Annotated in this window: 92 protein-coding genes and 1 riboswitch; of the genes, 48 read left to right on the forward strand and 44 right to left on the reverse strand. The window is 69.5% G+C overall.

The window, feature by feature from the left end:
• The 7 genes from ACODT0_RS28045 to ACODT0_RS28075 all read right to left on the reverse strand — a co-directional run.
• On the reverse strand, positions 1-510 hold a 510-nt coding region (locus ACODT0_RS28045), incomplete at its 3' end, for an ATP-binding cassette domain-containing protein (RefSeq protein WP_489042830.1).
• A complete protein-coding gene (locus ACODT0_RS28050) occupies positions 507-1379 on the reverse strand; it encodes an ABC transporter permease (protein ID WP_296729439.1) in 873 nt (290 codons plus the stop codon). The genes ACODT0_RS28045 and ACODT0_RS28050, both read right to left, overlap by 4 nt.
• Positions 1376-2395: an ABC transporter permease gene (locus ACODT0_RS28055; protein ID WP_413765311.1), complete on the reverse strand. Its 1020-nt coding sequence runs from the start codon at positions 2393-2395 to the stop codon at positions 1376-1378. The genes ACODT0_RS28050 and ACODT0_RS28055 overlap by 4 nt, the downstream gene beginning before the upstream one ends.
• Positions 2392-4002 (reverse strand): ABC transporter substrate-binding protein, encoded by a 1611-nt coding sequence (locus tag ACODT0_RS28060; protein ID WP_296729444.1) that lies wholly within the window; start codon positions 4000-4002, stop codon positions 2392-2394. The genes ACODT0_RS28055 and ACODT0_RS28060 overlap by 4 nt, the downstream gene beginning before the upstream one ends.
• Before the next feature lie 30 nt (positions 4003-4032).
• Positions 4033-5241, reverse strand: coding sequence for an SfnB family sulfur acquisition oxidoreductase (locus ACODT0_RS28065; protein WP_489042831.1), 1209 nt, complete (start codon positions 5239-5241; stop codon positions 4033-4035).
• Entirely contained in the window at positions 5238-6620 is a 1383-nt protein-coding gene (locus tag ACODT0_RS28070; protein ID WP_413765313.1) for an LLM class flavin-dependent oxidoreductase, read from the reverse strand. The genes ACODT0_RS28065 and ACODT0_RS28070 overlap by 4 nt, the downstream gene beginning before the upstream one ends.
• A 77-nt stretch (positions 6621-6697) precedes the next feature.
• A complete protein-coding gene (locus ACODT0_RS28075) occupies positions 6698-7609 on the reverse strand; it encodes a TauD/TfdA dioxygenase family protein (RefSeq protein WP_413765314.1) in 912 nt (303 codons plus the stop codon).
• A gap of 212 nt (positions 7610-7821) precedes the next feature.
• Here ACODT0_RS28075 and ACODT0_RS28080 point away from each other — a divergent pair, with 212 nt between their 5' ends.
• Positions 7822-8313, forward strand: a complete 492-nt coding sequence (locus ACODT0_RS28080; RefSeq protein ID WP_296729453.1) for a helix-turn-helix domain-containing protein — start codon at positions 7822-7824, stop codon at positions 8311-8313.
• Entirely contained in the window at positions 8310-8969 is a 660-nt protein-coding gene (locus tag ACODT0_RS28085; protein WP_296729455.1) for a nucleotidyl transferase AbiEii/AbiGii toxin family protein, read from the forward strand. The genes ACODT0_RS28080 and ACODT0_RS28085 overlap by 4 nt, the downstream gene beginning before the upstream one ends.
• Before the next feature lie 4 nt (positions 8970-8973).
• On the opposite strand, the gene ACODT0_RS28090 is transcribed toward ACODT0_RS28085, so the two are convergent.
• Positions 8974-9993, reverse strand: a complete 1020-nt coding sequence (locus tag ACODT0_RS28090; RefSeq protein ID WP_093345876.1) for an ABC transporter substrate-binding protein — start codon at positions 9991-9993, stop codon at positions 8974-8976.
• A gap of 235 nt (positions 9994-10228) precedes the next feature.
• Between ACODT0_RS28090 and ACODT0_RS28095 the strand changes: the two genes are divergently transcribed.
• The 6 genes from ACODT0_RS28095 to ACODT0_RS28120 are packed head-to-tail and all read left to right on the forward strand — an operon-like array spanning position 10229 to position 16496.
• A complete protein-coding gene (locus ACODT0_RS28095; RefSeq protein ID WP_296729460.1) occupies positions 10229-11419 on the forward strand; it encodes an ABC transporter substrate-binding protein in 1191 nt (396 codons plus the stop codon).
• A gap of 49 nt (positions 11420-11468) precedes the next feature.
• Positions 11469-13298, forward strand: coding sequence for an ABC transporter permease (locus ACODT0_RS28100; protein ID WP_489042832.1), 1830 nt, complete (start codon positions 11469-11471; stop codon positions 13296-13298).
• 15 nt (positions 13299-13313) lie between these two features.
• Positions 13314-13892 carry an OsmC family protein gene (locus tag ACODT0_RS28105; RefSeq protein ID WP_057592629.1) on the forward strand — a complete coding sequence of 193 codons (579 nt, stop codon included), beginning with the start codon at positions 13314-13316 and terminating at the stop codon, positions 13890-13892.
• Complete coding sequence (locus ACODT0_RS28110) at positions 13876-14733, forward strand: ABC transporter ATP-binding protein (protein WP_413765316.1); 858 nt, start codon at positions 13876-13878, stop codon at positions 14731-14733. Before ACODT0_RS28105 ends, ACODT0_RS28110 begins: the two co-directional genes overlap by 17 nt.
• Complete coding sequence (locus ACODT0_RS28115) at positions 14730-15575, forward strand: ABC transporter ATP-binding protein (protein ID WP_413765317.1); 846 nt, start codon at positions 14730-14732, stop codon at positions 15573-15575. Before ACODT0_RS28110 ends, ACODT0_RS28115 begins: the two co-directional genes overlap by 4 nt.
• Before the next feature lie 33 nt (positions 15576-15608).
• Positions 15609-16496, forward strand: coding sequence for a VOC family protein (locus tag ACODT0_RS28120; RefSeq protein ID WP_489042833.1), 888 nt, complete (start codon positions 15609-15611; stop codon positions 16494-16496).
• 20 nt (positions 16497-16516) lie between these two features.
• Here ACODT0_RS28120 and ACODT0_RS28125 read toward each other — a convergent pair whose 3' ends face one another.
• Positions 16517-16789 carry a hypothetical protein gene (locus ACODT0_RS28125; RefSeq protein ID WP_413765319.1) on the reverse strand — a complete coding sequence of 91 codons (273 nt, stop codon included), beginning with the start codon at positions 16787-16789 and terminating at the stop codon, positions 16517-16519.
• 164 nt (positions 16790-16953) lie between these two features.
• Between ACODT0_RS28125 and ACODT0_RS28130 the strand changes: the two genes are divergently transcribed.
• Positions 16954-17451, forward strand: a complete 498-nt coding sequence (locus tag ACODT0_RS28130) for an arsenate reductase ArsC (protein WP_296729476.1) — start codon at positions 16954-16956, stop codon at positions 17449-17451.
• 10 nt (positions 17452-17461) lie between these two features.
• On the opposite strand, the gene ACODT0_RS28135 is transcribed toward ACODT0_RS28130, so the two are convergent.
• A complete protein-coding gene (locus tag ACODT0_RS28135; RefSeq protein ID WP_057592633.1) occupies positions 17462-17737 on the reverse strand; it encodes a hypothetical protein in 276 nt (91 codons plus the stop codon).
• 328 nt (positions 17738-18065) lie between these two features.
• On the opposite strand from ACODT0_RS28135, the gene ACODT0_RS28140 reads away from it, so the two are divergent.
• Complete coding sequence (locus ACODT0_RS28140; protein WP_057592634.1) at positions 18066-18389, forward strand: hypothetical protein; 324 nt, start codon at positions 18066-18068, stop codon at positions 18387-18389.
• A 39-nt stretch (positions 18390-18428) separates the two neighbouring features.
• Here ACODT0_RS28140 and ACODT0_RS28145 read toward each other — a convergent pair whose 3' ends face one another.
• On the reverse strand, positions 18429-19340 hold the full coding sequence (locus tag ACODT0_RS28145) for a LysR family transcriptional regulator (protein ID WP_057592635.1): 912 nt from the start codon (positions 19338-19340) through the stop codon (positions 18429-18431).
• Positions 19341-19492: 152 nt separating this feature from the next.
• Between ACODT0_RS28145 and ACODT0_RS28150 the strand changes: the two genes are divergently transcribed.
• From ACODT0_RS28150 to ACODT0_RS28205, 12 genes are all read left to right on the forward strand, one after another.
• Positions 19493-20470, forward strand: coding sequence for a Bug family tripartite tricarboxylate transporter substrate binding protein (locus tag ACODT0_RS28150; protein ID WP_489042834.1), 978 nt, complete (start codon positions 19493-19495; stop codon positions 20468-20470).
• Positions 20471-20507: 37 nt separating this feature from the next.
• On the forward strand, positions 20508-21686 hold the full coding sequence (locus ACODT0_RS28155; protein ID WP_489042835.1) for an enolase C-terminal domain-like protein: 1179 nt from the start codon (positions 20508-20510) through the stop codon (positions 21684-21686).
• A 25-nt stretch (positions 21687-21711) separates the two neighbouring features.
• Positions 21712-22569 (forward strand): fumarylacetoacetate hydrolase family protein, encoded by an 858-nt coding sequence (locus ACODT0_RS28160; RefSeq protein ID WP_413765322.1) that lies wholly within the window; start codon positions 21712-21714, stop codon positions 22567-22569.
• A complete protein-coding gene (locus tag ACODT0_RS28165) occupies positions 22566-22883 on the forward strand; it encodes an NIPSNAP family protein (protein ID WP_296729486.1) in 318 nt (105 codons plus the stop codon). The genes ACODT0_RS28160 and ACODT0_RS28165 overlap by 4 nt, the downstream gene beginning before the upstream one ends.
• Before the next feature lie 61 nt (positions 22884-22944).
• Positions 22945-23907 carry a Bug family tripartite tricarboxylate transporter substrate binding protein gene (locus ACODT0_RS28170; protein ID WP_296729488.1) on the forward strand — a complete coding sequence of 321 codons (963 nt, stop codon included), beginning with the start codon at positions 22945-22947 and terminating at the stop codon, positions 23905-23907.
• A 21-nt stretch (positions 23908-23928) separates the two neighbouring features.
• Entirely contained in the window at positions 23929-25719 is a 1791-nt protein-coding gene (locus ACODT0_RS28175) for a CocE/NonD family hydrolase (protein ID WP_296729490.1), read from the forward strand.
• Positions 25720-25750: 31 nt separating this feature from the next.
• The gene (locus tag ACODT0_RS28180) at positions 25751-26557 is read left to right on the forward strand and encodes a helix-turn-helix transcriptional regulator (RefSeq protein ID WP_296729492.1); all 807 of its coding nucleotides are present in this window, start codon (positions 25751-25753) and stop codon (positions 26555-26557) included.
• A gap of 83 nt (positions 26558-26640) precedes the next feature.
• Positions 26641-27810, forward strand: a complete 1170-nt coding sequence (locus ACODT0_RS28185; protein ID WP_489042836.1) for an acyl-CoA dehydrogenase family protein — start codon at positions 26641-26643, stop codon at positions 27808-27810.
• An 11-nt stretch (positions 27811-27821) separates the two neighbouring features.
• Positions 27822-29153, forward strand: coding sequence for an MFS transporter (locus ACODT0_RS28190; RefSeq protein WP_489042837.1), 1332 nt, complete (start codon positions 27822-27824; stop codon positions 29151-29153).
• A 21-nt stretch (positions 29154-29174) separates the two neighbouring features.
• Positions 29175-30905 (forward strand): IlvD/Edd family dehydratase, encoded by a 1731-nt coding sequence (locus ACODT0_RS28195; RefSeq protein WP_296729498.1) that lies wholly within the window; start codon positions 29175-29177, stop codon positions 30903-30905.
• Positions 30906-30924: 19 nt separating this feature from the next.
• Entirely contained in the window at positions 30925-34428 is a 3504-nt protein-coding gene (locus ACODT0_RS28200; RefSeq protein WP_489042838.1) for an indolepyruvate ferredoxin oxidoreductase family protein, read from the forward strand.
• A gap of 95 nt (positions 34429-34523) precedes the next feature.
• Positions 34524-34694, forward strand: a riboswitch (yybP-ykoY riboswitch).
• A 10-nt stretch (positions 34695-34704) separates the two neighbouring features.
• Entirely contained in the window at positions 34705-35277 is a 573-nt protein-coding gene (locus ACODT0_RS28205) for a TMEM165/GDT1 family protein (protein ID WP_057592646.1), read from the forward strand.
• A gap of 18 nt (positions 35278-35295) precedes the next feature.
• On the opposite strand, the gene ACODT0_RS28210 is transcribed toward ACODT0_RS28205, so the two are convergent.
• A complete protein-coding gene (locus tag ACODT0_RS28210) occupies positions 35296-36285 on the reverse strand; it encodes a tripartite tricarboxylate transporter substrate-binding protein (RefSeq protein ID WP_057592659.1) in 990 nt (329 codons plus the stop codon).
• A 76-nt stretch (positions 36286-36361) separates the two neighbouring features.
• Positions 36362-37855 carry an alpha/beta hydrolase family protein gene (locus ACODT0_RS28215; RefSeq protein WP_296729504.1) on the reverse strand — a complete coding sequence of 498 codons (1494 nt, stop codon included), beginning with the start codon at positions 37853-37855 and terminating at the stop codon, positions 36362-36364.
• A gap of 198 nt (positions 37856-38053) precedes the next feature.
• Here ACODT0_RS28215 and ACODT0_RS28220 point away from each other — a divergent pair, with 198 nt between their 5' ends.
• A complete protein-coding gene (locus tag ACODT0_RS28220; protein WP_057592647.1) occupies positions 38054-38857 on the forward strand; it encodes an IclR family transcriptional regulator in 804 nt (267 codons plus the stop codon).
• 25 nt (positions 38858-38882) lie between these two features.
• On the opposite strand, the gene ACODT0_RS28225 is transcribed toward ACODT0_RS28220, so the two are convergent.
• Both ACODT0_RS28225 and ACODT0_RS28230 read right to left on the reverse strand, forming a co-directional pair.
• Entirely contained in the window at positions 38883-39071 is a 189-nt protein-coding gene (locus tag ACODT0_RS28225) for a helix-turn-helix domain-containing protein (protein ID WP_489042839.1), read from the reverse strand.
• A gap of 5 nt (positions 39072-39076) precedes the next feature.
• Positions 39077-39763 (reverse strand): AraC family transcriptional regulator, encoded by a 687-nt coding sequence (locus tag ACODT0_RS28230; RefSeq protein ID WP_489042840.1) that lies wholly within the window; start codon positions 39761-39763, stop codon positions 39077-39079.
• Between the two features lie 147 nt (positions 39764-39910).
• Between ACODT0_RS28230 and ACODT0_RS28235 the strand changes: the two genes are divergently transcribed.
• Both ACODT0_RS28235 and ACODT0_RS28240 read left to right on the forward strand, forming a co-directional pair.
• On the forward strand, positions 39911-40663 hold the full coding sequence (locus ACODT0_RS28235) for an SDR family NAD(P)-dependent oxidoreductase (protein ID WP_489042841.1): 753 nt from the start codon (positions 39911-39913) through the stop codon (positions 40661-40663).
• Positions 40664-40676: 13 nt separating this feature from the next.
• Entirely contained in the window at positions 40677-41081 is a 405-nt protein-coding gene (locus ACODT0_RS28240) for a VOC family protein (protein WP_296729510.1), read from the forward strand.
• 5 nt (positions 41082-41086) lie between these two features.
• Here ACODT0_RS28240 and ACODT0_RS28245 read toward each other — a convergent pair whose 3' ends face one another.
• The 3 genes from ACODT0_RS28245 to ACODT0_RS28255 form a co-directional block, all read right to left on the reverse strand.
• Complete coding sequence (locus tag ACODT0_RS28245) at positions 41087-42019, reverse strand: alpha/beta hydrolase (protein ID WP_413765326.1); 933 nt, start codon at positions 42017-42019, stop codon at positions 41087-41089.
• Between the two features lie 84 nt (positions 42020-42103).
• Positions 42104-42487 (reverse strand): MerR family transcriptional regulator, encoded by a 384-nt coding sequence (locus tag ACODT0_RS28250; protein WP_413765327.1) that lies wholly within the window; start codon positions 42485-42487, stop codon positions 42104-42106.
• Between the two features lie 35 nt (positions 42488-42522).
• A complete protein-coding gene (locus ACODT0_RS28255) occupies positions 42523-42900 on the reverse strand; it encodes a tautomerase family protein (RefSeq protein WP_413765328.1) in 378 nt (125 codons plus the stop codon).
• Positions 42901-42988: 88 nt separating this feature from the next.
• On the opposite strand from ACODT0_RS28255, the gene ACODT0_RS28260 reads away from it, so the two are divergent.
• Positions 42989-43846, forward strand: coding sequence for a LysR family transcriptional regulator (locus ACODT0_RS28260; protein ID WP_261210568.1), 858 nt, complete (start codon positions 42989-42991; stop codon positions 43844-43846).
• Position 43847: 1 nt separating this feature from the next.
• Here the strand turns inward: ACODT0_RS28260 and ACODT0_RS28265 are convergent, their stop codons facing one another.
• From ACODT0_RS28265 to ACODT0_RS28295, 7 genes are all read right to left on the reverse strand, one after another.
• A complete protein-coding gene (locus ACODT0_RS28265) occupies positions 43848-45731 on the reverse strand; it encodes a TRAP transporter large permease (protein WP_413765329.1) in 1884 nt (627 codons plus the stop codon).
• Positions 45728-46741: a TRAP transporter substrate-binding protein gene (locus tag ACODT0_RS28270; RefSeq protein WP_261210570.1), complete on the reverse strand. Its 1014-nt coding sequence runs from the start codon at positions 46739-46741 to the stop codon at positions 45728-45730. Before ACODT0_RS28270 ends, ACODT0_RS28265 begins: the two co-directional genes overlap by 4 nt.
• A gap of 69 nt (positions 46742-46810) precedes the next feature.
• Positions 46811-48400 carry an acyl-CoA synthetase gene (locus ACODT0_RS28275; protein WP_489042842.1) on the reverse strand — a complete coding sequence of 530 codons (1590 nt, stop codon included), beginning with the start codon at positions 48398-48400 and terminating at the stop codon, positions 46811-46813.
• On the reverse strand, positions 48397-49569 hold the full coding sequence (locus tag ACODT0_RS28280; protein ID WP_489042843.1) for an acetyl-CoA acetyltransferase: 1173 nt from the start codon (positions 49567-49569) through the stop codon (positions 48397-48399). Before ACODT0_RS28280 ends, ACODT0_RS28275 begins: the two co-directional genes overlap by 4 nt.
• A gap of 14 nt (positions 49570-49583) precedes the next feature.
• Positions 49584-50402 (reverse strand): SDR family NAD(P)-dependent oxidoreductase, encoded by an 819-nt coding sequence (locus ACODT0_RS28285; protein WP_057591868.1) that lies wholly within the window; start codon positions 50400-50402, stop codon positions 49584-49586.
• 22 nt (positions 50403-50424) lie between these two features.
• Complete coding sequence (locus tag ACODT0_RS28290) at positions 50425-50826, reverse strand: PPC domain-containing DNA-binding protein (protein ID WP_057591869.1); 402 nt, start codon at positions 50824-50826, stop codon at positions 50425-50427.
• On the reverse strand, positions 50819-51289 hold the full coding sequence (locus ACODT0_RS28295; protein ID WP_256222667.1) for a DNA-binding protein: 471 nt from the start codon (positions 51287-51289) through the stop codon (positions 50819-50821). Before ACODT0_RS28295 ends, ACODT0_RS28290 begins: the two co-directional genes overlap by 8 nt.
• Positions 51290-51489: 200 nt before the next feature.
• Between ACODT0_RS28295 and ACODT0_RS28300 the strand changes: the two genes are divergently transcribed.
• From ACODT0_RS28300 to ACODT0_RS28315, 4 genes are all read left to right on the forward strand, one after another.
• Entirely contained in the window at positions 51490-52371 is an 882-nt protein-coding gene (locus tag ACODT0_RS28300) for a LysR family transcriptional regulator (protein WP_057591871.1), read from the forward strand.
• 289 nt (positions 52372-52660) lie between these two features.
• Positions 52661-54655, forward strand: coding sequence for a M14 family zinc carboxypeptidase (locus tag ACODT0_RS28305; protein WP_296735689.1), 1995 nt, complete (start codon positions 52661-52663; stop codon positions 54653-54655).
• Between the two features lie 35 nt (positions 54656-54690).
• On the forward strand, positions 54691-54867 hold the full coding sequence (locus ACODT0_RS28310) for a hypothetical protein (protein ID WP_172705291.1): 177 nt from the start codon (positions 54691-54693) through the stop codon (positions 54865-54867).
• 59 nt (positions 54868-54926) lie between these two features.
• The gene (locus ACODT0_RS28315; RefSeq protein ID WP_216087298.1) at positions 54927-56570 is read left to right on the forward strand and encodes an amidase family protein; all 1644 of its coding nucleotides are present in this window, start codon (positions 54927-54929) and stop codon (positions 56568-56570) included.
• A 17-nt stretch (positions 56571-56587) separates the two neighbouring features.
• Here the strand turns inward: ACODT0_RS28315 and ACODT0_RS28320 are convergent, their stop codons facing one another.
• Complete coding sequence (locus ACODT0_RS28320; protein WP_057591873.1) at positions 56588-56770, reverse strand: hypothetical protein; 183 nt, start codon at positions 56768-56770, stop codon at positions 56588-56590.
• A gap of 322 nt (positions 56771-57092) precedes the next feature.
• Positions 57093-57845 carry an SDR family oxidoreductase gene (locus ACODT0_RS28325; protein WP_413765332.1) on the reverse strand — a complete coding sequence of 251 codons (753 nt, stop codon included), beginning with the start codon at positions 57843-57845 and terminating at the stop codon, positions 57093-57095.
• A 104-nt stretch (positions 57846-57949) separates the two neighbouring features.
• Between ACODT0_RS28325 and ACODT0_RS28330 the strand changes: the two genes are divergently transcribed.
• Positions 57950-58876 (forward strand): AraC family transcriptional regulator, encoded by a 927-nt coding sequence (locus ACODT0_RS28330; RefSeq protein WP_261210577.1) that lies wholly within the window; start codon positions 57950-57952, stop codon positions 58874-58876.
• Positions 58877-58885: 9 nt separating this feature from the next.
• Here the strand turns inward: ACODT0_RS28330 and ACODT0_RS28335 are convergent, their stop codons facing one another.
• The 7 genes from ACODT0_RS28335 to ACODT0_RS28365 are packed head-to-tail and all read right to left on the reverse strand — an operon-like array spanning position 58886 to position 66171.
• Positions 58886-60022, reverse strand: a complete 1137-nt coding sequence (locus ACODT0_RS28335) for a 2-methylaconitate cis-trans isomerase PrpF family protein (RefSeq protein WP_489042844.1) — start codon at positions 60020-60022, stop codon at positions 58886-58888.
• 3 nt (positions 60023-60025) lie between these two features.
• On the reverse strand, positions 60026-61024 hold the full coding sequence (locus tag ACODT0_RS28340) for a Bug family tripartite tricarboxylate transporter substrate binding protein (RefSeq protein ID WP_296735701.1): 999 nt from the start codon (positions 61022-61024) through the stop codon (positions 60026-60028).
• 41 nt (positions 61025-61065) lie between these two features.
• Positions 61066-62247 carry a 2-methylaconitate cis-trans isomerase PrpF family protein gene (locus tag ACODT0_RS28345; protein WP_296735703.1) on the reverse strand — a complete coding sequence of 394 codons (1182 nt, stop codon included), beginning with the start codon at positions 62245-62247 and terminating at the stop codon, positions 61066-61068.
• A gap of 4 nt (positions 62248-62251) precedes the next feature.
• Positions 62252-63235: a Bug family tripartite tricarboxylate transporter substrate binding protein gene (locus ACODT0_RS28350; RefSeq protein WP_489042845.1), complete on the reverse strand. Its 984-nt coding sequence runs from the start codon at positions 63233-63235 to the stop codon at positions 62252-62254.
• Positions 63236-63254: 19 nt separating this feature from the next.
• A complete protein-coding gene (gene leuD, locus ACODT0_RS28355) occupies positions 63255-63881 on the reverse strand; it encodes a 3-isopropylmalate dehydratase small subunit (RefSeq protein ID WP_489042846.1) in 627 nt (208 codons plus the stop codon).
• 2 nt (positions 63882-63883) lie between these two features.
• Entirely contained in the window at positions 63884-65302 is a 1419-nt protein-coding gene (locus tag ACODT0_RS28360) for a 3-isopropylmalate dehydratase large subunit (protein WP_296735707.1), read from the reverse strand.
• Between the two features lie 5 nt (positions 65303-65307).
• Positions 65308-66171: an isocitrate lyase/PEP mutase family protein gene (locus ACODT0_RS28365; RefSeq protein WP_261210584.1), complete on the reverse strand. Its 864-nt coding sequence runs from the start codon at positions 66169-66171 to the stop codon at positions 65308-65310.
• Between the two features lie 135 nt (positions 66172-66306).
• On the opposite strand from ACODT0_RS28365, the gene ACODT0_RS28370 reads away from it, so the two are divergent.
• Positions 66307-67110 carry a GntR family transcriptional regulator gene (locus ACODT0_RS28370; RefSeq protein WP_296735709.1) on the forward strand — a complete coding sequence of 268 codons (804 nt, stop codon included), beginning with the start codon at positions 66307-66309 and terminating at the stop codon, positions 67108-67110.
• A gap of 60 nt (positions 67111-67170) precedes the next feature.
• Here ACODT0_RS28370 and ACODT0_RS28375 read toward each other — a convergent pair whose 3' ends face one another.
• From ACODT0_RS28375 to ACODT0_RS28410, 8 genes are all read right to left on the reverse strand, one after another.
• Entirely contained in the window at positions 67171-67566 is a 396-nt protein-coding gene (locus tag ACODT0_RS28375) for a VOC family protein (RefSeq protein WP_057598058.1), read from the reverse strand.
• Positions 67563-69185, reverse strand: a complete 1623-nt coding sequence (locus ACODT0_RS28380) for an FAD-dependent monooxygenase (protein ID WP_489042847.1) — start codon at positions 69183-69185, stop codon at positions 67563-67565. The genes ACODT0_RS28375 and ACODT0_RS28380 overlap by 4 nt, the downstream gene beginning before the upstream one ends.
• 60 nt (positions 69186-69245) lie before the next feature.
• Complete coding sequence (locus ACODT0_RS28385; RefSeq protein WP_296735714.1) at positions 69246-70022, reverse strand: alpha/beta fold hydrolase; 777 nt, start codon at positions 70020-70022, stop codon at positions 69246-69248.
• A gap of 8 nt (positions 70023-70030) precedes the next feature.
• Entirely contained in the window at positions 70031-70990 is a 960-nt protein-coding gene (locus ACODT0_RS28390) for a Bug family tripartite tricarboxylate transporter substrate binding protein (RefSeq protein ID WP_296735716.1), read from the reverse strand.
• A gap of 148 nt (positions 70991-71138) precedes the next feature.
• Positions 71139-72062 (reverse strand): LysR family transcriptional regulator, encoded by a 924-nt coding sequence (locus ACODT0_RS28395; RefSeq protein ID WP_057591888.1) that lies wholly within the window; start codon positions 72060-72062, stop codon positions 71139-71141.
• Positions 72063-72156: 94 nt separating this feature from the next.
• Positions 72157-72843, reverse strand: a complete 687-nt coding sequence (locus ACODT0_RS28400) for a PulJ/GspJ family protein (RefSeq protein ID WP_296735717.1) — start codon at positions 72841-72843, stop codon at positions 72157-72159.
• Positions 72840-73211 (reverse strand): type II secretion system minor pseudopilin GspI, encoded by a 372-nt coding sequence (gene gspI / locus ACODT0_RS28405; RefSeq protein WP_057591890.1) that lies wholly within the window; start codon positions 73209-73211, stop codon positions 72840-72842. Before gspI ends, ACODT0_RS28400 begins: the two co-directional genes overlap by 4 nt.
• Positions 73212-73220: 9 nt before the next feature.
• Complete coding sequence (locus ACODT0_RS28410; RefSeq protein WP_296735720.1) at positions 73221-73706, reverse strand: prepilin-type N-terminal cleavage/methylation domain-containing protein; 486 nt, start codon at positions 73704-73706, stop codon at positions 73221-73223.
• 176 nt (positions 73707-73882) lie between these two features.
• Between ACODT0_RS28410 and ACODT0_RS28415 the strand changes: the two genes are divergently transcribed.
• The 6 genes from ACODT0_RS28415 to ACODT0_RS28440 all read left to right on the forward strand — a co-directional run bounded on the left by ACODT0_RS28415 (position 73883) and on the right by ACODT0_RS28440 (position 78769).
• Positions 73883-74332, forward strand: coding sequence for a hypothetical protein (locus ACODT0_RS28415; RefSeq protein ID WP_296735721.1), 450 nt, complete (start codon positions 73883-73885; stop codon positions 74330-74332).
• Positions 74333-74600: 268 nt separating this feature from the next.
• A complete protein-coding gene (locus ACODT0_RS28420; RefSeq protein WP_296735723.1) occupies positions 74601-75287 on the forward strand; it encodes a transposase in 687 nt (228 codons plus the stop codon).
• 204 nt (positions 75288-75491) lie between these two features.
• Positions 75492-75944, forward strand: a complete 453-nt coding sequence (gspG, locus tag ACODT0_RS28425) for a type II secretion system major pseudopilin GspG (protein WP_489042848.1) — start codon at positions 75492-75494, stop codon at positions 75942-75944.
• Positions 75945-76027: 83 nt separating this feature from the next.
• Entirely contained in the window at positions 76028-76978 is a 951-nt protein-coding gene (gene gspK, locus ACODT0_RS28430) for a type II secretion system minor pseudopilin GspK (RefSeq protein WP_296735724.1), read from the forward strand.
• Between the two features lies 1 nt (position 76979).
• Positions 76980-78185: a type II secretion system protein GspL gene (gene gspL / locus ACODT0_RS28435; protein WP_296735726.1), complete on the forward strand. Its 1206-nt coding sequence runs from the start codon at positions 76980-76982 to the stop codon at positions 78183-78185.
• Complete coding sequence (locus ACODT0_RS28440) at positions 78182-78769, forward strand: type II secretion system protein M (protein ID WP_296735727.1); 588 nt, start codon at positions 78182-78184, stop codon at positions 78767-78769. The genes gspL and ACODT0_RS28440 overlap by 4 nt, the downstream gene beginning before the upstream one ends.
• Before the next feature lie 109 nt (positions 78770-78878).
• Here the strand turns inward: ACODT0_RS28440 and ACODT0_RS28445 are convergent, their stop codons facing one another.
• Positions 78879-79094, reverse strand: coding sequence for a hypothetical protein (locus ACODT0_RS28445; protein WP_057591898.1), 216 nt, complete (start codon positions 79092-79094; stop codon positions 78879-78881).
• Between ACODT0_RS28445 and gspD the strand changes: the two genes are divergently transcribed.
• From gspD to ACODT0_RS28475, 6 genes are all read left to right on the forward strand, one after another.
• The gene (gspD, locus tag ACODT0_RS28450) at positions 79072-81528 is read left to right on the forward strand and encodes a type II secretion system secretin GspD (protein WP_296735729.1); all 2457 of its coding nucleotides are present in this window, start codon (positions 79072-79074) and stop codon (positions 81526-81528) included. The two genes, ACODT0_RS28445 and gspD, sit on opposite strands and share 23 nt — an antisense overlap.
• 10 nt (positions 81529-81538) lie before the next feature.
• Complete coding sequence (gene gspE / locus ACODT0_RS28455; protein WP_057591932.1) at positions 81539-82987, forward strand: type II secretion system ATPase GspE; 1449 nt, start codon at positions 81539-81541, stop codon at positions 82985-82987.
• 9 nt (positions 82988-82996) lie between these two features.
• Complete coding sequence (gene gspF / locus ACODT0_RS28460; RefSeq protein ID WP_296735733.1) at positions 82997-84199, forward strand: type II secretion system inner membrane protein GspF; 1203 nt, start codon at positions 82997-82999, stop codon at positions 84197-84199.
• 521 nt (positions 84200-84720) lie between these two features.
• Complete coding sequence (locus ACODT0_RS28465; protein ID WP_057598056.1) at positions 84721-85956, forward strand: type 2 periplasmic-binding domain-containing protein; 1236 nt, start codon at positions 84721-84723, stop codon at positions 85954-85956.
• Positions 85957-86164: 208 nt separating this feature from the next.
• On the forward strand, positions 86165-87334 hold the full coding sequence (locus tag ACODT0_RS28470; protein ID WP_296735736.1) for a substrate-binding domain-containing protein: 1170 nt from the start codon (positions 86165-86167) through the stop codon (positions 87332-87334).
• 180 nt (positions 87335-87514) lie between these two features.
• Positions 87515-88714 carry a type 2 periplasmic-binding domain-containing protein gene (locus ACODT0_RS28475; protein ID WP_082321727.1) on the forward strand — a complete coding sequence of 400 codons (1200 nt, stop codon included), beginning with the start codon at positions 87515-87517 and terminating at the stop codon, positions 88712-88714.
• Between the two features lie 151 nt (positions 88715-88865).
• Here ACODT0_RS28475 and ACODT0_RS28480 read toward each other — a convergent pair.
• Positions 88866-90007, reverse strand: a protein-coding gene (locus tag ACODT0_RS28480) for an IS3 family transposase (protein WP_489042849.1) whose coding sequence is annotated in 2 segments (ribosomal slippage) — positions 88866-89755 and positions 89755-90007 — 1143 coding nt in all. Because the reading frame shifts where the segments join, the coding sequence is not laid out codon by codon here.
• Positions 90008-90331: 324 nt separating this feature from the next.
• Between ACODT0_RS28480 and ACODT0_RS28485 the strand changes: the two genes are divergently transcribed.
• The 4 genes from ACODT0_RS28485 to ACODT0_RS28500 form a co-directional block, all read left to right on the forward strand.
• Positions 90332-91036 carry an STN domain-containing protein gene (locus ACODT0_RS28485; RefSeq protein ID WP_172705289.1) on the forward strand — a complete coding sequence of 235 codons (705 nt, stop codon included), beginning with the start codon at positions 90332-90334 and terminating at the stop codon, positions 91034-91036.
• Positions 91029-91544 carry an RNA polymerase sigma factor gene (locus tag ACODT0_RS28490; protein ID WP_172705288.1) on the forward strand — a complete coding sequence of 172 codons (516 nt, stop codon included), beginning with the start codon at positions 91029-91031 and terminating at the stop codon, positions 91542-91544. The genes ACODT0_RS28485 and ACODT0_RS28490 overlap by 8 nt, the downstream gene beginning before the upstream one ends.
• Before the next feature lie 131 nt (positions 91545-91675).
• Entirely contained in the window at positions 91676-92659 is a 984-nt protein-coding gene (locus ACODT0_RS28495) for a FecR family protein (RefSeq protein ID WP_057591904.1), read from the forward strand.
• Positions 92660-92880: 221 nt separating this feature from the next.
• A partial coding sequence (locus tag ACODT0_RS28500; RefSeq protein WP_489042850.1) for a two-partner secretion domain-containing protein occupies positions 92881-94586 on the forward strand: 1706 nt, incomplete at its 3' end.

The raw sequence follows: 94586 nt of genomic DNA on the forward strand, positions 1-94586 counted from the left end.
GATCATCGCGCGCTGGCACTGGCCGCCCGAGAGCTGGTGGGCAAAAGCGCGCAGCCGGCGCTCGGGCTCGGGCAGGCCCACGCGTTCGATCCATTCGAGTGCGGCCTGGCGCGCGGCGCGTGCCGACAGGCCGCGGTGCAGCCGCAGCACCTGCTGCAGCTGGTCGCCGATGGTGCGCAGCGGATGCAGCGCGCGGCGCGGACTCTGGAACACGAAGCCGATGCGGCGGCCACGCAGCGCATCCCAGGCCGCGCGCGCCGGACGGCCGCTGTCGTCGAGCAGTTCGAGCCCCTGGAAGCGCAGCCGCCGCGCGGCCGCGTCGGCCTGCGCATCGAGCAGGCCCGCGAGCGCCAGCGCGGTCACCGACTTGCCCGATCCGCTCTCGCCGACCAGGCCCAGGGTTTCGCCGGCCGCGAGCTGGAGGCTCACGCGGTCGAGCACATGGACCGCGCCCTGCGCGCCATGGAAGCGCAGGCTCAGCGCATCGACCTCGAGCAGCGGCGCGCTCATGGGCCGCTCCGGTCGGCGGCGCCGCGCGGATCGAGCCGGTCGCGCAGCGCGTCGCCCAGCAGCGTGAAGCAGCCCACGGCCATGAACAGCGCCAGGCCCGGGAAGCCCGCGAGCCACCACTGGCCGGTGATGATGTAGGGTGCGCCTTCGCTCACCAGCACGCCCCATTCGGGCGTCGGCGGCCTCACGCCGAGGCCGATGAAGGACAGGCCCGCGCCATTGAGCAGCGCCCAGCCCAGGTTGATCGAGCCCTGCACCGCGAGCATGGGCAGCACGTGCGGCAGCAGCACGCCGAACAGCAGCCGCGCCGGGCCCTGGCCGCTGAGCCGCGCGGCCAGCACATAGCCGGCGCCGCGCCGCACGCCGACCTCGCTGCGCGCGAGCCGGATGTAGAAGGGCAGGTTGATCAGCGCCGTCGCATAGACGATGTTGATCACCGTGTTGCCCCAGGCCGCGACCAGCGCCATCGCCACCACGAACAGCGGGAAGGCCATCAGCACGTCGACCAGCCGGCCGACCCAGCGGTCGAGCCGGCCCCCGACGAAGCCGCACAGCGCACCGATGGCGCTGCCCGCCGCCAGCGACAGCAGCACCGCGCCCGCGGCCATCGAGAGATCGAGCCGCGTGGCCACCAGCACGCGCGAGAACAGGTCGCGGCCCAGCGCGTCGGTGCCGAACCAGTGCAGCGCGCTCGGCGGCTGCAGCCGCGCGGGCACGTCGGTGGCGAGAGGATCGAAGGGCGCGAGCGCGGGGCCGGCGATGGCGGCGAACAGCAGCAGCGCGAGCAGCAGCAGGCCCAGCGCCTCGTTGCCGCGCGGGCGCCAGCGCGGCCGCGCATCCGCCTCGAACTTGCCCGGCACCGCGCTCATGCCGCGCTCCCCACGCGCGGATCGATGCGCTCGTGCAGCAGGTCGATCGCGAAATTCACCAGCACGAACATCAGCGCGACCAGCAGCACGAAGCCCTGCAGCGGCGCATGGTCGGCCGCCATCAGCGCGTCGAGCGCATAGCTGCCGATGCCGGGCCAGGCGAACACCTTCTCGATCACCACGTTGGCGCTCAGCATGTACGAGAACACCATGCCTGCACTGGTGACCACCGGCAGCAGCGCCAGGTGCAGCGCGCCGGCCAGCACCGCGCGCGGCGGCAGGCCGAGCGCGCGCGCGGTGCGCACGGGGTCGCTGCGCAGCACGCCCAGCAGCGACGCGCGCGTGAGCCGCGCCACCGGTGCCAGCGAGAAGGCGGCCATCGCCACGCTCGGCAGCAGCAGCCGGCCGGCCGCGGAAGCGAAGGCATCCCAGCGCAGCGCGAGGACGGCATCGACCAGCATGAAGCCGCTGCGCACCGGCGGCGGCTCGATCATCGCGTCGATGCGGCCCGTGGGTTCGGGCGCCCAGCCCAGCAGGAAATAGAAGACGTAGACCAGCAGCAGCGCGATCACGAAGCTCGGCACGCAGCTGCCGCCCACCGTGAGCACGGTGCAGGCGCGGTCCCACAACGAGCGCGGGCGCAGCGCGGCCGCGGTGCCCAGCGGCAGTGCCACCAGCAGCGTGAGCACGAAGGCCGCGAAGGTGAGCTCTAGCGAGGCCGGCAGGCGCTGCCACAGGTCGGTCAGCACCGGCTGCCCCGTCGTGTGCGACTGGCCCCAGTCGCCGTGCGCCAGTGCCTGCAGGTAGTGCCACAGCTGCGTCGGTAGGGGCAGGTCGAGGCCCATGCGCGCGCGGATCTGCGCGATCTCCTCCGGACCGGCGTTCGGCCCCGAGGCGAGGAAGGCCGCGGGGTCGCCCGGCAGCACGTGCGTGAGCACGAAGGTGAAGACGGCAGTGCCCGCGAGCACCGGCACGGTGGCCGCGAGCCTGGAGACGACGCGCCGGGCGAAGCTCATGAGCGCGTCAATGGCCGGAAGTCCACCTGGCCATGGATGTAGTAGGTGAAGCCCTGCAGGTCGGGCTGCAGCGCCGCCTCGAAGGTGGGCAGCCACAGCGGCACCAGCGGCACCTGCTCGAAGGCGATCTCGATCGCGCGCTGGATCGCGCGGTCGTATTTCGCGCGGTCGGTCTCCCAGCGCGCCTGCTCGAGCAGCTTGGCGAGTTCGTCGTTCTTGAACGAACCGAAGTTCCAGCGCCAGTCTCCCTGGAAGAAGATGCGGAAGAAGTAGTCGGGGTCGTTGAACCAGGCCGAGGAGCTGTCGATGAAGAAGGGCAGCTTCTTCTCGGTCTGCAGCGTGCCCCACTGGGCGCTGGGCACCTTCTCGATGCTCAGCGCGATGCCGATCTTCGCCAGCGCTTCCTGGATCAGCAGCGCCGCGGGCTCGGCCAGCGTGGCGTCGCCGACGTTGTAGCTGAAGCTGGTCTTGAAGCCCTGCGGATGGCCGGCCTGCGCCAGCAGCTCCTTCGCCTTGAGCAACTGGGTGTCGTAGGGATAGGGCTGCGGAAAGCGGCTGCTCGCGGGCTTGCCGGGCCTGGCGCCGTACAGCGCCTCGCCGCGGCCCAGGTTGGCGCCGCGCAGCAGGGTGGTGTAGGGCAGGGCGTAGGCGATGGCCTGGCGCACGCGCACGTCGTCGAAGGGCTTGGCCTGGGTGTTGAAGGCGACGAAGCGGAAGCTGGTCGTGACCGGCACCGACACCACCTTGGCGCGCGTGGTGTCGGTCAGCGCGTCGAGGTCCTTGGGCGGCAGCTGCAGCGCCACGTCGGCGTCGCCCTTGAGCAAGGCGGCCACGCGGTTGGAGGCCGAGGGCACGACCTGGAACACGGCGCGGCGCAGCTGGGGCGCGCTGCCGCCCTTCCAACCATCGAAGCGGGTGTAGACCACCTGCTGGCCCGGCGTGAAGCTCTCGATGCGGAAGGCGCCACCGCCGGCTTCGTGCGCCTTGACCCATTCGGTGGCCCAGGGATCGGCCGCGGTGGCATGCGACTTCGCGAGCTCGCTGTTGAGCACCGAGGCGAAGCTCAGCGCGAGGTTCGGCAGCGTGTAGCGGTCGGCGCGCGGCAGCGCGATGCGGAAGGTGTGCGCATCCACCACCGTGAACTGCGAGGGATTCTCGAGCGAGCCGGTAGCGAGCTGGCGCTTGCTGGCCGGCAGCGAGACCGCGCGGTCGAGCGACCACTTCACGTCGGCGGCCGTCACGGGCTTGCCGTCGTGGAAGGTGGCGTCGCGGCGCAGGAAGAAGGTCAGGGTGCGGCCGTCGGCGCTGGTTTCGAAACGCTCGGCCAGCTCGCCGCGAAAGCGGCCGTAGTCGTACTTGAAGACGCCCGGCGAGAGCTGCGCGCGGTCGAAGTTGATGAGCCGGTCGTAGACGTTGAAGAACAGGCCCAGCGATTCGCGGCTCACGCCCTCGCCGTGCGGGTCCTGCGAGTTGGGCGCGCCCTCGGAGAGCACGCGCAGCGTGTCCTTGCGCGCCTGGGCCCAGGCCGACAGAGGCAGGCTGGTGCCGGCGACGGTGCCGAGAGAGAAGGCTGCGCTGCCTTGTTGAATGAAACGGCGACGGTCCATGGTGATGGCTTTCGGAAAGACGAGGAAGGATCAGATCGAAGCGTGACGTTGTGGACTGGCGCCGTTGAGCCAGTGATTGCCCACGGCATGCGGCTTCCAGCGCACCGGGTCGTGCACGGTGTGGGTGCGCGCATTGCGCCAGTGGCGATCGAGGTTGTGCTCGGCCAGCGTGGACTGCGTGCCCGCGAGCTCGATCAGCGCGGTGGCCGCCTCGAGCGCGAACTCGGTGCTCAGCACCTTGGCTTCGACGACCGCGATCGAGGCCTCGGTCACATGGTCGGCGCCGGGTTCGTCGCGCGCACGGTCGAGCGCGTGGCCCGAGCGTTCGAGCAGCGCCTCGGTCGCGTGCTGCTGGATCACCAGCCGGCCGATGCGCGCGAGCGTGAGCGGATCGTCGGCCGCGCGCGCCACGCCGCTGTCGGGCCAGGGCCGCGCGCGCTCGCGCACCCAGTGGTGCAGGTCGGCCATGGCGGCGCGGCCGATGCCGAGATCGATGGCGGCGTGCAGCACCTGCGCGAACGGGCCGTGGATGGTCGGCGGCTCGAACAGTTGCGCGCGCGGCAGCACCTGCAGCGCGCCGACCGCCACGTTGTCGGCCGTGACGGTGCCGCTCGCGGTGGTGCGCTGGCCGAAGCCGCTCCAGTCGTCGACGACCTCGAGACCCGGCGCCTCGCGCGCGACGTAGACCAGCACCTGGTTGTCCTGCTCGTCCCTGGCCGCGACCGGCACCCAGTGCGCGAACAGCGCACCGGTGCAGTAGAACTTGCGGCCGTCGAGCCGCAGGCCCTCGGGCGTGGCACGCAGCCGCGCGGTCACGACCTTGGCGTTGGCGGTGCCGCTTTCCGACACCGCGTTGCCGAAGCGCCGGCCCTCGATCGCCTCGCGGAAGAAGAACTTCTGCTGCTGCGCGTCGCCGATCAGCCGCACCGCGTCGACCAGGCAGTAGTGGTTCTGCGGAATCTGGCCGAGCGCGGGATCGGCCTCGGAGATCAGTGCCGTGACCTCGGCCAGCGTGGCATGCGAGACCGCGGCGCCGCCGAAGGCGCGCGGCACCGTGATGCCCCAGAGGCCGCTGGCCGAGAAGCGCTCGACCTCCTCGAAGGGCAGGCGGCGCTGCCGGTCGCGCTCGGAGGCACCGGTGGCGAAGTCGGCCGCGAGGCGGTGCGCGATGGCGAGGGCCTCGGCATCGTCGCGCACGACGTGGACCGGGCCGGTGGAGAGGGAGGAGGGAGCTGTCATGGCGATGCGGAGGTGCGCCGCCGCACCCCGGTGTGGGAGGACGGCAGCCGGGCTCGGTCCGGGCCGAAGATCTTTTCGCGCCAGCTGCCTTCGGCATAGGCGCGCTTGTGCAGGCCGCGGCGCTGCAGTTCGGGCACCACGAGGTCGACGAAATGCTCGAGGCCCTCGGGGCTCACGGTGCGCACGAGGTTGAAGCCGTCGATGCCTGCCTCGCAGACCCAGGCCTCGATGGTGTCGGCGATCTGCGCGGGCGTGCCGACCACGGGCGCATGGCGCGCGCCCAGCGGCATCTGCGCGAGCAGCGCGCGCGGGGTCAGCTGCGCACCGCCGGGCCGCTTGAGCGAGGCGACCGAGCTCTGGATCGCATCGGCGCTGCCGCCGCCGATGGCGTCGTCGAGGCCGTGGCGCGAGAGGTCGTGGCCGATCGCGCTGCTGAACTGCACCAGGCCGGCCTCGGGTTGCGCATAGCGGCGGTACTCCTCGTAGCGCGCACGGGCCTCGGCTTCGGTGGCCCCGGTCACGACCAGCAGCGTGGTCACGAAGCGCACCGCGTCGGCATCGCGCCCGGCCTCGGCCAGCGCCGCGCGCAGCTTGCGCACCACGGCCGCGGTGGCGGCCAGGCCCTGGTTGGGCACGAACACCACCTCCGCATGGCGTGCCGCGAAGGCCGTGCCGCGCGCCGAGGCGCCGGCCTGGAACAGCAGCGGCGTGCGCTGCGGCGAAGGCTCGCAGGGATGCACCGCATCGAGCCGCCAGCCTTCGCCCGCATGGCGGATGGCGCGCACGCGCGCGGGGTCGGCATAGATGCCGCGCGCGCGGTCGGCGATCACCGCGTCGTCGTCCCAGCTCTCTTCCCAGAGCCGGTAGACCAGCGTCATGAACTCGTCGGCCAGGTCGTAGCGCCGGTCGTGGCCGGTGGCGGCGGCCGCGCCCTGCGCGCGCGCCGAGCTGTCGAGGAAGCCGGTCACGATGTTCCAGCCGATGCGGCCCTCGCTCAGGTGGTCGAGCGTGGACATGCGGCGCGCGAAGGCATGCGGCGCCTCGGCCGCGATGGTGGCCGTGATGCCGAAGCCCAGGTGGCGCGTGACGCTGGCCATCGCGCTCACGAGCACGGCCGGGTCGTTGATCGGCACCTGGATGCCGTGGCGCAGCGCGGCCTCGGGGTTGCCGCCCCAGACGTCGTAGACGCCGGTCACGTCGGCGAGGAACAGGCCGTCGAACAGCCCGCGCTCGAGCGTGCGCGCGAGGTCGAGCCAGTAGGGCAGCCGCTTGTAGTCGGTGGCGCGGTCGCGCGGATGCCGCCACAGGCCGTGGGTCAGGTGGCTGGGCGTGTTCATGTCGAACGCGTTCAGCAGGATGGGACGGCGGGGAAGGGGCATGGCTGGCTCGCGCGCGCGCCGCCGCGCGGGGCGGTGGCGCGCATGGCGGTGCGCTTGGGGGAGGGCCGGTGGCGGTGTCAGTACGGGCGGCTGCCCGAGAGGCTGATGCGCTTGAGCACGCGGCGCTCGCCGTTGTCGAAAGCGCTGCGCGCGTGCAGCGTGGCCTGGTTGTCCCAGTAGACGATGTCGCCCACGCTCCAGCGGTGCGTGTAGGCGAAGCGCGGCTGCAGCAGGTGCTGGCGCAGGCGCGCGATCAGCGCGGCGCCGTACTGCGGATCGACGCCGACGATCTCGACCTCGGTGCGCGCGCCCAGGTAGAGGATGCGGCGGCCGCTGTCGGGATGGGTGCGCACCAGCGGATGCACCTCGAAGGGTTCGAGCGGCGCGATGTCGGGCGTGCGGTAGAGCGGGAAGCCGGTGGTGAGCGGCTTGAGCTTGCGCAGGAAGGGGTTGTAGGTGATGAGCCGCAGGTGCTCGATCTCGCGCTGCGTGCCGGCATCGAGTTCGTCCCAGGCGGCCGCTAGGTTGTACCAGGTGGTGTCGCCGCCCTCCGAGGGCACCTCGATGCCGTAGAGCAGCGAACCCGACGACGGCACCGGCGTCCAGTGGTGGTCGGCATGCGCCGCGAGCTCGTCATGGCCGAGCACGCCGCCGTCGACGTTCGACACCCGCACGATGTCGGGCGTGTTGCCGCCATAGGGATCGGAGCCGAGCACCGGCACGTTCGACGGCGGACGGAACACGGCGCCGAAGTAGCTCGCGAGGCGCTCGAACTGCGTGTCATCGAGCCGCTGCTGCTTGAGCACCAGCACATGCCGCTCGAGCAGCGCCTCCTTGAGCGCACGCACCTGCGCGGCCGGCACCGGGCGCGTGGCGTCGAGACCTGTGACCTCGGCGCCGAGCGATGCGTCGATCGCGGCGATCCTGAACGGGACAACGGAAGAAGGTTCGGCAACGGTCGGCCGTTCGGCGGCAAGCACGGAGGACATGGCGTGGGAGCGCGGGAGCGCTGGGTGGAATGGATGCTGCGCCCGATGCTAGGAAAGTTCGCATGGGTTGCATGCGCTCTTTGCGCATGTGCTTATGCGAAGAATCGAAGGGGAGTGGTTCGGGCCGGGCTTAGGTCTTTTTCTTTGGCATTCAGATTCAACCGGAATAGAATGTCCAATATTTTTGACATATTTCGGATTCAATCTTCGCCATGAACCTGATCGACATCGGCCACGCGGTACGCGCCAGGCGCACTGAGCTGGGCTTGTCCCAGTCTCAGCTGGCGCACCTGAGCGGCCTTTCGCGGCAGACCCTGGTCGGCCTGGAGAACGGTGCGCTGGGCGACCTGGGCGTCAACCGCGTGGGCCAGGTGATGGCGGTGCTGGGGCTGGACAGCCCCGCGCCGGATACGCTGGCGCGGCGCAAGAAGCGTGGCCTGTGGATGGCGGCCAAGACGGCCAGCGTCAGCTACGCACGCGAGCTCGGCCCCGAAGCGCTGGAGAAGGTCCTGGCGAGCGGCGACGTGCCGCCGCCATTCACCGCGCACCTGACCCATCTGCTCGATGAAGCGCCCATTCCCGTCGTCGTGATGGCCGTGGAAGAAACCGCCTCGCGCGCGCGCCTGCCGCCGCGGCAGGTCTGGCGCAACGTGGCGAAGCTCGCGGAGTCCTTGTCCGTGCACCGGCAGGCGCTGTGGGCATGAAGCCGAGACCACTGCCCAACGGTCCCTGGGAGGCACTGTTCGCGCGGGCGCTGACGCTGCTCGACGACATCGGTCGGTACGGTGGCATCGCCGATCCGTTCTGGACCCTGGGCGGCGGGACCGTGCTGATGTTCCGCTACCGTCATCGGCTGAGCAAGGACATCGATATCTTCGTGCCCGATCCGCAATACCTCGGCTATGTCACGCCTCGATTGAGCGACACGGCGGCGAACTTGACGCAGGACTACACCGAGCAGCCGGGCGCCTTCGTCAAGCTGCAGTTCGAGGAGGGCGAGGTCGACTTCGTGGCCGCTCCCAATCTGCTGCCGGACAAGGCCTGGGAAATCTGGCACATCGGCGGCCGTCAGGTGAAGGTGGAGACAGCCGCCGAGATCATCGCCAAGAAGATGTACCACCGCGGCGACCGGGTCACGGCGCGCGACCTGTTCGACCTTGCACTCGTGATCGAACGCGAGCCTCTAGACCTTCTGCCGGCGGCACCGTTCCTGCTGCGCCACCGGGACGCCTTTCTCGGACAGATCCGGCAACCGCATGCCGGCTTGCGCGCCGCGTTCGATGCCATCGCGACATTGGAGTACGCGCCGGACTTCGAGCACTGCGCGGCCACGGCCGGGGAATTCCTGATCGGCCTGTAGCCCCTCAAGCCAGCACGTCCAGCGACACGTGGTTCGCAAACCGAACCACGTCCGTGCTCTTCTTCAGGATCCCCGCATTCCGGAAGTCCGTCGCAAACGCCTCCACCTCGTTGCGCAGCGCCTTGCCCGCCGGATGGTGCTTGTAGGTCAGCTCGGTGAACAGCTTCTGCAGGTCTTCCACCGCGACCTTGGGCGCGTACTTGGCATAGATGCGCGCCGACTCGTTCGGGTTCTCGGCCACGTAGTCGGAGGCCTGCGCCAGCGCGCGCACGGTGGCGGCGGCGCGTGGCTTGTCGTTGCGCGCGAACTCGCCGCGCGCGCCGACGATGCAGCACAGGCGCTCGGCGTACTCGCCCTTGGCGCTGTTGGCGATCTCGGTGAAGACGCCGGGGTTGCGCTTCTCGATCAGGTAGACGTTCGGGTCGCCATCGGCAATGGCCTGGATCTCGCCCTTCTTCACGGCGATGTCGAGCAGGTCGGCCGGATAGACGCGCCAGTCGACGTCCTTGTCGATGTCGATGCCCTTCTTCGCGAGATGGATCGCATAGAACTGCCGCGCTGGGCTGTTCTGGTCCGACACGCCGATGGTCTTGCCCTTGAGGCTCGCGAGCTCGGTGGTCACGCCTGCCGCCTTGGCACCCACCAGCCGCAGGCAGCCGCCATGCACGCTGCCGACCACCTTCACGTCGAAGCCGGCTTCCAGCGGCTTGACCCAGCGATGGATCAGGCCCACGCCGACATCGGCCTTGCCGGTGGCCAGTGCCTCGAGCATCTGGTCGGACGAGCCGGCCCAGTTCAGCAGCTCGACATCGAGCCCGTTCTTCTCGAAGAAGCCGCGCTCGAGCGCGACCGGCACGGGCGCCAAGCAGAAGCCGGCCTGGCTCCAGGCAAAGGTCAGCTTGCGCGGTTGCGACCAGGCCGAGGCGCCGAGCAGGGCCGCGGAGCCCACGACGGCGGCAGCGGCGCCGGCTTGAAGGACGCTGCGGCGCGAAGGCGGCAGGCGCGAGGAAAGAGAGTCGGTCATCAGGGCTTCTCCACCGGAATATTCGAAGCGGCGAGTGTGGAAGCGCGGTCCGCGCCTATCCAACGAATGTTTTCGGTCATGCATATGTCCGGCCTGCAAGAGCGCGGAGAGCGTCGAGAGCACGCCTTGCCTTGCTCGGAAAACGCATATCGCGCAGCGCTTTTTTTCGTTCCAGCGGCCCCGGGCAACGCGAAGAATGGCCGGCCTGATCTTCATGCCCCGGGACCCCCACACCATGCCAACACCGATCTCCCGCCAACGCTTCCTGCGCCGGATCGCCGCGCTGTCGCTGGCCGGCGCCGCCTTCGCGCTGTCCGCACCCGTCCTGGCCGCGCCGGCCAGCGGCGAGCCCGTCTGGTTCGGCGTCAGCGGTCCGCTGACCGGCCAGAACGCGCAGTACGGCGCGCAGTGGAAGGCGGGCTTCGACCTCGCGCTCGAGCACATCAACGCGCAGGGCGGCATCCATGGCCGGCCGCTGGCCTACAACTTCGAGGACAGCCAGAGCGACCCGCGCCAGTCGGTCGCGATCGCGCAGAAGCTGGTGAACGACAAGCGCGTGCTGATCGAGCTCGGCGACTTCTCGAGCCCGGCCTCGATGGCGGCGTCGCCGATCTACCAGCGCGCGGGCCTGGTGCAACTGGGTTTCACCAACTCGCATCCCGACTTCACCAAGGGCGGCGACTACATCTGGAGCCCGTCGATCAGCCAGGCCGACGCGCAGCCGCTGTTGGCCGATCTCGCGGTCAAGACGCTGGGCTTCAAGCGCATCGCGGTGCTCTATCTCAACACCGACTGGGGCCGCACCAGCAAGGACGTGCTGGTGAAGGCCGCGCAGGAACGCGGCGCGCAGCTCGCCATCGCCGAGGGCTACCAGCCCGACGAGAAGGACTTCCGCTCGACGCTCGTGCGCGTGCGCGACGCCAACCCCGATGGCCTGGTGCTGATCTCCTACTACCCCGACGGCGCGCTCATCGCGGGCCAGGTGCGCAGCGTGGGCCTGAAGCAGCCGATCGCGGCGGTGGGGTCGGTCTATTCGCCGAAGTTCATCGAGCTCGGCGGCGCCGCGGTCAACGGCATCCACACCAACACCGCCTTCTTCCCCGAAGAGCCGCGCGCCGAGGTGCGCGACTTCGTGAAGAGCTTCCGCACCAGGTACGACAAGGAACCCGACGCCTTCAACGCCTATGCCTACGACGCCGTGGTGTACGCGGCCGCCGCGTTGCGCCAGGCCGGGCCCAACGCCGACCGCAAGGCGGTGCGCGATGCCTTCTACAAGATCAAGGACGTGCCCAGCGTGATCTTCGGCAAGGCCAGCTTCGATCCGCAGACGCGCCGCGTGATCGGCGTGAAGAGCGTGAACCTGGTGGTGAAGGACGGCAAGTGGACGCAGCTCGACGAGAAGGCGGCGCTGGCCTCGACCAAATGATCGGTCTCGCGCACCGCGCACCCTGGCGCGCGCAGACGGCGGTCCTTCGATGAACTTCGGCTCCTTCTTCGACTACATGGTCAACGGCCTGATCATCGGCAACATCTATGCGTTGCTGGCGGTCGGGCTGGCGCTGATCTTCGGCGTCTCGCACCTGATCAACTTCGCGCACGGCTCGGTCTACACCGTCGGCGCCTACATCGGCTGGGCCTCGATCACTTATCTGCACACGCCGCTGCCCGTGACGATCGCGCTGGTGGTGCTGGGCTCGGGCGCGCTCGGCATGCTGATCGAGCGCGTGGGGCTGCGCCCGCTGCAGGGCGCGGCACGCATCGCGCCGCTGCTGGCCACCATCGGCATCAGCTTCGTGCTCGACATCCTGGTGCAGCTGGTCTTCAGCCCCGATCCGCGCGCGCTGCCCACGGCGTTGCCCGACTGGCGGCTGCAGGTCGGCAGCGGCACCATCGGCGCGCTCGACCTGCTGATCGCGGGCATCGGCCTCGCGAGCGCGGCCGTGCTGTTCGGCTTCCTGCGCTTCACCAGGCTCGGCTGGGCGGTGCGCGCCACCGCGCAGGACCGCGACGCGGCGCAGCAGATGGGCGTCGACGTCGACCGCGTGAATCAGACCGTGTTCGCGATCGCGGCCGCGCTCGGCGGGCTGTCGGGCCTGCTGGTGGGCATGTACTACAACAACATCAGTCCCGCGATGAGCTTCCAGGCCACGCTCAAGGGCGTGGTGGCCACGGTGGTCGGCGGCGTGGGCAACGTGCCGGGTGCCATCGTCGGCAGCCTGCTGCTGGGGCTGATCGAGAGCTACGGCGTGGCGCTGCTGGGCACGCCCTATCGCAACCTGTTCGCCTTCGCGCTGCTGCTGGCGATCCTGGTGTGGAAGCCCAACGGCCTGTTCGGCCGCAAGCGCGCGCTGCCGCCCGAGCCGCTGACCGGCACCTTCATCGCGCCGAGCAAACCCTGGCGCGTGCCGCGCCGGCTGCTCGTGGCGCTGTTCGCGGCCGCGGTGCTGCTGCCGCTGTTCGATCCCTCACCCTATCTGCTGCAGACGCTCACCAATGCCTGGCTCTATGCCGCGCTGGCGCTGAGCCTCACGCTGGTGGCGGGCACGGTCGGCCAGATCTCGCTCGGCCATGCGGGACTGCTGGCCATCGGCGCCTATGCTTCCTCGCTGCTGGTGCTCGACCTGCACCTGCCGGTGGGCACGGGCATCGTGCTGGCGGGCATCCTCACCTCGCTGATCGGCACCGCGCTGATCTTCCCGGCCTTCCGGCTGCGCGGCCACTACGTGTCGATCGCCACGCTGGGCATCGGCGAGATCGTGGCGCTCACCATCCTCAACTGGGAGAGCCTCACGCGCGGGCCGATCGGCGTCTCGGGCATTCCGCCGCTGTCGCTGTTCGGGCGCGATGCCTCGTCCAACGGCGCGATCTACTGGGCCTCGTTCGGCGCCATGGTGCTGCTCGCGCTGCTGCAGTGGCGGCTGCTGGGCTCGCACCTGGGCCGCACCTTCCGCGCGGTGCGCGCGGACGAGGTGGCCGCGCGCGCCTACGGCGTGAGCCCCGACCGCTACAAGGCGCTGGCCTTCGGCTTCGGCGGCTTCGCGGCCGGCGTGAGCGGCGCCTTCACGGCCCACATGTACTCGTACATCAACCACGAGACCTTCGGCTCGCAGATCTCGATCCTCGCGCTCACCATGGTGATCCTCGGCGGGCTCGGGAACATCAGCGGCGCGCTGCTCGGCGCGGTCGCGCTCGTGAGCCTGCCCGAACTGTTCCGCGTCACCGCCGAGTACCGCATGCTGATCTACGGCGTCGCGCTGCTGCTGCTGATCCGTTTCCGCCCGCAAGGCCTGCTGGGCACCGTCTGAAGAAGGAACCACACCATGAGCCATCTCAACGACTACCTCGCCGAGAAGCGCGCCGCCGTGCTGGCGCGCAATGCCGCTGTCGACGCGGGCAGCGCGCAGCCGCTGCAACTGAAGGCCAGCGTGAAGGCCGAGGGCCGCAGCGGCGTGCGCCGGCTGCGCATCCGCGACCACCAGGTCATCAGCGACAGCCCGCCGAACTTCGCGGGCTACGACCTCGGCCCGAGCTCGCCCGAGCTGCAGCTCGGCGTGCTCGGCACCTGCGTCACGCACATCTTCCTGATCCAGGCGGCCGAGCGCCAGGTGCCGCTCGAGAGCCTCGAGGTCGAGGTCACGGGCCTCATCGATCCGCGCGGCGGCAAGCCGGGCCACGAGAGCACGCCGATCTGGCCGCACCAGATCGGCTACACGGTGCACATCGATTCGCCCGCGAGCCGTGCCGAGATCGACGCGCTGTTCGAGGCAGTGGAGCGCAACTGCCCGATCCTCAACCTGCTGCGCAACCCGCAGACCATCCGCGCCGAGGTGAAGCTCGTGAACTCGAAGGCGCAGGCCGCCCGCGCGCCGCAGGAAGCGGGCGATGCCGTCGCTGCTTGAGATCCGCGGCCTGGTGCGCCGCTTCGGCGGCCTCACGGCCGTGAACGCGATCGACCTGCACGTGGGCGAGGGCGAATTGCTCAGCGTGATCGGGCCCAACGGGGCCGGCAAGACCACGCTCTTCAACCTCGTGACCGGCCTGGACCGGCCCGACGAAGGGCAGGTGCTGTTCGAGGGGCGGGACATCACGGGCCTGCCCGCGCAGCAGCTCGCCGCGCGCGGGCTGGCGCGGACCTTCCAGCATGGGCGCGTGTTCGCCAACCTCTCGGTGCTCGACAACGTGCTGGTCGGCGCGCACACCCGGCTGCGCGCCGTGAAGCCGCGCGTGGGCGGCGTGCCGGGCCTGGGCGCGCTGGCCGAACTGGCGCTCGCGCTGGTGCAGCCCGCCGCCGTGCGGCGCGAGGAGGAGACGCTGCGCCGGGAGGCGCTCGAGATCGTCGCGCTGTTCGGCGAACGGCTGGCGCCGCGCGTCGATCACCCGGCCTACAGCCTCTCGTACGCCAACCGCCGCCGCGTGGAGATCGCGCGCGCGCTCGCGCTCCAGCCCCGGCTGCTGCTGCTCGACGAACCCACGGCCGGCATGAACGAGAGCGAGACCGCCGAGATGCTCGAGATCATCCGCGGCCTGAAGGCGCGCGGCCAGACCATCCTGCTGATCGAGCACAAGCTCGACCTCGTGATGCAGCTGTCGGACCGCGTGGCCGTGCTCGACGACGGCTGCAAGATCGCCGAGGGCCGGCCCGGCGACGTGCGCAACGACCCCGCGGTGATCGAGGCCTATCTCGGCCACCGGCAGGTGGGGCAGGTGGGTCGGGCACGGCCCGAGGCGGTGCCCGCATGATCGCCACCGTCGCCCGCACGGGGCTGCCGCCGTCGCCGTTGTGGGGAGACGGCCGCGACGAGGACCATGCCGCGCTAGCCGCGAGCCCCGCGGCCCGCACCACCGCTCATCCGCTGCTCCAGCTGCGCAGGGTCAACAGCTTCTACGGCCCGGTGCAGGCCCATTTCGATCTCGACATCGAGGTGCGCAAGGGCCAGATCGTGAGCCTGCTCGGCGGCAATGCCAGCGGCAAGTCGACCACCATGAAGATCGTGCTGGGCCTGCTCAAGCCGCGTTCGGGCGAGGTGCTGTTCGACGGCGTCTCGACGCTGGGCCTGAGCACGCCGCAGATCATCCGCCAGGGCATCGGCTCGGTGCCCGAGGCGCGCCGGCTGTTTCCCGCGATGACCGTGCGCGAGAACCTGCTGATGGGTGCCTATGCGCGCAACGACCGCCGCGCGGTGGCCGAGGACCTCGAGCGCATGCTCGAGCTGTTCCCGCGCGTGGCCGAGCGCATCGATTTCCAGGCCGGCACGCTCTCGGGCGGCGAGCAGCAGATGGTGGCGATGGCGCGCGCGCTCATGGGCCGCCCGCAGCTCATCTGCATGGACGAGCCGACCATGGGCCTGTCGCCTCTGTACGTGGACAAGGTGCTCGAGCTGATCGCGCGCATCAATGCCCAGGGCGTCTCGGTCTTCATGGTCGAGCAGAACGCCAGCCTCGCGCTGCAGATCGCGCACCACGGCTACGTGCTGCAGACCGGGCGCATCGTGCTCTCGGGCCCGGCCGCCGCGCTGCTCGACGACCCGCGCATCCGCGATGCCTACCTGGGCGGCGACGGCGCCGCGCGCACCGCCTCCTGAACTTCATACGTCCCCAAGGGAGAACACACGACCATGTCATTGAAACTCGACCACATCGTCATCGCGGTGCACGACCTCGAGAGCGCCATCGCCGACTACGCGGCGCTCGGCTTCCACGTGCTGCGCGGCGGCGACCATCCGGGCCGCACCACGCACAACGCGCTGGTGGTGTTCCAGGACGGCAGCTACTTCGAGCTGATCGCCTGGCGCGCGCCCTCGCCCGAGGAGCGCTGGTGGCAATTGCTGCAGCGCCATGGCGAAGGCATCGTCGACTTCGCGCTGCTGCCGCGCAGCACCGCGGTCACCGTCGAGGAGGCCAGGGCGCGCGGCCTGGCGCTCGAGGGGCCGGTCGATGGCGGCCGCGTGCGCCCCGACGGCGAACGCCTGCGTTGGCAGACCGCGCGGCCCGCGACGGCCGACCTGCCTTTCCTGTGCGGCGACCTCACGCCGCGCGCGCTGCGCGTGCCCGAGGGCGACGCGCGCACGCATCCCAATGGCGCGCTCGGCGTCGCGAGCCTCGCGCTCGCGGTGCACGACCTCGATGCCACGCTCGAGCGCTACCGCGCGCTGCTCGGCGACGGGCATGGCGAGGTGGCGGTGCATATCGGCGAAGCCGTGGCGCTGCCGGGCAGCGGCGTGCGGCTGGCCGTGATCGCGGTCGGCGGCAGCGCGCTGGTGTTCTCGTCGCCGCGCGCCAGCGCGAAGACCGATGCCGCCACGCCGATCGGCCGCGCGGTGGAGCAGCGGCTCAGCGCGCGCGGGGAGGGGCCGTATGCGCTGGTGCTGCACACCGCGGCCACGGCGTCGCCCGAGGCGCCGGATCTCGCGAAGACGCATGGCGCGCTGATCGAGTTCGCGCCGGCCGCGCGCGAAGGCGCCGCGCGGCGCGCATCGGCGCTCGACAGCCTCGTGGGCGGCTGAGGAGTGCCGGAGCGGGTCGCTTACTTGTCGGCGTGCTCGTCCTTGCCGTCTTCGGCCGACTCCTCTTCTTCTTCCTCTTCCGATTCCTCGAAGTACTCGGGGATCGGCTGCTCGGCCAGCGCCTTCGCCAGCTGCAGGCGGAACTCGGCCAGTGCCTTGGCCGACTTGGCGATGTCCTTGGCGCCCTGGTCGGCGATCTTCTCGACCAGCAGGGCCGGTTCTTCCGACAGGATGATCTCGATGTAGTGGTCGGCGAGTTCGGCGGCGGCGATGAGCTTGGCGTCGTTGGACATGCGGTGCTTTCGGTGAGGTGGAGAAAGACGCCATCGTGCGCAGCGAAGGTGACGCCGGCACTACACACGCCGGCGCGGGGCTGTCATGCGTGCGTCATCGGAAGCGGCGTCAATGCCCGGGTCCGCAACAAACCGGGCCGCGACGCGCGGCCTCGCGTCACGCCATGAATCCTGGCCATCCCGTCCACGTCCTGTTCCTCTGCAACAGCAACGCCGCGCGCAGCCTGATCGCCGAATCGCTGCTCGACCAACTGGGCCACGGCCGCTTCGTCGCGCATTCCGCGGGCCATGCGCCCACGGCCGACGGCCAGGCCGATCCGCGCACGCTCGAGGCGCTGCGTGGCGCGGGTCTGCCGACCGAAGGACTGCGCAGCAAGAGCTGGGAGGAATTCGGCACGGCCTCGGCCCCGCACATGGACCTCGTGGTCACGCTGTGCGACGAATCCGCGGGCGAGACCTGCCCGGTCTGGCCGGGCCAGCCCGCCTCGGCGCACTGGTCGCATCCCGATCCGCGCGCGCCGGGCAACGAGCTCGGCGACGACGCCTTCGTGCAAACCATGCATGCGATCCGCCGGCATGTGGAGCTGCTGGTCAACCTGCCCGACGAGCGCATCGACCGGCTCGTGATCGAGGCCGAGGCCCGGCGGATCGGCAGCACCTGAGACGGACGGCTCAGCCTTGCCGCCCACCCCCCTTCGGCACGGGCTCGCGATGGTAGGTCGACCATTTCACGGTCAGGATGTCGGCCGCGATCTTGGCGGCGTTGACGCCCGCATAAGACTCCGAGGGATCGAACTCGAAGGCCTGCTGGTAGCGCACGACCTGCGCATAGTCCTGGTCGAAGACCATAGGCCCCGTGACCTCGGTGGGGTCGGTGCCGGCCGGCAGGGCCAGGAATTTCTGCGGGTCGGTGCTGCTTTGGTAGAGGTCGACGCTCAACTGGGTCATATGCTTGTCCTCGAGGTCTTCATGAAGGGAATCCGGGCGGGTGCACGGAACGGTCCGGGTGGCGCGCGGGGCGCGGGAGCCCGGTGCCGAAAAAATAGTCACAGGCCTTCGGGGCCCGCGCAATCAGTCCATGCCTACACGCTGTCGCCCGGCCTGACACGGCGCCGTCGGCGCGACCAGGATTCAGGGCCGACGGTCCCTGGCCGGCAAGGCGAGGCGGCGCTGGCCTACAGGAAGCGGCGCCTGGAATCGATAGCGTCGTCCAGCGCGTGATCGGACCGCGCCATCACTTTCTCCCACCATCACGCTCACTGTTGAGGACCAAGCCATGCAAGACGACCGGGATGCCGCTTTCGCGGCTTGGGTGGGAGCGGAGGACGAGGCCCAGGCGGCCATCCACTGCCTGCACCAGCGCACGCGCGGAGGGCGCCTGAAGCCGGCGTCCACCGACATCGAGCAGATCGCGCGGCTGCGCAAGGAAGCCGATGTGCGCTTTGCTGCGCTGTGGGGCGCGCTCGGCACGCCCGCAACGATGCCCGCCGTCCGGCCGGAGGCGCTGCCCGTGACGCCGCGCGCGGAGCGACCGCAGCGCATCGTGGTGGGGCCGCGCATCGCGCCGCAGGGCGCGTCGCTGCCTTCGATCGCGGGCTGAGAACGGCAGGCGGAATCGGCCTCTGGCGGCCGATTCGCGTCACGGTGGCAGGAAGAGTCCTTCCCCCACGCAAAGCGCCATCTGTTCCTCGACGGCACTGCGAAAGACCTTCGCGGCCAGGCTAACCGGCCGCCCCTTGGCCACCGCGAGCATGCGGGCCACCGAGAAGCCGCGCACCGGCACGGCCACGAGGCCTTGCCAGATGCTCGAGGTTCGCACCACGGATTTCGGCAGCACGGCAACGCCGAGGTCCGCCCGAGTGAGTTGCGCGGCCCCTTCGTTGCCGTCGATCTGGATGACCGGCTGCATCACCCCGTGTTCGGTCTCGAGGCTGTGCCGCAGGCCCAGCGAAATGATGATCGGCAGCTTGCGCAGCTCGCGTGCGTGAACGCTCGAACGCGCGGCCAGCTTTGAGCCGGGAAGACAGAAGACCGCGATTTCCTGCCGCGCGAGCGGCGTGAAATGGACGTGCTCCTGGTTGCCGGGATTCGACACGATCGCCAGTTCGATGGTGCCGGCCGTCAGCCGATGCAATGCGTCGTCGGTGGGACTTTCCGTCAGCTCCAGCCGGACCTGCGGAAAGCGCTGGCGGAAGTCCAGCGCGAGGCGGCCGTGGATCGCCTGCCCGACCGTGGGCGCCGACGACATCCGCACCGTGCCGCGCACGTCGCGATGAAAGCCGCGCATGCCGCGGTTGAAGTTGGAGACGTCCAGGGTCGTGCTCTCCACCTCGCGCAGGATGAAGCGCGCGCGTTCCAGGAACATCAGGCCGCTGTCGGTGAGCTGCACCCCCGCGATGCTCCGGTGGAAGAGGGGGCCGCCCAGGTCTTCCTCGAGCAGGCGCATCTGTCGGCTGATCGCGGACTGCGCCACGTGCAATACCGCCGCGGCGGCACTGATGCTTCCCTTCTCCGCCACCGTCAGGAAGTAGCGCACCTGCCGCAGATCCATGTTTCGTCTCCAGAGCCGTTCCAGCTAAATTTTAGATGGATGGCAGCTGAAATCTCTTCTTTTGCGTTGGTATCAACCCCTCCAGAATTGCGCCTGCCGGACGGGGCGCGATCGCAGGGCCCGCCAGCCAGACAAGAAAGATGGAGACAAGGATGATCAAGACCGCGTTGCGTTGCGCAGCCCTGGCGCTGTCCGTGCTTGCACTGGGCACCCCGGCCCACGCCGACTATCCCGAGAAGCCCGTGCGCATCGTCGTGCCGTTCGCGGCCGGCGCGGGCGCGGACATGGCCTCGCGCTTCATGGCGGGCAAGCTCGCGCAGCGCTGGGGCCAGGGCACGGTGGTCGACAACCAGGTCGGTGCCAACAGCATCATCGGCGCGCAGCAGGTCGCCCGCGCGCCGGCCGACGGCTACACGCTGCTGGTGCCCAACGACACCACGCTGGCGGCCAATCCGGCGCTGTATGCCAGGCTGCCCTACGACCCCCTCAAGGATTTCGCGCCGATCGCGCTGATCGGCGAAACCCCTTTCGTGCTGGTCGCGTCGCCCAGCTTGAAGGTGCGTTCGGTCAAGGAGCTGGTGGAGGCCGCCAAGGCCAGGCCCGGCGAGATCAACTTCAGCTCCAGCGGCGTCGCCAGCGCCCAGCATCTCCCGATGGAGATCCTGATGCGCAGCGCGGGCATCCGGATGCTGCACGTGCCTTACAAGGGCGCGGCGGAAGCCGCCACGGCGGTCGTGGGCGACCAGGTGCAGGTGATGTTCGCCGGCGTCTCGGCCGTGCTGCCGTTCCTGCAGTCGGGCCGGCTCGTGCCGCTGGCCGTCGGCACTTCGGAAAGGCTGGCCGTGCTGCCCAGGGGCCCGACCATGGCCGAGTCCGGCTTCCCGGGCTTTCGCTATGGCGCCTGGCTGGGGTTCGTGGCGCCGGCCGCCACGCCCGCGGCCATCGTGCAGAAGATCAACGCCGATGTCGGCGAGGTGCTGCGCCAGCCCGAGGCGCGCGAGCGGCTGCTGGCCATGGGTTTCCTTCCCGCGGCACCGGCCAGCCCCGAAGCCTTCCGCAAGCACATCGACGAGGAACAGGCGCGCTACGGCAAGTTCATCCGGGCGGCCGGCATCGAGCCGTCGCGCTGAGACGGCTCACAAAAATTCAGGACACACAGAAAGCATCATGCGGATCATCGACCTCCAGGAAGCGGCTTTTCCGGTGCAGAGCACCATGCGCAACGCCGTGTTCTCCTTCGCCGAGATGACGACCTCGATCGTCGCGGTACGGCTGGACCCGGGCAGCGGCAGGACGCCGGTCACCGGCTACGCGTTCAACTCCACCGGCCGCTACGCCTGCGGGCAGCCGATGCGCGAGCGCTTCTTCCCCCGGCTGTTGCGGGCCCGGCCCGAGTCGCTGCTCGACGGCGACGGGGTGCTCGATCCGGCCAGGGCCGTGGCGGCGATGCTCGTCGGCGAGAAGCCGGGCGGCCATGCCGAACGCTCGATCGCCATCGGCACCATCGAGACCGCGCTGTGGGATGCCATCGGCAAGGCGCAGGACCTTCCGACCGCGGAAGTGCTGGCGCGGCGCTATCGCGGCGGGACCATGCAGCGCAAGGTCTCCGTGTACGTGGGCGGCGGCTGGTATCGCCCGGGCGGCGTGCCGCAGGACGTGGCCGACGAGATCCGCGGCCACCAGGCCGCCGGCTACACCCACGTGAAGATCAAGGTGGGCGGAGCATCGCTCGACGAAGACCTGCGCCGTATCGATTGCGCGCTCGGCGTGCTGCCCGACAGCAGCCACCTCGCGGTCGATGCCAACTGCAAGTTCCAGCGCGACGAGGCGCTCGTCTATGCGAAGGCGCTGGCGCCGTACGACCTGCGCTGGTTCGAGGAGCCCTGCGATCCCAACGACTATGCGCTGATGGCCGAGCTGGCCTCGGTGTACGCGCCACCGCTTGCGGTCGGCGAGAACCTCTATGGCAACCAGGAGGTGACCAACCTCGTGCGCCTCGGCGGCTGGCGCAGCGGGAAGGACCTGATCCAGGTCGACCCGCCGCAGTCGTACGGCCTGCATGCCTTCGCCAGCATTGCGCTGGCGCTCGAGGCGCAGGGGTGGGGGCCCGGCAGCCATTTCCCGCACGGCGGCAACCAGATGTCGCTGGCACTGGTGGCCGGCCTGGGCCTCGGCGGCTGCGAGGCCTATCCCGGCGTGTTCGGCTCCTTCGGCGGCTTTGCGGACGACACGCGGGTCGAGGACGGCTTCGTGCATCCGCCGCAGCGGCCCGGCATCGGCTTCGAGGGCCACGGCGCGCTGCATGCGCTGATGCGTTCGGTCGGTGCCGGGCTGAAAACCTCCTGATCGATCTCCTTCCTCTCGCAAGCCCATGAACTTCGTCACTTTCCGTACCGACTCCGATCCGACGCCCCGCCTGGGCGCGGTCATCGATGGCGCCATCGTCACACTGCCCGGTGACATGGAGGCCCTTTGCACCCGCGGCGCGGCCGGCTTCGCCGCCGCCGCGAAGGAGGCCGCCGCCGCGCCCGCCTCGGCCCGCATCCCGCTCGGCAGCGCGAGGCTGCTGCCCGTGGTGCCGCGGCCCGGCAAGATCATCTGCCTGGGGCTCAACTACGCGGACCACGCGGCCGAAGGCGGCAACCAGCGGCCCGACTACCCCAGCTTCTTTCTGCGCGGTGCGTCCTCGCTCGTGGCGCACGGCGCGGCGATCCGGCAGCCGCGCGTTTCGAGCCAGCTCGACTTCGAGGCCGAGCTGGCCGTGGTGATCGGCAAAACCTCGCGCCACCTGAGCGAAGCCGACGCGCTCGAGGCCGTGGCCGGCTATGCCTGTTTCAACGATGCCACGCTGCGCGACTACCAGCGCAAGACCGCGCAGTGGACCATCGGCAAGAACTTCGATGCCACCGGCGCCCTGGGGCCCTGGCTGGTGCCCGCGTCAGACCTGCCGCCCGGTGCCGCGGGGCTGAAGATCGAATCGCGCCTCAACGGCACGGTCATGCAGAGCAGCAACACCGCACGGATGCTGTTTCCGGTGGCCGAAACGCTGTGCCTGCTCACCGAGGCGCTCACGCTCGAGCCGGGCGACGTGATCGTGATGGGCACGCCCGCGGGCGTCGGCTATGCGCGCAAGCCGCCCGTGTGGATGAAGGCCGGCGACACCATCGAGATCGAGATCGAAGGCATCGGCGTGCTGTCGAACCCCGTGGAGAACGAGGCGCAACCATGATCTTCGAGCTCAGGACCTACACCGCCGAACCCGGGCGCGTCGCCGACTTCCTGCAGCTCTACGAGCGCATGGCGCTGCCGTTGCAGAACAAGTACCTGGGAGGCCTCGTCGGCTTCTACGTCAGCGAGATCGGCCCGCTGAACCAGATCGTGCATCTGTGGCGATTCGACAGCCTGGCCGACCGCGAGCAACGGCGCTCGGCCATGGAGGCCGATCCGGCCTGGCAGGAATACAGGGCGCGTTCGAAGGAACTGGGCGCGCTGCGGCAGCAGGAGTCGCAGATCCTGAAACCGACCTCGTTCTCGCCCCGCTAGCGGCACACCTGGCGCCGATGCGCGAAGTGGCACCTCGAAAAACAAGTACGGAGACAAGGCAATGAGCAACATCAATCGCAGGACCCTCCTCAGCGCGGCACTCGGCAGCGCATTGCCGGCGATGGCCCAGCCGGCCAAGTCGGATGTGCTGCGCATCGTCGTGCCCTTCCCCGCGGGATCGGGCATGGACGTCACCGGACGGCTGCTGGCACACACCCTCGAGACCACGAGCGGTCGCAACGTCATCATCGACAACAAGCCCGGCGCGGGCGCGGTGATCGGATCGCTGGACGTGTCGCGATCGAAGCCCGATGGCAACACGGTGCTGCTGAACTCCGCGGGCCACACGACCAACGCGGTGCTCTACAAGAACCTGCCCTTCGACTCGAAGTCGGACTTCACGCCCATCACGCGGCTGGCCACCTACTATGGATGGGCCCTGCTGGTCGGAGCGAACTCCCGCTTCAAGACCCTGCAGCAGTTCATCGATGCCGCGAAGGCATCGCCGGGCAAGCTCACCATCGCGAACTCGGGCCTGGGCAATCCCACCCACATCATGGCCTCGCTGTTCTGCAGGAACGCCGGCATCGACCTGGTCCATGTCCCGTACAAGGGCGCGCCGAGCAACGACCTGGTCTCGGGCGTCGTCGATTGCACCTTCCTCGCGCCGGTCTCCGCGCAGGGCTGGATCCAGGGCAAACAGATGCGCGCGCTCGGCCTCTCGGGCAACGTGCGCTCGCCGATCGTTCCCGACACGCCCACCTTCGCCGAACTCGGGCTGGACGTGCCCGACATCCCCGCCTGGTCGGGCATCTGGGGCCCGAAGAACATGAACGAAGCCACGGCCAATTCGCTGCACGCCATGTTTGCCAAGCTCGGGCAGGACCCGAAGTACCGGCAGTACATCCAGGACGGCGGCGGCGTGCTCGAGGCGACGACACCGCGCGATTTCAAGGCCTTCGTCGATGCGGAGATCGACCGCTTCGCCAGGATCCTGCCGCCGCTGGGCATCCAGATCAGTTGAGTTTCAGAAGGAAAGATCACCATGAACCAAGCCAACCCGAACCGCGCCGACGGCGCGCTTTCCAACGACATGCCCGAGGCCGTCCATGCCGACGGCATGCGCATCCTCTGGGATGTGCCCATTCCGATGAGCGACGGCGTCGTGCTGCGCGCCGACGTCTTTCTCCCGCCGGAACCCGGCCGCCATGCGGCACTGCTCTCCTACGGCGCCTATGGCAAGGGCGTGCCCATGCAGGTGGGCTACAAGAGCGCGTACGACCGCATGGTGCGCGACTTCCCCGACATCGCCGAAGGCTCGTCGAACAAGTACATGAACTGGGAGGTCGTCGATCCCGAGAAGTGGGTGCCCGACGGCTTCGTCTGCATCCGCGTCGACAGCCGCGGCGCGGGCCGCTCGCCGGGCGTGCTCGACCCGACCTCGGAGCAGGAGACGAAGGACATCTACGAATGCATCGAATGGGCGGCGGCACAGCCGTGGAGCAACGGCAAGATCGGGATGAACGGCATCTCCTACTACGCGAGCAACCAGTGGTACGTCGCCGCGCTGCGGCCTCCTCACCTCGCCGCCATCTGCGTCTGGGAAGGCTTCGTCGATCGCTATCGCGATGCGGCGCGGCACGGCGGCATCTACTCGCAGTTCGGCGAAGGCTGGTACGAGCGCCAGGTGCTGCGCATCCAGCACGGCTATGGCGAGCGCGGCGCGCGCAATCCGAACAACGGCGAGCTCGTCTGCGGTCCGCAAACGCTGTCGGACGAGGAACTGGCGGCGAACCGCGCGCCCAAGATGGCCAACGAGTCGCTGAACCGCCCGCTCGACGACGCGTTCTATTCCTCGCGCAAGCCCGATGTGAGCCGCATCGAGGTGCCGCTGCTGTCGGCCGCGAACTGGGGCGGCATGGGCGTGCATCCGCGCGGCAATTTCGAGGGCTATCTGGACGCGGGCTCGAGCCAGAAGTGGCTGGAGGTGCATGGCAACAGCCACTTCAGCCCTTTCTACCGGGCCGAGGGTCTTGCGCTGCAGAAGCGCTTTCTCGCCCACTTCCTGCAAGGCAAGGACACGGGCTGGGACCGCCAGCCGCCGGTGCAGTTGCAGATCCGCCGGCCGGGCGAGCACTTCACGATCCGCGACGAGCAGGAATGGCCGCTGGCCCGCACCCAGTGGACGAAGTACTACCTCGAGCCCGCCACCCGCGCCCTGGGCACCACGCCGGCCACCGGCGCCAGCATCGCCTACCAGGCGATGGGCGAAGGGCTCATGTTCAAGCTCCCGCCGGCCAGGGAGGAGATCGAGATCACCGGCCCGATCGCGGCGCGGCTCGTGGTGTCTTCCAGGACGGCGGATGCCGACCTCTTCCTGGCGCTGCGCCTTTACGCACCGGACGGCAAGGAGGTGTTGTTCGTCGGCTCCAACGATCCGCGCGTGCCGATCGCACTGGGATGGCTGCGCGCCTCGCACCGCAAGCTCGATGCGGCGAAGTCGCTGCCCTACCGCCCGTACCACACGCACGACGAACTGCAGCCGCTCGTGCCGGGCGAGCCGGTCGTGCTCGACATCGAGATCCTGCCGACCTCCATCGTGATTCCGCCGGGCTACACGCTGGCCCTCAACGTTCGAGGCTGCGACTACGACCACGGACTCGGCGACGCCGGCTTCTCGGACCAGCCCTATCCGATGACGGGCGTCGGTCCGTTCCGCCACGCGAATCCGCAGGACCGGCCGCCCGAGGTCTTCGGCGGCGAGAACACGCTGCACTTCGACCAGGGCAACGAGCCCTTCATCCTGTTGCCCATCATTCCCGCCAAGGGTGCTTGAGCCCGCTGGATCGCAAGAGCGCGGACGCGACATGACGGATGCCGACGACGCCTTCGTTCCCGGGCGCTGCACCAGCGCCGACCGCGTCATGTGGATCACGAAGGACCGCCTCTTCTATGCCGGCCTTCTCGGCGCCCGAAGCCTGCACACGCAAGGGGCCCTCGTCGCGTACGTCGCGATCGATGGCCGACTGCGCGTGCGGCTCGACGGGGGCGAATGGCAAGCGACCGAAGTCGCGATCGTCCAGCCTTACGTGCCCTACGAGATCGCCTGCGAGGGCCGCAACGTGCTCATCGTGCTGATCGAGCCCGAGACGGTCGACGCGAGCCGGCTGCCGCCGCTCTTGCGCCTGTGCGGCGCGGTGCACGCACCCGACTTCGCGACGCATGTGCGCGAGGTCCATCGCCGGCTTGCTTCGCAAGGCGGCGCGCTCGACCTGCACCCGTGCGATTTCGACCGGAGCTTCTTCGGCGCGGCGTTGCCCGCGCGCGCGCTCGACCAGCGCATCGCGAGCGTGCTGGAGCGCATCAAGGCCGATCCGACCGGTGCCGTTGCCTCCGACGAATGCGCTTCGCGCGTGAACCTGTCGATCTCGCGCTTCCGGCATCTGTTCAAGGAAGAGGTGGGCATTCCGTTTCGCAACGTGCGTGCGTGGAAGCGGGCCCGCAGCCTGCTGCACCATGTGCACACGGACGCCAGCCTGGTCGACGTCGCGCTCGACATCGGCTATCCCGATTCGACGCATTTCAGTCATTCGATCCGCCAGGTCTACGGGCTCAAGCCCCGAGACATCATCGCGGGCTCGCGCAAGCTGCGCATCATCGCGCAGGCGCTCTAGCCATCGGCCTTCGACCCGACGTCGAACACGCCAGCCGCTGCGCGCAAGACGGCCATCTCGCGCCGCAAGAAGATGGGGGCACGATGATCGAAACACGTCCACTCCCTCACTACTTCAGCGCCGAGCATGAAGTCTTCCGATCGACGCTGCGCGAATTCGTCGACCGCGAGATCGTCCCTTTCGCGAACGACTGGGACGAGGCCGAAACCTTTCCTCGCGAGCTCTATCGCAAGTTCGGTGCCTTGGGTGCCCTCGGCATCGGCTACGACGAAGCGCTCGGCGGCACGGCGGCCGACATCTTCCATTACCTCGTCGCGATCGAGGAGGTGGCGCGCGCGGGCTGCGGCGGCGTGCAGGCTTCGCTGCTGTCGCACACCATCGGCCTGCCACCCGTGGCCGCGCATGGCAGCGAAGCACTCAAGCGGCGCGTGGTGCCGCCCGTGCTCGCCGGCGACAAGATCGCCGCGCTGGCGGTCACCGAGCCCGGCGGCGGTTCCGACGTTGCATCGCTCAAATGCGCCGCGCGGCGCGAGGGCGAGCACTATGTGCTGAACGGCGAGAAGACCTTCATCACCTCCGGCATGCGCGCCGACTTCATCACCGTGGCCGTGCGCACCGATGCGGGCTCGAAGGGCGCCGCGGGCGTGTCGGCCCTGCTGGTCGATGCCGATTCGACCGGACTCACGCGCACGCCGCTCAAGAAGATGGGCTGGTGGTGCTCCGACACCGCGCATCTGCATTTCGACGACGTGCGCGTGCCGGTCGGCCATCTGCTGGGCACCGAGCACCAGGGCTTTAAGGTCTTCATGACCAACTTCAACAGCGAGCGGCTGTCGATGTCGGCCGCCGCCTGCGCCTTCGCGCAGGCCTGTCTCGACGAGGCCCTGGCCTGGGCGCGCGACCGCGTGACCTTCGGGCAACCGCTCGCGCAGCGGCAGGTCATTCGCCACAAGCTCGTGGACATGGCGCTGAAGATCGACGCCGCCCGCGCGCTCGTCTACGAGCTGGCTTGGCGGCTCGAGCACCGGCATGGCGATCCCGAGCAGCTCGTGGCGCGCGCCTGCATGGCGAAGATCCTTTCGACGCAGGCCATGCAGTTCTGCGCCGATCAGGCGGTGCAGATCGTCGGCGGCATGGGGTACATGCGCGGCACCCGCTCCGAACGCATCTATCGCGAAGCCAAGGTGATGATGATCGGCGGCGGCTCCGAGGAAATCCTCAAGGACCTGGCGGCCCGGCAGCTGGGCATCTGAAGCGCCCCGCCATGAATGACAGGATCGACCTCGGCGGCCTGCTGGACGCCTCGCCCGTGCGGCGCGGCCACGTGCTCACCGTGGCCACGCTGTTCCTCGTGCTGCTGATCGACGGCTACGACCTGGCGGTGACCGGCCAGATGCTGCCCGCTATCGCATCGACGCTCGGCGTGCCGACCGCCAGCCTGACCGGCGCCTTCGCGTTGCAGCCCATGGGGCAGGCGATCGGTGGCCTGCTGCTGTCGCCGCTGGCCGATCACTTCGGCCGCAAGCGCATGCTGATCGCACTGCTGGCACTGTTCTCGGTCGCCACCTTGCAGAGCGTGTTCGCCGGCTCGATCGCCACCTTCGGGGCAACGCGCTTCATCGCCGGCATGCTGGGCGGCGGCCTGCTGCCTGCCGCTGCCAGCCTGGTGGCCGACATCTCGTCCGTCAAGCGTCGCTCGACCATGGTGGGCATCGTCTATGCCGGCGTGGCCATCGGCGCCGTGGGCGCCAGCGGGCTCGTGGCCCTCGCGCTCGATCGCATCGGCTGGCAGGGCATGTACCTGATCGGCGCATTGGCGCCGCTGCTGATGATCGTGCCGATCGTGCTGTGGATGCCGGAGTCGCCGCTGCATCTGGCGCGCACCGGCGCACAGCCGACCGACATCTTCAAGGCGCTGCGCAAGCTGGGCATCGCCGTGGATGCCGGCACCAGGCTTCGCGGACCGCAGCGGCGAACCGGCGCGCGCATCTCGATCGTCGAGATCTTCGGCGACCGCCGCGCGCTCTTCACCGCGGTGCTCTGGTTCTCCTGCATCTGCGGGCAGATCGCCGTGAACCTGTTCGGCATCGGCGCGGCCTTCTTCCATGAATTCGGGGGCGTGCCGGTCGCCAGCTATGCGGCCTACGCATCGATGGCCGGGCTGGCATCCATCGCCGCCGGCCTGTCCACAGGCCTCGTGATCGACCGCTTCGGGCGCTATCCCGTGACCGCCGTGTATGCGCTGCTGGGCGCGCTGTCGCTGGCCGGGCTCGGCGTCTTCCCGTTCGGCAGCGCGGGCTTCATCGCCGTGATCGTCAGCGCCGGCTTCTTCGTCATCGGCACCTACCAGTCGCTCAACATCATCACGCCCATCGTCTATCCGGCCACGCTGCGCAGCGCCGCGGTCGGATGGAAGGGGGCGGTCTCGCGCTTCGGCAGCAGCGCCGCGCCGCTGATCGCGGCAGCGCTGCTGGCGCAACAGATGGGCGTGAAGGTCGCCATGTGCGCCGCCGCGGCACCGTTGCTGATCGTGGTGCTGCTTGCGCCGGTGCTGGCCGTGCTGGAGCGGCGGATGCGATCTGACCACTCCTTGTGATAGCGATAGGAAAACAAGCGTATGTCCGATGAAGAAAAGCGCAGGCTGCGGTCGCAAGCCTGGTTCGAAGGCCGGGGCGCGAGGAACTTCGCGAACCGGGGCTGGGTTCGCAGCCGCGGCGTGCCGATGGATCACTTCGACGGGCGGCCCGTGATCGGCATCTGCAACACCTGGTCCGATCTCACGCCATGCAACTCGCACTTCCGCGACCTGGCGCAGCATGTGCGCGAAGGCATCCTCGAAGCGGGCGGCGTGCCGATGGAGTTCCCGGTCATCTCGCCCGGCGAGATGCTGACGCGGCCCACGGCCATGCTGTTGCGCAACCTGTGCAGCATAGACGTGGAAGAGACGCTGCGCGCCAACCCGCTCGACGGCGTGGTGCTGCTGATGGGCTGCGACAAGACGACGCCCGCGCTGCTGATGGGCGCCGCCAGCGTCAACCTGCCGACCATCGGCGTGTCCGGCGGGCCCATGCTCAACGGCAGCTTCCGCGGCAAGTCCTTCGGCGTCAAGGATGCATGGAACCTGGCGGCGGACCTGCGCGCCGGCCGCGCCGTCAACGAGGACTTCGAGGAGGCCGAGGGCTGCCTCACCCGCTCGGTGGGCGTGTGCAACGTGATGGGAACGGCGTCGACGATGGCGTCGATGGTCGAGGCGCTCGGCGTGGGGCTGCCCGACAACGCATCGATTCCCGCCGTGGATGCCAGGCGCCGCGTGCTCGCGCGCATGGCGGGCCGCCGCATCGTCGACATGGTGCGCGAGGACCTCCGGCTCGACAAGGTGCTGACCCGCGAGGCTTTCGAGAACGCCATCGCGGTCAACGCGGCCATCGGCGGATCGACCAATGCCGTCATCCATCTCACGGCGGTGGCGCGGCGCATGGAAGTCCCGCTCGACATCGAGGACTGGCACCGGGTCGGACGCGACGTGCCCACGCTGCTCAACCTCCAGCCCTCGGGCCGCTACCTGATGCAGGACTTCCATGAGGCCGGGGGGCTGCCCGTGATCCTGCGCGACATGTGCGAGTCGGGCCTGTTGCACGGCGATGCGCTGACCGTGACCGGCAGGACGCTGGCCGAGAACAACGCCCGCGCCGTCTGCTGGAACCCGGAGGTGATCCACAGCGTGGCGAAGCCCTTCATGGCGACCTCGGGCGTGGCCATCCTGCGCGGCAACCTGTGCCCGAACGGTGCAGTCATCAAGCCTTCGGCCGCCGAGCCGCGCCTGCTCAAGCACAGGGGCCGCGCGGTCGTGTTCGAGAACCAGGACGACCTCGCCCGGCGTGTCGACGATCCCGATCTCGACATCGATGCGGACTCGGTCATGGTCCTGCGGAACTGCGGCCCCAAGGGCTTTCCGGGCATGCCGGAGCTGGGGATGCTGCCCATTCCCGCCAAGCTGCTGAAGCAGGGCGTGACGGACATGGTCCGCATCTCGGACGCCCGCATGAGCGGTACCTCGTTCGGTGCCGTGGTGCTGCACGTGTCGCCCGAAGCGGCCGTGGGCGGCGCCCTTGCCGTCGTGCGCGACGGCGACCTGATCGAGCTCGACGTCGAGGCCCGGCGGCTCGAGCTGCTCGTGTCCGAGCAGGAGTTGCAGCAGCGGCTGGCCGCGTGGAAGCCGCCCGCCGCCATGGCTACGCGCGGCTACGTCAGGCTGTACGTCGACACCGTCAACCAGGCCCATGACGGCTGCGACCTGCAATTCCTGGTGGGCCGCAGCGGCAGCGACGTGCCGGCCGCCCAGCACTGAAACCCACAGGAGACGGATCTTGAACATTGCATTGGTACGTGACGTCGCGGCGCTCGAAGACCGCTATGGCGTCGATGACGGCTGGGTCTACATGACCGGCATCCAGGCGCTGGTGCGCCTGCCGCTGCAGCAGCGCGCGCGCGATGCGGCGGCCGGCTGGAACACGGGCGGCTACATCTCGGGCTATCGCGGTTCGCCGCTGGGCCGCTACGACATGGAGCTGTGGGCTGCCGAGAAGCAACTGAAGGCTGCCAACGTGGTGTTCCGTTCCGGCCTAAACGAGGACCTGGCCGCCACCGCCATCTGGGGCTCGCAGTACGTGGGGACCTTTCCGGGCGCGCGCGTGGATGGCGTGTTCGGCATCTGGTACGGCAAGGGCCCGGGCGTGGACCGTTCGGGCGACGTGCTTCGGCATGCCAACCAGGCCGGCACCTCGCCCAAGGGCGGCGTGCTGTGCCTGGCGGGCGATGACCACGGCGCGAAGAGTTCCTCGGTCGCCAACTTCTCCGATCCGATCCTCATGGCGGTCGGCATGCCGGTGCTCTATCCCTCCAACACGCAGGAGCTGCTGGACTACGGCCTGCACGGCATCGCCATGAGCCGCTTCTCGGGCTGCTGGGTGGGCATGAAGGTCGTGACCGACGTCGTCGAGGGCGGGGGATCGGTCTACGTGGGGACGGATGCTCCTCTCATCACCGTGCCCGAGGCACCGAGCCGGCCGGTGGACCCGTTCGGCGCGGGCTACAACATCCGCGGCTTCGACATGCCGCTTCCGCAGGAGGACCGGCTCTACAACCACAAGCATGGCGCGGTGCTCGCCTATGCCCGGGCGAACCGCCTCAATCGCATCGTCGCGGACCCTGCCGGGGCGGGTGTCGGCGTCATCGCGGCGGGCAAGGCCTGGCAGGACGTGTTGCAGGCTTTGGGGCGCGAGAGTGAGGCAACCGTGGGCGGGTTCGCCGACCTCAAGCTGCTGAAGATCGGACTGGTCTGGCCGCTCGATCCGGAGATCGTGCGCGAGTTCGCGCAAGGGTTGCACACCATCGTCGTGGTCGAGGAGAAGCGGCCCATCCTCGAAGACCAGGTGCGCACCATTCTTTACGGCAGTGCGAATGCACCGCGCCTCGTGGGCAAGCTGTTCGAAGGCGGGCTCTTCGAATCGGGCCCTGCCGACGTCGCCTTTCCGAATGCCAGCGAGATCTCGCCGATACGGGTGACGGAAGTGCTGGCGCGCGTGCTGGGCCGCGAGGTGCCCGTGCCCGCGCAGTGCACGGGCGCACCCGCGAAGGTGCCGGGGCCGAACCGCGTGCCCGGCTTCTGCTCGGGCTGCCCGCACAACCGCTCGACCAAGGTACCCGAAGGCAGCCGCGCGCTGGCCGGCATCGGCTGCCACAGCATGGCGCTGCTGGTGAACCCGCAGCAGACCACCACCTGGTCGCACATGGGTGCCGAAGGCGTGATGTGGCTCGGCCAGCAACCCTTCACCGCCGAGCGCCATGTGTTCGCCAACATCGGCGACGGCACGCTGGCGCACTCGGGCTACCTGGCGATTCGGCAGGCCGTCGCGGCGCAGGTGCCGATCACCTACAAGGTCCTGTACAACGGCTTCGTGTCCATGACCGGAGGGCAGGCGGTCGAGGGCAACCTCAGCCCGCCGCAGATCCTCGCGGGCTTCGCGGCGGAGGGCATCCTCAAGATGGCGGTCGTCACGGACGAGCCGCGGCGCTACGCCGCGGTGAAGTTGCCCGACGGCGTGGCCGTGCACGACCGCACGGCCCTCGACGCCGTGCAGCGCGAGTTCCGCGAATACCCCGGCGTCTCGGTGATCCTGTACGACCAGGCCTGCGCGGCGGAAAGGCGCCGGCTGCGCAAGCGCGGCAAGCTGCCCGATCCCGACCGGCGCCTGTTCATCAACCCCGCCGTGTGCGAGGGCTGCGGCGATTGCGGCGTGGCTTCGAACTGCATGTCGATCGAGCCGCTGGAGACCGAGCTCGGCCGCAAGCGCCGCATCAACCAGGGAAGCTGCAACAAGGACTATTCGTGCGTGGAGGGCTTCTGCCCCAGCTTCGTCAGCGTCGAGGGCGGAAAGCCGCGCCGTGCCGCGGCGCGCGTCGAGGCCCAGGCGGCATCGCCGCGCCCGTACACGCAGGCGCTGCCCGAGCCCGACATCGCACCGCTGCAACGCGCCTGTAGCGTGCTGATCTCCGGCATCGGCGGCACGGGCGTGGTGACCATCGGCCAGACCCTGGCCGTGGCCGCCCATCTGGAGGGCCGCTACAGCTCCAACCTCGATGTCACCGGGTTCTCGCAGAAGTACGGCGCCGTGACCTCGCATGTGCGGTTCGCGCCCGAGCCGGGGATGCTGCATGCCACGCGCATCGCCGAGGGCGAAGCCGATGCATTGATCGGTTGCGACCTCGTCGTCGCGGCCTCGGACGAATCGCTGACACGGCTGCCGGCCGGTCGCGGCCGCGCGGTGGTGAGCACCGGCCTCGTGCCGACCAGCGACTTCGCGCGCAATCCCGACTGGCAGCTCGACCCGAAGATGCTGATCGAGCGCATCGAGGCCGCGGCGGGCACGGCCGATCTCGTGCTGATCGATGGCGAGCGCATGGCCACCGCGCTGGTCGGCGATCCGATCGGCATCAACATGTTCATGCTGGGCCTGGCCTGGCAGCGCGGCTTCGTTCCCCTGGGACGAGCCGCGATCGAGCGGGCCATCGAGCTCAACGGCGTGGCCGTGGCCATGAACAAGGAAGCGTTCCTCTGGGGGCGACGCGTCGCCCACGACCGACCGGCGGTGGAGCGCCACCTGAAGGCCGAACAGCCGACGCAGGTCATCACCTTCATGCCGCGGCAGACCCGGGGACTCGACCAGACCGTCGCGCATCGCATCGAACACCTGCGCGCGCACAGCGGCGAACTGCATGTGCAGCGCTACAGGGCGTTGGTGGAGAAGGCGCGTCGGTTGGAAGCAGCGCTCCATGCGGGAGATGCCCTGGCCAGGGCCGTGGCGCACAACTACCACCGGCTGCTGGCGACCAAGGACGAGTGGGAGGTCGCCCGCCTGTTCACGCACCCCGACTTTCGATCGGCACTGGCGCAGGAGTTCGAGGGCCCGATCCGGCTGCGCTTCCACCTCGGGGTCTGGCCCTTCGCGCGGAAGGACGTCCACAGCGGCAAGCCCGTCAAGGGCGACGCGGGACCCTGGGTGCTGCTGGCGATGAAATGCATGGCGCGGATGCGCGGCCTCCGGGGAAGTTGGCTCGATCCGTTCCGCAAGGCGGCGGAACGCACACTCGACCGCCGGCTGTTGGCGCAGTACGAAGACGACATGCGCGTGGCCCTGTCCGACTTGCGTGCCGAGACCTTGCCCATCGTGACGAAGCTGGCCTCGCTGCCCCAGTCGATCCGGGGATACGGCCATGTGCGCGAGGCGCAGGCCGAGAAGGCGGCTGCGACGCGGCAAGCGCTGTTGCGGGAACTGGCGCTGGCCGGCGAGCAACAGGCGCGTGCCGCATGACGCCTCGAAACCGTCGCGGTAATGCAACTCGCTCTCGACAAGGGGACATTCATCGAAAAGGCGCGGGCGATTCGCTGCCCACGACTAAGATCGCGCCCTCAGTCATTGGGGAGTAGCTGACCTGCGCAACGCAGGAGCCCGCGTCAACACACTTGGCCTTTCGGCCATGGCGCGAGCAGCTTCAGAGCCTGGCAAGACCTTTGACCACGTCACCTCGGTATGGGCCGGGAAGTGGCGTGGTCTTCGCGTCGCTGGCCCAGGAGTTCTCTTTTCATCATGGAAGCCTTACTCGTATCCACGGGCGTGGTCGCGCTCGGGGAAATGGGCGACAAGACCCAACTGCTCGCGATCATCCTGGCCGCGACCTTTCGCAAACCCTGGCAGATCGTCGCGGGCATCTTCACCGCCACTGTCGTCAACCATGCCGCAGCGGGCGCGCTCGGCGGCTGGGTGGCCCAGGCCATGGGGCCGAACATCCTGCGCTGGGTCATCGGCGCCTCGTTCCTGGCCATGGCCGCGTGGATGCTGATCCCCGACAAGATCGACGACGATGCCGCGAAGACGAAGAGCCGCTTCGGCGCCTTCGGCACCACGGTCGTCACCTTCTTCCTCGCGGAGATGGGCGACAAGACGCAGATCGCGACCGTGGCGCTGGCCGCGCGCTATCCCGACGTGGTGCAGGTCGTGATCGGCACCACGCTGGGCATGATGCTGGCCGACGCGCCCGCGGTCTTCCTCGGCGAGAAGATCGCGGCCAAGGTCTCGATGCGGCTGGTGCACGGCGTGGCCGCCGTCATCTTCGGCGTGCTGGGGCTGCTGACGCTGTTCAACGTCGGCAACCTGTTCTGAGCCCCGGCGAGCGGCCGCCTATTTGGCGGCGCCCGCCGTGCCCAGGCCCAGCTTGTCGATCACGGCCTTCTCGGTCTTCATGGTGCGCACCGCGTACTGCTTGTAGGCGGCGCTGTCCATGTAGAAGGTCTCCATGTCGAACTTGGCGAGCGACTCCTGGTAGTTGGGCATCTCCATCGCCTTCTTGAAGGCGTCGTGCAGGATCGCGACCACCTTCGGGTTCGCGCCCTTGGGCAGCACCAGGCCGAAGGGCGAGGCCTGCACCATGTCGATACCCGACTCCTTGAGCGTGGGCGCGTTCGGGTATTTCTTCGAGCGAGTCTCGCCCCAGGTCGACAGCAGCCGCAGCTTGCCCTGGTCGACGTACGGGCCCCAGCCCGGCGTGTCGGCCACCGACATCACGTGGCCGCCGAGCACCGCCTGCAGCGATTCGGAGTTGCCCTTGTAGGGCACGTGATTGAACTCCACGCCGGCCTGGATCGCGATCGCTTCCATCGTCAGGTGCAGCGTGGTGAGCGCGCCCGGCGTGCCGTAGCTCAGGCGGCCCGGGTTGGCCTTGGCATAGGCGAGGTACTCGCGCATCGACTTGATCGGCGAATCGGCGGGCACCACCAGGCCGAAGGAATAGCCGGCGAGGCCGATCACGTAGCTCAGGTCGTTGGCCGGGTCCCAGTTGAGCTTGGTGGTGTAGGGCAGCCGGAACACCGGCAGCGGCACCTGCGCGAGCGTGTAGCCGTCGGGCGCGGTGGCCTGCATGGTCTGCGCGGGCAGCACGCCGCCCGCGCCGGGCTTGTTCTCGATGATCACCGGCTGGCCGAGGATCTTCGAAGCGTTCTCGGCCAGCACGCGGAAGGGCACGTCGGTCGAGCCGCCGGCGGTGAAGCCGATCAGCACGCGGATCGGCCGCACCGGAAAGGCATCGGACTGCGCGAAGGCGGGAGCGGCGGCGAGGCCGGCGGCCAGCAGCAGGGCGTGCAGCGCACGGCGGGTGAGGGTGGGTTGTTTCATGGCAGGACGTGCGAACGAAGAAAACGGGAAGGGCGGCGCGGCCGCCCCGCGAAAGGGACGGGCCGCGCCGGCGCCGTCAGGGCGCGGGGCAACCGCCGCGGCTGGCCGAGGAGAACTTGCAGCCGTAGTCGGCGCGCGCCACGGTCGCGGCGTCGAGCACCTCGTCGCCGGCCGGCTTCACGCCGTTCTGCTCCCAGTTCGTCATCGCGTCGAAGGCCTGGGTCTGCTCCTCGGTCGTGAAGTCGCAGTGGCTGATGCCGCGGATCGCGCGCTGCACGAGCCACTTCGAGGTGCCCAGCGCATCGGCGCGGCGCTTGTAGATCTGCTCCATGCTGAACGGCACGTAGACGTCGCCCAGCGTGTGGATGGTGACCACCGGCACGTCGATGCGCGCATTGGACTTGGGGAACCAGCGCAGGCCGTCGCGCCGCAGCCGGTTGGACTCGGGGTCGGCATGCAGCCGGTAGGCGCCCTGGTTGAAGGTGATCTCCTCGGCGTTCTGCGCCGGGTCGTTGTCGAGCTGGTAGACGATGCCGGTGGTGTCGTAGCCGTCGCGGTTGAGGATGCCGTTGATGGTGCCGTCGCGGCCGAAGGTGCCCCACACGGTGGCGTTCATGCTGCCCGCGAAGCCGGCATCGAACATCGGGCGCTCGCCGCCCGTGAGGTTCTTGACGATGGCCTTGTACTTCTCGCCCTGCGCGGTCGTCGCGCTCGGGAAGCGCGTGAACAGCGCGTTGCGCACCACGGGCAGCAGGTCGTTCCAGTTGCTCACAGGCCAACCGGTGACGGGCAGGCCCGCCAGCTGCTGCGCCGCGATCTGCGAGGCGCCGAAGTAGTTGTAGAGCTCGATGTCGCCGAGCACGCCGCACATCGGCACCGCGCCGGCATAGCGCACCTTGTGGTTGGCCGTCTCCAGCGCCTCGGCGTCGACCGCGGCCGCGGCCACGTGGCCGCCGAGCGACTGGCCGACGATGTAGGTCTTGCGCGGTGCATCGAGCGTGCGGCCGTTCTGCGAGGCGATGCGCTGGAAGGCCAGCGCGAGCGCGTTGGTGTCCTCGACGCCGGCGCGCACGTCGTAGTAGTTCTTGGTGTAGCTCGACGCGGCCCAGGCGTAGCCCTGGGCGATCAGGTGCGCGCGGATGGTGGGATCGCTGACGCTCACCACCGGGCCCGTGCCGCCGTAGCCGTGCGCGTACATCACGAGCATGCCGTTCCAGTTCTTCGGTACTTCCACGCGGTAGCCGGCGCCCTCGAGCACGCCCCACCAGCGGTCGGTGTCGGGCGCGCCCGAGAGTGCGGCGAACGGCAGCTTGGTCTCGTCGACCGTGAACTGGCGGCTGTCCTGCGCGCGCGTTTCCTCGGGCTGGGGCGCCGCCGGGGGCGGTGGTGCCGGGGGATTGCCGGCGCCCGCACCGCCCGCACCGGCCTGTTGCGCGGCGATGGCGGCGGCCAGCGCCGTGGCGCTGGCGCCCGACGAATCGCCGCCACCGCCGCCGCATGCGGCCAGCGTCGCGGCGGCGATGAGCGAGAGAACGGTGGCGCGGCGGCCCGGATGGCGATGGAACTTCACGAGATGTCTCCTGCGTGTTGGATGGGTTCCGCGTGAATCCTTTAATTTCGTTCAGCGGAATTAGATTTATGGAATGTTCTTTCGAACGCCGGCGAGTATCTTTCCGCTCGCGCTTCTCTCGTATAGGGAATTCCATGAACCGTTTCCAAGCGCTGAAAATATAATTCCGTCCAACGAAATTAAATTTACAAAGCCAACATGGGCCGCACCAAGCAGATCGACTTCGAGGAGGGCGCCGACAGTCCGCGCTTCGTGACCGCGCTGGCGCGCGGCCTGGACATCCTGGCCGCCTGGGGCCCCGACGAGAAATGGCTCACCAGCACCGAGCTCGCGCGCCGCACCGGCCTGCCCAAGCCCACGATCGCGCGGCTCGCTTACACCCTCGTCGTCGCCGGCTACCTGCGCCACTCGCGCGAGACCGGCAAGTACGCGCATGGCGACGGCCTGGTCGCGCTCGGCATCACGATGGTGTCGAACCTCAAGCTGCGGCGCATCGCGCGGCCCTACATGCAGGACCTGGCCGACCGCTACGACGCCTCGGTGTCGCTCGGCATCCGCAACGGGCTGTCGATGCTCTACGTGGAGAACTGCCGCTCGAGCGCGCCGCTGTCGCTGGGCCTGGACATCGGCTCACGGCTGCCCGTGGCGCGCTCGGCGATGGGCCATGCCTACCTCTGCGCGCTCGATGCGAAGGAGCGCGAGCGGCTGCTGGGCGAGATCCGGCTGGCCGACCGCGAGCGCTGGCCGCAGACGCAGCAGGCCATCGAGACCTCGCTCGCGCACTGGCGCGAACGCGGCTTCACGATGGTCGTGCGCGGCTGGGAGAGCGACATCAGCGGCGTGGGCGCGGCCATCCGGCAGGCCGACGGCAACGTCGTGACCTTCAACGTCGGCGGCTCGGCCAGCCGCTTCGGCCGCGAGCTGCTCGAGCAGGACATCGGCCCGCAGCTCGCGCGCATGGTCAAGGTGCTCGAGTCCTTCGTGCGCGCGGACGACCACTGACAAGGTGTGAGCCCGCGGTGCGCGCTCAGGCGTTCCCGGCCAGTATCCGTTCCGCGTCGCGCCCCGGCGGCAGCCCGAAGGCGCGCGCATATTCGCGGCTGAACTGCGTGGCGCTCTCATAGCCGACCTCGAAGGCGGCCGAGCTCACGCTCCGGCCATGCGCCACCAGCAGCGTGCGCGCCTGCAAGAGGCGGATGCGCTTCTGGTACTGCACCGGGCTCAGTGAGGTCGCGGCCTTGAATGCCGATGGAAGGCCGACGCGCTCATCGCGGCCTGCCGCGCCAGCGCCTCGACGCGCAGCGGCTGCGCGAAGTCGCGCCGGATCCGCTGGATCGCGCGGCTCACGCGCGAGAGGGCGCTGTCGGGCATGGCGATGCCGCGCAGCATCGCGCCCTGCGGTCCCTGCAGCACGCGATAGAGGATCTCGCGCTCGTAGACCGGGGCCAGCGCCGGGATGTCGGCGGGCCGCCGCATCAGCCGCAGCATGCGCACCCAGGCATCCATCAGGTCCGGCGTGACGGCGGCCACCGAGAAGCCGGCCTCGGGCTTCTGCGCGAGCGCGATCGGCGGCAGGTCGGCGATCAGCGCCGCGATCACCGCCGGCTGCAGGCTCAGGGCCACCGCGAGATAGGGCTCGCCGCCCGGCGCGGGCCGCACCGTGCCGGCCGCGGGCAGCTCGATGGACATCACGAAATAGGTGGCCGGGCCGTAGTCCAGCGTGCGCTCGCCCACGGTCATCGACTTGCCGCCCTGCAGCACCAGGTTGACCATCGGGTCGTAGACCGCGTTGAGCTCGTGCTCGGGGATCTTCCCCTGCACCATGGCCACGCGCGGAATGCCGGTCTCCGTGAGGCGGTTGCGCGCATGGGCGGCCAGGTCGCGGAGTTCCGTCAGTTGTTCTTCCATGGCCTGCATCAGATCGCACCGCCCCGTGCGCCGCAAGTGCCCGCGTGCCGGCGCGGCAGTTCTGGGCAGGCCCGGGGCAGGAATGGGCAGGCCGCGATGCGGGCCGCCACCTATCGTCGATGCATCACCGATTCAACGAAAGCACGCATGAACATCGTCATCATCACCGGCGCGAGCCGCGGCCTCGGCGCCAGCACGGCCCTGCAGGCCGCCAGGCGCGGCATGGGCGTGATCCTCACCTACAACAGCCACGCGGCCGGCGCCGAGGCGCTCGTGCGAACGATCGAAGCCGAGGGTGGCAAGGCCGCGGCCCTCGCGCTCGACGTGGGCAAGGTCGCGTCGTTCGCCGGCTTTCGCGACCGGGTTGCGGCAACGCTCGAAGCGACATGGCAGCGCAACAGCTTCGATGCGCTGGTCAACAACGCGGGCTACGGCCTCTTCAATCCCATCGCCTCGGTCAGCGAGGCCGAGTTCGACGGCCTGCTCGACGTGCATCTCAAGGGCCCGTTCTTCCTGACCCAGGCGCTGCTGCCGCTGATGGCCGACGGCGGCCACATCGTCAACCTCACCAGCGCGACCACGCGTGTCGCGACACCGGGCGTTGCGCCCTATGCGGCCTTCAAGGGCGGGCTGGAGGTGCTCACGCGCTACATGGCCAAGGAGTTCGGCGCGCGCGGCATCCGCGCCAATGCCGTGTCGCCGGGCGCCATCCGAACCGACATGACCAGCGAGGCGCTCGACCAGAGCCCCGAGTTCGAGACCCTGCTCGCCGCGCAGACCGCGCTCGGCCGCATCGGCGGGCCCGACGACGTCGGCCGCGTCATCGCGGGACTGCTGTCCGCCGACAATGCCTGGATCAACGCGCAGACCATCGAGGTGGCCGGCGGCTACAACATCTGATACGGCGCCGCCCATGCTCGACCACATCTTCCTGTCCGTCAGCGACGTGCGACGCTCCATCGACTTCTATGCCGCCGCGCTCGCACCGCTGGGCATCGCCCACCAGCACGACTACGTGGGCAAGGACGGCCCGCCCGGCCATCCCGACCTGAAGGGCTTCGGCGCCCGGGGGCGCGTGTTCTTCTGGCTGCGGCAGGGCCCGGTGAACGGCGAGGCGGTGCATGTGGGCTTCGTCGCCGCGAGCCATGCGGAAGTCGACGCGGCCCATGCCGCGGCCATGGCCGCCGGCGCCCGCGACAACGGCGCACCGGGGGCCCGCCTGCACTACGACCCGCGCTACTACGCGGCCAATGTGTTCGACCCCGACGGCCACAGCCTCGAGTTCGTCCACAAGAGCTGGCAGCATCCCCCGCGCTAAGGCCGCTATGCAGCGAACAGCGTGGACCGCAGTGCCCGCGCGGCATCGGCCAGCGCCTCGCGCGTGGCGTCGAAGGGCCAGCGCATGAACTCGTGGATCATGCCGTCGTAGCGCTTCACGTTGACCGGCACGCCGGCCTCGCGCAGGCGCTCGCCATAGGCTTCGCCTTCGTCGCGCAGCGCATCGAACTCGGCCGTGACGATATGGGCCGGCGGCAGTCCGCGCAGGTCCCCGGCCAGCAGCGGCGAGACCAGCGCATGGGTCTTCAGTGCCGCGTCGTCGAGGTAGTGATCCATGAACCAGTGCTGCATCTCGCGGCCGATGTTGCCGTACTGCCCCGCATAGGCCTGGATCGAGGTGTTGATGCGGCGGAAATCGACATCGGGATAGATCAGCAGCTGGTGCGCGATCCGCGGTCCCGCGGCATCGCGCGCCTTCAGCGCGACCACCGCCGCGAGGTTGCCGCCGGCGCTGTCGCCCGCGACCGCGAGCCGATGCCCGTCGGCACCGAGCTGCGCCGCATGCTCGGCCACCCAGGCGGTGGCCGCGAAGGCCGCGTCGACACCGGCCGGGAACTTGTGCTCGGGCGCCAGCGGATAGGCCACCGAGACCACGACCGCCTGCGTCGCCACGGCGAGCGCGCGCGCGAGGCCGTCGTGCGTGTCGAGGTCGCCGAGCACGAAGCCGCCGCCGTGGAAGAACACGATGACCGGCAGCACCTGCTGCGGCGACGGGTGGTAGATGCGCACGTCGAGCGGCCCCACCGCGCTGTCGATGCGCCGGTCGGCGACCGAGGCCACCGGCGCGCCGGGCGGCAGCGCCGCGAGCATGCGGCGCATGCCCTGCCGGATCGCGTCGGGCGCGAGCGTGTGCATGTCGGAGAAGCGGGTGGCGGCGAGGCGATCCAGATGCGCCTGGGCCTGGGGATGAAGCGGCATGTCCTGTCTTCCGGTGGTGAAGGGGACAGCCAATCTACGACTTGAACTTCGGTTCAAGTCAAGCGCTTCTTCGAAGTTTTCTTGCTAACGCACCAGCTCGCGGAAGTTGGCCTTGAACTTCGGGCATTCGACCAGCGAGGCATGCGTGCACACGGCCGCGTGCTTCAGGCTGTCGCGCATGGTCTGCAGCCGCTCGATCTCGTGGTCGAGCTCGGTGGCGCGCTTGGCCATGCTGCGACGCAGCTCGACGTCCTTGGGCGTGGACGCGAGGAAACGCCCGATCTGCGCGAGCGAGAAGCCGGCCGACTTCGCGCAGAGGATCAGCGCCAGCCGCGCGACCACCTCGGGCCGGTAGGCGCGCCGCAGGCCGGTGCGGCCCGCGGATTCGATCAGTCCGCGCCGTTCATAGAAGCGCAGCGCCGAAGGCGCCAGGCCTGCGCGCTGCGCGACCTCTGCAATATCGAGCATGGGATGTCTCCATCGTGGATCTCTTCGGCCGGGCCTCAGGCGAACTGCGCGAGGCCATGGCCCACCGACCAATTCTCCTTCGGCGAGTCGACGATGTTCACGAAGAGGTCTTCGCCGCGCAGGCCGGGGCTCTCGGCCAGCAGTTCCGCGAGCCGCCGGAACAGCGCCTGCTTCTGCGCGGCGCTGCGGCTGTCGAACACCGTGATCCGGATGTAGACCACGTCGTCGCTGCGCGTCACGCCGTAGGCATTGCCGTGGCGGAAGTTCGCGGGCTCGTACTCGCTGAGCGTCATGAAGCGGTTGTCCTCGGACACGCCGAGCGCGTCGCTGAGCGCGCGGCCGAGGCCGTCGAGGATCGCCGTTCGATAGGCCTCGGGCTTGCCGGCACGCAGGAAGACATGGCTGATGGGCATCGTGATTCCTTCAAGGGGGTGGTGATGTCGGACGATGCTAGTCATACGAAATTGCTATGGATATTTATATCAACGACAATTTCTTGAAATGATTGCGCGCCCCCTCGATCTCGATGCCGTCCTGGCCTTCATCCGCATCGTCGAACTCGGCAGCTTCACGCTCGCGGCCGAGGCGCTGCAGACCACGCAGGCCGGCATCAGTCTCAAGCTCAAGCGGCTCGAGGAGCGGCTCGGCTGCCGGCTGGTGGAGCGCACGCCGCGGCACGTGGAGCTGTCGGCCAAGGGCGCGGCCTTTCTCGAACATGCGCGCGAGCTGCTGGCGGTGCACGACCGCGCGCTCGGCGCCTTCGCCCAGGCGCGCCAGCGGCTCACCATCGGCATCAGCGACCACGTGGCGGGCCCCGAGCTGCCCGCGCTGATCGCGCGCATGAACGCGCAGGACCCGCAGCTGCTGATCGAGATCCGCATCGGCTCCTCGGGCGAGCTGCTGCAGAGCTTCGACCGGCGCGAACTCGACACCGTGATCGTGCGCCTGCATGCGGGCCGCAACGACGGCGAGCTGCTGGCCGAAGAACGGTTCGGCTGGTTCGCGGCGCCGACCTGGCAGCACCGCGCGGGCGAGCCGCTGCCGCTGGCCACCATGGCCGAGCCCTGCGGCGTGCGCGCGCTGGCCGCGCGACTGCTCGACGAGGCGCGCATGCCCTGGACCGAGGTCTTCGTCGGCGGTGGCGTCGCCGCCGTCGCGGCCGCGGTCATGGCCGGCCTCGGCGTGGCCGCGCTGGCGCCGCGCATGCTGCCCTTCGGCGCGGTCGAGGTGGGCGCGCGGCTCGGGCTGCCCGAGTTGCCGCGCCTGCCGGTGCTGCTGCACACGCGCGTGGGCGAAGGGCGGCCGCGCGCGGCGCTCGAGGCGCTGTCGGTGGCCTTTCGCAGCGTGGTGCGAAGCTAGTTCAGAGGAAGCCGATCGACAGCCACGGAACTGCCGCCACCATGATCGTCCCGGCGAGCAGCGCCAGCATGTGCCCCACGATCGGCCCGATCCCCGCGTCGGGCTGCACGCGCCCGATCGCGCAGGCCGCGTAGTAGCCCACGCCGAGCGGCGGCGCGAACAGGCCCAGGCCCATCGACAGCACCACTACCATCGCGTAGTGCACCTCGTGGATGCCGAGCTGGCGCGCGATGGGAAACAGCAGCGGGCCGAACAGCACGATCGCCGGGATGCCCTCGAGCACCGAGCCCAGGATCACGAAGATCACCAGCGACACCGCCAGGAACATCCCGGCGCCGCCCGGCAGGTTCGCCATCAGCTCGGCGAGCCAGCGCGAGAAGCCCGACTGCGTGAGGCCCCAGGCCATCGCGGTGGCGGTGCCGATGATCAGCAGGATCGCGCCCGACAGCGAGGCGGTGGCCACCAGCATCGGCCCGAGCCGGCGCCAGTCGAACTGCCGGTAGATCGCGATCCCGGCCACCACCGCGTAGACGATGCCGAGGGTCGAGACCTCGGTGGCGGTGGCCACGCCTTCCACCACGGCGGCGCGGATCACGAAGGGCAGGGCGAGCGCGGGCAGCGCCACCAGCGCGAGCCGCAGCACCTGGGACCAGGGCGAGCGCTCGACCCGGCTCAGGTCCTCGTGGCGGCTGCGGAAGTGCACCACCACGCACAGCATCAGGCCGAGGATCACGGCCGGCAGCAGCCCGCCGGTGAACAGCGCCGCGATCGACACGCCGGTGACCGAGCCGATGGTGATCAGCACCAGGCTCGGCGGCACGGTCTCGGTCTGCGCGCCCGTGGCCGCGAGCAGCGCGACCAGTTCGCCGTCGCTGGCGCCGCGCTTCTGCATCTCGGGAAACAGCGCCGGTGCGACCGCCGCCATGTCGGCCGCCTTCGATCCCGAGATGCCAGACACCAGGTACATCGCACCCACCAGCACGTAAGAGAGCCCGCCCTTCACGTGGCCGAGCAGGCTCGCGAGGAAGGCCACCATCGCCTTGGCCATGCCGGTCATCTCGATCAGCAGGCCGAGGAAGACGAACAGCGGCACCGCGAGCAGGATCAGGTGCGACATGCCCTCGTCCATGCGCCCGACGATCACGGGCAGCGCGGTGTCGGTGGTCAGCGCGAGGTAGCCGAAGGTGCCGAGGCCGAAGGCGAAGGCGATCGGGATGCCGCCGAGCACGCAGGCCAGCACCACGCCGACGAAGAAGACCAGCAGGTTGAGCCGGCCCAGGTCCTCGAACACGGCACGCCCGAAGCCGAAGGCCGCGACGAGGATCGCGACCACGCAGACGGCCTTGGTGGTGGTCTTCCAGTCGAAGTCGCGGAACAGCCGCAGCACCGCGAACAGCGCCATCAGCGCCACGCCCGCGGGCAGGGCGGCGGCGCGCCAGGCGTTCGAGATGTCGAGCGCGGGCGTGGTGATGAAGCGTTCCTCCGCGGCGTATTCCCAGGCCGGCCACGCGATCATCGCGAGGAAGGCGAGGGCCGCGCACAGCGCGAGCGCCTCGGCCAGCTGCCGGCGTTCGGGCGCGAGGCCCGACACCAGCGCCGTCATGCGCATGTGCTCGCCGCGCCGCAGCGCGACCACCGCGCCCAGCATCGCCAGCCAGATGAAGAGCATCGAGGCCAGCTCGTCCGACCAGATCAGCGGCTGGTGCAGCACGAAGCGCGCGACCACGCCCGCGAGCAGCACCGCCACGTCGGCCAGCACCAGCGCGCCGGCCGCGACGCTCACCGCGGCGCCGAGCGCCTGCTCGATGCGCGCCGCGAGCGGGTTCGACCCCGCCGCATCGAAAGCCAGCGCGGCCCCGTGGCCATGCCCCAGCGCGGCGCTCATGCCAGCTTGCCCACGCTGCGCTCGAGCAGCGCCCAGGCCTCGTCGCCGTACTTGGCCTTCCACTCGGCATAGAAGCCGGCCTTGCGCAGCTGGTCGCGGAAGGCGGCCGGGTCGGGCTGGTTGATCTGCATGCCCTTGGCGGCCAGTTCCTTCTGCAGCCCGGTATTGAGCTCGGCCACGTCGGCGCGCTCCTTCATCGCGGCGGCGTTGACGTGCCGCGCCACGATGGCCTGCAGCTCGGGCGGCAGGCGATCCCAGGCGCGCTTGTTGGCGAGGAACCAGAAGCCGTCCCACATGTGGTTGCTCATCGAACAGTACTTCTGCACTTCGTAGAGCTTGGCGGTCGAGATGATCGCGAGCGGGTTCTCCTGGCCGTCGACGATCTTCGTCTGCAGCGCCGAATACACCTCGGCGAAGTTGATCGAGGTCGGCGCGGCCTCGAGCGCCTTGAACATCGAGGTCCACAGCGGCGAGACCGGCACGCGCACCTTGAAGCCCTTCAGATCGGCCGGCGCCGCGATGGGTTTGCTCGAGGACGTGATCTGGCGGAAGCCGTTGTCCCAGATGCGGTCCATCGCGAGGATGTTGGCCTTGGCGATCTGCTGGCGGATGTGGGCGCCGAGCTCGCCGTCCATCGCCTTCCAGACGCTGGCGTAGTCGGGGAACGCGAAGCCCACGCCGCTGATGGAGGCCGCGGGCACCAGGGTGGCGAGGATCAGGCCCGACAGCGTGAAGAACTCGACCCCGCCCGAGCGCAGCTGGCTCAGCATGTCGGTGTCCGAGCCGAGCTGGTTGTTCGGAAAGATCTGGATGTCGACCTGGCCCTGGGTCTCGGCACGGATCGCGTCGGCCATCTCCTTGGCCCGGATGTTCATCGGGTGCGTGACCGGCAGGTTGTTCGCGTACTTGTAGCTGTAGGGCTTCTTCTGCGCGAAGGCGTGGCGCAGCGGCAGGGCCAGCGTGGATGCGGCGGCGGCGGTGCGCAGCACGGTGCGGCGTTGTATGTTCATGGCGCTTGTCTCCTGTTGTGTGGGTTTTCTCGGGATCTGTCGAACGCTGTGGGGGAGGGGGATGGGACTTCAGGCGATGGCGACCTCCGCGATCTCCGCGCCCTCGGCCAGCAGCCGGCGGATGTCGTTCTTCGCGACCTTGCCGTAGCCCGACTTGGGCAGCGCGGGCCAGAACAGCACGTGGCGCGGCCAGCGGTATTTGGCGCAGCGGCCGTCGAGGTGGCGCAGGATCTCCTCGGCGTCGACGTCGTCGCGCTCGCACACCAGCACGGCCACGCCGACCTCGCCCCACTTGGCGTCGGGCCAGCCCAGCACCGCGGCCTCGCGCACCGCCGGATGGGTCAGCAGGATCTCCTCGACCTCGCGCGGATAGACGTTGGAGCCGCCCGAGATGTACATGTCGGACTCGCGGCCCGTGATGTAGAGCAGCCCGCGCTCGTCCATGCGCCCGAGGTCGCCGGTGTGGAACCAGCCGCCGCGCAGCGCCTTGGCCGTGGCCTCGGGGTTGTCGAAGTAGCCCGCGAACACGGCGGGGCCGCGGCAGCAGATCTCGCCGACGGCACCGGCCGGCAGTCGCTGCATCTGCGCATCGAGGATCGCGACCTCCATGCCGGTGCGCGGCCGACCGCAGGAGCCGAGGTTCGCAGCGGGATCGGCATCGTCGGCCGAATGCATCGAGGGCGGCAGCACCGTGATGCAGCCCGTGACCTCGCCGAGGCCGAAGTACTGGACGAGCACCGGGCCCAGCTTGCGCAGCGCGCGCTTCTGGTCGGCGCGGTACATGGGCGCGCCGGCATAGACCAGGTAGCGCAACGAGCCGTGGTCGAAGGCATCGACCGACGGGTCTTCCACCAGCATCTTGACGATGGTGGGCACGGTGAAGAGGTTGCTGACCCGGTGCCGCTCGACCAGCGCCCAGATGGCGGGCGGGTCGAGCCGGTCCGAGGCCGGCAGCACGGTCGCGGCGCCGCGCGCCACATTGAGCAGCGCATGGATGCCCGCGCCGTGCGACAGCGGCGCGACGGCGATCGAGCAGTCGCGCTCGGTGGTGCCGGGGATCAGGTCGGCGAGGTGGTTCGTGACGACGAAGGCCAGTTGCCCATGGGTCAGCACCGCGGCCTTGGGCTTGCCGGTGGTGCCCGAGGTGTAGAAGTACCACAGCGGCGTGTCGGCATCGACCGGTGCCGTGGCATTGGCCGCGCCAGCGTGCGCCGCGAGCAATGCCTCGTAGCCCTGCGTTCCCTGCGAAGGCTTGCCGATCGTCACCACATGGCGCAGGTGCGCCGAGGCCGCGCGCACCGCCTCCACGTGCGCGCCGAAGCAGTCCTCCGCGAGCATCACCGTAGCTCGGCTCGCGCTGCCGAGGTAGGCCACCTCGGGCGGAGTCAGCCGCGCATTCACCGGCACCCAGACCGCGCCCAGGCGGAACGCGGCCCAGCAGCTCTCGAACAGCGCGATGTTGTTGCGCGACTGCACGAGCAGCTTGTCGCCGGGCTGCATGCCGAGCGCGCGCAGCGCATCGACCAGCGCGTTGACGCGCGCGTCGATCTCGCGCCAGGTCCAGGTCCGGTCCTCGAGGATCAGGCCCGGCCGGTCGGGAAAGAGTGCCGCGGTCTGCGACAGCAGCACCGAGAGATTCGCCGCCTGTGCCGCGCTCACACCGCCTCCAGCACGCTGAGGTAGTTGGCGACCGCAGCGCCACCCATGTTGAAGACGGCGCCGGGCCGGCCCGTGGCCACCTGCATGTCGCCCGCCAGGCCGGTGAGCTGCATCGCCGCCATCACGTGCTGCGACACGCCGGTCGCGCCGATCGGATGGCCGCGCGACTTGAGGCCGCCCGAGGGATTGACCGGAAGCCGGCCGTCCTTGCGCGTCACGCCGTCGAGGATCGCGCGCGCACCCTGGCCGTGCGGCGCCAGGCCCATGGCCTCGTACTCGAGCAGTTCGGCGACGGTGAAGCAGTCGTGCGTCTCGACGAAGCCGAGGTCGTCCAGCGCGAGTCCGGCCGCCTCGAGCCCGCGGCTCCATGCAAGCGCCGCGCCCTCGAAGCGCGTGGGATCGCGGCGCGACAGCGGCAGGTATTCGTTGACCTGCGTGCGCGAGCGCCAGCGCACGGCCGGCACGCGGGCCGATGCCGTCGGCGCGGCCGAGATCACCAGCGCCGCGGCGCCGTCGGAGACCAGCGAGCAATCGGAGCGCTTCAACGGACCCGCGACCACCGGATTGCGCTCCGACACCTGGCGACAGAAATCGAAGCCCAGGTCGCGCCGCATGTGGGCGAAGGGGTTGTGCATGCCGTTGGCGTGGTTCTTGGCCGCGATGGCCGCGAGCGCATCGCCCTGGTCGCCGAAGCGCTCGAAGTAGCTGCCCGCGATGCGGCCGAACACCCCCGCGAAGCCCGCGGGCGTGTCGCCTTCCTCCTTCACGTAGGAGCAGCGCAGCAGCGTCTGCGCGACCATCGGGGCGGGCACGGCGTTCATGATCTCGAAGCCCACCACCAGCGCGTGGCGCACGCGGCCGCTCTGTACCGCGTCGAGCGCGGCCCAGATCGCGGCCGAGCCGGTGGCGCAGGCGTTCTCCATGCGCACGGCCGGTACATGGCGCAACGCCGGCACCGCGAGCGCGACCAGCGAGGCGCTGAAGTCCTGCGGCATGAAGCCGCCGTTGAAGTGGCCGACGAAGACACCGTCGATGTCGGCGGCCTCGAGCCCGGCCGTGTGCAGCGCGGGATTCACCGCATCGCGGATCAGCTGTTCGCTGTCGACCGCGTCGAGCTTGCCGAAGACCGTGTGGCCCCAGCCGGCGATGAAGGCGTTGTCGTGGTTCATGGCGTGCGGCTCCTTCAGGCGTGCGCGGCTTCGGCGGCGCGCTCGGACGGCAGCCCGCGGCGCAGGGTCGGCAGGCCGACGCCCGCGGCGTCGAAGCCGCCATCGACCGCGATCACCTGGCCGTTGATGAAGCTGGCGGCGTCGCTGCACAGGAAGCCCACCGTGTTCGCCATCTCCTCCACGCTGCCGTAGCGACCGAGCGGGATCGCGTCGTAGTAGTCGGAGCGGATCGCCACGCTGTGGACCAGCTTGGCCATCTCGGTCTCGACCGGGCCCGGCGCGATCACGTTCACGCGCACGCCGGCATTGCCGAGCTCCACCGCGTACTGCTTGGTCAGGTGGATCAGCGCCGCCTTGCTGGTGCCGTAGGCCACGCGCAGCGTGCTTGCGCGCAGGCCGGAGATCGAGGCCACGTTCACCACCGCGCCGCCACCGGCCTGCACCATCAGTGCGCCGAAGGCCTGGGTGCAGAGGAACGCGCCATCGAGGTTGGTGCCGAGCACCGTGCGCCAGTCGGCGAAGCTGGTCTCGGCCACGCGCTTGAACACCGCCACGCCCGCGTTGTTGACCAGCGCATCGACGCGGCCGAAGCGCGCGACCACGGCATGCGCGGCCGCGTCGACCTGCGCGGGATCGGACACGTCGCAGTTCACGGTCAGCACGCGATCGGGCTGGGCGAGCGTGCGGCCGGTCGCTTCGAGCGTGGCGCGGTCGTTGTCGAGCAGCGCGACCTGGTGGCCGTGCGCGAGGAACCATTGGCCGATCGCGAGGCCGATGCCGCGCGCGCCGCCGGTGACGACGGCGACGCGCCGGGAGGAGGAGGTGTCTGTCATGGGAGTCCTGCAGTTGTCGAAATCAGTTGTCGTCGTCGGCGGGCAGCCACTCTTCGAGCGTGACCTCGAAGGTGACGCACACGGTGTTGGCGCCGGCCACGAAGGGCCCGCCGTAGACCCGGCCCTCGGTGTCGGCGACCACGCCGGTGAGGGCCGAGCGCAGGCTGCCGTCGGGCTGCCGGCGCACTTCGCCGGCCAGGCTCACGACCTCGATGGCCGGGCCGCGGATCACCTGGCAGGCGCCGTCGGGGCGCTCGAGGCAGGCGTCGATCAGGCTGCCGAGCGCGCCGCGCACGAAGGCATGGCGAAAGCCCTGGGCCACGCAGAGCTTCTCGACGCCCTGCATCAGGTCTTCGTTGGGTCCGATGCGTGCGTAGGCCACGCGGCCCATGCGGCCGCGTTCGATCCGGTGGACTTCAGACATGACCGGCCCTCGCCTCGGGGCGCATCAGCGGCATGCGCGTTTCCTCGTCGTAGGCCACGCGCAGCTCGAAGCTGTCGAGCGCGGTCACGAGCACCGTGACCGGCACGCGGCCGACCACGCTGCGGTCGCAGAGGATGTGGCCGCCGCGCACCGCGCCGTCCGCCTCGCAGAAGGCGCCATGGCAATGGACCAGCGGCGCGTTCGACGCCGAGCGGCCCAGCGTGGCATTGCCGAAGATCAGCCGCGCGCCGCGCAGCGGCACCGGCGCGCCGTAGGTGGCGAGCACGCGGCCCGAGGGGTCGGGCAGGGCCATGCAGAAGCTCAGGCTCTCGAGGTCGCCGCCGAGCAGCGTCATCGAGGCGCTGTGCACCGCCTCGCGCGCCAGGGCCTCGACCAGGCCCTCGTGCAGGGTGCGGCCCGCGGGCAGCGAAAGCCGGAAGTGCCGACCATGGTCGGCACGCATGTGGTTGATCCTCACGGGGCCGCTGGGCCCAGGGTGGACCACGGTCCTTGCTCGTGGCAGGGCCGTCGTCGACTGCTTGTTCACTTTGTCTCCTGACTGCGCGGCAGGGGGTAGGGCCGGCGCATGGCCGCGGAGTCTAGGAGCGCTGATCCATAGCAACAAATCTACAATTCAGATCGATCAATACAGGATTCAGATCGATGGAACTCCGCCACCTGCGCTGCCTGGTCGCCGTCGCCGAGGAACTGCACTTCGGCCGCGCCGCCGAGCGCCTCAATCTCTCGCAACCGCCGGTGAGCCTCGCGATCAAGGAGCTGGAGGAGGAACTGGGCGTCGCGCTGTTCGAGCGCAGCTCGCGCCGCATCGCGATCACGCGCGCGGGCGAGGAGGCCCTGCGCGACGCGCGCGCCGTGCTCGGCGGCATGGAGAGCCTGCGCCGCCATGCGAAGGACGCGGCGGCCGGCCTCAAGGGCTCGATCGCGGTCGGCTTCATCAGCCTGCCGGCCTACACCTTCCTGCCGCAGGTGCTGCGCGACTTCAACGAGAACCATCCCAACGCGAGCATCGCGCTGCGCGAGGGCATCACCGAGCAGATCCTGGCCGACGTGCAGTCGGGCCGGCTCGACATCGGCCTGATCCTGCAGCCGGCCGAGATGCCGCCGACGCTGGACTCGCGACTGGTGCAGAAGGACACGCTGATCCTCGCGCTGCCCGAGACGCATGCGCTCGCGCGGCCCGGCAGCGTGGCGCTCGAGCGCTTCGCGAGCGAACGCTTCCTGGGCTTCGAGCGCCACATCGGGCCGCAGATGTTCGACGCCATCGTCGCCACCTGCATGCGGCGCGGCTTCAGCCCGCGCATGTTTCCGGCGCGCCAGATGAACACCATCGTGAGCCTGGTCTCGGGCGGCGTGGGCGTCGCGCTGGTGCCGGCCTGCGTGAAGGCGCTGCATCGCGAGGGCGTGGTGTTCCGTCCGCTCAAGGGCGAGAAGACGCATGTCGACACGCTGGTGGTCTGGCGCAAGTCGGACGAGTCGCCGCTGCTCAAGGCCTTTCTCGCGCTGCTGCCGAGGCTGCGCGACTGACGCGCCGACTTTCTCGAAAGAATAAGGACGAGCGGCTGTTTCGCTCGGACGCTCGAGCCCTTATTCTTTTTCGCCAGCAGGCATTGCTCACGCAGTGAGCCTGCTTCGGGTGCGGAACAGGGAGGGAACGCACCCGCGCGTCCATGCGCCATCCATCACAAATACACGGTCCCGTCGAGGACCCGTGTGGACGCGAGTTGCCGATGCCCTTCGCGACGGTGCCGACCTGGCCTGCCGAACAGCGGGCCGGGTCGGTGGACTTCATGGAATGCAGCACAGGACAACCCACATGACACCCGGTCTTCATACGGCGCCTCGGCGCCCGCGTCTTCGTCTCGCGCTCTGCGGGCTGATCGTGCTCGCACAGCTCGCGCCACCCGCGATCGCGCAGGGCACCGTCGACCCCCCGGCCACACCGCCAGCGCAGCTCGAGCAGGGCCGCATCTGGTCGGTGCGCGTGCCCTATGCGTCGCGCGAGGACATCCAGCGCCTGTCGCGCTGGATCGATCACATGCGGGTCGACAAGGTCGGCAAGACCCTCGCGACGGAACTCGACTCGCGCGGCGTCGAACGGCTGCGCAGCCTGGGCTATGCGGTCGAGATCGACGTGGAAGGCTCCGAGAGGATCCGCGGCTTCCAGCAGCAGCGGCAGCAACTGCTGAAGCTGGGCAAGCCCGGCGATCCGCCGTTCGAAGGCAATGCCGCCTGCTACCGCACGGTCGAGCAGGCCAATCTCGACATCGACGCGCTGGCCGCGCGCTATCCGAAGCTGGTCCGCGTCGCGCCCGTGGGGCAGACCTGGGTGCAGACGCAGCTGCTGTCGTTTCGCAACGTGCTGATCAAGTACCTGCCACAAAGCGTCGTCAGCCTGATCGACTTCGACCTGCTGCCCGACAGCAAGGGCAATCCGCTGCGCGCCGTCGTCATCGGCAACCAGGATCGCATCCAGGAGAGGACCGTGCCGCGCATGGTCACCACCTCGTCGATCCATGCGCGCGAATACACGCCGGCCGAGATCTCCACTCGCTTCACCGAATGGCTCGTGAAGAACCATGGCATCGATCCCACGGCCACCTGGCTGCTCGATCACAACGAGTTCCACTTCATCCTGCATGCGAATCCCGATGGTCGGAAGCTCGCGGAGCAGGCCGTGCCGCAGAGTTTCGGCTCGGGATGGCGCAAGAACGTCAATCTCGTGGAGGGCTATTGCAAGACATCCGACGACCCGTTCCTGTCCCGGTTCACGGACCCCATCGAATCGGGCGTGGACCTGAACCGGAATTTCCCGTTCGGCTGGAACAGCACCAACGGCGCGGGATCCAGCGGCGATGCCTGCGAACAGACTTTCCGGGGCCCTTCCGCCGCGTCGGAGCCCGAGACCGCCGCCATCGTCAGGTACGTCGCGGGCACGCGCCAGCAGGACGGCAACTTCACGGGCGGCCTGCTGCGCGACCGAAGGACGGCCGCGGCCGACGACTTCGCGACCGGCGCGCCCGGCGACTACGAGGGCCTGTACCTCGACATCCACAGCTTCTCGCAGCTGGTGCTGTGGCCATGGGGCATCCGGCGCGAGTCGCTGCGCGGCGATTCCAAGACGGCGAACGACGACGGCATGGCGGCCTTCGCGCAGCGCCTCGCCTGGTACAACGGCTACGCCGCCAAGCAGATCATCGACTACGACACCGACGGCACGACCACCGACACCTTCTATGGCGAGCTCGGGGCGCCTTCGTTCACGATCGAGCTCGGCACCTCGTTCTACGAGCCCTGCGAGGAATTCGAGCAGAACACCTTCCCGAAGAACGTGGCCTCGCTGCGCTATGCGGCCCGCACGCTGAAGGCGCCCTACCAGCTTCCGCTGGGGCCGGACGCCGCCGACATCCAGCTGTCGGCGGCCACGGTGCGGCAGGGCGAGTCCGTCACGCTGACCGCGACGATCGACGACGATCGCTACCTCTACGCCGAGGGCGACAGCAGGCTGCCGGTCACCCGGCACGACCCGCAGCCCATCCAGGCCGCCAACGCCTACATCAACACGCCGCCCTGGGACGGCGCGGCCCGGGCGATCCCGCTGCGCACCACCGCCGACACGGCCTTCGGCGCGGGGCCCAGGGTCAAGGTGTCGGGCGTGATCGACACCTCGGCCTTCATGCCGGGCAAGCACCTGCTCTACGTGCAGGGCATCAACCAGAAGGGCAGGGCCGGACCGCCCGACGCGGTCTTCCTCGAAGTGCTGGCCAAGGATGCGCCGCAGCCCTGCGCGTCCGGGCAACCCGCGGCCTGAGGGCTGGCGTTTCGTTCCAGACACAGGGAGTCCTCATGCCGATCCAATCCGCGATCCTTGCGCGGCGCGCGTGCGCGCTGCTTCTTTGCCTCGTGCTCAGCGCCTGCGGCGGTGGCGACGGAGGCAGCACCCGCATCCTGCCAGCGGCCATCGGGCCCGGAACCATCGCGCCGGTGATCCCGCCAGCTACCGATGCGAACTGCAAGCCTTGAGGTCGCCGCCGCGTGCCGCGACCCTCGCCTCGTTTCCCCACGATCCACAAGGAGTGAAAGTGAAGAATGATGTTCGTCCGCGCCGCGTCGTGTCGGCCGCGAGGATCGGTTGCGTGCTGCTCTGCGGCCTCGTGCTCTGGGCGTGCGGCGGTGGGGATGGCGCCAGGATCGCGCCGTTCGCCGCGGCGCCGCCTGCGACGACCGATGGCACCGGCGTCGAATCCGTGGTGCCTGTCGCACCGGTCGGCCCCGCCGTGGTCCCACCCTCGCTCGAAGGCATCGAGTACGCCGACATCGCGGGCCTCGCCGAGAAGGCGGCGCAGGGCGCCACTTCGCGGGACATGGTGGCCTACCTGCTGAAGCGCGTCGACATGCTCGACAAGCGCGGGCCCACCCTCAACGCCGTCATCGAGCTCAATCCCGATGCGCTGGCCATCGCCGAGCAACTCGATGCGGAGCGCGCGAGCGGCAAGTCGCGCGGTCCGCTGCACGGCATCCCGCTGTTCCTCAAGGACAACATCGACACCGGCGACCGGATGCAGACCTCGGCGGGATCGCTGGCCATGGTGGGACAGCCCGCGACCCGCGATGCCTTCGTCGCCAGCCGGCTGCGCGATGCCGGCGCGGTCATCCTGGGCAAGGCGAACCTCAGCGAATGGGCCGGCTATCGCGACAGCGCACTGGACGCCGGCTGGAGCGGGCGGGGCGGGCAGACCGCGAACCCCCATGTGCTCGACCAGAGCCCCTGCGGGTCGAGCGCGGGCTCGGCCGTGGTGGTGGCCGCGGGCTTCGCGCCCCTCGCGGTCGCCACCGAAACCGAGGGCTCGATCCTTTGCCCGGCGGCGACCAACGGCATCGTCGGGATCCGGCCCACGCTCGGCCTGGTCAGCAGGACCGGCATCGTTCCGCTCGCGAGCACGCAGGACACGGCGGGCCCCATGGCACGCACGGTGCGCGACGCGGCGATCCTGCTCTCGGCGATGGCGGCCAGCGATCCGAAGGATGCAGCCACCGCCGATGCACGGACCCACGCGGTGGACTACACGCAGTTCCTGCGGTCCGGCGGGCTCGAGGGCCGGCGCGTCGGCTATCCCTCGGTCTTCCTCTCGAGCATCGGCGCGATGCTGTTCCCGGACTTTCCCAAGGCCATCGATGCCATGCGAAATGCGGGCGCCATCGTGGTGGAGGTGGACCTGCCCGATGAATCCGCGCCCGAGGAAACGACACTGCTGTCGTACTACTTCGGCCGTGAACTGAATGCCTACCTCGCCACCCGGCGCGGCATTCCCGTCAAGACCATCGAGGAACTCCAGGCCTTCAACAAGACCGCGCCCCTCGATCCCGGGGGCAAGCCCTATCCGCAGCGATCGATCGACGAAGCCGTCCGGTTGCTGAAGGCCGACGAGGCCACCTACGAACGGAAGGCGCGGGAGCAGAAGGCGCGCGTCGCGGCCGAGATCGACCGCGTGCTGCAGGCCAACGGCGTGGATGCCATCCTCACGCCGGGGCGCAGCGGTGCCATGGCGGGCTACCCCGCCATCTCGGTGCCCGCCGGCATGGACAGCCGCGGCATGCCGACCTGGATCCATCTCGTCGGCACGCGCTGGAGCGAACCGAAGCTGCTGTCGATCGCCTACGGCTTCGAACAGGCCACGAAGGCACGGCGCAATCCGCAGTTCCTGAAGACCCCGCCGCCGAATTGAGCGCGGGCCGGCCCGTCTCAGTCCGCCGCCAGCAGCAGTTCCAGCGCGGTGACGACCGCCGCCGCGAACAGGCAGAGCCCGCTGCCGATACGCAACGCCTTGACGTCGCGTTGCTCGCATCCATCGCGTTTCGCCGCCCAGGCGGCATAGCCGATGCCCGCCGCGAGCACCAGCCCCATCCAGCCGCCGGCGCCGATCACCGGGCACCTCGCCGATGCGCGCAAGCCCGCGACGGTCGCAGGCGATAGCCGAGCCGCACTAGGCCGGGCGTGACTGCGATGCAGCGAAAGAGGAGGGGGCGCGGCATCGGCTGCGCGTGCAGCGTTCGATGCAGGGTCCGCAGGACCCGAAGGAGTTCGGCCATGGCAACACCTCGACAAGGTTGCAGGGCCGTCCCTCGGTGTGCGTCAGCGCCGAAGTCGTCCTCGGCGAGTCTCGATGCACGATGCATGGAGCGCGCCGAGGATAGCAGCCGCTTGCGCGATGCCTCGCGAATCGGCCTGTGCGCCGAACGGGTATGGCTCAGCGCGCCTCGGCCGCCCATGCGACGGCATCGGCGCCGGCCGGGATGCGCATCGGCGCCGCGGGATCGGTGGCCGCGCGCCACACGGCCTCGGCGACGTCGAGCGCATGGGTGGTCGGGGCGGACGTGTCCTGGAATTCCGCGAAGACTTTCCGCGCGAGCTCCGCATAGTCCTCGTGATCGAAGCCCGCCATGTGCGCGCGTGCGTTGTCGCCGAAACGCGTCTCGGGCGAGCGGCCCGGCAGCACCAGCCGCAGCCGCACGCCCAGCGGCTCGAGCTCGATCGCCATCGACTCGGTGAAGGCATTGACCGCCATCTTGCTCGCGCGGTAGGCCGCGATCAGCGGCAGCGCCTTCAGCGTCACGCTCGAGGTGACGTTGACCACCACGCCCGCGCGGCGCTGCCGGAACTGGGGCAGCACCGCCTGCATCAGCGCGAGGGTGCCGAAGGTGTTGGTCTCGAAGAGCTGGCGCACGGTGGCCAGCGGCGTGAGCTCGGCCGGCGAGGCCGCGCCGAAGCCCGCGTTGTTGACGAGCACGTCGATGGGGCCGGCGGCTTCCACGGCATGCGCGATGCTGCGTGGATCGGTGACGTCGAGCGCGAGCACGCGCAGGCGCGGCGATGCGGGCAGCAGGTCGGTGCGCGGGGTGCGCATGGTCGCGACGACCTGCCAGTCGCGGTCCAGGAAATAACGCGCGGTTTCGAGGCCGAAGCCCGAGGAGCAGCCGGTGATGAGAACGGTCCGGGTCATGGAGATCCTTGATGAGAAAGGGAGTGATCGATGCCTGACGATAGGTCGCCAGGGCCGGACTTGCTACGATCCCGAGTCCGAGTCTCATCAGGAATCGTCCGAACATGGTGGATCCCCTGGCCGAAGTGGTCATGCTGCTGCGGCCGAGCGCGCGCTTCTCCAAGCGCGTGTTCGGCGCCAGCCCCTGGCGCATCGAGCGCTCCGATGCGGGCGAACCCTTCTACTGCGTGATCCTCGAGGGCGGCTGCCGCCTCGCGGTCGACGGGGGCGAGGCGCTCGAGCTGCAATCGGGCGACTTCGTGCTGGTGCCCGCCGCCCGGCACATCGCGCTCTCCAGCCTCGAGCCGCCACCGCCGGGCGTGCAAACCGCGCCGCCGGTGCCGCTGGGCAACGGCGAATTCAGGGTCGGCGATGCACGGGGTGCGATCGACCTGCGCATGCTCGCGGGCCACTGCAGCTTCGATTCGCCCGATGCCTCGCTGCTGGTGTCGCTGCTGCCGCAATTCGTGCACGTGCGCGGCGAGGAGCGGCTCGCGATGCTGGTGCAGTTCGTGCGCGAGGAGTCGCGCGAGCAGCGGCCCGCGCGCGAGCTCGTGCTGGCGCGGCTGCTGGAACTGCTGCTGATCGAGGCGCTGCGCTCCACCGGCGGAACCAATGCCTCGTCGGGGCTGGCGCGCGGCCTCGCCGAGCCGCGGCTCGCGGCCGCGATCCGCGCGATGCACGAACGCCCGGCGCAGGACTGGACGGTGGCCGAACTCGCGCACGAGGCCGCGCTCTCGCGCTCGACCTTCTTCGAGCGCTTCGGCCGCACGGTCGGCGTGGCACCGATGGAGTACCTGCTGGCCTGGCGCATGGCGCTCGCGAAGGACCTGCTGCGACGCAACGCGGGCAGCGTGGCCGAGATCGCACAGCGCGTGGGCTACAACGCCGCGAACACCTTCAGCAGCGCGTTCGCGCGGCACGTCGGGCTGCCGCCGACGCGGTATGCGCGCGAGCACGCGGGCCTCGCGCAGCTGCCGGACGGCGCCTGAGCACGGCGTTCACGCCGTTTCGGCCGGCACGTAGACCACGCCCTCCATCAAGCGTCGCGCCGTGCGCTGAAGGCCCAGCGCCGTGAACTGAGGCAGCGCCGCACCGGGCTGCGCGACGACCTTGACCGCCATCACGCCCAGCGGATGACCGATGCGCAGCACCTCGCCACGCAGCCGGTCGCCCGCGGCCGCATGGACCAGCGTGCCCGAAACGCGCGAGGCCGCCGCGGTGCAGATCGACCCCGTGCCCGCCATGCTGTCGTGGCACTTGCCGAGGAACACGAGGCGCGCGCGCAGATCGCTGTCCTCGTGCCCGGCCGGTGCCACGATCACGGCCAGCGGCAGGCCCGGCAGATGCACGTCCCGCCAATGCGCGTAGAGCCCGATGCGCTCGCCGGCCCTGGCCTGGATCTCGCCGATGGTCTCGATCAGCGCGCGGTCGCCGCCGATCGCGGGCGGCAGCTCGTCGCCGTGGAGCCCGAGCGACTCGGCCGCGATGAAGACGCAGGGCGTGGCCGCATCGACGATCGAGACCCGCACCTCGCGTCCGTCCTCCAGCGCGATCGCGTCGACCGGCTGGCCCGTCGGCAACAGGCGGCCCGTCTTGGCACCGCGCGTGTCGGTGTAGTCCATGAGGATCTCGGCCCCGGTGCCCGGCACGCCCGCGATGGCGCAGTCGCCCGTCACGCGCGCCTTGCCGTCGCGCACCTGCACGCGTGCGACCAGCACGGTGCCCGTGTTCGTGTTGTGGATGCGCACCACGGTCAGCGGCTCGACCGCCTCGACCAGCCCCTCGTCGACCGCGAACGGCCCCACGGCCGAGGAGATGTTGCCGCAGTTGGCGTCGTAGCCGATCAGGTCGCGCTCCACGTCGCACTGCGCGAAGGTGTAGTCGACATCGGCATCGGGCCGCGTCGACGGACCGATCAGCGCCACCTTGGACGTGACCAGCCGCGAGCCGCCCATGCCGTCGATCTGCAGCGGGTCGGGCGTGCCCATGGCGCGCTTGAGGAAGGCGTCGCGCGCCGGGCCCGGCGGCGGCACGTGGCGCAGGTGGAAGAACAGCGCCTTGCTGGTGCCGCCGCGCATCAGCACGCAGGGCACGCCATGCTGTTCGCCGAAGGTGCTCGAGTCGTCATGCACCATGGCTCACTCCGGCGTGACGCCCGCGGCACGCGCGGCCTCGCCCCACTTGCGGTTCTCGGCCACCAGGAAGGCCTTGAGCTGCTCGGGCGACCCGCCCTCGAGCTCGCTGCCCGAGGTCTCGGCCGAGCGGATCACGTCGGGGCGGCGCTGCGCCTGGAGCAGCGCCTTGTTGAGCTTCTCGACCACGGCGGGCGGCGTGCCGGCCGGGGCCAGCACGGCGGTCCACGACGCGACCTCGAAGCCTGAATAGCCCTGCTCGGCGATGGTGGGAACCTGCGGCAGCTCCTTGTAGCGGCCCTTGCTCGACACGCCCAGCACCTTGAGCTTGCCCTGGCGCACCTGCGGCAGCACCAGCCCGCCCGCGTCCATCATCACGTCGATCTGGCTGCCGATGAGGTCGGTGAGCGCGGCCGACGAGCCCTTGTAGGGCACGTGCACGATATCGGCGCCGGCCGCCTTCTTGAGCATCTCCATCGCGAGGTTGGCCGTGATGCCGCGCCCGCCCGATCCGTAGTTGAGCTTGCCCGGATGGGCCTTGGCATAGGCCACGAGGTCGGCCAGCGTGTTGAACGGCGACGCGGCGGGCACCACCACGTAGAGCCGGCCCACGCCGTTGAGCATGACGGGCGCGAAGTCCTTGACCGGGTCGTAGCCGGGCTTGGCATAGATCGAGGGATTGATCGCCAGCTGGCCCGAGGTGCCCAGCAGCAGCGTGTAGCCGTCGGGTGCCGCGTTGCGCACGTCCTGCGCGCCGAGGATGCCGTTGGCACCTGCCTTGTTGTCGACGAACACCGGCTTGCCGAGGATGTCCGCGAGCGCGATCGACAGGGCGCGCGCGCCGGTGTCCACGGTCTGTCCGGGTGGGTAGCCAACGACGATGCGGATCGGCCGCGAGGGATAGGTGTCGCCCTGCGCCCATGCGAACGAGGGAGCAAGCGAGGCGGCGGTGGCCGCGGCCGCGCACTGCCCGAGGAAGCGGCGGCGGGAGGAATCGGGTTGCATGAAGTCTCCTTTGGAATGTTGTTGGGGGAATCGACGAGGGCTCAGGCCGGGTCCAGCACCGACCGCGGCACCCAGGCCGTGCCGTCCATCAGGCGGCGCGCCGTGCGTGCGAAGCCCAGCGCCTCGAAGGCCAATGGCCGCGAAGCCTCGCAGCGCCCCTGCACGTCGACACGCATCGCGCCGAGCGGATGGCCGATGTGCAGGCTGTCGGGCACGACGCGTTCGCTGGCGCAGCGTGCCGCCGCATGCACCACCGAGCCCTCGACGCTCGCGCAGGCCGCGGTGCAGATCGCGCCGGTGCCCGCCATGCTCTCGTGGCAGCGGCCGTAGAACACCAGCCGCGCGCACAGGTCGACCTGCGCGGCCGTCACGGCGCGGCCCTGCGCATCGGCATAGGCGGTGGGCGGCGCGACGATCACGACCAGCGGCAGCGCGGGCGACACGCTGTCGGCCTCGCGCCAGTGGTCGCACAGGCCGAGCAGGGCGGCCGCGCGCGCACGCAGGGCCTTCAAGGTCGACAGCAGCGCGGCATCGGCATCGATCGCGTTCGGCAGCTCGGTGCCCGAGAGACCCAGGGCATCGGCCGCGACGAAGACGCAGGGATTGCCGACGTCGCAGAGGCTGACCTCGAAGCGCCGCCCATCGTCGAGCGCGATCTCGTCGCGCGCGCGGCCCGTGGGCATGCCGCGGCCGGTCTTGGCGCCGATGGTGGCGCGGTAGTCCATGAAGATCCGTGCGCCGGTGCCGGGCACGCCGGGAATCGCGAAGTCGCCGTGCACGCGCGCATGGCCGTCGGCCACGGGCACATGCGCCACCAGCAGCTTGCCGGTGTTCGTGTTGTGGATGCGCACGCGCGCCACCGGGCCTTCGGCGGGCACCAGCCCCGCATCGATCGCGAACGGCCCCACGCCCGCCGAGATGTTGCCGCAGTTGCTCGTGAAGACCACGCGGCCCTCGCCCGGCGGCACGATGCCGTAGGTGTAGTCCACGTCGGCCTCGGGATGCGTGGGTGGCCCGACGATCGCGAGCTTGGCCGTGACCAGCCGCGAGCCGCCGAGGCCGTCGATCTGCAGCAGGTCGTGCGCGCCGAGCAGCGCCATCAGCAGGCGGTCGCGCCGCGCGCCCGCGGGCGGCAGGTCGGCGGCGTTGAAGTAGAGGCCCTTGCTGGTGCCGCCGCGCAGCACGGTGCACGCCACGCCGACCTGTTCGCCCATGACTTGCATCGCCTCAGTCCTCGAGCGGGAAGCGCTTGACCAGCGCAGCGAGGCGCGCATCGTCCTCGCGGATCATGGTCTCGAAGTCGGCCGGGCTCGTGAAGGCCGGCTCCGCCCCCGCGACCGCCAGCGCCTCGCGCACATGGGCGTCCTTGCCGGCTTCGCGCGTGGCATCGGCGATGGCGCGCGCGATCGCGCTCGGCGTTCCCTTGGGCGCGAACACGCCGTACCAGGTCACCGAATAGGAGTCGGGCCAGCCGGCCTCGAGGCTGGTCGGCATCTCGGGCAGCGCCTGCGCGCGCCGTTCGCCGTTGGTCACGAGGATGCGCACGCGCCCGGCCTTGTGCAGCGGCATCGCGGCCGTGATGCCGGTGAAGGCCATCGTGAGATTGCCCGAGACCAGGTCGCCCACGATCGGCGAGGTGCCCTTGTAGTTGACGACCGCGAGGTCGCGCAGCTGGTAATCGGCCGCGAACTTCTGTGCCCGCACCTTGGAGCTGTTCTCTCCGCTGCCCGCGTTGCAGGGCCTGGTGCGGCAATGGGCGATGAGCTCGGGCAGGGTCTTGAAGGGCAGGGTGGCCGTCATCACCAGCGCGGTCGGCGAGGTCGCCACCGCGGTCACGGGCGTGAGCCGGGTCACGGGATCGATCGCCTTGAGGCTGCGCTGGTACTTCATCAGCAGCAGCGAGGGCACCTGGAACAGCAGCGTGTAGCCGTCGGGCGCGGCCTCGATCACGCGCCGGGTGCCGATCAGGCCGTCGGCGCCGCCGAGGTTCTCGACCAGCACCGGCTGCTTCCACAGCACCGACAGCCGGCTCGCGACGGCGCGCGCGGTGGCGTCGGTGCCGCCGCCGGGGTTGTAGGGCACGACCAGCGTGACCGGGCGTTGCGGCGCCCAGGCGGTCTGGGCCTGGGCCGAGGCGGCGCCGAGGCCGCAGGCCGCGCAGAGCGCGGGCAGCCAGCGGCGCGACAGCGAGCGAAGGGATGTGTCGAACATGAGAGGCGGTCTCCGGTGGTCAGGATTGCGGCACGGCAGCCGCCGGCCAGGCCCAGGGGCGGGCCGCGCGGTCGCGCGCCTGCCAGGCATCGACGGCGCCGCGCAGCTTGAGCGTGCGGCCGATGTCGTCCAGCCCTTCGAGCAGGGCTTCGCGGCGCAGCGGATCGACCTCGAAGGGCAGTTCGGCGCCGTCGGGCAGCGTGATGCATTGCGTGCGCAGGTCGACCTGCCACGGCCCTTCGGCGCTGCAGGCCGCATGGGCGCGCGCGAGTTCGGAGGGCGCGAGGCGGATCGGCAGCACGCCGTTCTGGAAGCAGTTGGCGTGGAAGATGTCGCCGAAGCTCTCGGCGATCACGCAGCGGATGCCGCGCGCCAGCAGCGCCCACACGGCGCCCTCGCGCGACGATCCGCAGCCGAAGTTGCGGCCGGCCACCAGGATCGGTGCCTCGCGCCAGCGCGGCTGGTTGAGCACGAAGTCCGGGTCTTCGCCGCCGTCGGCGCGAAAGCGCAGGGCCTCGAAGGCCCACGGGCCGAGCTCGCCGCGCGCGAGGCTGGTGAGGCGCTCGATGCGCACGATCAGGTCGGTGTCGACGTTGTCGATGGAAAGCGGCGCCGCGGCGCCGCGCCGGAGGGTGAAGGGCTGCATGTTCAGAGGCTCCGTGGATCGGCGATGGCACCGGCCAGCGCGGCCGCGACGGCGCTGGCCGGGCTGGCGAGGTGGGTGCGCGCACCCGGGCCCTGGCGGCCGACGAAGTTGCGGTTCGAGGTCGAGACCACGCGCTCGCCCGGTGCGGCCTGCTCGCCATTGGCGGCCACGCACATGCTGCAGCCCGGCTCGCGCCATTCGAAGCCGGCTTCGCGGAACAGCCGGTCCAGGCCTTCGCGCTCGGCCGCGCGCTTGACGTTCTCCGAACCCGGCACCACCCAGGCCCGCACATGCGAGGCCACGCGACGGCCGCGCAGCAGCGCCGCGGCCTCGCGCAGGTCCGACAGCCGGGAGTTGGTGCACGAGCCGATGAACACGCGGTCCACGCGCTGGCCCTGCAGCGGCGCGCCGGCCGCGAGCCCCATGTAGTCGAGCGCGCCCTGCCAGGCCTGGCGCTGCGAGGCGTCGGTGGCATCGGCGGGATCGGGGATGCGCGCGTCGATGGCGATCGCATGCTCCGGGCTCGTGCCCCAGGTCAGCGTGGGCGCCACGGCGCTCGCGTCGACCCGCGCTTCGCGCGCGTAGACCGCACCGGGGTCGCTCGGAAGGCCGCGCCAATACGCAGCCGCTTCGGCGAAGCGCGCCTCGGGCGGCGCGAAGTCGCGTCCGCGCAGATAGGCCTCGGTCTTCGCGTCGGGCGCCACCATGCCGATGCGCGCGCCCAGTTCGATCGAGAGATTGCACAGCGTCATGCGCTGCTCGATCTCCATCGCACGCACCGCCTCGCCGGCGTACTCCACCGCGAAGCCCGTGCCCGCGCTGGCGCCGAGCCGGGCGATCATCGCGAGCGCGAGGTCCTTGGCGCCCACGCCGGCACCCGGCAGTCCGTCGAAGTGCACGCGCAGGGTGCGCGGCCGGCGCAGCACCAGCGTCTGGCTCGCGAGCGCATGCGTGACCTCCGAAGAACCCACGCCGAAGGCGATCGCACCGAGGGCGCCGTTGGTGCAGGTGTGGCTGTCGCCGCAGATCAGCGTCATGCCGGGCTGCACGATGCCGAGTTCCGGTCCCATCACATGCACGATGCCCTGGCCGGGCTGGCCCAGGTCGAACAGGCGGATGCCGGCGCCGCGCGTCAGCAGCTTGAGGCCCTGGTACAGATGCACGCCGCCCGCGAAGCTCTGGCCGGTGCGGCCCGGCGCGCTCGAGACGGCATGGTCGGGCGTGGCGAAGGCCAGCTCGGGATTGCGCACCGGCAGGCCGCGCTCGGCCAGCTCGCGCAGGCCGGCGGTGCCCGAGAGGTCGTGCAGCAGGTGGCGGTCGATGTGCAGCAGGTCCCAGCCGTCGGGCAGGGGCTGGACCACGTGCGCGTCCCAGACCTTGTCGAACAGCGTGCGCGGCGCGGTGGCGGAGGGTGTCGTCATGGCCGTCATTCCGCCGCCTGGAAGCGCGTGCGCAGCGCATCCCACTCCGCGGCGCCCAGGCGCCGGAAGCGTTCGGCCACGCCGGGCGCATGCGCCGAGCTCGGCGGCTGGCCCGTGCTGCGCAGGGCCGACAGCGCCTGTTCGCAGGCCGAGGCCGCGGCGCCGATCAGCAGGCTCGGCAGGATCGCGAGGCGATAGCCCATCTGCTGCGCCGTCGCGAGGTCGAGGTCGGGCGTCTTGCCACCGCGCACGATGTTGAGCAGGCACGGGCCCTCGACCCGCCGCGGGATCGCGGCCAGTTCCTCCATCGACTGCGCGGCCTCGACGAACACCATGTCGGCGCCGGCGGCCAGCGCCTCGCGCGCGCGTTCCACCGCCTCGTCGAGCCCGAGCATCGCGCGCGCATCGGTGCGCGCGATCACCAGGAAGGCCGGGTCGTGCCGGGCGGCGAGGGCGGCGCGGATCTTGGCGACGAACTGGTCGCGCGGAATCACCTCCTTACCGTCGAGGTGGCCGCAGCGCTTGGGCGCGACCTGGTCCTCGATGTGCAGCCCGGCCACCCCGCGCATCTCGTACTCGCGCACGGTGCGCGTCACGTTGAGCTCGTTGCCGTAGCCGGTGTCGGCATCGGCGATGACCGGCACGCCGACCGAGCGCGCCAGCACGCCCGCGGCCTCGGCCATCTCGTTCATCGACAGCAGGCCGTAGTCTGGAAAGCCGCGCGCGGCCGAGGCGCCGGCGCCGGTCATGTAGACGCAGGCGAAGCCGGCCGCCTCGACCATCTTCGCGGTCATGCCGTCATAGGCGCCGGGGGCGACGACGAGTTCGGGACGGGAGAGCAGCTGGCGCAGGTCGTGGGCGGTGGTCATGGAACAGGGCGTCGAAGTGATTTAGTGATGACATCATAATGCTATAACCTTTCGACGTTGTTAGGGTATGCCTGAATGGGCGGGCACAATCGGCCGAACGCGCGGGCGGCCCGCGCGGCCGAAGCACTGCTCTCCATGGACACACCGAATCCTTCCCAACTGCGCCGCGAACCCGGCACCGCGCTGCACCGGCAGCTCTTCATGGTGCTGCGCGACCAGATCGCCCGGGGCGCCTACGGCGTGGGCGAACTCATCCCGGCCGAGGACGCGCTGTGCGCCCAGTTCGACGTCTCGCGCATCACCGTGCGGCGCGCCGTGTCGGACCTGGAGCACCTGGGGCTGGTCGAGAAGCGGCCGGGCCGCGGCACCTTCGTGCGCGCCGTGCCGCGCGCGCAGCGCCCGCAGCCCTCGTTCGGCCTGATCGAATCGCTGGGCCGGCAGGCGCGCGAGACCGAAGTGACCGTGCTCAAGGTCGAGACCGCGCCGGCGCCGGCGACGGTGGCGCAGCAGTTGCAGCTGGAGGCGGGTGCCGTCGCGGTTCATGCGGTGCGGCTGCGTTCGGCGCACGGTACGCCGATGATGGTCACCGATGCCTGGGTGCCACAGGAGGTGGGGCGCAACGTGACCGCCACCGAGTTGCAGAAGCGCGCCCTGTTCGAGATCCTGATGGCCGAGGGCATCAAGTTCGGTCGCGTGATCCAGGAGGTGACCGCCGTCGCGGCCGACCCCGTGCTCGCCGGCCTCCTGCGCGTGGACCTCGGCGCGCCGCTGGTGCGCCTGGTGCGGCTGCTGCACGACCGGCGCAAGCGGCCGGTGCAGCACATCACCATCCATTTCACGGGCGAGCGCAGCCGTGTGCTGATGGAAGTGCCGGCGGAGGCGGTGAACACGATGGGGGCGGGGCAGATCGTGCATGACCTGGAGTTGCCGCCGGGCTGAGCCCATGTTCGAACCCTGCCTGCGGCGCCCGCAGGCAGGAGGCCGATGGCCGGGAGCGGGCTACCCGGCCTCGAGATCCAGATCGAAATTCAACTCGACCTTGAGCCCGAGCGGATCGCTGAGGAAGACCTGGTGCAGCGAAGTCCCGGTCAGCGGCGTTTCGCTGAAGGGCACCTTCGCCGCGCGCAGCGCCTGCCGCGTGGCTTCGAGGCCGCGCGCCTTCAGGGCCACGTGATCGAAGGGGCCGCACTCCCGCGGCGGCGACACCGTCCGCAGCGCGTTGAGATGCACGATCGCGTGCCCGTCGGCATACAGCCAGTAGCCCGGATGACGCAGCGCGGGGCGGTGCCCCTCCTTCAGCCCCAGCGTGCCCACGTAGAAGTCGCGCAGCGCGGGCAGGTCTTCGACCGCGCAGCCGACCGTGAAGTGATGGATGGCGCTGACTTCCATGCTCATGCGGCGCTCCCGGGCGCCGCCGCGCCGCGGCACAGGATGGCGTTCATGACCTCCTGCAGCGCGGCCTTCGGGTCGTCGGCGCCCGATGGCGAGCGCCAGGCCACATGGCCGTCGGGCCGCACGAGGACCGCGCCGTCCTCGCGCAGGCCATAGGCCGCGAGCCAGTCGCCACCATCCTCCTCGCGGATCTCGTCGCCGATGACGGCATTGGCGACACGGGGCCCTTCGAGCCGGTCCGCGGCGCCCCGCCAGGCCGAGCCCGCGGGCGCGGTGAGCAGCACGAAGCCCCGGCCCAGCAGGTCGGTGGTCGAGAGCTTCCGCGAAGCCTTGCGCAGCGCGACATGCGGCGCGCGGCAGCCGGGCGTGGCGCTCGGCACATAGGCCTCGATCGCATCCGCGACCGGCGCGGGCTCTTCCTGCGACACGACCGCGCGCGATGCGTAGCGCGCGCCGAACACCAGGCCGATCTCGTTGAGGAACTCCTTGCGCGGCAGCACGGCCTCGGTCTGCCGCGCCGTGCGCCCCATCGACAGCGCGTTGAGCAGGCTGGTGTGGGTGACGGCCTCGCCGACCGGGCGGCGCTCGGCATCGTAGCTGTCGAGCAGCGCGTCGCCGGCCTCGCCGCGCAGCACCGCAGCCAGCTTCCATGCGAGGTTCTGCGCATCCTGCACGCCGGTGTTGAGGCCGAAGCCACCGGTCGGCGGCATCTCGTGCGCGGCATCGCCGGCCAGGAACACCGGCCCCGCGCGGTAGCGCTCGGCCACCATCGCGGAAGCCTTCCAGGCGCTGACGCCGAGGACCTCGACGGCGAGGTCGGCTACATCCACCGCGCGGCGCACGATCTCGGTGCTGAACGCGGGCGTGAACTGCTCGGGCGTGAAGCCGTAGTGCGACAGCGAGGTGACCAGGAAGCCCCAGCGATCGCTGCCGTTGATCGTCAGGAAGGTGCCGCGCAATTCCGGCTGCTCGATCAGGTACAGCGCCGCCGGGCGCTCCGCGATCCACGGCGTGAGGTCGGCACGCAGGTGGATGTTGATGCTGTCGTAGACATCGGCTTCGCCGCGGCGCCCGATCCCGAGCTGCTGCCGGATGCGGCTCTGCGAGCCGTCGGCGGCGATCAGGTAGCGCGCGCGCACCTGTTCGCCGCGGCCCTCGGCATCCTCGATGGTGGCGGTCACGCCGTCGGCGTCGCAATTCAGTTCGCGCAGCGCGGTGCCGAAGCGAAGCCTGCCGGGACCGGCCGCCTCGGCCCGCTGGCGCAGCACCGGCTCGAGGATGTCCTGCGAGCAGCCGCAGTTGCCGGCGATCGACAAGGCCTGGTTGGCCGCCGATCCGCGGCCTGGATGCAGCCGCTTGATCTCGCGGCCGGCCAGGCTCTCGGACCAGAGGATGGTGCCGCCGAAGCGATCGGGCATGGCGACGGCGCGGATGGCGTCCTCCAGGTCGATCTGGCGATACATCTCCATGGTGCGGGCATTGAGGGCCCGCGCCTTGGGAAGGATCGCGGTGCCCGGATGACGCTCGACCAGCAGCGACTCGATGCCGAACAGCGACAGATACAGGGATGCGGTGAGGCCCGCGGGACCGCCACCGACGACGAGGACCGGTACATCAATCATCGAACGAAGACTCCATGCGCCCTGGGGCGCGGAACAGGGGAATGGAAAAGAAAACGTGGTTCACGCCAGGAACTCGCGCAGATGCAATGCGAGCGCCTCGGGGGCCTGGGCCGTGCCCAGGTGGCCCACGCCGGGCAGCAGCACCGAGCGCGTGTCGCGGATGTGCTGCGCCAGCGATAGCGTGAGCGCGGCCGGCACCACGCGATCGAGTTCGCCCGCGACGAGCAGCGTGGGCCGATCGATCTGCGACAGCGCGAGCGCGGGCTGATCGCCGACCACGGCGGCGCGGCGATCGGAGCGTGCGGAGCGCGCGGGTGCCGAAGCGAAATGCGCCCTGAAGACAGGATGCTCGGCCAGGAAGGGCGCGGGAAAGAACAGCGCCGCGAGCTGCTCGGCGCTCGCGGGCAACTGCGCGCGCAGCACGCCGATCTCGCGCGCCACCTCGGCGTTGGCCTGCGCGAGCGAGACGGGCAGGGGCCAGGTGCTCGCCAGCACGAGCCGGCGCACGGCCTTTGCATGGCGCACCGCGAAGGCCTGCGCGACCCTGCCGCCGAACGAGGTGCCGAACACGAAGGCGCTCGCGTGCCCGAGGGCCTCGAGCAGTTGCATCGCATCGTCGGCGAGATCGATCAGCGTCGGTGCCCGCTCGGGGCCGGACGTGTCGCCGCAGTCGCGCTGGTCGTAGCGGATCACGGTGTAGCGGTCGCTCAGCGCCGGCAGGATGCGCGCGAACTGCCGGCGGCTGCCTTCGGCGCCATGCAGCATCAGCAGCGGCGGTCCTTCCCCCGCCACCTCGAAGGCGGTGCGGACGTCGCCGAGGTCGACGAATTCGGGCATGGCAGCTCCTAGCCGATCTGGATGTCGAGTGGCGGCAGCAGCCGGCGGTAGCGCCCGATCTCGGCCGTGACATAGGCTCTGAACGGTTCGGGCGGCATCAGGTCGGGCTCGTCGCCGTTGTCGCGCATGTAGGCGATCAGCGCGGGCGTGCGTGCCGCCTTGACGATGGTGTCGTGCAGCGCATGCACCGCGTCGGGCGCCATCTTTCCGGGACCGAGCAGGCCCGACCAGGCCGGGATGTCCTCGACCGTGAAGCCCTGTTCGGCGAAGGTCGCGACCTCGGGCAGCAGCGCCGAGCGCCGGCCGCCCGAGATCCCGAGCGCGCGCAGGCGGCCCGCGCGGATCTGCGAGCCCGCGGTCGACGGCGCGAGGAAGGCGCAGTCGACCGTGCCCGCCAGCAGGTCGTTGGTCGGCGAGCCCTTGAACGGCACGTGCAGCAGGTCCACGCCCACGCCCTTGCCGAAGAACACGCCCATCACGTGCGTGGTGTTGCCCACGCCCGAGGAGCCGAAGCTCAGCTGGCCCGGCCTGGCCTTGGCGGCCGCCACGAACTCCGCGAGCGAGCGGTACGGCGACTTCTCGCCGACCAGCAGCGCGAAGCCCGAGGACAGCGCCAGCCGCGTGATGGGCAGCAGGTCCGCGACCGGATCGAAGGGCAGCTTCTTGATCAGCACCGCGCTGGTGGTGTAGCCGCCCGTGGTGTAGAGCACGGTGTTGCCGTCGGGGCGCGAGCGCGCCACGTCGACCGAGCCGAGCACCGTGCCGGCGCCGGGTTTGTTGTCGACGATGACGGTGCGCCCGCTGCTCTTGACGATCGCATCGCCCAGCACACGCGCGGTCACGTCCGTGCCGCTGCCCGCCGAGAAGGGAACCACGATGCGAAGCGGCTGCTCCTGCGCCCGCACCAGCGCCGGCGCGAAAGTGGCGGCCGCGGCGGCCCCGAGGAATGTTCTTCGATCACATGCCATCTGCTTGTCTCCGTTCTTGTGAAGTCCGGCGCGCCACCCGGTGGGCGGTGGCGGCAGCGGACGGCGCAAGATTAGGGACGCGCGCGGCGCGGGTCCAAGTGAATTTTCTGACCGCCCTCATAACGAAGCGGCATCGGTCGGCCCCGCCTCAGGACAGCTGCGCGTGCGGCCACTTGCCTTCGCGCACGTGCCGCTCGATCACCATGCGCAGCACGCCCATCACGCCTTCGGTGGCGCGCGACGCGGGCCGGTCCGCGGCGCGCGCCAGCACGCGATGCAGGAACAGGCCCTCGATGGGAACGGCGCGCAGCCGCGATGCCGCCAGGTCCTCCTGGACCGCCGCCGCGAAGTGGGCCGTGAGCCCGACGCCGTCGAGCACGAGGCGGCGCGCCACCTCGGCGGTCTCGACCTCGACCACGCGATGAAGTTCGAGCTTGGCGCGCGCGGCGGCTGCCTCGAGTTCGAGCCGCACACCCGACTTGACGAGCCCGGTCATGATCAGCGGCACGCCGGCCAGATCGCGCATCTTGACTTTCGGCTTGCGCAGGCGCTGGTCGTCGGGCAGGCCGATCAGGCAGATCTGTTCCTTGAGCAGCGGCATGCTGCTGAGGTTCGATCGCTCGACGGGCTCGATCAGCAGCGCGATGTCGACCTCGCCCTGCGCCAGCATGGTCTGCAGCGAAGGCGCGAAGCCCTCGATGAAGCGCAGCCTCACCTCGGGAAGGTACTGGAGCACCGCCTTGGTCAGCAGCACCGTGAGCTGCTGCGCGAGACCGGGCGAGAGTCCGATGGCGACCGGCCCGCGAGGCTCCCGCTGCCGGGCCAGCAGGTCGGACTTGATCTGGTCGACGTAGCGCAGCAGGAACAGCGCCCTCTCGAGCAGCAGCCGTGCCTCGTCGGTCGGCGCCGCGCCGCGCGCGTGGCGCTCGAACAGCTGGACGCCCAGTTCCTCCTCGAGCAGCCGGATCTGCCGGCTCAGCGCCGGCTGCGTCACGTGCAGGATGCCCGCCGCCTTGCCGTAGTGCTGCTGGGTCGCGAGCGCGACGAAATAGCGGAGTTGCCTGAGGTCCATCGCGCTATCGTAGCCAGCGGGCGGCGGTGCCGGCGCTGTCGAAGGTGCCGCGGCTGGGCGGCGAAGCGCCAGGTCCGCGGCCTCGAAGCGGGGCTCAATCGAGCGCGACCACCTGCCGGTAATGCAGCACCGGGCCGCCATTGCGCCGCGCGCCCAGCACGATCTCGAGGCCGGAAGCCGGCGAACGTGCCTGCACCGCCGCGGGCAGGGCTCGCCATCCCTGCCCGGGCTCCCAGGCCCGCAGCTCGAACGAGACCAGGCCCTGGAGCACCGCGACGCGGTCCGCGGCCTCGGGCCCGGGGAGCGGGTACGCCGCGGCGGCCGCGCCCACGGCGCGGTACAGCGTGCCCGACTGCAGCCACCACTGCACGCGCTGCCAGCGCCCGGGCGCCGCCGGAGCCGCGCGCACGAACTCGATCAGCAGCGATCCCTGGTCCGGGCGGCGCGCCTCCATGCCCGGCGGCAGCAGCCGGACCACGGCCTGCGGCCTGCCGTCCGCCGTCGACGGCGCGCCGTCCCGGGCCTGCGCCTCCATGCCGGAAGCCGGCAACTCGATCGTGGTGCGCCACGCGAGGTCGCGCTGAAGCTGCTGCAGCGTGCGCATCAGCTGCGCCGTGTCCTCGCTGCGCTCCTGCAGTTGCACGTTGGCGCGGCTCATGCTGTCGAGGCCTCGCCAGGCGATCAGGCTGAGCACCGCCATGATCACGATCGCGATCATGACCTCGATCAGGGTGAAGCCCGCGACGGCATCCCGCGGTGCGGAGCGTTTGCTGCTTCTCATCGCCGCCGCTCCGGCAGGCTGGACTGCAGGCTGGCCAGCCGCCGGTCGCTGTCGATGCCGGGATAGACGTCGACCGAGACGGCACGCGTGCCATCGCCGAGCGGCGGCCCGATCCGCACGCGGCAGACGAAGGGCTTGCCGGCTTGCGGGCAGGCCACCTGCCGCAGCCCGGCCGAAGGGAGCGAGCTGATCTGCAGCTCGGCCAGGCTGTTCTGCGCCGAGAGCATCGCGAGCGAGCGCCGCTCGACCTCGCCGAGGTTGGTGGCGGTCTGGCTCGTGAGCCGCACGAAGGCCGCGAGCGCGATGCTGATGATGGCGAGCGCGACCAGCACCTCGATCAGCGTGAAACCGGAGTCATCGCGATGCATGGCCGCGCCTCATTGCACCCGGAACGCGCCGGTGGCGTCGCGCACGATGGTCGCCGTGTAGGCACCGCTGCGCAGCTTGAGCGAGAGCGGGGCGCCGACCCATTCGGAGGTCAGCAGCAACGGCGATGCGGGCGTCACCTCGACCATGCCCGCGCGCCATCGGCGGGGACGCAGTGCCTCGTCGCGCGCGAAGCGATCGAGCTCGCCCGCGGTGGAGACCATGGGAACGACGCTGCCGGGCGCGTTCGTCCAGGTGCCGCGCACGAACTGGTAGCCATCGCCGCGTGCCTCCCAGGCCACCACCCGCCCATCGGCGCGCACCTCGTGCTGCGCCGTGCTCAGGCGCAGCGCGAGTTCGCGCGCGTCGAGCTTCAGCGGTTCGGCCGGATCGGGCGCCGCGCTGAGCGAGATCGCGGCCGTCGCGATGCCGATGATGACCATCACGATCATCACCTCGATCAGGGAGAGGCCGCGCTGGCGGAAGGAAGTACTCATGGGGCGATCCGTCGTGGCATGGAAGACGGCAACTCCTCTGCGGTGAGCGCGCCATCCTAGGCATCGAATGTGGCGTTGACATGAATCTCCAACATGCCTCTGTTATCACTGGCTCTCTTTCCGGGAGCGCGCGGCACGCGGTCTTCCGGCACACGAATTCGCAAGGGAGCCGCGGGATGCACGCACGATGGAAATGGTCGATCCCCGTACCGCCGGCGAGCGCGATGCACGCGGCAGGACTGGCCGCGGTCGTCGCGGCCGCCGGCTTCTGGGGCTACAGGCTGCAGCAACTGCGTCCCGCCGCCGCACCGGTCGAGAAAGCGGCCACGGTGCTTCCGACGGACCCCGCCACGCAGGTCGTGGCGGCCTGGCTCGGCCCGGGCCAGGTGCGCGTCGATGTCAACGTGATCGGCCTCATGTACCGGCGTGAGCGCGCGGTGGCCGTGCTCGCGATCAACGGCGCGCCGCCCCGGGCTTTCGTCGCGGGCGAGACGCTGCTGCGCAACGTGATCCTCGCGTCGATCGCATCCGATGCGGTCACGATCAGCCACGACGGTGTGCTGTCCCGCTTCGCCGCGCCGACGCTGCCCGAGCGCGGACCACCGGGCATCGTTCGAAAGCCTTGAGCGCGCGCGGACGGCGTTCGCGCCAGACACGCACATCGACGATGCACGAACTTTCGCATTGCATCGCGATGCTTTCGCGCGAGGACGCGGCAGCGTTGTGGCGCATGTCACGCCTCGACGGAACACGAGCGTCACGGAACGAAAGGCATTCGAGACTTCGGCTGCGGGTTTGCGGGCCGAAACTCGTCTAGAAGGTTGTGGCCTGTGCCGTGGCCGGAGCGCGCGCGGCGCGTGGCGCGTCCACGTGCGAGGCGGATGGAGGACATGAATGAAGAAAGACAAACCCAGATCCAACGACGCGCTTGATTCGGTCAAGAGCGTCTCGATGCAGACACTGGACAAGGAGCTTTCCAGGCACGTGGAGATCGCCAGGAGGAATCCGGTTCCCATCGACCGCTATGGCGTGCCCTGGGTCTGGATCGTGTCGCATCCGCTGTGGATGGAGGTCGACTACCTGAAGTCCTTCGTTCCCGAGAACCATCCGCTCGTGGCGCTGAAGGAAGTGGTCGACAGCATCCTGGCCTACGAAGGCGTGCTGATGAACGAGATCACGCTGCAGTGCCGAAGCGGCATGGACGCGCGCATGATCACGCGCGCATGGCTGCTGCAGATCGCCTACTCGCTGGCCGATCCGAAGGGCGTGTGCGAGGGGCTGCGCTACAACATGCTGTGGCGCTGGTTCGTGGGCTACATGCTGCGCTCGGAGCCGCTGCCCGAGCTTCAGGCCTTTGCCCACGACATCAACATCGCAAGCGCGCATCCGCGCGTGATCGACATCGTGCACCGCTGCCTGACCAGCGATGCCCTGCTGAGCACGGACACGGAGGAATTCAAGATCAACCGGGGCCTGCTGCACGCGCTGATGGCGCACCGCGACGACGCGCCGCGGCTGCCGCCGGCCAGCCTGCGGGAGCGTGCGCCGCGCGAGCGCGACGAACGCACGCTGAGCGGCTGAAGCGGATCGCGCGGGCGATCGAGACGGCCTTCGGCAGATGACAGATTCGTGATCGATGCTCGGGTGGATTCCGCATGCAGCGCGCCGGAACGCCGCGCACCGGCCAGCGCCGACGCGAATCCTCCCGAACTTGCACCATCAAGCTGACACGCAGGCTTGCGATCATTTCCAGCCTTACCCGGCACTGATTTTGGAGAGCGCAACATGGCTTCAGGGAACCTCGCACAGAAGCACCCGAGGCCGTGGCAGCAGCAGGCGTTCACGCTGATCGAGCTGATGGTGGTGCTGGTCATCATGGGCGTGCTGGCCGCGCTGATCGTGCCCAACCTGATGGCGCGCCCGGACCAGGCGCGGGCCACGGCGGCCCGGCAGGACGTCGGCTCGATCATGCAGGCGCTCAAGCTCTACCGGCTCGACAACGGCGAATATCCGTCCGCCAGCCAGGGGCTGCGCGCGCTGGTGGAGAAGCCCACCGCCGGCAAGATCCCCTCGAACTGGCGCAACTACCTCGAGCGGCTTCCGAACGACCCCTGGGGCAAGCCGTACCAGTACCTCAACCCCGGCACCAACGGCGAGATCGACCTGTTCTCGCTCGGAGCGGACGGCGAGCCCGGCGGAGAGAAGGCCAACGCGGACATCGGCTCCTGGCAGCTCTAGGCGCGGCCATGCGTGCTCCCGCGATGCGCCCTTCGGGCGCGAAGAGACCTTGCCGCGCCGAACCGCGCCATCCCGCGAAGGGGATGGCCGTCGTCAGCGTGCTGCTGGTGGTGGCCGTGATCGCGGTGCTTGCCGCGGCGCTGCTCGGCAGGCAGAGCGCGGTCATCCGGGCCGCGCAGACGGAGCAGACCCGCGCGCAGGCGTCATGGCTGCTGCGCAGCGAAATCTCCCGCGCGCAACGCGTGCTGCGCATGGAGGCCCAGCGCGATCCCGCCACGCGGCCCGACGGCCTCTGGAGCCGGCCGGTCAACGGGGAGGACCTCGGCGAACTCGAAGGCGCGCCGGCGCTGGTGTTCACCGAGATCGCCGACGAGCAGGCCAAGTTCAACCTGCGCAATCTCATGGACGCCGGCCGGATTGACATCGCCGAGAGCACGGCTTTCCTGCGGTTGTGCGCGCTGGCCGGCGTGTCGCCGGAGCAGGCGGGCCGCGTCGCCCGGCGCGTGATCTTCAGCCTGGTCGAAGCACAGCCGCCCACAAATCACGCGCCCGAGGACGCGGCTGCGGCGGAGAGCCTCGCGCAACGGCTCGGGATCGAGAACCTGCCCCTGCGGGAACAGGCGCCGCGCCTGCGCGTGCTCGAGGACCTGCTCGGCACGCCGGGCCTGAGCGCCGACACCGTCGCGCGCCTGAAGCCCTACGTCACAGTGCTGCCGCAACGCACCTGGATCAACATCAACACGGCCACGGCCGAGGTGCTGGCGGCCTGGGTTCCCGGCCTGTCGCTCGATCGTGCCCGGGCCCTGGTGCGCACGCGCGACGAGGGCCAGTGGTTCATCAACCGCGCGGACTTCGCGAACAGGCTGCAGATGCCGGAGTTCGCCGGCCGCCGCCTGCGCGTGGGCATCTCCAGCTATTGGTTCCGCGTGTCGAGCGCGCTGCGGGTGCCGCGCACCACGTTGCTGATGCAGGCGCTCGTGCACGACGACAAGGAGAGCCTCCCGCGCGTGGTGTGGCTGAGGGAAGGGGCATGAGATGAGGCGCGTCGATACCCTTCGGCTGATGCTGCCGCGCGCACGGGACCTCGAGTCCTCGCCCTTGCGATGCGCCTGGCGATCGGGCGAGGGTGCCTGGCAGGCCGAGCTGCTCGACGGCCTGCCGGCGGTGGCCCGCCGCTTCCAGCCCAGGCATGTCGAGGCCTGCCTGCATCCGGCCGATGTCTCGATGGCGCAGGTCGAGCTACCGCCGCTCGCGCCCAGGCGCCAGCGCATCGCGGTGCTCGGGGCCATCGAGTTGCTGGCGCTGGGCCCGGCGAGCGATCTCGCGGTGGGCTTCGGGGCGCGCAATGCCGAGGGGCGGGTGCCGGTGGCCTGGATGGGCGCCCATGTCCTCGCGCGGCTCGTGCAGGCGCTGAAGGACCATGGCGTGGTCGTGAATGCGGTACTGCCTCCTCCCGCGTTCCTGCCAGCCCCCGAGGACGGGCTCGACGACGCGGTCGCCGCAACGATCGTCGACGATTGGGTGATCGCGCGCACGGGCGTGGAAGAGGGCATCGCCCGTCCGCTTCCGCAGGGCCGCGTCGACGCTGCGCAGATCGAGGCCAGAGTGACGCCGCATCTTCCCGAAGCGCGGCCGCTGCGTCTGCTGGCGGCCGATACGCCCGCGGAAGATGGGCAGTCGATGGGCGGCAGCGGATGGCGCTGGTCATTGCCCGTGGGCCATGCGGCGCAGGCCGGCACTCGACGCCCCTGGCTGCTTCCGCTCGCCGGCTGGACCGCGGCGGCCCTCGCGGTCTGGCTCGTGGGCCTCAACCTCTACGCCGCGCGGATCGCCGCGCAGGGCCAGACGCTGACGCGGCAGATGGCGGCCCAGGTCAAGGCGGCCTATCCCGAAGTGCCGGTCATCCTCAACCCGCTGCAGCAGGCACGCCAGTTGCGCGATGCGCGACGCGCCGGAGCGGCCGCGGGCAGCCCCGAGGCGGGAAGCTTCGCCGCGCTGATGCGGGCTTCCACCGGCCTGCTGACACAGGCGAAGGGCCAGGTGCAGCGCCTGGAATTCCGCGACGACCGGCTCGAGGTCCGATGGCGTGACGGCGCCGCGCCGAGCGCGGACGAGATGAAGTCGCTGCAGGACAGGGCGCTGCAACATGGCCTTGCGCTGGCGGCCGAGCCGGGCGGCCTGCGCATCCAGGCGGGCGCGGTCGAGCCGCGCGCCGCCAGCGCGGCGGGGGCATCGAGATGAACGCGCGTTGGACCGCGGTGCGGACGGCATGGCGCCCCTGGCTCGCAAGACCCCGGGCCCTGCTGCTGCCGCTCGTGGCGCGTGCCCAAGGCCTCTGGCAGGGGTTCTCGCCGCGCGAACGCCTGCAGGTCGCGGCGATGGTGGCCGTCGTGCTGGCGGCGCTCGTCTGGCTGGCGTTCACGAAGCCCGCGCTCGACACGCTCGCGCACTGGGACGAGGCATTGCCCAAGCTGCGCTCGCAGGCCGCGGCGTTGAAGGAGGTGCTGGCCGACACGAACGCGAGCGCGGTGCCTGGCGACTCGTCGCTGGGACCGGCCGAGCGCGTGCGCGCCAGCCTGGAGGCCGCCGGCCTGGCCGGAGCCTACGAATTGCGGGAAGTCGATGCGACCCTGCGGCTGGTATTCACGGGCGGCGATTCGTCGCGCGCGACCGACTGGCTGCTCGGTGCGCCGGCGCCGCTGGGACTGAAGGTGCAGCAGGTCACGCTGCAGCGATCCGACGGCAAGGGGCCGGCGGACGATGGAAACGGGTTCGGCGTCGAGGCGACGCTGATCCCCCAACAGCAATCGGGGAAGGGATCATGATGCATGCCCACGCGTGGCGGATCGGGAGGCGCTGCACGCTGGTGTGCTGCCTGGCGGCGGCTGGATGCGCGACGACCGCGCCCGACGAATCGTTGTTCCGCGAGGGCACCTATGTTCCGAGCGCGGCAAGCACCGCCGCCGCGAGCGCGGTACCGGTATCGCCCGCGCCGCCGCCGGTATCGGCCAGGCCTGTTGCGCCGGCCCCCTCCGCCAACACCGGGCGCGCCGCGCGTTCGACCGGCCCCGAGCGGCGCGCACCGGTGCCGGTCATGCCCGCGCGCGGCAGCGACGACAGGGCGACGATGAACTTCGTCGACGCGGACATCCAGTCCGTGATCTCGGCCCTGTCGAAGTTCCTGGGCCGGAATTTCCTCATGGACCCGCGCGTCAAGGGCCAGATCACCCTGGTGTCCGACGGCGAGATTCCGGCCGCCACCGCCTACGACATGCTGAACTCGGCCCTGCGCATGCGGGGCTTCACCATCGTGGACGTGGGCAAGGTGAGCCGCGTGGTGCCGGTCGCCGACGCCAAGCTGCAGGGCGGCGCCGTCAACGCGAGCGCGCCGGGCGGCGGCATCGCGACCCGCACCTTCAGGCTGGCCTACGAGAACGCCGAGGCGCTGATCCCCGTGCTCAAGCCGATGATCGCGCCCGAGAACAGCATCACCGCCTATCCGGCGAACAACACGCTGGTCATCACCGACTACGTCGACAACCTGGAGCGCATCGCGCGCATCGTCGAGAGCATCGACACGCCGACCTCGCTCGACACCGACGTGGTCAAGGTCCGCAACGGCGTGGCCGTGGACATCGCGGCGCTGGCCAACGAGCTGCTGCAGGGCGGCAGCGGCGAGGGAAAGCGCGACATCGTGGTGCTGGCCGACCCGCGCTCCAACAGCGTGATCATCCGTTCGAGCAGCCCCGCGCGTACCTCGCTCGCGCGCGACCTGGTCGCCAAGCTCGACAACGCGCAGGACGATCCGGGCAACCTTCACGTGGTGTATCTGCGCAATGCGCGCGCGAGCTATCTCTCGGGCGTGCTGCGCGGGCTGCTCACCGGCGACTCGGGCGGCACGGCACTGGGCAGCGGCGGCGACAACGTGCGCGCCACGCTCGGCGCGGGCGGCATGGTGGGCGGTGCCGGGACCGGCACGGACGCGGCGAACCGCACGGGCGCCGGCGGTTCCGGCACCAATGGCGGCACCGGCGCCGGCGGCAGTGGGAGCCGCAGCGGCGGCAGCACCCGCTTCGGCGCGGCCGGCGGTGGCGCCGCCGGTGGATCGCAGCAGGGCAACGCGGGCGCCGGCACCACCGGCACCGCGTTCTCGGCCAACGGCGTGACCGTGCAGGCCGATGCCACCACCAACGCACTCATCATTGCCGCGCCCGAGCCCATGTACCGCAGCATCCGGCGCGTCATCGACTCGCTGGACCAGCGGCGCGCGCAGGTGCTGGTCGAGAGCCTGATCGTGGAGGTGACCGAACAGGATGCGGCGCAACTCGGCATCCAGTGGATGCGCAACAACGGCCGCTTCCTCGGCGGCACCAACCTGGGCGGCGGCGCGGCGCTCAACAACAGCGCGACCAACACCATCGACCGGCTGCCGCAGGGCATCAGCCTGGGCATCGTCGACGGCACCGTGAAGCTGCCTGGCGGGGCCGAGATCCTGAACCTCCAGTTGCTGGCGCGCGCGCTGCAGACCAAGGGCGGCGCCAACATCCTCTCGACGCCGAACATCATGACGCTCGACAACGAGGCGGCCTCGATCATCGTGGGCAAGACCGTGCCCTTCGTCAGCGGCCAGTACATCACGCCCGGCGGCGGCGGCTCGGACAACCCGTTCCAGACCGTGACGCGCGAGGACATCGGGCTGCAGCTCAAGATCCGGCCGCAGATCTCCGAGGGCGGCACGGTCAAGCTCGACATCTACCAGGAGGTCTCGAGCATCGACGACCAGAACTCCGGCATCGCGGGCGTGGTCACCAACAAGCGGGCGCTGGACACCAGCGTGCTGCTCGACGACGGCCAGATCATGGTGCTCGGCGGCCTGCTGGAAGACAGCGTCAACACCACGGTCGAATCGGTGCCGGGCATCGGGGGCATTCCGGTCCTCGGCAACCTGTTCCGCTACGACAAGCGGCAGCGCGCGAAGACCAACCTGATGATCTTCCTGCGGCCCTATGTCATCCGCGACGCCAACGCCGGGCGCGGCCTCACCCAGGACCGCTACAACTTCATGCGCACCCAGCAGAGCCGGGTGCAGCCCGGCAAGCACCTGGTGCTGCCCGACATGGCGGCCTCGATCCTGCCGCCGAGCGACCTGCCGGTGGCCGGGCGGTCGCCCAAGCTGGACCTTCGCCCCGAGCAATGGGACAAGACCCGCGAGCTGCCCGCGCCCGCCACGCAGAGCAGCAGCGAAGTCCGTCAGCGCCCCGCGCAAGGCGAGTCGAACGAGCCCGAGATGCGCTCCCAGCTCCCGTCGAACGTCGGCGTGACCAGCGACCCGTCCGTGCTCTACGCCAGCTCCGAGAGCAACAAGAGCGTGCTGCAGATCGCCGACGTGCCGAGGCAGGACGATGCCGTGCAGGTCGCGCGGCGGGTGCGCATCAGCGGCCTGCCGGCGTACATCGTCGTCGGCCCAGGCGGCATCGGCTACGCGGTGCGCGTGGACCTGCCGCGCGACGCGCGCTCGGTCGATACCGCCACCGGCGTGCTGCGCGAACTCGGCTACCGGCCGGAGATCGTGGTGGCGCCATGAGGACATGCCGATGAGCGCCGTGCCGCAACCCACGCCGCTGCTGCCGCACACCTGGGCCCGGGCCCAGCGCATCGTCGCGTGCCGCCAGGGCGACGTGGCGGAGATCGTCTTCAGCGTTCGCACGCCGGGCTGGGCGCTGGCCGAGGCGCAGCGGCAGACGGCCATCGAGGCGCGGCGCGAGGTCCCGGACGAGGAGATCGACGCGCTGCTGTCCGCGGGCTATGCCGAGACGGGCAGTGCCGCGGCCGTGGTGGGCGCGGCCGAGTCGGAAGTCGATCTCGAGCGGCTCATGCAGTCCATGCCCGCCGTCACCGACCTGCTCGATGCGCAGGACGACGCGCCGGTGATCCGGATGATCAACGCGCTGCTGGCGCAGGCGGCGCGCGACGGCGCGAGCGACGTGCATTTCGAGGCCTTCGAGACGCACTCCGTGGTGCGCTACCGCGTCGACGGCACCTTGCGCGACGTGGTCTCGCCGCGCAAGGAGCTGCATGCCGCGCTGATCTCTCGCATCAAGATCATGTCGCAGCTCGACATCGCGGAGAAGCGTATCCCGCAGGACGGCCGCATCACCCTGCGTGTCGGTGGCCGGCCGATCGACGTGCGGGTCTCCACCGTGCCGACCGTGCACGGCGAGCGCGCGGTCCTGCGGCTGCTGGAGAAGGATGCGGGCCGCCTGCAATTGCAGCGGCTGGGCCTCGCTCCGGACACGCTCGAGACGCTGACGAAGCTGATCCGCCAGCCGCACGGCATCGTGCTCGTGACCGGCCCCACCGGCAGCGGCAAGACCACCACGCTCTACGCGGCACTGGGCCAGCTCGACAAGAGCGTGAGCAACATCCTCTCGGTGGAGGACCCGGTCGAGTACGACCTGCCGGGCGTCAACCAGATTCCGGTGCACAGCAAGATCGGCATGACCTTCGGGGCAGCCTTGCGCGCCGCGCTGCGCCAGGACCCCGACAACATCATGATCGGCGAGATCCGCGACCTCGAGACCGCGCAGATCGCGGTGCAGTCCTCCCTCACCGGGCACGGCGTGCTGGCCTCGCTGCATACCAACGATGCGATCTCGGCCGTCACGCGCCTGACCGACATGGGCATCGAGCCCTTCCTGCTGTCCTCGTCGCTGCTGGGCGTGCTGGCGCAGCGGCTCATCCGCTGCCTGTGCCCGCAGTGCAAGCGCGCCGAGGCGCAGCCCGACGGCAGCGTGCGCTGGGTGCCCGTGGGCTGCGCCCACTGCAATCAATCGGGCTTCAAGGGACGCACGGGCATCCACGAGCTGTTCGTCATCGACGACGAGGTGCGCCGGATCATCCACGACGGCGGCAACGAGCATGCGATGCGCGAGCTCGCTCGCCGCAGTGGCATGCGCACCATGCGCGAGGACGGCCAGCGCTGGGTGGCGGCGGGCGTCAGCACCGCCGACGAGATCCTGCGCGTCACGCGCGAGGACGGTTAGGGCAGGGCGATGCCGCGCTTCCAGTTCGAGGCTGCCAACCAGGCCGGCCAGGTTCAATCCGGCGCGATGGATGCTGAGTCCGTGCGCGCGGTCCGGCTCCAGTTGCGCGACCGTGGCCTGACCGCGCTCGAGGTCCGGGAGACGAGGTCTGGCAGCGGCCAATCCTGGTTCAGCCCGAAACTCGGCGCGGCCGATCTCTGCTGGGCCACGCGCGAACTCGCGAGCCTGCTGAGCGCGCGCCTGCCGCTGGAATCGGCCTTGATGGCCACCATCGAGCAGGCGGAACACAAGGTGGTGGCCGAGTCGCTGACCGTCGTCTGCAACCACGTGCGCGGCGGCATGCGGCTGGCCGATGCGCTGGGCGAGCGGCCGCGCGACTTTCCCGCGATCTACCGCGCGCTGGTGAGCGCCGGCGAGGACTCGGGCGACCTGGCGCGCGTGATGGAACGGCTCGCGGACTACCTCGAGAGCCGCGACAACCTGCAGAGCAAGATGCTCACGGCCTTCATCTATCCGGCGGTCGTGGCCTTCGTCTCGGTGTGCATCGTGATCTTCCTGCTCGGCTACGTGGTGCCGCAGGTGGTCAGCGCCTTCTCGCAGGCGCGGCAGGAACTGCCGATGCTCACGCAGGTGATGCTGGGCGCCAGCGCCTTCGTGCGCGAATGGGGTGTGCTCACCGGCCTCGCGGTGGGGGGCGCGGTCGGATTCTTTCGCTGGCGCCTGCGCGACGATGCGTTCCGGCTGCGCTGGCATGACGTGCTGCTGCGCACCCCCATGCTCGGCAAGTACGTACTGGGCGTCAACACGGCGCGCTTCGCTTCCACCTTGGCCATCCTGATGGATGCGGGCGTGCCCTTGCTGCGTTCGCTCGATGCCGCGCGGCAGACCATGGGCAACGAGCGGCTCAAGGCCTGCGCGGCCGACACCACCGCGCGCGTGAGGGAAGGGGCGCCGCTCGCCGCCGCGCTCAAGGTGCAGAAGGTCTTCCCTTCGAACCTGATCCACCTGGTCGCCAGCGGCGAGAAGACCGGCGCGCTGGCGCCGATGCTCGATCGCGCCGCGGCCAATCTTTCGCGCGACCTCGAGCGTCGCGCCACGCGCCTGACCGCCTTGCTCGAGCCCCTGATGATCCTCGGCATGGGCGGCGTGGTGATGCTGATCGTGCTGGCGGTGTTGCTGCCGATCATGGAGATCAATCAGATGGTGCAGTGAGCGTCGATTCGAGGATTCCTTCGAGTCGATGGGCGCTGCATTGCAATGTCGGAATTGCTTCCGTCCCCTCCAATTCGCGCAGGAGCGATCGCCGATATCGCACCGCATCGGACCGAACTCGGGTGCGCTTCGCGAATGTTCGGGAACACCGCGCTCCCGGCGAGGGCAGCAGGCCTATCGCAAGCCAGGTGCCATGCAGTTACGAAGGTGTCGTTCAGGCCGGGAATCGCGCGCGAAATCAACGGCTTGCGCGTGTCCCGGGCGCTCGCTTCGAGCGTCGGCGCACCGATCTTTCGCGATCCGTGTCCGACCCGGCCATCGGAACACCGGGGTGCTTTCTCGCCCGTGTTCCGGACTTTCTTCAATGCCGCGTCACCGTCTCTTTTCAGAATTCATTTGTCGCCAAGAGACCAATGCGCGGATCCCTTAGATCGGTTGCCCTGGTCGTTGGCGAATGACACGAGAAGTTTTATTCGTTCGATTTGGTTTTTCAATTTTTCTGTTTGCTTAGGAGCAACGACATGAAATCCGTGAACTTCAAACTTGTGGCGCTGACTGCGGTGGCCGCAGTGGCAATGGCGGCCGGTGCCGCTTCGGCACAGACCGTGACCGGTGGTGGCGCTTCGCTGCCGGCGGTGATGTACCAGGACATCATGGATCCGGCCGCCGGCCATGGCCCGATCCTCGGTAGCTGGACCTACACCTCGAGCAGCAGCGGTACGGGCAAGACGAACTTCCTGACCGGCAGCACTTTCAACTACGCCGGCAGCGACTCCGCTCTCACCAGCGCTGACATCGCCACGTACACGAACGGTGCGACCTGGGGCCCGATCATCCAGGTTCCGGCCGTGGCCACCCCCGTGCTGCTGCCCTACAAGGAAAACAACGGCACGGCCGCCACGACGGTCTCGACCCTGAACCTGACCACTGCCGATATCTGCCGCATCTTCTCGTTCAGCCCCGCCGCACGCACCTGGAATCAGGTCGCCACCGTCGCCGATGAAGGCGTTGCAGGCACCACCAATGCGATCCAGGTGGTGTTCCGCGACGAAGCTGCTGGCAGCGGCACGACCGAACTGCTGTCGCGTTTCCTGAACGCGGCCTGCGGCCCGTTCCTGCCCGCCGGCAAGTCCTTCACCGTGTCGAACAAGTTCCGCACTGTGGTGGCCAGCGCCATCACGACGCCGACCGCCGCGCAAGACGCCAACGGCGATGGCATCCCCGACGTGTGGGTTCCCGTGACGAACAGCGCGGGCATGTCGTCCGCCGTGGCCGTCAACCACCGTCTCGGCTACCTGAGCCCCGATCCGACGTACACGGGCAACAGCAACGCCGTGGTGTCGCGCATCAACAGCCTGCTGCCGACCGCCGCTTCCATCCAAGCGGCTCTGCCGGCTCCCCCGTCGGGCGCGGCTCGTACCAACCCCCTGAACTGGGTTCCCGCCTACGCGGTTCCGACCGGTGCCTATCCGATCTACGGCACCACCCAACTGCTGCTGGCTCAGTGCTACGCCGGCGGCTTCGCCGCAGGCACCCGCGGCGCTGCGGTCAAGAACTTCCTGCAGAACTTCAACGACGGCACCTACGACAGCTACATCTCCGGTCCTCGTCCCACCAGCCCTACCGGCCACAGCTTCGTGAAGCTGCCCGCCGCGTGGAACACGGCCATCGCCGAGGCATTCCTGACCGGTTCGGACGGCAACGGCCTGGCCTTCGGCAACGCCGCCGACTGCGCCGGCATCGCTGGCCGCCCGTAAGTTGGTTTGAGCCAACGACCTGGATGAGCCATTGGCCCTTGCATGGCCGGTGACTCATCCACCGTGACGGAGTGGGGCGAGACGGGGGCTGAAACGCACTCGTCTCGCCCTCCTGCTTTTGATCTCCTGCTTTTCGGGCCTGGGTGAACCGATGCGTCGGGAGACGACGCCGAGTTCCGGTTCCTCGATGAAAAAGACTGGAAATCCCATGACGAATCTTCTCGTGAAAAGCGCAATGCTTTCCCTGGTCATGTCCGTGTTTCTGGGGGCCATGGGCAGCGCCTCGGCGCAAGCGGCAACCGTGCGCGGCTCCACGTTTCCGGCGCCACTGCACATGGACCTCATGCCGGCAGGCTGGACCTACAGTCCGGCCGTCGGCACGTCGGAAAATGCCGCGTTCCTGACGGATGCCTCCGTGAGCCTCGCGGCCGGTGAGTCTCCATTGACTTCATCGATTCTCGCGACGTACACGAACGCTCCCATCTGGGGCTCCGTGATCCAGGTGCCCGTGGCGGCAGGCGCGGTGCTGCTGCCGTACAAGGAAAACGGCGTCACGACCCTCAACCTCACCACCGCCGAGCTCTGCCGCATCTTCTCGTTCAGCCCGGCGGCTCGCAACTGGAACCAGATCGCGACCGCCGCCGACGATGGCGCGGCCGGGCCCGCGAGCGCGATCCAGGTGGTCTACCGCAACGAAGTTGCAGGCAGCGGCACGACTTACCTGCTGTCGCGTTTCCTGAACGCGGCCTGCGGCCCGTACCTGCCCGTCAACAAGTTCTTCACCGTATCGAGCGGGTTCCAGGCGATGGTGGCGACCGCGCTGCCCACGTTGACCCCGACCCAGGATGCCAACGGCGATGGGTTGCCCGATGCCTGGGTCGGCGTGCAGGGCGATGCGGGCATGTCGCTCGCGAGCAGCCAGCTTCACCGGCTGGGTTACATCAGCCCCGATCCGGCCTACACGAGCGCGACCAACGACCACGTTGCCAGGGTCAACGGGTTCATGCCGACGGCCCCGGCGATCCAGGCGATGCTGCCGGCGCCTCCTTCGGGCTCGAACCGCCTGAATCCGCTGAACTGGGTTCCCGGCTACGTGATACCCGCCGGCGCCTATCCCATCTGGGGTACCACCAACCTGCTGCTCGGTCAGTGCTACCTCGGCGGTTTCGGCGCCGGAACGAGGGGAGCGTCGTTCAAGAGCTATCTGTCGGGCTTCAGCAGCGGTGGGTTCGACCTTGCCCTCGCGGCCCACAACCTTGTCCCGTTGCCGTCCACGTGGAAGACGGCGATCACCGATGCCTTTCTGACCGGCAGCGATGGGAACGGCCTGGCTCTCGGCAACGCTGCTGATTGCAGCGGCATTGCAGGTCGGCCGTAAGTTCATTGGCGTGAGCCATGACCAACTGTTTTCGTATTTCGCCTTTTTTCCTTATTTGACAGGACTAGGCGTGGCCAATTCAATTTTTTCAGTAGTTTCAATCTGTTAAAAAATGGATGAGTCGATCTCATGGTGGATGACTTTGTGATCTTGCCTATCACTAAAAGATGGAGAATATAAATGAAGAAGATATTTAAGAAATGCAAAGCGCTATCGTTTCTGGTGTTGCCCTTGCTCTTCGGCAGCGCAAGCACCGCGCTGGCGCAGACGGTGAACGGAACCGGATCAACATTTCCGTTGCTGCTGTATCAAGATATGATTACAAACGATCCAATCGTTGGCAGCTGGAGTTACGGTCCAGCGCTCGGTGGCTCGGAGCATGCTGCCTTTCTGACTGGCAGTACGGTAAGTTTCTCTGGTAGTGAGACAGCTCTAACTAGCGCGGATCTGGCAACGTATTCGCAATCTGGAACCTGGGGGCCCTTAATTCAGGTCCCAGCGATAGCAACCTCGGTCGTTCTACCGTATAAGGAAGTTGGCATAACGACCTTGAATTTGACCACGGCAGAGGTCTGCCGTATCTTCTCATTCTCACCGGCTTCGCGCACTTGGAACCAAATCACGACCGCTGCGGATGACGGTGGCGTGGGTTCCACCAACAGGATTCAAATCGTGTATCGCAGTGAGCCCACAGGCAGCGGTGCAACCTACCTGTTGTCGCGCTTTCTGAATGCGGCTTGCGGGCCATTCCTGCCAGCTGGCAAGTTTTTTACCGTATCTAATGTCTTCAAGACGATGGTTGCCACTGCATTGCCAACCACCCTGCCGGCACAGGAGGACCAGAACTTTGACGGTTTTCCGGATGCCTGGGTTGGCGTCAACGGCGATGCTGGCATGTCGGGGGCGGTCGCTGGAAACCAAATGCACCGGTTGGGATACATTAGTCCCGACCCCTTGTACACGGGAGTCACTAATAATCATGTCGCCAGGATCGATGGGCTGCTTCCAACCATCGTCGGAACGTGGTTGTCTCTGCCTTCACCGCCCTCGGGCGCGGCTCGTCAGAGCCCATTTAACTGGGTCCCCGCGTACTCGATACCCATCAACTACTACCCGATCTGGGGCACAACCAATTTGCTCTTCAGTCAGTGCTACGCCGGCGGTTTCGGTCCTGGAACCAAGGGAGCGGCAATCAAAGACTTTCTAACCAAATTGATGGTGGTTGGAGCATATAGCCGCACCATCTTCGACCATAACTTCGTCTTGATGTTCACTCCATGGAGGACGGCCATTAAGGAGGCCTTCCTCGAAGGCTCAGATGGCAACGGTTTGGCTTTCGGCAACCCCGCTGATTGCAACGGCATCCCTGGGCGGCCCTGACTCTGCGGCATCAGCAGTGGGCGGAACCTCCCTGCATCCGTCGTAGTACGCGCGGGCTGTGCTCGTAGAGCTGAGGCGAGACGTGTGACCCTGTACCCGAATCAGTACCGCCCTGAAGTAGAAACTTCCGGCTCCTGACCCTGTACCCGAATCAGTACCGCCCTGAAGTAGAAACTTCCGGCTCCTCTGACATCGCCGTTGCTACCTGCAGGCAGCAACGGCGGGCGAAATCGGCAGGTGTCGCCCACCCCAGCGCAGAGTGGGGGCGACTCTCGTTGTAGTCCTGGCGCCAAGCCCCGATCTTGGCCTGCGCGTCGGCCAATGACAAGAACCAGTGCGCGTTCAGGCACTCCTGGCGCAGTCGGCCATTGAAGCTCTCCACGGCGGCGTTGTCGGTGGGCTTGCCTGGCCGGCTGAAGTCGAGTTCCACACCGCGCTCATAGGCCCATTTGTCCATCACCTTGGAGATGAACTCGCTGCCGTTGTCAGTCTTGATCGTGCGCGGCAGGCCGCGCTGCGCAGTGATGCCATTGAGCGTGCGCACGACGTCTTCTCCCTTGAGGCCCTGGCCGACCTCGATGGCCAGGCACTCGCGCGTGAACAGATCCACCACCGTCAACATGCGCAGCTTGCGCCCGTCGAACAGCGCGTCGGCCACGAAATCCATGCTCCAGATCTCGTTGATGGCGTGAGCCAATTGCTTGGGCTGGCGCAGCTTGGCGGCCTTGTTGCGCCGCGGGCGCTTCAGCCGCAGCGACAGCCCTTCTTCCCTGTACAAGCGATAGATCCGCTTGACGTTGTCGGTATGACCTTCGCGGCGCAGCAGAACGTGCACCCGGCGGTAGCCGTAGTGCACTCGCGTGTCGGTGATCTCCTTGATGCGCATCTTCAGCGCCGACTCGTCCTTCTTGACAGGCTTGTACAGGTAGGTCGAGGCCGACATCTTCACCACGCGCAGGGCATTGCGCTGGCTGCATCCAAAACGCTGCATCAATTCGGGCACCAACGCCCGGCGCTGCGAAGGCCTCAGAGCTTTTTTGCGACCACCGCCTGCAGCATCGCCTTGTCCAGGCTCAGGTCGGCCACGATCTGCTTGAGCTTGCGGTTCTCTTCTTCGAGTTGGCGCAGCCGACGCAGCTCCGATGGCCCCACGCCTGCGTACTTCTTGCGCCACACATAGAAGGTCGCATCGCTTATGCCCATCTTGCGGCACACCTCCTCGACGCTGGTGCCCAGTTCCGCCTGCTTGAGCGCAAAGGCAATCTGATCCTCAGTGAACTTGCTCTTCTTCACGACATGCTCCTGGCCCGATTCGGGCCTTCATCATGCCGGTCGTTCTGTTACTGAACGGTACGGAAACCTGGGACAGGGTCACGTGCGTCGCGCGAATTCGCTTGCGTGTTCGTCGCGCTCCTCCCCTTTGGATCACGGGTCTCGGCTGGCGGGCTGAGCACTTGTTGTCACAAGAATGCCATTTCGAGAAGAGATGATCACCCAGTTTCATGGGGTGTTCGTTACCGTGCTGACCCAGTCCAATGTTTCCTTGCTCCCAGATCTGCGTCTTGGAGTTGGCTGGCAAAGTCCCCCCGGCCAGTGGTTGGTTACGCGTGGGCGGTTATGCACCACATCGTCCGGGCACTGATCTATGGCGCCGCAATTTGCGCCCTCGCTGCTTGGATGTCCTCGGTACCGGCTTTGGCTTCTGCTACCGGCGATAAAGACCAGAGGACTCGGTCGCGTCTGCTTGAATTCGACATTGCCGCCCAGCCGCTTGCCACGGCGTTGCAGCGCTATGCCGTGACGGCGGACCAGACCGTGCTGTTCAGCGATGCCCTGGTCTCGGGCCGTGCATCGGCGGCCATCAGGGGCCGCCTTCCGGCGCGCGTGGCGCTCGAAGCCCTGCTGGCCGGCACCGGGCTGGCCGCCGACGATTCAGATCCTCAGCTCAATGGCGCTTTCGTGCTGCGCCGGATTCCGGCGAGCCCGGTCGAAGACGCGCCGAAGGCCCCGGCGCTGGATCGCCGCTACGACGGTCTGGTCCAGGCGCGGGTCTTCGAGGCGCTGTGCGCCGATCCGCGCACCATTCCCGGCGACTACCGCGCCCTGTTGCGGCTGCAACTCGATCGCGAGGGCCAGCTGTTTCCGCATCTGGTCCGTTCGACCGGCAATGTCGTGCGCGACGCTGCCTTGCTCGGCGCGCTGGGCGGACTGCGCATGGAGCACGCGCCGCCCGCGGATCTTCGCCAGCCGCTGGTGCTGGTGATCCTGCCCCGGGACCGCGTGGCGGGCATGCCCTGCGAAACGGAGGGCGCGCGTGACTGACAGCGTGCTTCCGATGCTTCGTGGCGCGCTGGTGCAGTGCTACAACCAGATCAAGAACAGCCTCTCGATCCACCTGGGCAGTCCGGAGCTGGCGGGCGACACGCTGCACGAGGTGTGGCTGCGGCTGCACCGCGACAGCGAGATCGCGGGGCCGATCGCCAATCCGCAGGCCTACCTGGTGCGCATGGGCGTCAACCTCGCGATCGATATCCGGCGCAGCCAGAGCCGCATGCTGTCGGCCGAGGACGTGCAGGAACTCATGCTCGCGATTCCGGACCCGGCGCCGGGTCCGGCGCGCATCGCGGAAGGACGCTCCGAGCTGGAGCGGCTGAAGGCCGCGGTGGACGAAATGCCCGCGCGCCGGCGCGAGATTCTGATCCTGGTGCGCTGGGAACATTGGCCGCAGCGCGAGGTGGCCCAACGTCTCGGCATCTCGCTGCGGACCGTCGAAAGCGAGCTCAAGGCCGCCCAGGAGCACTGCGCCGAGCGCCTTCGGCGCGACCCATAACAGAGTTTCTTGACAGGGATGCGAGATTTTTTCGCGGGTTTGGTCCTCGCCAATCGTCTATAGGTTGGGAGCGAACATCGATGCCGCGTTCGACCGTCCCGGTGCCTCGAAAAGGCCGCGAGAACGAAACAATGACCACCTCCGACGATTGCAGCAAGCTGCCCGATGTGCTCAAGGACGCGCAGGCCTGGGTGCGCAAGCTTACGTCCGGGCGCGTCAGCGAATGGGAGGCCGAGGCGTTCAGGCGCTGGCGCGATGCCGATCCGCTGCACCAGTCGGCGTTCCAGGAAGCGGCGCACCAATGGCGCCTGCTGGAATCGGCCGTCGGCGGCGTCCTCCACAGCAATCCCGCGGTGGCCCAATACCACCGCAAGGCGCTGCATCGGCCGCGCGTCGGCCGGCGCGCATTCCTTGGCACGGCGATCGGCGGCGCCACCGCCGCGGGGATCGCGGCCTACTCGCCGTTCGGCCTGTGGCCGGCGGCTCCGCAATGGGATGCCGACTACCGCACGGCGGTGGGCGAGCAGCGCGAGGTCCGGATCGACGAGCGCGTGGCCGTCGCGATGAACACGCGCACGAGCCTGCGCCGCACCGGCGATTCGCCGCAAACGGCGGGGCTGGAGTTGCTGGAAGGGGAGGCACAGGTCGACGTCTCCAGCGCGCAGCAGTTCTTCCGCATGACCGCCGGGGTGGGGCGCGTGAGCGCGCAGGCGGCCGAGTTCGAGGTGCGATACCTCGACGGACGCACGCGCATCACCTGCCTGCAGGGACAGGTGCTCATCGAACACCCCGCGGGCCAGCGCCAGCTCCAGCGCCGCCAGCTCGCGGTGTACGACAGCCGCAGCATCAGCGAGATCGCCGCCGCCGATGTCGACGGCGCGCTGGCCTGGCGGCGCGGCGAGATGGTGTTCACGCAGGCGCCGCTGCCCGCCGTGCTCGACGAGATCAATCGCTACAGGCCGGGGCGCGTGGTGCTGGTCGGCGATGCGGTGCGCGACAAGACCGTCACGGCCCGCATCCGGATCGTGGACATCGAGACCGCGCTGCTGCAGATCCAGCGCAGCTTCGACCTCAGCGCGAGGTCGCTGCCCGCGGGGCTCCTGCTGTTGAGTTGAGACAGCGAGCGCGGGTCATGGCCGCGCGCGCGGAGCTTCGGCGTCAGAAGAAGATTTACATCGATTCGCTGCGGGTTCGCGAATCGGCACTCGTCTAGAAGAATCGGCCGGCGCTCTCCGCCTCGCGTGAAGCGCCTGTGCCGCAACGTTCACGGACGGCCGCGCGAGAGGAATCGGAGTCGCGCGGCCAGTCGATCTCGATCTTTTGGACCAGAACCCACATGAACACGCACGGGCGCGCAAGCAGGAATCGACATTCGACGGGAGAAGGAAGCCAGGGCTTCGCGCTGGTGCCGGTGGCGCGGGCGATCGCGCTGGTGCTGGCCGCGGGCAGCGTCATCGGCGGCGCGCAGGCGCAGCGTGCCTTCAGCACGGGCTGGATGGCGCAGAAGAACCTCAACCAGGGCAATGCGATGCAGACGGGCCGTCTGCCCAACGGCCTGCCTGCGTCCACGCTCACCAGTCCGCAGGTCCAGCAGCAGCGCGCCAACGAACAACTGAGCCGCTCGATCGACAACCTCAATCTCGCGGCACGCGGCATCGCCGCGCAGCAGGCGGCACAGGCGGTCGCACGGCTGGCCGCGGGCAACGATCCCTCGGTGCCCGATGGCCTGGCCGATGGCGGCCTCAAGGTCGACACCAACAGCCTCACCGCCGGCTGGCTCAACGCCAATGCGCCGGTGCAATCGCAGGTCGATGGTCGCACCAACGTCGCGATCCAGCAGACCGGCGACAAGGCGATCCTCAATTGGGAGACCTTCAACGTCGGGCGCAACACCACGGTCGACTTCAAGCAGGACCCGAGCTGGGCGGTGCTCAACAAGGTCAACGACCCGCAGGCGCGCCCCTCGCAGATCCAGGGCCGGATCAAGGCCGACGGCACGGTGCTGATCGCGAACCGCAACGGTATCGTGTTCAGCGGCAGCAGCCAGACCGATACACGCAACCTGGTGGCGGCAGCGGCTACCATCACCGACGACCAGTTCCGCACGAAGGGCATCTACGTGGATGCCAATGGAACGGCACCCACGTTCACGGGCGCGGCCGGCAAGGTCGAGGTGCAGGCCGGCGCGCAGATCGCCACGCAGGCGCCGCCATCGGCCACGCAGGGCGGCGGCTATGTGCTGCTGCTGGGCAGCGAGGTGCGCAACGCCGGGCAGATCCACACGCCCTCGGGCCAGACCGTGCTCGCCGCGGGCGACAGCTTCACCATCCGCAAGGGCGTGGGCACCGACGGCAACCTGCGCTCGACCACGGCCGGCAATGAGGTGTCGGCCTCGCGCAATGCGGACAGCACCGCGGGAACGGTCGTCAACACCGGCCTGATCACCGCGCCCGCCGGCGACATCACCTTGACCGGCCACACGGTGACGCAGGCGGGCGTGCTGATCGCCACCACGACGGTGGCCAAGCGCGGCACCATCCACCTGTCGACCCGCGCGAGCGACGAGACGGGCACGGTCACGGTGGCGGAGGGCAGCACCACCGCCATCCTGCTCGACACGAACAGCGCGACGGCACTGGACAGCCAGCGCGATGCGGCACTGAGGCTCGTCGACGGCCAGCCGGTCAACAACGCCACGGGCGTGTTCGACAACCTGAGCACGATCGCCGATCGCCGCGATCTCTCGCGCATCGAGATCGTGAGCGGCAGCACGGTGGAGTTCCAGGGCTCGTCGCTGAGCCTCGCGACCGGTGGCGAGATCGTGGTGGCGGCCCCGAAGCGCACGCTGGTGGGCCAGGGCGCCCAGCTCGATGTCTCGGGTGCGGTGGGCGTCAAGGTCTCGATGGAGAGCAACAACATCCTGATCAACGCGCAGGGCAACGAGCAGCGCGATGCGCCGATCAACCGCGACAGCAAGAACCTCAACAACCTGAACCTGTGGGTGGATCGGCGCAAGCTGGTGTTCGTGGCGGCCGGCACCTA

Source organism: Variovorax sp. FG153, from assembly GCF_057809595.1.

Coding starts and splice junctions, on each gene's coding strand:
- ACODT0_RS28050 (WP_296729439.1), bottom strand. CDS start 1,379: ATGAGCGCGGTGCCGGGCAAGTTCGAGGCGGATGCGCGGCCGCGCTGG.
- ACODT0_RS28055 (WP_413765311.1), bottom strand. CDS start 2,395: ATGAGCTTCGCCCGGCGCGTCGTCTCCAGGCTCGCGGCCACCGTGCCG.
- ACODT0_RS28060 (WP_296729444.1), bottom strand. CDS start 4,002: ATGGACCGTCGCCGTTTCATTCAACAAGGCAGCGCAGCCTTCTCTCTC.
- ACODT0_RS28065 (WP_489042831.1), bottom strand. CDS start 5,241: ATGACAGCTCCCTCCTCCCTCTCCACCGGCCCGGTCCACGTCGTGCGC.
- ACODT0_RS28070 (WP_413765313.1), bottom strand. CDS start 6,620: ATGCCCCTTCCCCGCCGTCCCATCCTGCTGAACGCGTTCGACATGAAC.
- ACODT0_RS28075 (WP_413765314.1), bottom strand. CDS start 7,609: ATGTCCTCCGTGCTTGCCGCCGAACGGCCGACCGTTGCCGAACCTTCT.
- ACODT0_RS28080 (WP_296729453.1), top strand. CDS start 7,822: ATGAACCTGATCGACATCGGCCACGCGGTACGCGCCAGGCGCACTGAG.
- ACODT0_RS28085 (WP_296729455.1), top strand. CDS start 8,310: ATGAAGCCGAGACCACTGCCCAACGGTCCCTGGGAGGCACTGTTCGCG.
- ACODT0_RS28090 (WP_093345876.1), bottom strand. CDS start 9,993: ATGACCGACTCTCTTTCCTCGCGCCTGCCGCCTTCGCGCCGCAGCGTC.
- ACODT0_RS28095 (WP_296729460.1), top strand. CDS start 10,229: ATGCCAACACCGATCTCCCGCCAACGCTTCCTGCGCCGGATCGCCGCG.
- ACODT0_RS28100 (WP_489042832.1), top strand. CDS start 11,469: ATGAACTTCGGCTCCTTCTTCGACTACATGGTCAACGGCCTGATCATC.
- ACODT0_RS28105 (WP_057592629.1), top strand. CDS start 13,314: ATGAGCCATCTCAACGACTACCTCGCCGAGAAGCGCGCCGCCGTGCTG.
- ACODT0_RS28110 (WP_413765316.1), top strand. CDS start 13,876: ATGCCGTCGCTGCTTGAGATCCGCGGCCTGGTGCGCCGCTTCGGCGGC.
- ACODT0_RS28115 (WP_413765317.1), top strand. CDS start 14,730: ATGATCGCCACCGTCGCCCGCACGGGGCTGCCGCCGTCGCCGTTGTGG.
- ACODT0_RS28120 (WP_489042833.1), top strand. CDS start 15,609: ATGTCATTGAAACTCGACCACATCGTCATCGCGGTGCACGACCTCGAG.
- ACODT0_RS28125 (WP_413765319.1), bottom strand. CDS start 16,789: ATGTCCAACGACGCCAAGCTCATCGCCGCCGCCGAACTCGCCGACCAC.
- ACODT0_RS28130 (WP_296729476.1), top strand. CDS start 16,954: ATGAATCCTGGCCATCCCGTCCACGTCCTGTTCCTCTGCAACAGCAAC.
- ACODT0_RS28135 (WP_057592633.1), bottom strand. CDS start 17,737: ATGACCCAGTTGAGCGTCGACCTCTACCAAAGCAGCACCGACCCGCAG.
- ACODT0_RS28140 (WP_057592634.1), top strand. CDS start 18,066: ATGCAAGACGACCGGGATGCCGCTTTCGCGGCTTGGGTGGGAGCGGAG.
- ACODT0_RS28145 (WP_057592635.1), bottom strand. CDS start 19,340: ATGGATCTGCGGCAGGTGCGCTACTTCCTGACGGTGGCGGAGAAGGGA.
- ACODT0_RS28150 (WP_489042834.1), top strand. CDS start 19,493: ATGATCAAGACCGCGTTGCGTTGCGCAGCCCTGGCGCTGTCCGTGCTT.
- ACODT0_RS28155 (WP_489042835.1), top strand. CDS start 20,508: ATGCGGATCATCGACCTCCAGGAAGCGGCTTTTCCGGTGCAGAGCACC.
- ACODT0_RS28160 (WP_413765322.1), top strand. CDS start 21,712: ATGAACTTCGTCACTTTCCGTACCGACTCCGATCCGACGCCCCGCCTG.
- ACODT0_RS28165 (WP_296729486.1), top strand. CDS start 22,566: ATGATCTTCGAGCTCAGGACCTACACCGCCGAACCCGGGCGCGTCGCC.
- ACODT0_RS28170 (WP_296729488.1), top strand. CDS start 22,945: ATGAGCAACATCAATCGCAGGACCCTCCTCAGCGCGGCACTCGGCAGC.
- ACODT0_RS28175 (WP_296729490.1), top strand. CDS start 23,929: ATGAACCAAGCCAACCCGAACCGCGCCGACGGCGCGCTTTCCAACGAC.
- ACODT0_RS28180 (WP_296729492.1), top strand. CDS start 25,751: ATGACGGATGCCGACGACGCCTTCGTTCCCGGGCGCTGCACCAGCGCC.
- ACODT0_RS28185 (WP_489042836.1), top strand. CDS start 26,641: ATGATCGAAACACGTCCACTCCCTCACTACTTCAGCGCCGAGCATGAA.
- ACODT0_RS28190 (WP_489042837.1), top strand. CDS start 27,822: ATGAATGACAGGATCGACCTCGGCGGCCTGCTGGACGCCTCGCCCGTG.
- ACODT0_RS28195 (WP_296729498.1), top strand. CDS start 29,175: ATGTCCGATGAAGAAAAGCGCAGGCTGCGGTCGCAAGCCTGGTTCGAA.
- ACODT0_RS28205 (WP_057592646.1), top strand. CDS start 34,705: ATGGAAGCCTTACTCGTATCCACGGGCGTGGTCGCGCTCGGGGAAATG.
- ACODT0_RS28210 (WP_057592659.1), bottom strand. CDS start 36,285: ATGAAACAACCCACCCTCACCCGCCGTGCGCTGCACGCCCTGCTGCTG.
- ACODT0_RS28220 (WP_057592647.1), top strand. CDS start 38,054: ATGGGCCGCACCAAGCAGATCGACTTCGAGGAGGGCGCCGACAGTCCG.
- ACODT0_RS28230 (WP_489042840.1), bottom strand. CDS start 39,763: ATGGAAGAACAACTGACGGAACTCCGCGACCTGGCCGCCCATGCGCGC.
- ACODT0_RS28235 (WP_489042841.1), top strand. CDS start 39,911: ATGAACATCGTCATCATCACCGGCGCGAGCCGCGGCCTCGGCGCCAGC.
- ACODT0_RS28240 (WP_296729510.1), top strand. CDS start 40,677: ATGCTCGACCACATCTTCCTGTCCGTCAGCGACGTGCGACGCTCCATC.
- ACODT0_RS28245 (WP_413765326.1), bottom strand. CDS start 42,019: ATGCCGCTTCATCCCCAGGCCCAGGCGCATCTGGATCGCCTCGCCGCC.
- ACODT0_RS28250 (WP_413765327.1), bottom strand. CDS start 42,487: ATGCTCGATATTGCAGAGGTCGCGCAGCGCGCAGGCCTGGCGCCTTCG.
- ACODT0_RS28255 (WP_413765328.1), bottom strand. CDS start 42,900: ATGCCCATCAGCCATGTCTTCCTGCGTGCCGGCAAGCCCGAGGCCTAT.
- ACODT0_RS28260 (WP_261210568.1), top strand. CDS start 42,989: ATGATTGCGCGCCCCCTCGATCTCGATGCCGTCCTGGCCTTCATCCGC.
- ACODT0_RS28265 (WP_413765329.1), bottom strand. CDS start 45,731: ATGAGCGCCGCGCTGGGGCATGGCCACGGGGCCGCGCTGGCTTTCGAT.
- ACODT0_RS28270 (WP_261210570.1), bottom strand. CDS start 46,741: ATGAACATACAACGCCGCACCGTGCTGCGCACCGCCGCCGCCGCATCC.
- ACODT0_RS28280 (WP_489042843.1), bottom strand. CDS start 49,569: ATGAACCACGACAACGCCTTCATCGCCGGCTGGGGCCACACGGTCTTC.
- ACODT0_RS28285 (WP_057591868.1), bottom strand. CDS start 50,402: ATGACAGACACCTCCTCCTCCCGGCGCGTCGCCGTCGTCACCGGCGGC.
- ACODT0_RS28290 (WP_057591869.1), bottom strand. CDS start 50,826: ATGTCTGAAGTCCACCGGATCGAACGCGGCCGCATGGGCCGCGTGGCC.
- ACODT0_RS28295 (WP_256222667.1), bottom strand. CDS start 51,289: ATGCGTGCCGACCATGGTCGGCACTTCCGGCTTTCGCTGCCCGCGGGC.
- ACODT0_RS28300 (WP_057591871.1), top strand. CDS start 51,490: ATGGAACTCCGCCACCTGCGCTGCCTGGTCGCCGTCGCCGAGGAACTG.
- ACODT0_RS28305 (WP_296735689.1), top strand. CDS start 52,661: ATGACACCCGGTCTTCATACGGCGCCTCGGCGCCCGCGTCTTCGTCTC.
- ACODT0_RS28310 (WP_172705291.1), top strand. CDS start 54,691: ATGCCGATCCAATCCGCGATCCTTGCGCGGCGCGCGTGCGCGCTGCTT.
- ACODT0_RS28325 (WP_413765332.1), bottom strand. CDS start 57,845: ATGACCCGGACCGTTCTCATCACCGGCTGCTCCTCGGGCTTCGGCCTC.
- ACODT0_RS28330 (WP_261210577.1), top strand. CDS start 57,950: ATGGTGGATCCCCTGGCCGAAGTGGTCATGCTGCTGCGGCCGAGCGCG.
- ACODT0_RS28335 (WP_489042844.1), bottom strand. CDS start 60,022: ATGGTGCATGACGACTCGAGCACCTTCGGCGAACAGCATGGCGTGCCC.
- ACODT0_RS28340 (WP_296735701.1), bottom strand. CDS start 61,024: ATGCAACCCGATTCCTCCCGCCGCCGCTTCCTCGGGCAGTGCGCGGCC.
- ACODT0_RS28345 (WP_296735703.1), bottom strand. CDS start 62,247: ATGCAAGTCATGGGCGAACAGGTCGGCGTGGCGTGCACCGTGCTGCGC.
- ACODT0_RS28350 (WP_489042845.1), bottom strand. CDS start 63,235: ATGTTCGACACATCCCTTCGCTCGCTGTCGCGCCGCTGGCTGCCCGCG.
- leuD (WP_489042846.1), bottom strand. CDS start 63,881: ATGCAGCCCTTCACCCTCCGGCGCGGCGCCGCGGCGCCGCTTTCCATC.
- ACODT0_RS28360 (WP_296735707.1), bottom strand. CDS start 65,302: ATGACGACACCCTCCGCCACCGCGCCGCGCACGCTGTTCGACAAGGTC.
- ACODT0_RS28365 (WP_261210584.1), bottom strand. CDS start 66,171: ATGACCACCGCCCACGACCTGCGCCAGCTGCTCTCCCGTCCCGAACTC.
- ACODT0_RS28370 (WP_296735709.1), top strand. CDS start 66,307: ATGGACACACCGAATCCTTCCCAACTGCGCCGCGAACCCGGCACCGCG.
- ACODT0_RS28375 (WP_057598058.1), bottom strand. CDS start 67,566: ATGAGCATGGAAGTCAGCGCCATCCATCACTTCACGGTCGGCTGCGCG.
- ACODT0_RS28380 (WP_489042847.1), bottom strand. CDS start 69,185: ATGATTGATGTACCGGTCCTCGTCGTCGGTGGCGGTCCCGCGGGCCTC.
- ACODT0_RS28385 (WP_296735714.1), bottom strand. CDS start 70,022: ATGCCCGAATTCGTCGACCTCGGCGACGTCCGCACCGCCTTCGAGGTG.
- ACODT0_RS28390 (WP_296735716.1), bottom strand. CDS start 70,990: ATGGCATGTGATCGAAGAACATTCCTCGGGGCCGCCGCGGCCGCCACT.
- ACODT0_RS28395 (WP_057591888.1), bottom strand. CDS start 72,062: ATGGACCTCAGGCAACTCCGCTATTTCGTCGCGCTCGCGACCCAGCAG.
- ACODT0_RS28400 (WP_296735717.1), bottom strand. CDS start 72,843: ATGAGAAGCAGCAAACGCTCCGCACCGCGGGATGCCGTCGCGGGCTTC.
- gspI (WP_057591890.1), bottom strand. CDS start 73,211: ATGCATCGCGATGACTCCGGTTTCACGCTGATCGAGGTGCTGGTCGCG.
- ACODT0_RS28410 (WP_296735720.1), bottom strand. CDS start 73,706: ATGAGTACTTCCTTCCGCCAGCGCGGCCTCTCCCTGATCGAGGTGATG.
- ACODT0_RS28415 (WP_296735721.1), top strand. CDS start 73,883: ATGCACGCACGATGGAAATGGTCGATCCCCGTACCGCCGGCGAGCGCG.
- ACODT0_RS28420 (WP_296735723.1), top strand. CDS start 74,601: ATGAAGAAAGACAAACCCAGATCCAACGACGCGCTTGATTCGGTCAAG.
- gspG (WP_489042848.1), top strand. CDS start 75,492: ATGGCTTCAGGGAACCTCGCACAGAAGCACCCGAGGCCGTGGCAGCAG.
- gspK (WP_296735724.1), top strand. CDS start 76,028: ATGGCCGTCGTCAGCGTGCTGCTGGTGGTGGCCGTGATCGCGGTGCTT.
- gspL (WP_296735726.1), top strand. CDS start 76,980: ATGAGGCGCGTCGATACCCTTCGGCTGATGCTGCCGCGCGCACGGGAC.
- ACODT0_RS28440 (WP_296735727.1), top strand. CDS start 78,182: ATGAACGCGCGTTGGACCGCGGTGCGGACGGCATGGCGCCCCTGGCTC.
- gspD (WP_296735729.1), top strand. CDS start 79,072: ATGAACTTCGTCGACGCGGACATCCAGTCCGTGATCTCGGCCCTGTCG.
- ACODT0_RS28445 (WP_057591898.1), bottom strand. CDS start 79,094: ATGTCCGCGTCGACGAAGTTCATCGTCGCCCTGTCGTCGCTGCCGCGC.
- gspE (WP_057591932.1), top strand. CDS start 81,539: ATGAGCGCCGTGCCGCAACCCACGCCGCTGCTGCCGCACACCTGGGCC.
- gspF (WP_296735733.1), top strand. CDS start 82,997: ATGCCGCGCTTCCAGTTCGAGGCTGCCAACCAGGCCGGCCAGGTTCAA.
- ACODT0_RS28465 (WP_057598056.1), top strand. CDS start 84,721: ATGAAATCCGTGAACTTCAAACTTGTGGCGCTGACTGCGGTGGCCGCA.
- ACODT0_RS28470 (WP_296735736.1), top strand. CDS start 86,165: ATGACGAATCTTCTCGTGAAAAGCGCAATGCTTTCCCTGGTCATGTCC.
- ACODT0_RS28475 (WP_082321727.1), top strand. CDS start 87,515: ATGAAGAAGATATTTAAGAAATGCAAAGCGCTATCGTTTCTGGTGTTG.
- ACODT0_RS28485 (WP_172705289.1), top strand. CDS start 90,332: ATGCACCACATCGTCCGGGCACTGATCTATGGCGCCGCAATTTGCGCC.
- ACODT0_RS28495 (WP_057591904.1), top strand. CDS start 91,676: ATGACCACCTCCGACGATTGCAGCAAGCTGCCCGATGTGCTCAAGGAC.